The 115343-nt window shown below is 60.0% G+C and carries 107 protein-coding genes (2 of these 107 running past the window's edge); 40 read left to right on the top strand and 67 right to left on the bottom strand.

Annotated features, from left to right (window positions below; all coding sequences use genetic code 11):
- The 4 genes in view from KX928_RS02270 to KX928_RS02285 are tightly spaced (at most 55 nt apart) and all read right to left on the bottom strand, a layout consistent with a single transcriptional unit that may run on beyond the window.
- On the bottom strand, positions 1–112 hold the start of the coding sequence (locus tag KX928_RS02270; RefSeq protein WP_219498371.1) for a hypothetical protein. 299 nt of this gene lie to the left of the window's left edge; only the first 112 of its 411 coding nucleotides appear in the window; it begins with the start codon at positions 110–112; the stop codon falls past the left edge of the window.
- A 36-nt stretch (positions 113–148) separates the two neighbouring features.
- A complete protein-coding gene (locus KX928_RS02275; RefSeq protein ID WP_219498373.1) occupies positions 149–460 on the bottom strand; it encodes a P-II family nitrogen regulator in 312 nt (103 codons plus the stop codon).
- A gap of 4 nt (positions 461–464) precedes the next feature.
- A complete protein-coding gene (locus KX928_RS02280) occupies positions 465–1442 on the bottom strand; it encodes a sodium-dependent bicarbonate transport family permease (protein WP_219498375.1) in 978 nt (325 codons plus the stop codon).
- Positions 1443–1497: 55 nt separating this feature from the next.
- On the bottom strand, positions 1498–2148 hold the full coding sequence (locus KX928_RS02285; protein WP_219498377.1) for a carbonic anhydrase: 651 nt from the start codon (positions 2146–2148) through the stop codon (positions 1498–1500).
- A 146-nt stretch (positions 2149–2294) separates the two neighbouring features.
- On the opposite strand from KX928_RS02285, the gene KX928_RS02290 reads away from it, so the two are divergent.
- On the top strand, positions 2295–2675 hold the full coding sequence (locus tag KX928_RS02290) for a hypothetical protein (RefSeq protein ID WP_219498379.1): 381 nt from the start codon (positions 2295–2297) through the stop codon (positions 2673–2675).
- A 149-nt stretch (positions 2676–2824) separates the two neighbouring features.
- On the top strand, positions 2825–3613 hold the full coding sequence (locus KX928_RS02295) for a C40 family peptidase (RefSeq protein WP_219498381.1): 789 nt from the start codon (positions 2825–2827) through the stop codon (positions 3611–3613).
- 88 nt (positions 3614–3701) lie between these two features.
- Here KX928_RS02295 and KX928_RS02300 read toward each other — a convergent pair whose 3' ends face one another.
- Positions 3702–4049: a DUF2794 domain-containing protein gene (locus tag KX928_RS02300; RefSeq protein ID WP_219498383.1), complete on the bottom strand. Its 348-nt coding sequence runs from the start codon at positions 4047–4049 to the stop codon at positions 3702–3704.
- A gap of 164 nt (positions 4050–4213) precedes the next feature.
- On the opposite strand from KX928_RS02300, the gene paaI reads away from it, so the two are divergent.
- Positions 4214–4612: a hydroxyphenylacetyl-CoA thioesterase PaaI gene (gene paaI, locus KX928_RS02305; protein WP_373274786.1), complete on the top strand. Its 399-nt coding sequence runs from the start codon at positions 4214–4216 to the stop codon at positions 4610–4612.
- Complete coding sequence (gene paaK, locus KX928_RS02310) at positions 4609–5922, top strand: phenylacetate--CoA ligase PaaK (protein WP_219498386.1); 1314 nt, start codon at positions 4609–4611, stop codon at positions 5920–5922. Before paaI ends, paaK begins: the two co-directional genes overlap by 4 nt.
- A 374-nt stretch (positions 5923–6296) precedes the next feature.
- On the opposite strand, the gene KX928_RS02315 is transcribed toward paaK, so the two are convergent.
- Positions 6297–6635, bottom strand: a complete 339-nt coding sequence (locus tag KX928_RS02315) for a hypothetical protein (protein ID WP_219498389.1) — start codon at positions 6633–6635, stop codon at positions 6297–6299.
- 116 nt (positions 6636–6751) lie between these two features.
- Here KX928_RS02315 and KX928_RS02320 point away from each other — a divergent pair, with 116 nt between their 5' ends.
- Positions 6752–7258, top strand: a complete 507-nt coding sequence (locus KX928_RS02320; protein ID WP_219498390.1) for a fasciclin domain-containing protein — start codon at positions 6752–6754, stop codon at positions 7256–7258.
- 55 nt (positions 7259–7313) lie between these two features.
- Here the strand turns inward: KX928_RS02320 and KX928_RS02325 are convergent, their stop codons facing one another.
- Both KX928_RS02325 and KX928_RS02330 read right to left on the bottom strand, forming a co-directional pair.
- The gene (locus KX928_RS02325; RefSeq protein WP_219498392.1) at positions 7314–8975 is read right to left on the bottom strand and encodes a Y-family DNA polymerase; all 1662 of its coding nucleotides are present in this window, start codon (positions 8973–8975) and stop codon (positions 7314–7316) included.
- A gap of 83 nt (positions 8976–9058) precedes the next feature.
- The gene (locus KX928_RS02330; RefSeq protein ID WP_219498394.1) at positions 9059–9676 is read right to left on the bottom strand and encodes a TetR/AcrR family transcriptional regulator; all 618 of its coding nucleotides are present in this window, start codon (positions 9674–9676) and stop codon (positions 9059–9061) included.
- 137 nt (positions 9677–9813) lie between these two features.
- Between KX928_RS02330 and mbfA the strand changes: the two genes are divergently transcribed.
- The 7 genes from mbfA to KX928_RS02365 all read left to right on the top strand — a co-directional run bounded on the left by mbfA (position 9814) and on the right by KX928_RS02365 (position 15583).
- The gene (gene mbfA / locus KX928_RS02335; protein ID WP_219498396.1) at positions 9814–10788 is read left to right on the top strand and encodes an iron exporter MbfA; all 975 of its coding nucleotides are present in this window, start codon (positions 9814–9816) and stop codon (positions 10786–10788) included.
- Positions 10789–10824: 36 nt separating this feature from the next.
- Complete coding sequence (locus tag KX928_RS02340; protein WP_219498398.1) at positions 10825–11754, top strand: AEC family transporter; 930 nt, start codon at positions 10825–10827, stop codon at positions 11752–11754.
- Positions 11755–11821: 67 nt separating this feature from the next.
- On the top strand, positions 11822–12652 hold the full coding sequence (gene fghA, locus KX928_RS02345) for an S-formylglutathione hydrolase (RefSeq protein WP_219498400.1): 831 nt from the start codon (positions 11822–11824) through the stop codon (positions 12650–12652).
- The gene (locus tag KX928_RS02350) at positions 12649–13104 is read left to right on the top strand and encodes a YaiI/YqxD family protein (RefSeq protein WP_219498402.1); all 456 of its coding nucleotides are present in this window, start codon (positions 12649–12651) and stop codon (positions 13102–13104) included. Before fghA ends, KX928_RS02350 begins: the two co-directional genes overlap by 4 nt.
- 24 nt (positions 13105–13128) lie before the next feature.
- Positions 13129–13749, top strand: a complete 621-nt coding sequence (locus KX928_RS02355) for an HAD-IA family hydrolase (RefSeq protein WP_219498404.1) — start codon at positions 13129–13131, stop codon at positions 13747–13749.
- Positions 13746–14663 (top strand): ornithine cyclodeaminase family protein, encoded by a 918-nt coding sequence (locus KX928_RS02360; RefSeq protein ID WP_219498406.1) that lies wholly within the window; start codon positions 13746–13748, stop codon positions 14661–14663. The genes KX928_RS02355 and KX928_RS02360 overlap by 4 nt, the downstream gene beginning before the upstream one ends.
- A complete protein-coding gene (locus KX928_RS02365; protein WP_219498408.1) occupies positions 14660–15583 on the top strand; it encodes an alpha/beta fold hydrolase in 924 nt (307 codons plus the stop codon). The genes KX928_RS02360 and KX928_RS02365 overlap by 4 nt, the downstream gene beginning before the upstream one ends.
- On the opposite strand, the gene KX928_RS02370 is transcribed toward KX928_RS02365, so the two are convergent.
- Complete coding sequence (locus KX928_RS02370) at positions 15580–16821, bottom strand: MFS transporter (RefSeq protein ID WP_219498410.1); 1242 nt, start codon at positions 16819–16821, stop codon at positions 15580–15582. The two genes, KX928_RS02365 and KX928_RS02370, sit on opposite strands and share 4 nt — an antisense overlap.
- A gap of 132 nt (positions 16822–16953) precedes the next feature.
- Here KX928_RS02370 and zapE point away from each other — a divergent pair, with 132 nt between their 5' ends.
- Entirely contained in the window at positions 16954–18012 is a 1059-nt protein-coding gene (gene zapE / locus KX928_RS02375) for a cell division protein ZapE (RefSeq protein ID WP_219498412.1), read from the top strand.
- Here the strand turns inward: zapE and KX928_RS02380 are convergent.
- The 5 genes from KX928_RS02380 to KX928_RS02400 all read right to left on the bottom strand — a co-directional run bounded on the left by KX928_RS02380 (position 18009) and on the right by KX928_RS02400 (position 25006).
- Positions 18009–18575 (bottom strand): hypothetical protein, encoded by a 567-nt coding sequence (locus tag KX928_RS02380; protein ID WP_219498414.1) that lies wholly within the window; start codon positions 18573–18575, stop codon positions 18009–18011. The two genes, zapE and KX928_RS02380, sit on opposite strands and share 4 nt — an antisense overlap.
- A 147-nt stretch (positions 18576–18722) precedes the next feature.
- Positions 18723–19997 carry a bifunctional folylpolyglutamate synthase/dihydrofolate synthase gene (locus KX928_RS02385; protein WP_219498416.1) on the bottom strand — a complete coding sequence of 425 codons (1275 nt, stop codon included), beginning with the start codon at positions 19995–19997 and terminating at the stop codon, positions 18723–18725.
- Complete coding sequence (gene accD, locus KX928_RS02390; protein WP_219498418.1) at positions 19994–20947, bottom strand: acetyl-CoA carboxylase, carboxyltransferase subunit beta; 954 nt, start codon at positions 20945–20947, stop codon at positions 19994–19996. The genes KX928_RS02385 and accD overlap by 4 nt, the downstream gene beginning before the upstream one ends.
- 57 nt (positions 20948–21004) lie before the next feature.
- On the bottom strand, positions 21005–21904 hold the full coding sequence (locus KX928_RS02395; RefSeq protein ID WP_219498420.1) for a CPBP family intramembrane glutamic endopeptidase: 900 nt from the start codon (positions 21902–21904) through the stop codon (positions 21005–21007).
- Positions 21905–21916: 12 nt separating this feature from the next.
- On the bottom strand, positions 21917–25006 hold the full coding sequence (locus KX928_RS02400) for an ABC transporter transmembrane domain-containing protein (RefSeq protein ID WP_219498422.1): 3090 nt from the start codon (positions 25004–25006) through the stop codon (positions 21917–21919).
- 204 nt (positions 25007–25210) lie between these two features.
- On the opposite strand from KX928_RS02400, the gene ilvD reads away from it, so the two are divergent.
- From ilvD to KX928_RS02415, 3 genes are all read left to right on the top strand, one after another.
- Entirely contained in the window at positions 25211–26974 is a 1764-nt protein-coding gene (gene ilvD, locus KX928_RS02405; RefSeq protein WP_219498424.1) for a dihydroxy-acid dehydratase, read from the top strand.
- A gap of 166 nt (positions 26975–27140) precedes the next feature.
- Entirely contained in the window at positions 27141–27914 is a 774-nt protein-coding gene (locus KX928_RS02410; protein ID WP_219498426.1) for a DUF6478 family protein, read from the top strand.
- Positions 27915–27926: 12 nt separating this feature from the next.
- Positions 27927–28298 carry a hypothetical protein gene (locus tag KX928_RS02415; protein ID WP_219498429.1) on the top strand — a complete coding sequence of 124 codons (372 nt, stop codon included), beginning with the start codon at positions 27927–27929 and terminating at the stop codon, positions 28296–28298.
- A gap of 205 nt (positions 28299–28503) precedes the next feature.
- Here KX928_RS02415 and KX928_RS02420 read toward each other — a convergent pair whose 3' ends face one another.
- Genes KX928_RS02420 through KX928_RS02445 form a run of 6 tightly spaced genes read right to left on the bottom strand, consistent with a single transcriptional unit; the run spans position 28504 to position 34457 of the window.
- Entirely contained in the window at positions 28504–28899 is a 396-nt protein-coding gene (locus tag KX928_RS02420) for a Na+/H+ antiporter subunit G (protein WP_219498431.1), read from the bottom strand.
- Entirely contained in the window at positions 28896–29183 is a 288-nt protein-coding gene (locus KX928_RS02425) for a K+/H+ antiporter subunit F (protein ID WP_219498433.1), read from the bottom strand. Before KX928_RS02425 ends, KX928_RS02420 begins: the two co-directional genes overlap by 4 nt.
- Positions 29180–29680 (bottom strand): Na+/H+ antiporter subunit E, encoded by a 501-nt coding sequence (locus KX928_RS02430; protein WP_219498435.1) that lies wholly within the window; start codon positions 29678–29680, stop codon positions 29180–29182. Before KX928_RS02430 ends, KX928_RS02425 begins: the two co-directional genes overlap by 4 nt.
- A 1-nt stretch (position 29681) precedes the next feature.
- The gene (locus KX928_RS02435; RefSeq protein ID WP_219498437.1) at positions 29682–31223 is read right to left on the bottom strand and encodes a monovalent cation/H+ antiporter subunit D; all 1542 of its coding nucleotides are present in this window, start codon (positions 31221–31223) and stop codon (positions 29682–29684) included.
- Positions 31220–31576, bottom strand: a complete 357-nt coding sequence (locus tag KX928_RS02440) for a Na+/H+ antiporter subunit C (protein ID WP_219498438.1) — start codon at positions 31574–31576, stop codon at positions 31220–31222. Before KX928_RS02440 ends, KX928_RS02435 begins: the two co-directional genes overlap by 4 nt.
- A 1-nt stretch (position 31577) precedes the next feature.
- A complete protein-coding gene (locus tag KX928_RS02445; RefSeq protein WP_219498440.1) occupies positions 31578–34457 on the bottom strand; it encodes a monovalent cation/H+ antiporter subunit A in 2880 nt (959 codons plus the stop codon).
- A gap of 258 nt (positions 34458–34715) precedes the next feature.
- Between KX928_RS02445 and KX928_RS02450 the strand changes: the two genes are divergently transcribed.
- Positions 34716–35213, top strand: coding sequence for a DinB family protein (locus KX928_RS02450; protein ID WP_219498442.1), 498 nt, complete (start codon positions 34716–34718; stop codon positions 35211–35213).
- Between the two features lie 37 nt (positions 35214–35250).
- On the opposite strand, the gene KX928_RS02455 is transcribed toward KX928_RS02450, so the two are convergent.
- From KX928_RS02455 to KX928_RS02475, 5 genes are read right to left on the bottom strand one after another with little or no spacing between them, the layout of a single operon-like run.
- Positions 35251–36747 carry an AMP-binding protein gene (locus KX928_RS02455; RefSeq protein ID WP_219498444.1) on the bottom strand — a complete coding sequence of 499 codons (1497 nt, stop codon included), beginning with the start codon at positions 36745–36747 and terminating at the stop codon, positions 35251–35253.
- Positions 36744–38147 carry an acylating sulfoacetaldehyde dehydrogenase gene (gene sauS / locus KX928_RS02460; protein WP_219498446.1) on the bottom strand — a complete coding sequence of 468 codons (1404 nt, stop codon included), beginning with the start codon at positions 38145–38147 and terminating at the stop codon, positions 36744–36746. The genes KX928_RS02455 and sauS overlap by 4 nt, the downstream gene beginning before the upstream one ends.
- A 59-nt stretch (positions 38148–38206) precedes the next feature.
- Positions 38207–39175: a tripartite tricarboxylate transporter substrate binding protein gene (locus KX928_RS02465; RefSeq protein WP_219498448.1), complete on the bottom strand. Its 969-nt coding sequence runs from the start codon at positions 39173–39175 to the stop codon at positions 38207–38209.
- A 38-nt stretch (positions 39176–39213) separates the two neighbouring features.
- Complete coding sequence (locus tag KX928_RS02470) at positions 39214–39684, bottom strand: tripartite tricarboxylate transporter TctB family protein (RefSeq protein ID WP_219498450.1); 471 nt, start codon at positions 39682–39684, stop codon at positions 39214–39216.
- Positions 39681–41192, bottom strand: a complete 1512-nt coding sequence (locus KX928_RS02475) for a tripartite tricarboxylate transporter permease (protein WP_219498452.1) — start codon at positions 41190–41192, stop codon at positions 39681–39683. The genes KX928_RS02470 and KX928_RS02475 overlap by 4 nt, the downstream gene beginning before the upstream one ends.
- Positions 41193–41300: 108 nt before the next feature.
- On the opposite strand from KX928_RS02475, the gene KX928_RS02480 reads away from it, so the two are divergent.
- Together KX928_RS02480 and KX928_RS02485 are read left to right on the top strand one after the other, a co-directional pair.
- Positions 41301–42311 carry a LacI family DNA-binding transcriptional regulator gene (locus tag KX928_RS02480; RefSeq protein ID WP_219498454.1) on the top strand — a complete coding sequence of 337 codons (1011 nt, stop codon included), beginning with the start codon at positions 41301–41303 and terminating at the stop codon, positions 42309–42311.
- A gap of 90 nt (positions 42312–42401) precedes the next feature.
- Positions 42402–42728 (top strand): NAD-dependent epimerase/dehydratase family protein, encoded by a 327-nt coding sequence (locus KX928_RS02485; RefSeq protein ID WP_219498455.1) that lies wholly within the window; start codon positions 42402–42404, stop codon positions 42726–42728.
- A gap of 187 nt (positions 42729–42915) precedes the next feature.
- Here the strand turns inward: KX928_RS02485 and KX928_RS02490 are convergent, their stop codons facing one another.
- From KX928_RS02490 to KX928_RS02605, 24 genes are all read right to left on the bottom strand, one after another.
- Complete coding sequence (locus tag KX928_RS02490) at positions 42916–46227, bottom strand: hypothetical protein (protein WP_219498458.1); 3312 nt, start codon at positions 46225–46227, stop codon at positions 42916–42918.
- Complete coding sequence (locus tag KX928_RS02495; protein ID WP_219498460.1) at positions 46224–47585, bottom strand: ATP-binding protein; 1362 nt, start codon at positions 47583–47585, stop codon at positions 46224–46226. Before KX928_RS02495 ends, KX928_RS02490 begins: the two co-directional genes overlap by 4 nt.
- Complete coding sequence (locus tag KX928_RS02500) at positions 47578–51402, bottom strand: contractile injection system tape measure protein (protein WP_219498463.1); 3825 nt, start codon at positions 51400–51402, stop codon at positions 47578–47580. The genes KX928_RS02495 and KX928_RS02500 overlap by 8 nt, the downstream gene beginning before the upstream one ends.
- Positions 51399–53588: a hypothetical protein gene (locus KX928_RS02505; RefSeq protein ID WP_219498466.1), complete on the bottom strand. Its 2190-nt coding sequence runs from the start codon at positions 53586–53588 to the stop codon at positions 51399–51401. Before KX928_RS02505 ends, KX928_RS02500 begins: the two co-directional genes overlap by 4 nt.
- Positions 53585–54430, bottom strand: coding sequence for a hypothetical protein (locus KX928_RS02510; RefSeq protein WP_219498468.1), 846 nt, complete (start codon positions 54428–54430; stop codon positions 53585–53587). The genes KX928_RS02505 and KX928_RS02510 overlap by 4 nt, the downstream gene beginning before the upstream one ends.
- Positions 54427–58368, bottom strand: a complete 3942-nt coding sequence (locus KX928_RS24215; protein ID WP_219498471.1) for a baseplate J/gp47 family protein — start codon at positions 58366–58368, stop codon at positions 54427–54429. The genes KX928_RS02510 and KX928_RS24215 overlap by 4 nt, the downstream gene beginning before the upstream one ends.
- Before the next feature lie 149 nt (positions 58369–58517).
- A complete protein-coding gene (locus tag KX928_RS02520) occupies positions 58518–59444 on the bottom strand; it encodes a hypothetical protein (protein WP_219498474.1) in 927 nt (308 codons plus the stop codon).
- Positions 59441–59878, bottom strand: coding sequence for a GPW/gp25 family protein (locus tag KX928_RS02525; protein WP_219498477.1), 438 nt, complete (start codon positions 59876–59878; stop codon positions 59441–59443). The genes KX928_RS02520 and KX928_RS02525 overlap by 4 nt, the downstream gene beginning before the upstream one ends.
- A 1-nt stretch (position 59879) precedes the next feature.
- On the bottom strand, positions 59880–60170 hold the full coding sequence (locus tag KX928_RS02530) for a PAAR domain-containing protein (protein ID WP_219498480.1): 291 nt from the start codon (positions 60168–60170) through the stop codon (positions 59880–59882).
- 12 nt (positions 60171–60182) lie between these two features.
- The gene (locus KX928_RS02535) at positions 60183–61946 is read right to left on the bottom strand and encodes a phage baseplate assembly protein V (RefSeq protein ID WP_219498483.1); all 1764 of its coding nucleotides are present in this window, start codon (positions 61944–61946) and stop codon (positions 60183–60185) included.
- Positions 61947–61955: 9 nt separating this feature from the next.
- On the bottom strand, positions 61956–62648 hold the full coding sequence (locus KX928_RS02540) for a LysM peptidoglycan-binding domain-containing protein (RefSeq protein WP_219498487.1): 693 nt from the start codon (positions 62646–62648) through the stop codon (positions 61956–61958).
- 3 nt (positions 62649–62651) lie between these two features.
- On the bottom strand, positions 62652–62825 hold the full coding sequence (locus KX928_RS02545) for a DUF5908 family protein (RefSeq protein ID WP_219498489.1): 174 nt from the start codon (positions 62823–62825) through the stop codon (positions 62652–62654).
- On the bottom strand, positions 62825–63280 hold the full coding sequence (locus tag KX928_RS02550) for a phage tail protein (RefSeq protein ID WP_219498492.1): 456 nt from the start codon (positions 63278–63280) through the stop codon (positions 62825–62827). Before KX928_RS02550 ends, KX928_RS02545 begins: the two co-directional genes overlap by 1 nt.
- A gap of 6 nt (positions 63281–63286) precedes the next feature.
- Positions 63287–63745 carry a phage tail protein gene (locus tag KX928_RS02555; protein ID WP_219498494.1) on the bottom strand — a complete coding sequence of 153 codons (459 nt, stop codon included), beginning with the start codon at positions 63743–63745 and terminating at the stop codon, positions 63287–63289.
- Positions 63746–63767: 22 nt separating this feature from the next.
- On the bottom strand, positions 63768–65942 hold the full coding sequence (locus tag KX928_RS02560) for a cadherin-like domain-containing protein (protein WP_219498497.1): 2175 nt from the start codon (positions 65940–65942) through the stop codon (positions 63768–63770).
- 13 nt (positions 65943–65955) lie between these two features.
- A complete protein-coding gene (locus KX928_RS02565) occupies positions 65956–66696 on the bottom strand; it encodes a hypothetical protein (RefSeq protein WP_219498500.1) in 741 nt (246 codons plus the stop codon).
- Positions 66696–67268 (bottom strand): Pvc16 family protein, encoded by a 573-nt coding sequence (locus tag KX928_RS02570; RefSeq protein WP_219498504.1) that lies wholly within the window; start codon positions 67266–67268, stop codon positions 66696–66698. The genes KX928_RS02565 and KX928_RS02570 overlap by 1 nt, the downstream gene beginning before the upstream one ends.
- Positions 67269–67392: 124 nt before the next feature.
- Positions 67393–67995: an ABC transporter permease family protein gene (locus tag KX928_RS02575; protein ID WP_219498507.1), complete on the bottom strand. Its 603-nt coding sequence runs from the start codon at positions 67993–67995 to the stop codon at positions 67393–67395.
- On the bottom strand, positions 67992–69638 hold the full coding sequence (locus KX928_RS02580; protein ID WP_219498510.1) for a transporter substrate-binding domain-containing protein: 1647 nt from the start codon (positions 69636–69638) through the stop codon (positions 67992–67994). The genes KX928_RS02575 and KX928_RS02580 overlap by 4 nt, the downstream gene beginning before the upstream one ends.
- Positions 69635–70423 carry a class I SAM-dependent methyltransferase gene (locus KX928_RS02585; RefSeq protein WP_219498513.1) on the bottom strand — a complete coding sequence of 263 codons (789 nt, stop codon included), beginning with the start codon at positions 70421–70423 and terminating at the stop codon, positions 69635–69637. Before KX928_RS02585 ends, KX928_RS02580 begins: the two co-directional genes overlap by 4 nt.
- A complete protein-coding gene (locus tag KX928_RS02590; RefSeq protein WP_219498516.1) occupies positions 70423–71709 on the bottom strand; it encodes a transporter substrate-binding domain-containing protein in 1287 nt (428 codons plus the stop codon). Before KX928_RS02590 ends, KX928_RS02585 begins: the two co-directional genes overlap by 1 nt.
- Positions 71710–71860: 151 nt before the next feature.
- On the bottom strand, positions 71861–73432 hold the full coding sequence (locus tag KX928_RS02595; protein ID WP_219498518.1) for an eCIS core domain-containing protein: 1572 nt from the start codon (positions 73430–73432) through the stop codon (positions 71861–71863).
- A 210-nt stretch (positions 73433–73642) separates the two neighbouring features.
- Positions 73643–74446 carry an enoyl-CoA hydratase gene (locus tag KX928_RS02600; RefSeq protein ID WP_219498520.1) on the bottom strand — a complete coding sequence of 268 codons (804 nt, stop codon included), beginning with the start codon at positions 74444–74446 and terminating at the stop codon, positions 73643–73645.
- A 51-nt stretch (positions 74447–74497) separates the two neighbouring features.
- The gene (locus KX928_RS02605; RefSeq protein ID WP_257883488.1) at positions 74498–75454 is read right to left on the bottom strand and encodes a fatty acid desaturase; all 957 of its coding nucleotides are present in this window, start codon (positions 75452–75454) and stop codon (positions 74498–74500) included.
- A 160-nt stretch (positions 75455–75614) separates the two neighbouring features.
- On the opposite strand from KX928_RS02605, the gene KX928_RS02610 reads away from it, so the two are divergent.
- Positions 75615–76442 (top strand): helix-turn-helix domain-containing protein, encoded by an 828-nt coding sequence (locus KX928_RS02610; protein ID WP_219498523.1) that lies wholly within the window; start codon positions 75615–75617, stop codon positions 76440–76442.
- On the opposite strand, the gene KX928_RS02615 is transcribed toward KX928_RS02610, so the two are convergent.
- From KX928_RS02615 to KX928_RS02665, 11 genes are all read right to left on the bottom strand, one after another.
- The gene (locus KX928_RS02615) at positions 76439–77593 is read right to left on the bottom strand and encodes an acyl-CoA dehydrogenase family protein (RefSeq protein WP_219498526.1); all 1155 of its coding nucleotides are present in this window, start codon (positions 77591–77593) and stop codon (positions 76439–76441) included. The two genes, KX928_RS02610 and KX928_RS02615, sit on opposite strands and share 4 nt — an antisense overlap.
- A 3-nt stretch (positions 77594–77596) precedes the next feature.
- On the bottom strand, positions 77597–78388 hold the full coding sequence (locus KX928_RS02620) for an enoyl-CoA hydratase family protein (protein ID WP_219498529.1): 792 nt from the start codon (positions 78386–78388) through the stop codon (positions 77597–77599).
- Positions 78388–78855, bottom strand: a complete 468-nt coding sequence (locus KX928_RS02625) for a MarR family winged helix-turn-helix transcriptional regulator (RefSeq protein ID WP_308342096.1) — start codon at positions 78853–78855, stop codon at positions 78388–78390. The genes KX928_RS02620 and KX928_RS02625 overlap by 1 nt, the downstream gene beginning before the upstream one ends.
- Positions 78852–79604, bottom strand: a complete 753-nt coding sequence (locus KX928_RS02630; protein ID WP_219498532.1) for an SDR family NAD(P)-dependent oxidoreductase — start codon at positions 79602–79604, stop codon at positions 78852–78854. The genes KX928_RS02625 and KX928_RS02630 overlap by 4 nt, the downstream gene beginning before the upstream one ends.
- Positions 79601–81898: a bifunctional salicylyl-CoA 5-hydroxylase/oxidoreductase gene (locus KX928_RS02635; protein WP_219500066.1), complete on the bottom strand. Its 2298-nt coding sequence runs from the start codon at positions 81896–81898 to the stop codon at positions 79601–79603. The genes KX928_RS02630 and KX928_RS02635 overlap by 4 nt, the downstream gene beginning before the upstream one ends.
- A gap of 84 nt (positions 81899–81982) precedes the next feature.
- A complete protein-coding gene (locus tag KX928_RS02640; RefSeq protein WP_219498535.1) occupies positions 81983–82405 on the bottom strand; it encodes an acyl-CoA thioesterase in 423 nt (140 codons plus the stop codon).
- Between the two features lie 45 nt (positions 82406–82450).
- On the bottom strand, positions 82451–82840 hold the full coding sequence (cueR, locus tag KX928_RS02645) for a Cu(I)-responsive transcriptional regulator (RefSeq protein ID WP_219498539.1): 390 nt from the start codon (positions 82838–82840) through the stop codon (positions 82451–82453).
- A complete protein-coding gene (locus tag KX928_RS02650) occupies positions 82837–85092 on the bottom strand; it encodes a heavy metal translocating P-type ATPase (RefSeq protein WP_308342097.1) in 2256 nt (751 codons plus the stop codon). The genes cueR and KX928_RS02650 overlap by 4 nt, the downstream gene beginning before the upstream one ends.
- 63 nt (positions 85093–85155) lie before the next feature.
- Positions 85156–86655: a heme biosynthesis protein HemY gene (locus KX928_RS02655; protein WP_219498542.1), complete on the bottom strand. Its 1500-nt coding sequence runs from the start codon at positions 86653–86655 to the stop codon at positions 85156–85158.
- Between the two features lie 10 nt (positions 86656–86665).
- Positions 86666–87976: a COG4223 family protein gene (locus tag KX928_RS24220; RefSeq protein WP_219498545.1), complete on the bottom strand. Its 1311-nt coding sequence runs from the start codon at positions 87974–87976 to the stop codon at positions 86666–86668.
- Positions 87977–88044: 68 nt separating this feature from the next.
- Positions 88045–88755 (bottom strand): uroporphyrinogen-III synthase, encoded by a 711-nt coding sequence (locus KX928_RS02665; protein ID WP_219498548.1) that lies wholly within the window; start codon positions 88753–88755, stop codon positions 88045–88047.
- A 76-nt stretch (positions 88756–88831) separates the two neighbouring features.
- Between KX928_RS02665 and tsaD the strand changes: the two genes are divergently transcribed.
- From tsaD to KX928_RS02690, 5 genes are read left to right on the top strand one after another with little or no spacing between them, the layout of a single operon-like run.
- Positions 88832–89929, top strand: a complete 1098-nt coding sequence (gene tsaD / locus KX928_RS02670) for a tRNA (adenosine(37)-N6)-threonylcarbamoyltransferase complex transferase subunit TsaD (protein WP_257883489.1) — start codon at positions 88832–88834, stop codon at positions 89927–89929.
- Positions 89926–90888 (top strand): NAD(P)H-dependent glycerol-3-phosphate dehydrogenase, encoded by a 963-nt coding sequence (locus KX928_RS02675; RefSeq protein WP_219498554.1) that lies wholly within the window; start codon positions 89926–89928, stop codon positions 90886–90888. The genes tsaD and KX928_RS02675 overlap by 4 nt, the downstream gene beginning before the upstream one ends.
- Position 90889: 1 nt before the next feature.
- Positions 90890–91162, top strand: a complete 273-nt coding sequence (locus KX928_RS02680; protein ID WP_219498556.1) for a YciI family protein — start codon at positions 90890–90892, stop codon at positions 91160–91162.
- The gene (locus KX928_RS02685; RefSeq protein WP_219498559.1) at positions 91162–91581 is read left to right on the top strand and encodes an EVE domain-containing protein; all 420 of its coding nucleotides are present in this window, start codon (positions 91162–91164) and stop codon (positions 91579–91581) included. Before KX928_RS02680 ends, KX928_RS02685 begins: the two co-directional genes overlap by 1 nt.
- Before the next feature lie 51 nt (positions 91582–91632).
- Positions 91633–92028: a DUF1761 domain-containing protein gene (locus tag KX928_RS02690; protein ID WP_219498562.1), complete on the top strand. Its 396-nt coding sequence runs from the start codon at positions 91633–91635 to the stop codon at positions 92026–92028.
- A 236-nt stretch (positions 92029–92264) separates the two neighbouring features.
- Here the strand turns inward: KX928_RS02690 and KX928_RS02695 are convergent, their stop codons facing one another.
- A complete protein-coding gene (locus tag KX928_RS02695) occupies positions 92265–92606 on the bottom strand; it encodes a DUF2853 family protein (RefSeq protein ID WP_219498564.1) in 342 nt (113 codons plus the stop codon).
- Between the two features lie 180 nt (positions 92607–92786).
- Here KX928_RS02695 and lysM point away from each other — a divergent pair, with 180 nt between their 5' ends.
- Positions 92787–93212: a peptidoglycan-binding protein LysM gene (lysM, locus tag KX928_RS02700; protein WP_219498567.1), complete on the top strand. Its 426-nt coding sequence runs from the start codon at positions 92787–92789 to the stop codon at positions 93210–93212.
- 59 nt (positions 93213–93271) lie between these two features.
- Here lysM and ahcY read toward each other — a convergent pair whose 3' ends face one another.
- A complete protein-coding gene (ahcY, locus tag KX928_RS02705; RefSeq protein WP_219498571.1) occupies positions 93272–94660 on the bottom strand; it encodes an adenosylhomocysteinase in 1389 nt (462 codons plus the stop codon).
- Between the two features lie 136 nt (positions 94661–94796).
- Positions 94797–95111, bottom strand: coding sequence for a hypothetical protein (locus tag KX928_RS02710; protein WP_219498575.1), 315 nt, complete (start codon positions 95109–95111; stop codon positions 94797–94799).
- A gap of 207 nt (positions 95112–95318) precedes the next feature.
- Between KX928_RS02710 and KX928_RS02715 the strand changes: the two genes are divergently transcribed.
- Together KX928_RS02715 and KX928_RS02720 are read left to right on the top strand one after the other, a co-directional pair.
- Complete coding sequence (locus KX928_RS02715; RefSeq protein ID WP_219498577.1) at positions 95319–95915, top strand: HD domain-containing protein; 597 nt, start codon at positions 95319–95321, stop codon at positions 95913–95915.
- Positions 95912–96397 carry a GNAT family N-acetyltransferase gene (locus tag KX928_RS02720; RefSeq protein WP_219498579.1) on the top strand — a complete coding sequence of 162 codons (486 nt, stop codon included), beginning with the start codon at positions 95912–95914 and terminating at the stop codon, positions 96395–96397. The genes KX928_RS02715 and KX928_RS02720 overlap by 4 nt, the downstream gene beginning before the upstream one ends.
- 58 nt (positions 96398–96455) lie before the next feature.
- Here the strand turns inward: KX928_RS02720 and KX928_RS02725 are convergent, their stop codons facing one another.
- Entirely contained in the window at positions 96456–97010 is a 555-nt protein-coding gene (locus KX928_RS02725) for an ActR/PrrA/RegA family redox response regulator transcription factor (protein WP_219498581.1), read from the bottom strand.
- Positions 97011–97103: 93 nt separating this feature from the next.
- Positions 97104–97721, bottom strand: coding sequence for an SCO family protein (locus KX928_RS02730; RefSeq protein ID WP_219498583.1), 618 nt, complete (start codon positions 97719–97721; stop codon positions 97104–97106).
- Between the two features lie 96 nt (positions 97722–97817).
- Between KX928_RS02730 and regB the strand changes: the two genes are divergently transcribed.
- From regB to trxA, 8 genes are all read left to right on the top strand, one after another.
- Positions 97818–99206 carry a sensor histidine kinase RegB gene (regB, locus tag KX928_RS02735; protein WP_219498585.1) on the top strand — a complete coding sequence of 463 codons (1389 nt, stop codon included), beginning with the start codon at positions 97818–97820 and terminating at the stop codon, positions 99204–99206.
- A gap of 89 nt (positions 99207–99295) precedes the next feature.
- Entirely contained in the window at positions 99296–100846 is a 1551-nt protein-coding gene (locus KX928_RS02740) for a PAS-domain containing protein (protein WP_219498587.1), read from the top strand.
- Between the two features lie 47 nt (positions 100847–100893).
- Positions 100894–101367 carry a tRNA (adenosine(37)-N6)-threonylcarbamoyltransferase complex ATPase subunit type 1 TsaE gene (tsaE, locus tag KX928_RS02745; RefSeq protein WP_219498589.1) on the top strand — a complete coding sequence of 158 codons (474 nt, stop codon included), beginning with the start codon at positions 100894–100896 and terminating at the stop codon, positions 101365–101367.
- Positions 101364–102386: an aminoglycoside phosphotransferase family protein gene (locus KX928_RS02750; RefSeq protein ID WP_219500070.1), complete on the top strand. Its 1023-nt coding sequence runs from the start codon at positions 101364–101366 to the stop codon at positions 102384–102386. The genes tsaE and KX928_RS02750 overlap by 4 nt, the downstream gene beginning before the upstream one ends.
- Complete coding sequence (locus KX928_RS02755; protein WP_219498591.1) at positions 102362–103054, top strand: nucleotidyltransferase family protein; 693 nt, start codon at positions 102362–102364, stop codon at positions 103052–103054. The genes KX928_RS02750 and KX928_RS02755 overlap by 25 nt, the downstream gene beginning before the upstream one ends.
- Positions 103047–106004, top strand: coding sequence for a double-strand break repair protein AddB (gene addB / locus KX928_RS02760; protein WP_219498595.1), 2958 nt, complete (start codon positions 103047–103049; stop codon positions 106002–106004). Before KX928_RS02755 ends, addB begins: the two co-directional genes overlap by 8 nt.
- Positions 106001–109387 carry a double-strand break repair helicase AddA gene (addA, locus tag KX928_RS02765; RefSeq protein WP_219498598.1) on the top strand — a complete coding sequence of 1129 codons (3387 nt, stop codon included), beginning with the start codon at positions 106001–106003 and terminating at the stop codon, positions 109385–109387. Before addB ends, addA begins: the two co-directional genes overlap by 4 nt.
- 36 nt (positions 109388–109423) lie before the next feature.
- Entirely contained in the window at positions 109424–109744 is a 321-nt protein-coding gene (gene trxA / locus KX928_RS02770) for a thioredoxin (RefSeq protein WP_219498601.1), read from the top strand.
- A 44-nt stretch (positions 109745–109788) separates the two neighbouring features.
- Here trxA and KX928_RS02775 read toward each other — a convergent pair whose 3' ends face one another.
- Positions 109789–110625, bottom strand: a complete 837-nt coding sequence (locus KX928_RS02775) for a capsular polysaccharide export protein, LipB/KpsS family (protein ID WP_219498605.1) — start codon at positions 110623–110625, stop codon at positions 109789–109791.
- A gap of 176 nt (positions 110626–110801) precedes the next feature.
- Between KX928_RS02775 and hslV the strand changes: the two genes are divergently transcribed.
- Genes hslV through KX928_RS02795 form a run of 4 tightly spaced genes read left to right on the top strand, consistent with a single transcriptional unit; the run spans position 110802 to position 115006 of the window.
- Positions 110802–111359 (top strand): ATP-dependent protease subunit HslV, encoded by a 558-nt coding sequence (hslV, locus tag KX928_RS02780; RefSeq protein WP_219498607.1) that lies wholly within the window; start codon positions 110802–110804, stop codon positions 111357–111359.
- Complete coding sequence (locus KX928_RS02785) at positions 111356–112432, top strand: hypothetical protein (RefSeq protein ID WP_219498609.1); 1077 nt, start codon at positions 111356–111358, stop codon at positions 112430–112432. The genes hslV and KX928_RS02785 overlap by 4 nt, the downstream gene beginning before the upstream one ends.
- A gap of 1 nt (position 112433) precedes the next feature.
- Positions 112434–113741 (top strand): ATP-dependent protease ATPase subunit HslU, encoded by a 1308-nt coding sequence (hslU, locus tag KX928_RS02790; protein WP_219498611.1) that lies wholly within the window; start codon positions 112434–112436, stop codon positions 113739–113741.
- Between the two features lie 38 nt (positions 113742–113779).
- Entirely contained in the window at positions 113780–115006 is a 1227-nt protein-coding gene (locus KX928_RS02795) for an MFS transporter (RefSeq protein ID WP_219498619.1), read from the top strand.
- On the opposite strand, the gene KX928_RS02800 is transcribed toward KX928_RS02795, so the two are convergent.
- A protein-coding gene (locus tag KX928_RS02800; protein ID WP_219498623.1) for a Smr/MutS family protein crosses the window boundary here: on the bottom strand, positions 114990–115343 show its 3' portion. It continues 246 nt past the right edge of the window; 354 of the gene's 600 nt are visible here — the last part of the coding sequence; its start codon lies beyond the right edge, outside the window — the gene reads right to left on this strand; the stop codon is at positions 114990–114992. The genes KX928_RS02795 and KX928_RS02800 overlap by 17 nt on opposite strands.

Genomic DNA, 115343 nt, shown 5'->3' on the forward strand with positions numbered 1-115343 from the left:
CCAGAAGGTCTTCCACGATCTTTGCAACGGTGCCCTCCTGCTCCGTGGCCAGATCATGTACTGCAAGAATCAGATCGGCCGGGAGTTGGACCGTGACGGTACGCTTGTTCATACCGCAGAGCATTCCTTAATTATCGTTTAGAAAAGGTTAAAATCGCTCCGCCCGCAGCACTTCGCAATCGACGATACTGACAACGCCGATATGGCGGTCGACAACCGCGAAGGCGGCTTCCAGCAGCGCATCCAGCCGCTCCGGCCTGATGATACATATGACCTGCACCATTCCGCTGGCGCGCCCGATTTCTCCGGCCCGTACCCAGGCTCCGGAGCGTCCTGAACCGCCGCGCACCGGAAGGACGCTGAAACCGGTGACACCCGCTTTTGTCAGCGCTTCGGTCAGACGCGACTGCATGATAGCCTCGATGGTGATTTCGACACGTTTGGCTTTGTGAGTTTTCATGTTGTCAGGCTCCGGTCAACGCGCTGGCCACCGCCACATACAGCGGGATGCCAAGCGTGAGATTGAAAGGGAATGTCACGCCAAGCGACAGCGTCAGGTAAATGGACGGGTCCGCTTCGGGCAGCGCAACCCTCATCGCTGCAGGCACCGCAATATAAGACGCCGAGGCCGACAATACCATCATCAAGGCCACACCACCCATCGACAGGCCAAGCATCAAGCCCGCCGCCAGACCAAACGCGCTGCCGATCAAGGGCATCAGCACGCCAAAGGCCAGAACTCCCGGACGCAGGACGCCGCCGCCGCGACGCAGTCCCCGACCTGCAACAAGCCCCATGTCCAGCAGGAACAGACACAAGACCCCCTTGAAGGGCGCCACGATGAAGCTGGAGATTTCCGTCAGCCCTTCTTCACCCGTGACCCATCCAATCAGGAATGATCCGACCAGCAGGACAATCGACCCGTTGAGCAAAATCTCGCGCCACAGGTCGCTGTCCATACGACGACCGTCGCCGCCGCGGGAAATCAGCCACAGAGCTGAGAGAATGGCGGGTGCTTCCATCGCGGCCGCGACGGCCACCATATATCCCTCCGACGTGATGCCGCTGCTTTCCAGAACCGAAGTCGCCGCGACAAAGGTGACGATCGAGATCGAGCCGTAATGTGCGGCCACGGCCGCTGCATCCAGCCGGCTCAGGCCGGTCATTACCTTCAAAAGAGCGAAGGCAATCAGCGGCAGGGCGGCAGACAGGATAATGCCTGCGATCAGCGAGAGGCCCAGTTTCGCATCAAGGCCGTGCGATGACACGCTGACACCGCCTTTGAACCCGATTGCGAAAAGCAGATAGATCGAGAGCGCCTTGGCCGCGGCTTCGGGAACACTCAGGTCAGATCGCGCCAGAGCAGCGGCCACGCCCAGCGCAAATGATAAAATTATCGGCGACAGAAGGTTATTCGTTGCCAGTGTAAGGATCTGTTCCATGCGTCACTCCCCGATCATTGGACGCAAAATAAAACGCTCGTTCAATTAATCAAGGTCATACAGGCAGAAACAGTTGTTTTTCGGTGTTGAAATACTCCAACCCACCCTCGCCGATGTCCGTCCAGAGACCGTGCAGGGTCAGCAAACCCTCGTCCACGCTCAATTGAATGAAGGGGAATGTCATCAGATTTTCCAGGCTTGCCAGAACCGCGTGTTTTTCGAGTTGCTGCGCTTGCACACCAGGATCTTTTTCGGATGACACAAGGTCATACTTGGGCTTCAGAATATCCATCCACCTGCCGACAAAGCTATGTTTTTGCTCCAGTTCCGGCGCATGACCCTTGCACATGTCGATGCATCCCTGCACGCCGCCGCAACTGGAATGACCCAGAACAATCAGATGCGCCACCTTCAGGACCGTAACCGCGTATTCAACGGCGGCAGAGGTGCCGTGATGATCGCCATCAGGCTCGTAAGGTGGCACAAGATTCGCAATGTTGCGGTGGATGAAGAATTCACCCTGATCCGCCCCGAAAATCGAGGTGACATGTACCCGGCTGTCACAGCAGGAGATGACCATTGCCCGCGGATGCTGCCCATCACTGGCCAGTCGTCGATACCATGCTTTGTTCTCTGCATATCCGGTGGCTTTCCAGCCCTGATAGCGTTGCACCAGATAGCCCGGAAGCGGTTTTGCCTGATCCATAGATGTCCCGATCGTTCTTGTGGTTGAGAGCAACTATCCCGAATTCACATCGAATTCGAGAGAAATCGGCACGTGGTCTCAACACTTTGGATAGGATTTCGGTCGATAAACGTCGCGTGCCGTGGGGGCGAAAAAGGGTGAGATTAATGGATCAGGTCCTGAAAATCAGGCTGAAAGAAACCGTGCACGTCGACCAGGATCGCCTGGGCGCGCTATATTCCGAGCTCGGCGAAGCCGCCGCAGAAGACGTCGTTTGCAGAGCGATGGAAGAACTTGCGCTGCGCCTGTCCCATTGCAGCAGGCTTCACTCAGCCTGCAATCATGACGAATTGCGTAAATGCGCACGGTCGCTGATCGCCATCGCGGAACAAATCGGCATGCATGTTCTGAGCCGCGTTGCAGCAGACGTCATCGACGCCATCGATGCTCTGGACGGGCCAGCGGTTGCCGCAACCCTCGCGCGGCTGATCCGGATCGGAGAACAATCCCTGACCGCGATCTGGGACCTGCAGGACATCACGATCTGACCGGTTGCACCGTTCACCAAAGGAGCTAGTCTGGTGGTACGCCGTTCCCACTGAAAGGCACCGCTCATGATATTGCTGTGCAACCAACACCCTCGCGCCAGATCCATACGAAAGCCACCGGCAGGCCCGCACATCGAAGTGTGGCCGCAATGACCGACCAGCGCAGCTTTCCGGACCCTGTGTTGGCCACACGGTCCGATCCGATGCAGATCACTGCGCCGGTTGTAGACCTGTGCCGCAGCCCGGCGGGGCCACGTGACCGCCAGCTGATCTACGGCGAGGACGTCACCGTGCTTCACGAAGCTGAAGGCTGGTCGCTGGTCCGCGCAAAAAAGGACGGATATTGCGGATGTGTTCCCGTTGATACCTTGGGACAATGCTGTTCCGCCACGCATCAGGTCACCGCGCGCACGACGCACTGCTATGATGCCGCTGACCTCAAGTCGGTCGATCAGATGTGCTTGACCTTCGGCAGCCAGCTTGTAGCGGTGTCGGAAACAGCGACGTTTATCGAAACGGCTGACGGCTACGTGCCGCGTCAGCATGTGCACCGCATTTCCGACCGGGCCGAAGACCCGATTGAAATTGCAAAGCTGTTTCTGGGCACGCCCTACCTTTGGGGTGGGAACAGCGGCTGGGGCATCGACTGCTCCGGTCTCGTCCAGGCCGCGCTGCTGGCATGCCACATTCCTTGCCCCGGGGACAGCGATCAACAGGAACAGGCGTTGGGAACAGCCCTGCCAGTCGACAGCGGATATGAACCGGGTGATCTTCTGTTTTGGAAAGGCCATGTTGCTCTGGTGTGCGATACCACGCACATCATCCACGCCAATGCCGGCCATATGGCTGTCGCCCGCGAAGGAATCGATGACGCGATCGCCCGCATAAGGGCTCAGGGCGACGGACCCGTCACAGCGCATAAACGCCTGCAGGCATGACCGCGGCGTTGCGGGCAGCGTGCCAGACGCGATTGCCGGAGGCGATCGCCAGTATCGTGTGGCCCGGAAGGGCCGCGATTATCTCAGGTCACTCCACGGCACGGATCAGCTTGCGTTCCAGAACTCTCAGGACCGTTTTCAGATCATGGCCGCGCCGCAGGATCTGACCATCCAGGCCCACCACCGAGTACATGCCCTGTTTTTCCCGCATCTTCGGCCGTTTCTCGATACGGTACAGCGGGTTTTCCGCCGTCCGTCTGAACACCGAGAACACGGCGACGTCGCGCAGGCATGAAATGCCATAGTCCCGCCACTCTCCCGCGGCGACGAAACGGCCATAAAGCGATAATATGATCGATAGTTCCTTGCGATGGAACGCGATTTGATCCGGCGGGAACGGGGTTAGGTTGCTGGACGGTGGCACCTGAAAGTTCATACCGTAGACTTGCGCTCTTCTGACCTCAAATCAAGTCCCCAGGTTGGGATATACAGAGGCTTGGCTATTTGTTACATAATTTCGCGAAGACTGGAAATTTGGAAACATAATTGATGAATCAGGCAGAAGCGCAAAAGCGCGCAGAGAAATGCGCCGCCCTCATGATGGGAAAGGATGCAGCCAGCCAGGCTCTTGGCATGAAGATCGAAAAAATCTCTCCGGGGCGCGCCACCCTGACCATGATTGTTGGGCCGCAGATGCTGAACGGTCACGCGATCTGCCACGGAGGCTTCATTTTCACGCTGGCAGATTCCGCATTTGCCTTCGCGTGCAATACCTATAACCAACTCACAGTCGCCCAACAGAACCAGATCACATATCTGCAGCCCGGCCAGGAGGGCGACTGCCTTACCGCGGAGGCCGTCGAAACTGCTCGCAGCGGGCGCTCGGGCACTTATGATGTCCGCGTCACCAACGACGCAGGGGACATTATTGCACTGTTTCGCGGCTTGTCGCGCACGATCAGCGGACAGCACTACCCAGAAGATGGAGACCAGGCATGAAAGACCTGACACCGAAACGCAGCAGCCTCGACCCCATAGAAATTGCCAGTCGAGACGAAATCGGCAGTCTGCAAGTGACACGCCTGAAATGGTCACTGCGCCACGCTTACGAGAACGTTCCGTTTTATCGCGACAGCTTCGATGCGGCAGGTGTGCATCCCGACGATCTGCATACGTTGTCTGATCTCGCCAGATTTCCGTACACGGTAAAGAATGATCTGCGCGCCAACTATCCGTTTGGCATGTTTGCAGTGCCGCGGGAACAAATCGCCCGTATTCATGCGTCATCTGGCACAACGGGTCAGCCCACGGTGGTTGGATATACGCGCAATGATCTTGAAAACTGGGGGGCCGTGGTCGCCAGATCCTTGCGGGCGGCCGGGCTCAGACCGGGCGATCTGTTGCATAACGCCTATGGTTACGGCCTTTTCACCGGGGGTCTGGGCATTCACCTCGGGGCCGATGCGCTTGGCCTGACCACCGTGCCGATTTCAGGTGGTATGACGCCCCGCCAGGTGCGCCTGATCGAAGATTTCAAACCCACCGCCATCACCGTCACACCGTCATACGCCTTGTCGATCCTGGACGAATATGCGGCACAGGGTCTGGATCCGCGCGCGTCCTCGCTGGACGTTGGCATCTTTGGTGCGGAGCCCTGGACAAATGCGATGCGGATGGAGATCGAGCAGGCCTTCGACATGCATGCCGTGGATATTTACGGCCTTTCGGAGGTCATGGGTCCCGGGGTTGCCAATGAATGTGTGGAAAGCAAGGACGGGTTGCACATCTGGGAGGACCACTTCTTTCCGGAAATCATCAACCCCGAGACCGGCGCGGTGGTCGCGGATGGCGAGCAGGGCGAGCTGGTGTTCACGTCGCTGACCAAGGAAGCCTTCCCGATCATCAGGTACCGCACCCGGGACCTGACACGCCTTTTGCCGGGCACGGCGCGGTCCATGCGGCGCATGGAAAAAGTTACCGGGCGGTCGGACGACATGATCATTCTGCGCGGGGTCAACGTCTTCCCAACGCAGATCGAAGAGGCCCTGATGTCCACGACCGGACTGGCCCCGCACTTCCAGATCGAGCTGACCCGCCCCGACCGTATGGACCAGATGCGCATCCTGTGCGAAGCCGCTGACAACTCGATCGGTGCCTCGGACCGCGATGCGAGCGCCAAGGCTCTCTCTGTTGCGATCAAGCAATCCATCGGGATCAGCGTTTTCGTGGAGGTCGGGCGCGTGGGTGCTGTCGCGCGTTCCGAAGGCAAGGCTGTTCGCATTTTGGACAAGCGCCCTAAAAGTAAGTAGTGCTTCAAGAGGCTAACCACCCGGCTGTCGGACTGGCTGGATGCCTGCCACCGGCCCACGGAACTGCCCGCACCCGCACGCATTTTCGAAGCCTTCTGCGATTATTCCGGGTACGTCGATGGCCAGTCCCGGCATCTGGCAATCAACATCGACACCGCCATTCCGGTGCAATTTTTTATCCCTCAGAACAAAGTGAGGGACTGCTGCCGCGCGTATTTAAGCCGGCTGGATGGCTCTTTCAGCTATGTCGACAGTCACTTCAGCGCGATGTTTGGCAAGACATTCGAACCGATGCTGCGCGATCTGATCCACATTGGACTGCTCATTCTTGAGCTGCTTGGAGTCTCCGATACAAGAGGGCACGAGTTTTTCGTTCATTTACGCAGGTCGAAAAGCCCCGAACAGAGCGACGGGGAATATGACAGCATCCGCACGCGCCTGTTGCGCGACGTGCAAGCCGGATTGGGCCCAATGGCGTTCAAATCGGTACGATCGTTGCGGATTTTCCAGCTCCGAGACGTATCTTTGAAGACATTTTTCCGACCGAAATCAATTGCCCGCAGATTGCTGGGTGAAAAACCCATTCCGATCTCAGGGCCGGGGTCAGAAAGCGCAAAAGAGAACGCCGTAATATCCGGCCCTAGAGGCTGCACTACGTGGTGATTGATGGGCTGATCGTCGGTCGAATTTCGGTTGAGCATAAAATCGCTCAATAAATCTGCGCGGGTGATCTGCCAAACTCTTTCCTTCGTATCTTTTTAATCATGGCAATACCTGCTGCGCCTGAGCGCGTGGGGTTGTCCAATTTTGTTGGGAGAGAGGACAGATTATGAACAGACGTTTTGCATTGAAAGCGACCGTAGCTGCGGGCCTGCTGGCCGGGCTTACGGCTTGTGCGCCAGCCGATCAGGGCAGCGACATTGTCGACATCGCTGCTGCAAACGGCAATTTCACAACCCTGGTTGCGGCGGTGCAGGCCGCCGGGCTTGAAGATACATTGCGCAGCCCCGGTCCGTTTACGGTCTTTGCCCCGACGGACGCGGCGTTTGCAGCATTGCCTGCGGGCACCGTCGACTCTCTTCTGCTGCCGGAAAACAAGGACACTCTGGTGAGCATCCTGACCTACCACGTGGTGCCGGGTTCGGTGACGTCCGACCAGCTGCTTGACCAGAAACTGAGCGTCGCCACGGTTCAGGGTCAGAACGTCAATATCGACGCTACGGGCGGCAAGTACGGTGCAACAGTGCGCGTCAACGATGCCAATGTGACATCGGCCGACATTCTGGCGACAAACGGCGTGATCCACGTGATCGACAAGGTCTTGTTGCCCAAGTAACGACGCCATTCGCTTCAGGAAAACCCGCCGAGATCTCCCGGCGGGTTTTTACACTTCAGGCATAAGATCCATGGCAGAACCAGCCGGACAACATCGTGCCGCCATGGCCGTAAAAGAGCCATAACCGTTGACCGTCTGCCGTGTCCGTCACCCAGTAATCACGCACCCCGCTACGCCAGTCCGGATCATCCAGCCACCACTCCGGGGCAATGCGTTCCGGCCCGATGGCCCGCAGGCGGGTCAGGTCCTGCCCCCGCCAGCGAAACACCTGCGGCACTTGCGGCGTGTCCGGCGCGCCTACCGGTTCCGGCCGCCACATCAGCACCGGGCGCGGGGTTGCGGGTTTTGGCCAGTCATCTGAGTTCGGCGCTGACCATGCGGCAGCCAGAACGGTGCTGGTCTTTTCCGGAATATGGCTGGAGGCAGGATGCCTCCGGGTGATCGCTTCCAGCCCCACGCGCGCCCCAATCCGCCCGATCAGATCATCCAGCGCGGTATTTTGCGCCAGGCGTTTGTTCACCGCATGGCCTGCTTCCAGGTGACCCACGGCGCTGCGGGTGTATATGGGTTCTGACTGCACCACCTCCAGCCGCAGCATATCGATCCCGAAACCCGCGTCTATCTCGCCCAGCTTCAACGCCAGCAGGGGGCGCATACGATCCGGATCATGAGACGGGCGGGCAAGACCAACCTCGATGCTTTCGATACCATGGTCGCTGCGAAACGCTTGCAGCCGGACCCGTCGGGCACCGCGCCCCTTGCGTTCAAGCCCTGCGCAAAGCTGTGGCAGCAAACGGTCCAGCCCCGCGAGGATGTCATCCTCCAGCCCGATGGGATCCGGCAACGTCAGCCGAACCGCGAAATGATCGGCTGGCCTGGCAGGCGATACCGGTTCCGGTGCCGAGCCCATCGCCTGATCCAGCCGCATCACCAGGCCCCGTCCGAACCGACGCGCGAGACCCGCCCGGGGCTGACCCAGAAGATCACTGATCCGGCGCAGCCCCAGACGGGCCAGCTGTGCGGTCAGCTCTGCATCCAAACGCAGGGCGGCGATGGGTAGAGGACCAAGGGCGGAATACATCTGCCCGGGCGCCGCGATACGGTGGGCGCTCCCGTCCCGGCCAAGGGTAACCACGGGCGCCGCGCCGCCCCTGGTCCAGTGCCGCCGTTTACCGGCCCGCGACCGGGTTGCACGTGCTTCCTGATCAATGGCATCGCCAGACCTGTGCGAGCCTGCCACCTGCCCGGCAAACCGCGCCAGCGCCCAGGCTGCCCCGCGCGTATCCGCCAACCCCATGCGCACGGCAAGCCCCAGATCGTTGCAATCCTGCTGCACGATTTCAAGCAATGGCTCCTCACCGCCAAAAAGATGGGCGCAGCCTGTCAGGTCCACGACCAGACCGTCCTCCGCCTCTGGTGCGACCCAGGGGCTGAATTTGCCCGCCCAACGCTGAACAGAAGCCAGAAACCCCGCCTCGCCCTGTACACTGCGGGCACGTGTGATCAACCCTTCGCACATCGCATGGGCGTCGCGCACGGGTTGGTCCACCCGCAAGCCATATCCAAGTGCTACGCTGTTCAAAGAAGACAGCACCTGCATATTGTTTCGTTCCTGCACGACCCCCAAGGGAACACTGCCAAGCAAAGGGTTCCGGCGGATCAACCGGTCAGCCCCCAGATGCGGGAACCAAAGCGAAAGGATACGGCGGTCAGTCATAGGGCAGCAAGGACTGGCAGACTCAATTGTTCTCTTTTTGTTCTTAATGAGATAAAGCGCCGGGCAGCGGGAGTCGAGTCTTTCTAAGCGCCGTAACGGGCCATGAATGTTTTAACCGCGCCGGTGACGACACGTTCGATTTCAGCTTCTGTCACCGTTTTCGTGACCCCGAATATCAGCCGCGGCCAGACATCCGCCTTGCACAGCTCACCAAACTGATCCACCGCAAGAATGCGATCCTCGATACGCAATTCGCCACGCGCCTCAGCCTGCTCGAAATAAGCTGCCATCTCCGCCCGCATGACCGCCGGGCCGGAATTGTAGAACTTTTGCCCCAACTCGGGGAACCGGTCCGATTCCGCCACGCAGATCCTGAAAATCTGCTGACCGAATTTCGAGGTGATGAACCGCAGAAAATGCCGGCCCGTCTGCAGCAAGACTTCACCGGGTTCCGCCGCCATGTCGATGCTGTCCAATGCATCGCGGGACTGGCGCTGGCATTCTGTCGTCGCCACTTCCATGAACAGCAACCGCTTGTCTGGAAAATAGCTGTACAACGTGGCTTTTGACACATTCGCAACCCGTGCGATCTCGTCCACGCTGGCCCCTTCGAACCCATCAGACATGAACACCCGCCGCGCGCCCTCAAGCACCTGGTCGAACTTTCGACCCTTGCGGATCATTTCTGCTGTGGCCGTCATAGATCCTCCGATACACCTTCACACGATATAAACCGAACCGTTCAGTTCCAAGCAAATTCCAGCACGACCTTGCGCAAACCTGGTTGTTTGGCCAAAGACATTAAGTTAGAACCGTTCTAAAATTTGAGGATTGAGCAATGCGTTTTTCGTTTTCCCGCAAAAGGTTCCGCGATTTGAGCGAGCAGGAAATTCTTGCACTCGCCATTTCGTCGGAAGAGGATGATGCGCGTATTTATCGGGGCTACGCCGAGGCGCTGCGGGCGGAATTTCCCGATTCCGCCCTCGTTTTCGAAGGCATGGCGCGGGAAGAGGATGAGCACAGGAAGCGCCTGATCGATCTGCACAAGCAGCGCTTCGGTGATGTCATCCCATTGATCAGACGCGAACATGTGGCCGGATATTACAACCGTCGTCCGGTGTGGCTGATCGAAAATCTCGGGCTGGAACGCATCCGTGCCGAAGCCGGGGCGATGGAACGGGAAGCGGAGGCATTCTACACCGCGGCAGCGGCACGGACCACAGACGCCGCCACCCGCAAGTTGCTGGGTGACCTGGCGGCGGCTGAAGCGGGACATCAGGCGACCGCCGAGGACCTTGAGGCAAAACACCTCGATCCGGAAACACGACAGACCGAGGAAGAAGCCGCGCACAGGCAGTTCCTGCTGACATGGGTGCAACCCGGGTTGGCCGGTCTGATGGACGGGTCCGTATCAACGCTGGCCCCGATTTTCGCAACGGCATTTGCCACGCAGGACACGTGGACAACATTTCTTGTCGGGCTTGCAGCCTCGGTCGGCGCCGGTATCTCGATGGGTTTCACCGAGGCTGCCTCTGACGACGGGCAACTGTCGGGGCGCGGCTCGCCGATCAAACGGGGCGTCGCATCCGGCGTCATGACCACGCTGGGTGGGCTGGGTCACGCCCTGCCCTACCTGATCACAGACTTCTGGACGGCAACGGTTATCGCGATTGTCTTGGTCTTCATCGAACTCTGGGCCATTGCATGGATCCAAAACCGCTATATGGACACGCCATTCTGGCGCGCAACCCTGCAGGTGGTCCTGGGAGGGGCTCTGGTTTTCGCAGCGGGTGTCCTGATCGGATCAGGCTGACTTGCAGGCCTCCCCGCTTCCGACTAGCAACGCCTTATGATTGAAATCTTTCTCAAGACGGTCCCCTTCTTTGCGCTGATTGGCTTGGGATACTGGGCAGGCTACACCCGGTTTTTCACCGAAGAGGCGACCGCGTACCTTACCAAGTTCGTCTTCTACTTCGCCCTGACGGCCATGCTGTTTCGATTTTCCGCGAACCTGTCACTGGCCGATGTCTGGGACGCGAATCTGGTATCGGGCTACTTATTCGGCACAATGGCGGTCTATCTGATCGCAACCGTCGTGGCCTACATCCGAAAGCTGGATGTCGCGACAAGCGCGGTCGAAGCACAATGCGCAGCCATCGGGAATGTCGGATTTCTCGGCGTGCCGATGCTGACACTGCTGATGGGTGAGGCAGCGATCGGGCCCATCATGATGGCGCTCGCCGTTGACCTGATCGTATTTTCCAGCCTCATAGTTATCCTCATTACGGGGTCGCGCGACGGGCGCGTGAACCTTGGCATTCTGCGCACCGTGGGGCTTGGGTTGATCAGGAACCCGATGATCGTTGCAATCGTCGTCGGACTCGCATGGTCCTATTCGGAATGGCCAATCCCGGCACCGGCCAATGAATTTCTGAGCATTCTGGGAGGAGCAGCCACACCGGGTGCTCTCTTCGCCATCGGGGCATCGCTTGCCAGCAAATCCGCAGAAAGACTACAGATCGCAGGCTGGTTGACCTTTTGCAAGTTGGGCCTGCATCCGTTTTTCGTCGCCATTGGCGTGCTTTACCTGTTTCCCGCCGATCCCTATTTCGCGGCGGTGATCATCGCCGCCGCAGCGCTGCCCGTCGCGGGCAATGTCTATATCCTTGCACAACACTACGGCGTCGCACCACACCGTGTCTCGGCAGCTATTCTGGTGTCGACCATGGTCAGCATCATCACCGTCAGCGGGATCATTGCCTGGGTGTCACCTGTCTGATCACCGGGGCTTGCCGCAATCGTCTTGAAAAGGTAGCCAACAGGTAACGGACCAACAGGAGCCTGCTATGGAAACCCTCTCTGAAAATGCCTGCTTCGGCGGCACGCAGGGCGTCTACTCTCATGCGTCGCAAAGCTGCGCTTGCGATATGACGTTTGGCCTCTTTTTACCGCGCGAAGCTTCGGATGGCCCGGTCCCGGTGCTGTGGTACCTGTCGGGCCTGACCTGCACACATGAAAACGCGATGGTCAAAGCGGGCGCACAGGCCTGGGCGGCGGAGCATGGCATTGCACTGGTCTTCCCCGATACATCGCCGCGCGGCGATGACGTCGCCGATGACGAAGCCTATGACCTTGGCAAAGGTGCGGGCTTTTATGTCAACGCGACCCAGGACCCCTGGGCCCCGCATTATCAGATGTGGACATACATCACCGAGGAACTTCCCAAGGTCCTGGATCACGGGTTCGCGGTGGACCTGTCGCGGCAGGCCATCACCGGCCATTCGATGGGCGGGCATGGCGCGCTTACCATGGCGATGGCCCTGCCGGGACGTTTTAAATCCGTCTCTGCCTTTGCACCGATCTCGCACCCGACGGCCAGCGAGTGGGGGCGCAAGCAACTCACGGCCTATCTCGGCGCCGATGAAAGCAAATGGATCGGCCATGACGCGACGCTGCTGATGCAGGAAAACGGCTTCGACGGCCCTGTGCTGATCGACACCGGAACACAAGACCAGTTCATTGACCTGTTAAATCCTGAAGCTCTGGCGCAGGCCATTGCATCGCGTCGTCAACAGGCCACCCTGCGCATGCAACCGGGCTATGACCACAGCTATTTCTTCGTTTCCACCTTCATGGAAGAGCACATGGCCTTTCACGCGGATGCGCTTTACGCATGACGCGGCTTTTCATCGACGCCGACGCCTGCCCGGTCAAGGCCGAGGCGGAAAAGGTCGCCACGCGACACCGTGTGACGATGTATGTAGTGTCAAACGGTGGCCTGCGCCCTTCGCAAAACCCGCTGGTCGAAACCGTGATTGTCCCGGACGGGCCGGATGTGGCGGACATGTGGATCGCAGATCGATGCGGCAAGGGCGATGTCGTGGTCACCGGCGACATCCCACTTGCGGCGAAATGCGTCGAAGCGGGCGCGCTGGTGCTCAAACACAACGGCGAGCCACTGACGGCGGCCAATATCGGCAACGTTTTGGCGACCCGCGACCTGATGGCGGACCTGCGCGCAGCCGATCCGTTCCGGCAAGGTGGTGGCAAGGGCTTTACAAAAGCTGACCGCTCTCGTTTTCTGGACGCATTGGAACGTGTATTGCGGGCCGCAAAGGCACAGCATTGAAGCGAAATACTGACTGGGCAGATCATGCAACCAAAAGCGGTAATATTTGACATCGGCAATGTGCTGATCGAGTGGCAGCCAGAGCGTTTTTACGACGCCGTTATCGGCGAAGACCGCAGGCGCGCAATGTTTGACGAGGTTGATCTGCACGGCATGAACGAACTGGTCGACCGCGGTCATCCCTTTACCGAAACGATCTATGCACAGGCCGATGCAACACCCGAATGGCGAGATGAAATCCGCATGTGGCACGACCGGTGGATTGAAATGGCAACGCCAGTCATCGACCATTCCGTTCGGTTGATGAAAGCCCTGCAGGCCAAGAGTATCCCAGTTTTTTCATTGACGAATTTTGGTGTGGAAAGCTATGCATTTGCCGCGACCCACTATCCGTTTCTCAATGAATTTGACCGGGACTTTATCTCCGGCCACCTGCAGGTCACCAAGCCCGATCCGGATATCTATTCCCGTGTTGAAGGCACATCCGGTCTCGGCGGCACCGATCTGATTTTCGCCGATGATCGCGCGGAAAACATCGCTGCCGCAAGTGCGCGCGGGTGGCAGACCCATCTGTTCGAAGGCGCGCAGGGATGGGCGGACCGTCTGGTTGCCACGGACCTTTTGACGCCGGATGAAGCGCGGTGAGTGCGATCGTAATCTCTTTTGAAGCGGGTGAGGCATCTCTCGATTGGCTCGACCTGACCGACGCCCTTGCGGAAGGTCACCGGCGCCCAAAAGCGGAGATTGCCGACACATTCCTCTATCGCGACCCTGATACGCTGCTCAACCGTGCCGCGTGGATTGACGGGCTGGGCCTTGCCGTCAAATCTGCAACGGTCTTTCCCGGCAATACCACCCGGGGAGCGTCGTCGATCAACGGGGGCGTCATGCTCTTTTCCGATCATGACGGGACGCTACAGGCGATCATAGACTTCCACCTCGTGACCAAGTGGAAGACAGCCGGCGACAGCCTGCTCGCCGCACGCAGGCTTGCCCGCCCGGACAGCCGCAATATTCTGATCGTCGGGGCCGGGACCCAGGCGCGTGGCCTGCACGCCGCCTATGGCGCCGCCTTTCCTGACGCGCAGTTCACGGTCTGGAACCGCACCACGCAAAGGGCGGAGGAAATGGCCGCGGAGGTGCCCGGTCTCAAAGTGGCGCAGAACCTTGAAGCTGCCGTTCAGACAGCCGACATCATCACCAGCGCCACGATGTCCACCAACCCGGTGATCAGAGGCGACTGGCTGCATCCCGGTCAGCATCTCGACCTGATCGGGGCATACCGCCCCGATATGCGCGAAGTTGATGACACAGCGCTCCGGCGCGCGCGCATTTTCGTGGACAGTCTGGACACCACAATCGGGCACATCGGAGAGCTCAAAATTCCGATCGAAACCGGTGTGATCTCGGCAAACGACATTGTGGCCGACTATTACGCGCCAGAGCAGTTCGCCCGACGCTCCGACGATGAAATCACGCTTTTCAAAAACGGCGGCGGCGCTCATCTTGACCTGATGACCAGCCGCTACATTCTCGACCGGTGGGAAGCAGATCGATGATCTGGGTTTATCTGGTCATTGCAGCCATCGTGGCAACGCCGCTGATCATCGAGGCAACGCGAAAACGCATGACAGACGCCGCCCGAGCCAATGCGCCGGGCGATTTTGCCACGCTGTCGCAAGGGGTGACGCATTTTCAGTGGTACGGTCCGTCCGATGGGCCGGTGGCGGTCTGTGTACACGGCCTGACGACCCCCAGCTTCGTATGGAAGGGTGTAGCACAAGGGCTGGCGCGCATGGGATTTCGCGTCCTCGTCTATGATCTCTACGGGCGCGGATACTCTGACCGGGTGCGCGGTACACAAGACAGGGCCTTTTTTCAGAAACAGCTCAACGAACTGCTGGACGATCAGGGCGTCGAAGATGACATCACGATGATCGGTTATTCCATGGGCGGAGCGATTGCCACCATCTTCGCAGCCAGCCAGCCGGACCGAATACTGCAGCTCGTTCTGCTTGCCCCGGCGGGCATGAGCACTGTGACAAAAGGGGTGCTCGGGTTTGCGGCCCGCACGCCGGTCATCGGGACATGGCTGATGCTGGAGCTTTACCCCGCCATACTGCGCGCCGGGCTGAAAGTTGAAAAAGACCAACCCACGAGTGTTGAGGGCATTAACGCCCTGCAGGAGGCGGAACTGAACTGGCGTGGGTTTATCCCCGCGGTCCATGCAAGCATGCGCGGGATGTTGTCCGAGGATCTGCAACCGGACCACGCCACCGTGCAAGAGGCGGGCATCCCCGTTCTGGCGATCTGGGGGCGCGACGATGCGGTCATACCGATTGCCGCTGCCGCGCGGCTGGCAGAGTGGAACCCCGATGCGCAGCAGGCGGTGATCGAAGATGCCGGTCACGGGCTGCCCTATTCCCATACGCCGGACGTGCTGGAACACATCAATGCCTTCACCCATCAATCCGGTTAAGCTGTCTGCAAACCTTCCAGACGCCGTTCGCGGATCGGCAGGTGTATGATCGCGCTGAATGCACCCACGCCCACGCCGATCCACCAGACCAGCGTGTAATCTCCGTAGACGTCATACATCCGCCCCCCGAGCCAGACACCGAGGAAGCTGCCCAGCTGATGGCTTAGAAAGACGATGCCATAAAGCGTGCCCATGTATCTCAGCCCGTAGATATGCGCCACGAGACCGGACGTCAGCGGGATCGTCGCAAGCCACAGCATCCCCATGCTGATGGAAAACAAGATGACGCTGGTCGGTGTTATGGGGAAGATAATGAACAGCGCTGCAATCACCGTGCGCCCCAGATAGATGCCCGCCAGCAGGTATTTCTTGGAGTAGTGCTTACCTGCCCAGCCGGCCAGCAGCGTACCGGCAATATTCGCGATCCCGATCAGCGAAATGGCAACCGCTCCGAGGGCCGACGTTGTGCTGATCCCTATGCTGTCCAACGTGCCACCCGGCATGATTGGCCCGCAAAGCTCTGTCACGAAGGCAGGGAAATGCGCGGTGACAAAGGCGATCTGGTATCCGCAGGAGAAAAAACCGAGGTAGATGAAGGTGTAGGACGGATCGCGGAACGCCTTGATCAGAATTTGCCCGAGACTCTCTTCCAGCTCCGTCTTGGTCGCCATGGCCGGCGCGCGCATCATCGGCAGCGTGAGCAGCACAAGAATAATCGCTGCGGCAAAAAACACGAAGGTCATTTGCCATGTCATGAACCCCAGCATCCATTCCGCCGTGGGCGGGCCGAAAATCTGGCCACCGCTGCCCGCAGCGGAGACGATTGCAAGCGACATGGACCTGTTTTCATCGGAGGCTGCCCGCGCGACCACCGCCAGAATGACACCAAAGCCTGTCCCGGCGATCCCGAAACCTACCAGCCAGGAATAGAGCTGGTGTTCCATGGGCGTGGTCGACTGCGCAGTCAGCAGAAGACCAAGCGCATAGACAAGCGCCCCCAGAACAATCGATTTCTTGTCGCCGATCTTTTCCGCCAGGGCGCCGAAAATGGGCTGGCCAATGCCCCAGGCGAGGTTTTGGATCGCAATCGCAAGCGAAAATTCGACGCGCAGCCAGCCAAACTCTTCCGCGATCGGAATCTGGAAGACGCCGAAGGTCGAGCGAATGGCGAAGCTGACAATGATGATCACGCAGCCGACGATAAGCACCGGCGTGAAAAGGGGGGTGCGGGTTTGCATGTGGAAGCCTCCGTTAGGGCAATACTATCGCCGACACCGCACCGGTCAAATCAGCGTTTCTGATCCAGCCATCACAGAAACTGCTGAATGGATGGCCTTTTCTCTGCCACATGCGCGCGCTATTGCAGAAGAATGAAATCCTTGGGCGCAATATACGAAAACCTGATCGCAGATGGCGCGTTACAACCGGATGACGCGCAACTGGCGGTGATGCCTGAATTTGAACGCATCCGCGACGGCCTGAACGTGCCGGTCAGGAAAGGGTTGTTTCGCAAGGCGCCCGAGCCCCCCAAGGGCCTTTACCTCTGGGGCGGGGTCGGGCGTGGAAAATCCATGCTGATGGATATGTTCGTGGAACACCTGGGCGACATACCGGCCCGCCGCGTGCACTTTCACGCCTTCATGCAAGAGATACACGCGGCCATGCACGGGGTGCGCAAGACCGGTGTGGAGGATGCCATCGCCCCGGTTGCGGCGGATGTGGCGGCCTCTGTCAGATTACTAGCCTTCGACGAAATGCAGATCACCGACATCACGGATGCGATGATCGTCGGCAGGCTGTTTGAGGCGCTCTTCGCAGATGGCGTTGTCGTTGTAACAACCTCCAACCGGGTGCCCGACGCCCTGTACAAGGATGGGCTGAACCGCGACCTGTTTCTGCCCTTCATCGACCTGATCAAAGAGCGGATGAATGTCGTGGAACTGATCAGCCCCACCGATTACCGGCAGGACAGGCTGGGAGGGCAGCCGGTTTATTTTACGCCTGTCAACGCCGATGCCCGCGCCGAAATGGATCGTGTGTGGCAGGATCTGACGGGCGGGCGCGGCGAAAAGCTGATCCTGAAGGTCAAGGGCCGCGAGGTTGAAATACCTAGGTTCAGAAACGGTGTCGCCCGGGCCGGATTTCATGATCTCTGCGGCAAGCCTCTGGGACCTGCGGATTTTCTCGCGCTGGCCGACGCGGTCAGGGTCCTGATGCTTGACAACATCCCCACCCTGTCGCGCAACAATTTCAACGAGGCCAAACGGTTCGTGACGCTGGTTGACGCCCTGTACGAGGCCAAGGTCAGGCTGATTTGTTCCGCCGCAGCGAAACCTGAGATGCTATACCTCGAAGGTGAAGGCACATTTGAGTTTGAACGCACCGCATCGCGACTGCGCGAGATGCAATCGGACGGCTGGGGCTTCTAGCCTTTTGCTTCGGCCAGAACGACCGCCAACAACCTTGGCGTGTCGATTTCTCCGAATGGGGTTGTCAGCGCAATCGGGGCCGCGAACTCACCCCGTGACAGGGCCGCGTTCAGGGCCGCATCGATGTAGGCATCGCTCTGCCCTTCCGCCAGCGTCTGAACCAGCACCCTGTGCAAGGCGTCACCCGGCACGGTTGTATGGTTGAACCGGGCAAGCGCCCGTGCGGTGAGATGGCCCAGGTCGTGGTTCTTCGCGCTTCGGTCGGTCAGCCGGATGGGTTGGCGCAACTGATGGCTGACCGGGTCACCCGGCGGCACCGGAAGGGCATCCAACAGCCCGGTCGTGGCCCGCGTCACCTCCTCGGGCTGGCCCGCCGCGGCAGAGACATATTCCGCACTCCCAGCAGGTTCGGACCGCCAGAACAGGATGGCCGGAGCCGTCACAGCCCCAAGCAGCAGTACTGTCGCAAGCAGCCACCAGATTGCAAGTGACGGCGCGTGCGGCCGTGTGACCATACGGCTCAAATCAAGTTCGGGAGAAGGCTCCCGATCTCGCACATTCATTCAGCTATCCCCCATATGCAGGCCAACCCCACCCAAGAGGTCAGCAACTGCACGTCGTACTCCGCCGCAACATATAGGGGTGCGCTTGCCCGCACGTCAACATTGTGCAGGCACTACTAAATCTGGGGTTGTGGAAAACTTCGCAAATCAGCCGTTTTCGCGCAAAATTGCGCCCGCAAGGTAGAGCGATCCGCAAATCAGGACCCGGGCAGCGGGATCTTTGGACACGATTTGTGCCAGCGCCTCCGGCACGCTGTCCGCGGTGTCTGCATCAAAGCCTGCAGCCCTTGCTTCTTCGGCCGTGGCCGTGGCGGGAAGGGTATTGGTTTCACCGGGTATGGACACGGCGATCAAACCCTGCGCCACGCGCGCCAAAGGACGCAGATATCCCCCGATATCCTTGGTCTTTAGCATGCCGCAGATCAGATAGGTGGGCCGATCAGGCAGGGTAGTCAGATGGGCGGCCAGCGCTTCGCCCGCCGCCGGGTTGTGCCCGCCGTCCAGCCAAAGCTCTATCCCCGGCGCATTCTCCACAAGAGGGCCGGTCGCGAGCTTTTGCATGCGTGCGGGCCACTGTGCGCCGGTCACCCCTGCCTCGCAGGCGGCGTTATCCAGTCCAAAGTGCCTCAGAACCGCCAGTGCCGCACCGGCGTTCATCACCTGATGCGCCCCGGGCAGATTGGGCTTCGGCAAATCCAGCAGCCCGGTTTCATCCTGATAGACGATACCGTCGCGTTCGGGGCCAACATGCCAGTGCTGACCATAGGCGATCAGGGGAGCGCCAACGCGCGCGGCAACCTTCTCGATGACATCAAGACCCTCTTCCTCCTGAGGAGCCACGACGCAGGGTACATTGCGCTTGAGGATGCCGGCCTTCTCGAAAGCGATCTGGCCCAGTGTATCACCCAGAAACTGTTGATGATCTACCGAAACAGGCGTGATGACGGTCATTTTCGGATGTGCGATCACATTGGTTGCATCCAGCCGCCCGCCCAGGCCGACCTCCAGCAAGGTGTAATCCGCCCTCGCGCGCGCAAAGGCAAGAAAAGCCGCGCAGGTGGTGATCTCGAAATACGTGATGGTCTTGCCCTTGTTGGCGGCATAGCACTCGTCCAGCACCGCGGTGAGGTCGGGTTCAGAGATCAGCGATCCGGCGACGCGAATGCGTTCGTGAAACCGCGCCAGATGCGGGCTGGTGTAGGCATGGACACGATGCCCGGCCGCTTCCAGACCCGCCCGGATCATCGCCTGTGTCGATCCTTTGCCGTTGGTCCCCGCGATATGGATAACCGGGGGCAGATCGTCCTGCGGGTTCCCGAGGGCATCGAGCAACCGCCACATACGATCCAACGTCAGATCGATGATCTTGGGGTGCAGGGCCATCATCCGCTCAAGGATGATGTCCGATGATCTGGCGGTCATTTCTTGGCCGTCTCCGGCGTTGCCCGATCTTCCTCGTCAGACAGCGCGTGAGGCAGGTCCGCACCCGGTTCGGGTGGTGGCAAATCCCCCCTGACGGCAGGTGGTAATCCGAGCAGCATACGGGTGATGGAAATCAGTTCATCGCGCATTTCGCCGCGCGGCGTGACCCGGTCCAGCATACCGTGATCCAGCAGGTACTCCGCCCGCTGGAATCCTTCGGGTAGTTTTTCGCGGATCGTCTGTTCGATCACCCGCGGCCCGGCAAAGCAGATCAGAGCATTGGGTTCCGCAATATGAACATCGCCCAACATCGCATAACTGGCGGTGACGCCCCCAGTTGTCGGGTGGGTCAGAACCACGATGTATGGCAACCCGGCCTCTTTCAGCATTTCCACCGCAACCGTTGTGCGCGGCATCTGCATCAGACTCAGAATCCCCTCCTGCATACGCGCCCCACCTGCCGCCGAAAACAGGATAAGCGGGCGCTTCAGCTTTACCGCCTCCTGAGCCGCCGCAATGATGGCATTGCCGACATACATGCCCATCGACCCGGCCATGAAGGAGAAATCCTGCGCCGCCGCGACAATCGGTGTGCGGCCGATCTCCCCGCTGGCGACCAGCATCGCTTCGGCCTCATTGGTCTGCTTCTGCGCTGCCTTCAGGCGGTCCGGATAGCGTTTCTGATCGCGGAAGTTCAGCGGGTCAGGCTTTGGTGCATCGACCTTCACTTCGGTGAAAATGCCACCATCGAACAACGCGAGAAACCGGTCTCTCGGTGTGATGTGCATGTGGTGATTGCAATTGGTGCAGACATTCAGGTTGTCGGACACCTCACGGTGGAACAGCATCGTTCCGCATTCCGGGCATTTGGTCCACAGGTTGTCCGGTGTTTCGCGGCGCGAAAAGATCGAGTTGATCCGTGGCCGGACGTAGTTGGTGATCCAGTTCATGGTTGTTCCTTTGGCGTCCCTTCGCTCTTAAATAGTCAGGTCGCGGGGAAAGTGCAATCAGCGCCGGATCGCCAGACGCGCGCCCAGCCAGCTGACGATCATGAAGCCGAAATCCACCGGCAGCCACGCCCGGACGGCCTCGGTATCCTGCAAATTGAAGGGGCTGAGGTAGAGCGCCAGACCCGAGAGGTCATCGGGCAGGGAGACAATCAGTATGGCGGTGACGTTGTTGACCAAATGCACCGCGATCGCGGGCGCAAGCGTGCCGGCGCGCGCTGTCAGATCCGCCATCAGCAGGCCGAACACAACCGCCCAGAGCGCGATTGCCGTGGCATTGGAGCCGGCCGCGTCAGGCAAGTAGTGCCCGAACCCGAACAAGACCGCAGGCATCACCATCCAGACAAGAGGGGATTTGAAGCGGGCCGCCAGTTGCTGCTGGATATAACCGCGAAACAGCACTTCTTCGGCACTGACCTGCACAAAGACCGCAAGGAGCGATACGGGCAACAGAAGCACCCACAAACCCAGCTTCATATTGGGCACCAGAGGCGCGCCCATATCCCACGGTGGCAGAAGCCAGATCGCGCCGTTAATCAGCACCAAGAGGATCAGCACCGCCTGTAACTGCTGCACAAAAAGCCGTCTGTCACCCAGGACCGCGGGTAATCCACGGTGATGCACCACCCTGAGTGCAACCGCCACGCCCAGCGTCATGAAGCCAAAGCTCAGGAGCATCAGGTACATCGCAAATGGCGTTGAGCCTTCGGTCAGGGTCTGCGCGAACGCTACCGCGTCCTTGCCCTGCCATGTATAAAGCGTCCGGAACATCGTCTGGTTGCAGATCAGATAGACCCCGGACGCGATGGTCAGCCCCATGATCAGGCGCCAAACCTGCGCCGATTGGCGCGCCGGGCTTACAAGGCTTTCATGCGCGATGTAGTCATTACGCCTGAACATGACATACATTCCTCAGGCGTCTTCCGTCGCGGTATCGTCGTCATTCTGCGGCACGTCAAGCCGCGCCTCACGCAGCAGTTCCGCCGCGCCGGTCAGATGCCCGGCAACGGTGCGCAACAAGCTCATCAATACTGTCGGGTCCGTTTCGATCACCGACCTGAACTCATCGGCGCCGATGCGCAGGAACTTGGTGTCCTCCCGCGCGATCAGGTCCAACTGCCTTGGCTCGTCCAGAATAATCGCCAGATCACCAATGAGACGACCGGGGCCAACTGCCGTCACGTCATGCCAGGTTTCATCGTCATCGCGGTACCCCATCATCGCGTTCCCGGAGAGGCACAGGTAGGCGGCATCCGCGCGTTCACCCATCGCGAAAATGCGTTTGCCCTTTTTCGCCGTGTACCACTGCGCAGAGAATGCAAGAAGACGCTGGTTGCGCGAGTCCAGATCGGAGAACAGGTCGGTACGGGAAATGACGCGAATTTTGCGCCGAAGATCGTCCGAGCCGCTGTCCTCGGTGTCTTGCAAATCCGCCTGCTCCACACCGTCGATGCGGCCATTGCGAATTTCCACGAAAAGGTCGTATGCGGTGGGGTTCTTGAATTTGTCTTCCAGAAAGATCATCGTGGTGTTTGGCAACAAATCCTGCAATTTCGCCCGGGTGCGGACCCGGCTTTCTGAATCATGGCTGGCAAGCACGGTGTCAAGGATCAGCACGTCGGGGCGCTTGATGCCCGCGCGACTGAACGCGGCGCGTTCCTGAAACGCACTGGCCAGATTGGACCCGCCAAGGCCGGTCTTGATATCCAGAATGGTTTCGGCAACCTGCCTTTTGAGTCCATGTTCTTCCAGAACTTCGGCCACGAGATCTTCCACCAACTCGCCCTGCACACCGGCTATCGCGGAAATCTTGCCGTAGAGGGCGTTCTCCATCAGCGTCAGCCGCGGCAAATAGTTTTCCGGGGCCACCGGCACGAAAAGGCCGCTCATCCGTTCGCGCATTTCATCGCTCTTGGATTTCCGGATCTGCAGGATCTCTTCCTTGAAGCTGTCCGGAAAACCCGGTCCGATCTGTTCGGCGGTGAATGCAAAAGGCACAGTCAGAAGCAGGGCGAATTCTTCCTCGGTCAAGGCCTGATCGCCTTTTTCCTGGCGCCGTGTGGCGATATCCACCAACCGCTCATACAGCTCGTCCTCGATGCCCAACGCGGTGAACAGCGGATGGCTCGTGCCGTCCATGCCAAAGGTCTGGTGCAGCGTTTCGATCAGGGTCTGAGAAATCGCGATCCCCTGTTCCGCTAACCCCAATTCGCTGATCAAGGCGAGGAAATCCTGCTCTGCCGCGAGGCCACGCTGCGAGATATCGCGTTTTGGAGAGGCAAACATCAGGTTGCCGCCCAGCGGTATCGACGGGTTGAATTCATCCGGATGAAACCGGTTCACGACACCGTCTAGGCCCCGCTCCACCAGCTTGTCGTAGATTTCGTCGCGCATCTCGACGATGTTCGCCGCCAGCTGTGCGTGGCGCTCGAAGTCCATCCGCGACTTCAGCGTCAAGCGGAACATCATTTCATCAATGCCCATCGCTTCGACCAGCTGGAACCACCACCCGCGAATTTCCTCTGTCGAGTTCAGACCGGCAAGGCCCGGGTCCACCCAATCGGCCATAATACTGTCCGGGCTGTTCCCGGATCTCTGCGCCTCGATGCTTTGTTTGTCTTTTTGATTAGGGTCCCAAAGGACGGTCTTGGGGCTGGACTTCAGCGGCATCAGCAGGTTGTCACCCAAGGTGCCATCAAAGAGATAGGGTCTGGAATGCGCGTAACCTATGCGGGCGGCAATAACCGCCTGATGCATGTCGGCAAGGTCGCGTCCGGCAATGGTAACGCTGCCCCTCGTCGGCATGACTTCGCGGGTCAGCACCTCGGCGAAGGCAGTGCGTTCGATCTGACTTGTCGCCTGAATAGCCACGCGCGCGCCCGCCGGAATCTCAAGGTCGATGTTTTCAAGCACGGCGTTGCCGTCGGAATTGCGCACCGTGACATTCCTGATGGAAATGGCGCCATCAAGACGGGGAATTTCCTCGGGTTCCCCCTCAAAGAGCTTTTCGTCGATCATGTCCTTGGGCGCAAAGCGTTCGACAACGATCTCCCACCGCAAAGACATGTCCTGAACCTGGTTGTAATAGGTCAAAAGCTCCTTCCAGGGAGAACTGAGGTCCTTGTAGGCAGCCAGTGCCGCCACCAGCGCGCCGACGGTGATGTCGCCGCGAATGGCCAGATAACCCCCGGCCGAGTAAAAGAAAAACGGCGTCAGTTGCGTGATGAAGTTGTTGAGAAACTTCATGAAGAACTTTTTCTGGTAGATCTGGAAGCGAATGTTGAAGAGCCGTCCCAACCTGTCGGTGAACACCGCCAGCCGGTACCGAAGACCACCGTTGGTGCGCAGATCGCCAATGCCCGCCGCGGTCTCGCCGATTTCGGAGGAGAACTGACGGACTTCGACAATACGCTTTTTGTTCAGCTGGTTGATCTGACGCTGCAGGATCGGGATGACATAGGCCTGAAGCGGGATCAGCGCCACGCCCGCAAGGCCAAACCAGATGCTCTGCGCAAAGAGAAACGCCACGATGATCAGCATCTGACCGGCCTGGAAGACAGGCTGCGCGACAGCATCACCCATCAAACCGCCCATCGGCTCCGCCTCGGAGGTGACCATGGACACCAGTTCGCCCTGGCTGGTGTTGCGGAAATACACGCGCGGGAAGCGCATCATCCGATTGATCAGCTTGTATCTGAACCGTCGCAACAGGCGCTCTGCCAACACTCCCTTCATCGTGTTCAGCCGCATTTTCAGCAGGCCATGCACCAGGACCGACCCGAGGTACAGAAAACACAGCGCCATGAGGAACTGCGTTTGCGTCATCACCATACCGAAGACATCGATGGTGGTGTTCTGCGCCCCGATTGCGTCGTTGATGATGCGCTTGGGCAGTTCCAGCGTCGCGTAAAGAAAGGGGAAGGTGAACAGCGTGAAAAACAGCAAAAAGAGCTGTTCCCGTTTGGAGAACTTCCAAATGAAGGCGAAGAGAGAAGATTCCATTAAGCGGCTTTCGGTGTTGGACGGACCACGAACCACAGTGGCGCCTGATGCACGGAAAAAAGGTGCCCGGTAAACTTAGGGTCGCAGAATTATCAATACAAGCGCACAAATGATCTGGCGATGTGCACATCTGAACGCTTGTGCCTTGCAGGCTGAAGGGGGACTGGCTATTCGGTATCGGACCAATTTTGAGGGGGATTGCCCGTGACCAGCCAGCGTTTTGACAAATCCAAACTGCCCAGCCGCCACGTGACCGAAGGGCCGGCACGTGCGCCGCACCGATCCTATTACTACGCGATGGGCATGACCGACGCGGAAATTCACCAGCCTCTGGTCGGCGTGGCGACCTGCTGGAATGAGGCCGCGCCATGTAACATTGCGCTGAATCGGCAGGCTCAGGCCGTGAAGATGGGTGTGAAACGCGAACAGGGGACACCGCGCGAGTTCACCACCATCACCGTCACGGACGGCATCGCGATGGGCCATGAAGGGATGCGGTCTTCGCTGGCTTCGCGCGAGGCGATTGCGGATACGGTTGAGCTGACAATGCGCGGCCATTGCTATGACGCGATTGTGGGTCTGGCTGGCTGTGACAAGAGCCTGCCGGGCATGATGATGGCGATGATCCGTCTGAACGTGCCGTCTGTTTTCCTTTACGGCGGGTCGATCCTGCCGGGCCGTGCGCCCACCGGAGCCGCCGTTCCCGAAGATTTTGCCAATCGCGATCTGACCGTACAGGATATGTTCGAAGCCGTCGGTCGCCAGCAGAGCGGCAGCCTGTCCGAGGCCGAGCTTGAAATTCTTGAACGCGTTGCCTGCCCCTCCGCCGGTGCCTGCGGTGGTCAGTTCACGGCCAACACCATGGCCTGCGTGTCGGAAGCCATTGGGTTGGCGCTGCCAAATTCCGCCGGGGCGCCCGCGCCCTATGAAAGCCGGGATGCCTACGCCGAAGCCTCGGGTGCCGCGGTCATGAACCTGATCGAGAAGAACATCCGGGCCCGCGATATCGTCACCCGCAAATCGCTGGAAAACGCGGCACGCATCGTTGCCTGTACCGGGGGCTCGACCAACGCCGGTCTGCACCTGCCCGCGATGGCCCATGAAGCCGGCATCGACTTCTTCCTTGAAGACGTATGCGAGATTTTCCGTGACACACCCTATTTCGTCGACCTGAAGCCGGGTGGCGCCTACGTCGCCAAGGATCTCTACGAAGCGGGTGGCGTGCCGGTGGTGATGAAAGAGCTGCGCAAAGCCGGTCTGATCCACGAAGACTGTATCACCGCAACCGGCTATTCGATTGGCGAGGAAATCGACAAGGTCAGCCTGGAAGCGGACGGCCGCGTGATCTACCCGGTTGAAACCCCCCTCAGCAAGACCGGCGGTGTTGTTGGCCTCAAGGGCAATCTCGCGCCGGAAGGTGCCATCGTCAAAATCGCCGGAATGGAGCCACAGCACCAGTTGTTCACCGGACCTGCACGGGTTTTTGAATGCGAGCAGGACGCCTTTGAGGCGGTTCAGAACCGCACCTACAAGGAAGGCGATGTCTTCGTGATCCGCAATGAAGGGCCTGCCGGTGGCCCGGGCATGCGCGAAATGCTGGCCACAACCGCCGCCCTCTCCGGCCAGGGCATGGGCAAGAAGGTCGCGCTGATCACGGATGGTCGTTTCTCCGGCGCGACCCGTGGTTTCTGCGTCGGGCACGTGGGCCCGGAAGCCGCGCACGGCGGCCCAATCGCCTTGCTGAAAGACGGCGACGTAATCACGCTCAATGCCATTGAAGGCACGATTTCAGTTGACGTATCCGACGCGGAAATGGCTGCGCGCAAGGCCGACTGGAAGGGCCCGCGCCCAACCATATACGGCGCGGGTGCCTTGTGGAAATACGCCAAACTAGTAGGTCCGACCTACCTGGGCGCCGTGACACATCCCGGAGGCAAGGACGAAGGCCACGAATACATGGCGCTCTGAGCCGCGCCGTCCTTGCGCGCCCGGTGGCGCGCAGGGACAACCGCCTTGCCAAGGAAAGCAACAATTTCCAAAAAATCGGCCGATTGTCCCAAATTCATGGTTTATCAGACCGCAACCCTTTCGTTACATAAGCTAGCGGAACGGCAACAAGGGCAAAGACCAGCATATGGGAAAAGGCGGCGACACCCTTTGGGATGCGGCGATGTACAGGCGCGCCCTGCAACGCTGGGCATTGTCCGCACGGGAAGCGGGCACCGCCAAGCTGAGCGTTCTGCGCAAGCAACGCACCCGCGCCCGGCTGCTGCGGGCGCATCTCGACCGGCTGATTCACACCGCTGACGAACGGCTTGCCCTGCCCATCATCGGCTCCAGCAGCTTCCCCAAACCGCATAATGCGGACTGGGCATGGCGTCCGGAGTTATGGCGCGGTCCGCTCGCGACACCCGGTATTTCCTCGGTTCAGAACAAGTCGATGCTGGGCGATGAGGTCACCCTTTTTCATGACTGCGGCCGCTCTGAACTGACGCTCAGGCAGGTGCGCAATACACGGCAGGAAGATCTGGCGCCCTACGGGTTGCGCGTGGATGTGTTCCGTTTTGACGGCTCATTCCTGTCGCTGGTGGTCGATCTGCCGGAGGACGCGGTCAAGGGCCTGAAACGCACGCATATCCTGCGGGTCAGCAGCATTGTAGAAATGGAAAAACCAATCGAGATCTTCGTCAGGCTGAACGTGCGGCACGGCCCGAATACCGAGCAGATTGTGCGTGAGCTGTCCGTCACGGACAAAGAGGTCAGTATCGAGTTTGATCTGGCCTATTCCAACCTGAACGAGAAGCGCATCGAGAAGGTCTGGATTGATTTCATTTTCGAAGGGCCGGAGATGAACATGGTGACACTGCGCGACCTCACTTTTTCGCGTCGCGCCCGCGCGCAACTCTAGGGAGCCGGAAAGATGAACCAGCTGGTCGTCACGAAATCCAAAATGCAAAGCGGTGTCTGGCAGGGACTGGTCACAGGGTCGGGAGATGTTGCGCCCGCCCTGAGCGTGACCCATTTGGAACAGCCTGTGGATGATGTCACCCTGACAGCCGCCAAGGAAGCGGGCGGCTGGCTGTTACAAATTCCCGTCCCTGCTGAGGCGATCACCGATGGCGTCCAGACGATCCTGATCTCCGACACAGCAACCGGCGACCGTCTGGGCAGCTTCACGCTGATTGCAGGCGAAGCCCTGGGGGACGATTTACGTGCCGAGGTCGATCTTCTGCGCGCCGAGCTGGATATGTTGAAACGGGCATTTCGCCGCCACTGCGTCGAGACGATGTAACCCGCAGAGAGGTTGCCCGCAGAATGATCTTCCCAAGATCAATCCACTTTCTGTGTTTGCGACGGCGGGATGCGACAAAGAAGCCTCCGTGCAGGATTACCTGATCCGGCAAGACAACAGGCTCATCTCTGATGCCGGTCACAGCGTCCACCAAATCCGATTGTTGACCGCCGCGGACGGGAAGGTATGCGGCCATCCGCCAGGGCTAGCTCTGTCCCACCTTGAGGTTTTCATTTTTCTGATCCGCCTCGGGAGAGTTTAGCGTCGACCACGTCTCGTCACGCGGCGGTGACGGGGGGGTCTCGCAGGCTCTGCGGTGGATGTTCACCTTGGCGATGAAATGGGCGGAGATGGGCGCCGTGACAAACAGAAACGCCATGATCAGAAGTTCGTGGATGGAGGTAGAGCCCAGGGAATTCGAATAGACCATCGACCCAAGTAGCAGCATGCCAATGCCCACCGTGCCCACCTTGGTCGGGGCATGCACCCGGGTCATCGGGTCGTTGAACTTCAGCAATCCAACGGCGCCCACGAAGACGAACCCCGATCCGATCAATAGAAAAAGTGCCGCGGCATAGGTGCCGAAATCCTGATCTGTCATTCGATGATATCCCCCCGCAGGATAAAGCGCGCCAAAGCGACGGTGGAAACAAACCCCAGCATGGCGATCAGCAACGACACCTCGAAATAAATCTGCACCCCCTGGCTGATACCAAGCACAACCACCAGACCCAATGCATTGATGACCATGGTGTCGAGTGCGAGTATCCGGTCGCCTGACGTGGGTCCCAGCACCAGCCGGACCATTGACAGGATCTGCCCCAGCACAAGCGTCACGAAGGCAATTGCAATCGCAATGTTCATTATATCCGCGGCTTCTGTCATGAAAAAATCTCCAACAGTCGGCGCTCGTATCGCGTCTTTATGTCTTCTCTCACCGCATCGGCATCACTGGTGTGCAACACGTGCACAAGCAGGCTGTGCCCTTCGTTCGACAGGTCCGCAGAGACCGTGCCGGGCGTCAGCGTGATCGTCCCGGCCAGCACCGTGATGGCCTCGGGTTGCCGCAGTTCCAGCGGTACCACGATCCACGCCGGTTTCAGCTTGGCATTCGGAACCGTCAGCACGATCCATGCCACCTGCACATTGGCAACGAGGATGTCCCAGATAACGACAAAGCTGTAGCTGATCATTTTTCCCAGCCGGAACCCTTGCGGCGTATCGGGCCACCAGATCGACGTCATCAACGGAATAATCACTCCCAGGATGATACCAAAGACGACCATCCCCGAGGATACCTCGTTTTGCAGCAGCGTCCAGACGACGGCCAGAATGAGCGTCAGCAGCGGGTGTGGCAACAGCCAGCGGTATACGCGCATCATGTCAGTTGTCCTCCTTCGGCTTGCTCAGTTTTCCCTGGGTTTCGATGACGGTCGAGATATAGGCACGCGGCTCGAAGAGCTGGGCTGCCATGGTTGTCGTATAGGCATGCACCTGTCCGGCAAAGACCGTGTGGGCGATCAGAAGCGAGAAGAGCCCGCCAACCGCGACATAGGACAGGGTTGTCGGTCGCACGCCGCTGGCCGCGACATTCGACGGCTCCAGACCATGGGCCTTCCAGAACACCACGCTGCCGGCACGTGCGAACCCGATAATGCTGATCAGGCTGAAGCTTAGCACAACCACCCAGATCCATACGACGAGATCCGCATCAAAGGCGGCATCCAGCACCAGAAGCTTGCCAAGAAAGCCCGACAGTGGCGGCAGACCGGCCATCGCAATTGCACCGGTGAAAAAGAGCCCTGCCGTCAGGGCCGTTCCGGCGATCGGCGGCTGCGGTGTCAGCTCAAGATCGGCGCGACCTGTGCGCACAAGATCCGAGATCAAGAAGAGCGCCGCACCGGCCAGGGTCGAATGGACCATGTAATAGAGCGCGGCCGCGATGCCCGCCGGACTGAACAGCGAAATCGCCACCATGACCATGCCCATGGATCCGATGATGGAAAAAGCCACCAGCCGGTCCAGCTTCTTGGCGGCCAGAACGCCGGTCATTCCGATCGCCAGCGAGATCAGCGCCGCAGGCAGCAACCACAGATCGTGCAGGCCCGACGTCACCTCGAGATCCGGGGGAAAGACCATCGTGTAGACACGGATGATCGCATAGGCACCCACCTTCGTCATGATCGCAAAGAGCGCGGCCACCGGGGCAGGCGCTTCGGCATAGCTCGACGGGAGCCAGAAATGCAGCGGCACGACGGCCGCCTTGATTGCAAAGACAAGCAGCAAAAGGACAGCCGCGACGCGGATACCAACCGTTTCCTCCGGCCCGATCAGCCTGACCCGCCCCGCCAGATCAGCCATGTTCAGCGTCCCGGTTTCGGCGTAGATCGAGCCGAGCGCAAAGAGAAACAAGGTCGACCCGATCAGGTTGAAGAGCACGTATTGCACACCTGCCCGCAGCCGCGCATTGCCACCGGCATGGATCATCAGCCCGTATGAGGCAATCAACAGCACTTCGAAAAAGACGAAGAGGTTGAAAAGGTCGCCCGTCAGAAAGGCGCCGAGGATACCCATCAGCTGGAACTGGAAAAGCGCATGGAAATGCCACCCCCGGTCGTCCCAACCGGAGCCTATGGCGTAGAGCAGCACAAAAAGCGCCAGCACCGATGTCAGCAGCACCATGAGTGTCGACAGCCTGTCGCCCACCAGCACGATGCCGAAAGGGGCCGCCCAATCGCCCAGTTGATACAGCAGCACACTGCCGTCAGACACGTGCCACGCGAGGGCCGCGGCAATCACGATCAAGGCGAGCACGCCAGCCACGGAAAAGGCGCGCTGGATTCCGATGTGATAGCGCGCCGCAAGGACAATGAAGGGAGCAAGCAGCGCGGGCAATATGACGGGGGCAATGATCCAGTGGGTCATGACTTTCCCTCCGCCTGATCTTCGAGGCCGGTGGGCTGGTCATCCACGTGATCGTCATTTGACCCCAGAAACGCCCCGAGGCCGATCATCACGACCACGGCCGTCATGCCGAAAGAAATCACGATTGCCGTCAATACCAACGCTTGTGGCAGCGGATCGGTATAGCTGCTCATACTATCGCGCAGGACCGGCGGCGCGCCGATGGTCAGCCTGCCGGAGGCGAAAAGAAAGACGTTCACCGCATAGGTGAGCAGCGAAATGCCCAGGATCACCGGGAAGGTCCGAAGCCTGAGCACCAGGTAAATCCCCCCGGCGGTCATGATGCCGATAGCAGATGCAACGAGCATTTCCATATCACACGCCCTCCCGGATGGACCCGGCGCCTTCGATGGCCGGATCTTCTCGCGACGGGTCGATATCCATCGGGTGTTCGCTGTCTGGCACTTGCGCGCGCCGGGCCAGGCGTGAGAAGCTTTCAAGCGACAGCATCACCGCACCGACAACAGAAAGGAAGACGCCCAAGTCAAACAGGGCCGCCGTTGCAAGCTCGAATTTCTCAAACGGCGGGATGCGGACATAGGTGAAATCCGAGGTCAGGAACGGTTTGCCCACGAACCACGATCCGATACCGGTGAACCCGGCAACCAGAACACCCGCGCCGATGACGCCATGATAGGGGTATTTCAGCCGGGCGGACGTCCAGGCGAACCCACTGGCCATATATTGCATAACCACCGCGATAGAGACGATGAGGCCTGCGATAAAGCCGCCACCCGGCTCGTTGTGACCGCGCAGGAAGATGTAGAACCCGACCATCAGGACCACGGGCATGATGACCCGTGTCAGAACTACCATCATCATCGGGTGCATATCTCCGGCCCGAACCTCATCGGGTTCACGGTTCAGAAGACGTGCGCGTACAGGCCCGTTCAGCAGGGTCTCTGTCAACGCGTAGATCAGCAGGGCGGCGATGCCCAAGACGATGATTTCGCCGTAGGTGTCAAACCCCCGGAAATCGACGAGGATGACGTTGACCACATTGGTGCCGCCCCCGCCTTTGTAGGAGTTGGCAAGGTGGAATTCCGAGATCGGCGCAGTGACCGCCCCGCGCAGCAGGTAGTGATAGGCCAGTCCGAAGGTGGCCAGACCACCAGCAACGGCAACCCCGGCATCCCGCACCCGGCGCAGCACCGAACTTTCGACCGGTGTGCGTTTCGGCAGGAAGTTCAGCGCAAGCAACAGCAGGATGATCGTCACCACCTCGACCGTGAACTGGGTCATCGCCAGATCCGGCGCGCTCAGGAAAACGAACCCGATAGAGACCATGAGACCGACAATACCAATCAGGATCAGCGACAGGAAACGGTTGCGGTGCATGACCACCAATCCGACTGTCGCGACGACCAGCATCAGCCATCCCGCGGTAGGTACCGGCCCCGCCGCCTGTGGTGCCCGCGTGGGGGCGGCCACGGTTCCCGTGCTCCAGGCGTGGAACCCGGCAGCGATGATCGCGATGGACCCGATGACCGCATAGCGGGTGAACGCCCCGTTGTGTAACCCTAGGATCAGCCTGCGGGCGAGATGCGCCGCCGTCTCGACAATCGCTTCGAAGATCACTTTCGCCTCGGGGCGCGGCGTCGTTTCCCACACACGCAGCGCAGGATGGAATATGGCCAGCACCAGCAATCCGCCCACCGTCGCGATGATGGACATGAAGAGCGCCGGTACCAGACCATGCCAGATCTTGAAGTAGGCCTTGGGAACCTCGCCCTCGATGCCCAGCAGCGAGGCCGTGACCAGTTTCACGAAAGGTTCCGCAAGAAAGGGGGCGATCCCGATGACGACAACCAGCACCACAAGGATCGCCGGAGGCAACCACATGCCCGCGCCGGGATCATGCGGCCGGGCGGGATAATCATCGCGTACCGGGCCAAGAAACACATGCCCGATCAGCCGGAAGCAATAAGCCGCTGAGAAAAGCGACCCGACGGTCGCCATCACCGGCACCAGCCAGGGTGCGCCAAACGAAACGGTATGCGTAGTCTCCTCCAGCATCATCTCCTTGGACAAGAACCCGTTGAGCAGCGGAATACCGGCCATCGACAGGGCGGCCAGGGTCGCGATCACGAAGGTCACCGGCATCAGCGTGCGCAGCCCGCCCAGACGCCTTATGTCGCGGGTGTGGGCTTCGTGATCGATGATACCGGCAGACATGAAAAGCGCGGCCTTGAACGTGGCGTGGTTCAGTATGTGGAAGACCGCCGCCATGGCGCCAAAAGCCGTGCCCGTGCCTAAAAGCATCGTGATCAGACCAAGGTGACTGACCGTCGAGAACGCCAGTAGCGCCTTCAGATCATGTTTGAAAAGCGCGATGACGGCGCCCAGAACCATCGTGACCAACCCGGCAGTGGTCACGATCATGAACCACTCGGGCGTGCCTGACAGGACCGGCCACATGCGCGCCATCAGGAATATCCCCGCTTTCACCATCGTGGCAGAGTGCAGATAAGCGGACACCGGCGTCGGCGCGGCCATCGCATGCGGTAACCAGAAATGGAAAGGGAACTGAGCGGATTTTGTGAAACACCCCAGCAGGATCAGGATCAAAGCTGGTACGTACAAGGGATCGGCCTGAATGAGATCGCGGTTTTGTAGGATCACGCTGAGATCATAGCTGCCCGCGATCTGGCCCAGGATGAGCATGCCGCCAATCATGGCTAGACCGCCCATGCCGGTCACCGCAAGCGCCATTCTTGCGCCTTGCCGGCCTTCGGGCAGATGCTTCCAGTAGCCGATCAGCAGGAACGAAGACAGCGATGTCAGCTCCCAGAAAACCAGCAAAAGCAGGATGTTATCGCTTAGTACAATCCCGACCATCGCCCCTTGGAAGAGCAGAAGGTAGGTAAAAAACTCGCCCATGTTGTCGCTGCGGCTCAGGTAGTGCCGCGCGTAGGCGATGATCAGAAGACCGATGCCGAGGATCAAAAAGGCGAAAAAGAAGCCCAATCCGTCCAGCATCAATGTGAAGTTCAGACCCAGAGACGGCATCCAGTCGACCCGCGCCGTCACCATCTCGCCCGCCAGAACGGACGGCAGGTTCGTCAGCAGGCCGAAAAATGCGGCAAGTGAGACGGTAAAGGTTACTCCGGCACATGCAGACCGGCCAGCTGAGTTCATCAGACCGGGCAGAAGAGCACCAAAGAACGGCAAAGCGACGATGAAGAAGAGGGACACGCAAACTCCTGATCCGGTTAGTTTATAAGATTGATCCGAAACGCATTGATTTGTAAATGCACACGTGCAAATGACCTGTGTGGTTGTTGCCACAGATGTGTCGCGCTGCAAGCATCTCGACCTCCCGCCTGCTCTTCCAAGAGGTGTCGGGAAGACCGGTTGATCCGATCGTGGAAGACGATCGCAGCACAGCCCGCGACGTCACGACGTTCATGGTGACGTCGCACAACATTTCCCTGAAACAAAGGACAAGGTGACATGATTACACCTGACTATTGCCGCATGATGGTGCGCTACAACGCATGGCAGAACAACTCTCTTTTGAAGGCCGCCGATACCCTTGACGATCAGCAGCGCTGGCAGGACCGCGGCGCATTTTTCGGGTCCATAGCCGCGACGCTGAACCACATCCATTGGGGTGATGTGCTGTGGCTTGAAAGACTAGCGGGCAACCCGCGCCCGGAGGCGTACCTGTCGCCTTCATTGGTCAACCCTTCCGACTGGGCAGAGTTCAAGGATTTGCGCCGTCGGTGCGATGACGCGCTGGCGCAATGGGCAACGACGTTGGACAAGGCTGCCATGGCAGGGCCGCTTATCTGGTATCCCGCGAGTAGCTCCAAGCGGGTCGAAAAGCCGCGTGCCTTATGTATTGTCGGCCTGTTCAACCACCAGACGCATCATCGTGGACAGGTCCACTGCATGCTGACGGCAGCAGGCGCTGCGCCGGAAGCCACAGATCTGATCTTGCTCGAATGATCGACCTGCCGTGGTGGCTTTACCGGAATGGAGCGGTTTAGCCCGCCTCTGTAACAGCCAGCAGCTTCAACCGCTGGATTTTTCCTGACGGACCCTTGGGAAGCTCCGGCAAGAAATGGATGCGGTCAGGCGCCTTGAATTCGCCCAGCTTCTCCACGCAGAGAGCAACAAGGTCATCATTGGACAAACCCGATCCGTCCCGCACGCGCACGGCTGCCTCGACCCGTTCACCGTATGTCGTGCAGGGGCGCGCGAAGGCTGCGGCCTCTATCACATCCCCGTGCGAATAGAGCGCTTCGTCGATCTCGCGTGGTGCGATGTTTTCGCCACCTTTGATGATCAGCTCCTTGAGGCGGCCGGTCACGAAAAAGTAGCCGTCCTTATCTTTCTTGCCCAGGTCTCCCGTTCGAAGCCAGCCGTTGGCAAAAGTGGCTTGCGTTGCTGCGGGGTTCTTGAGGTATTCGCGCATGACGTTCGGTCCGCGCACGACAATCTCGCCTTCGGCTTCCGGCCCGCATTCCGTCATATCAGGCGCGAAAACCGCGACTTCGTTTCCAAAAGCGATACCCGGCGATCCGATTTTGCGCGTGCCCGGAGGCAGGGGATTGGACAGAATTTGCGCCGCGGTCTCCGTCAGGCCCATTGTCTCGATGATCGGCACATGGAAGCGCCGTTCAAAAGCGCTTTGTACGTCCGGGGCGAGGGCCGCAGACGCGGAGCGGCCAAACCTCAGGCGGATCATCGTGTCCGCATCCGGCGTGCCTTCGGCATGCAGAAGATGCGAGATGATCGTCGGCACGACCGAAAACCATGTCGCGCCCATTTCACTGACCTGCGGCCAGAAGCCGCTGACGGAAAACCGCGGGCACATGGCAACCGACCCGCCGGACACCAACGCACCAATCACCGTTACGCACAGCCCGTTGATGTGACATATCGGCAGCACGCAAAGCGCGCGATCCGCCTCGGTCAGCTTATGCGCGATGGCAGGTGTCCATCCACCTGCGAGCAGGCTGGACTGCGTGTGAACAACCCCCTTCGGACGGCCGGTCGTGCCGGATGTATACATGAGCAGGGCGTGATCACCGGGTGCGACATCGTGCAGCGCGACATCGCCCGCCGCTTCGGTCACGTCCGCCCTTGTCATGCCTGCCGGGCGGGTTGCTTCGTAAAGCGAGGCAACACTGTCATGCACCAGAGCGACCCGCGCCTCGCTGTGAGCCAGGGCGTATTCAATCGCGTCATGACCTGCGGCCAGATTGATCATCGTCGCCCGAAAGCCACCATAAACCGCGCCGTAAAAGGCTAGGACACCGTCCCGGCCATTGGGCTGCATGATGGCAACGCTGTCGCCCCTGGCAATGCCGCGTGCCGTCAATGCACCGGCGATCCGGCGCGCTTGGTCGCGAAGCGATTGCCAGTCCAGTATGTCCGGGTCATCCCAGAAAACGAAGGCCAAGCCGTTCCCACGGGCGCGATGATCGATCCAGTCGCGCAGCGTCCCGCCGGGTGGATGGTCGGGCGACAGATTCATTGACCGGCGACTTTCCAATAGTCCGAAAACACATCCTCAAGCGCAGGCTCGCGCGGCGGAATTTGCCTTACGATCTTGGTGGTTTGCAGAAAATGCTTCCAATGCAGATTGTCGTCTATCGAATTGCCACCCCAGGATCCACATCCCATGGAGAGCGAAAACGGCATGCCATTGTCAAACGCCCCGCCGGTCGCAAAGCAATGCGCCTGATTGACGATCACGCGACAGGTCGGGATTTCCCTGCCCAGCTGTAGCGCACGATCCTCACGCGATGAGTGCAGACCGATGGAATGCCCGGCGCCCTGATGTTCAAGGATGGCTCTTGCGATTGCCACCGCGTCAGAGAAGTCCGTTGCCCGGTAAAGGGCTGCAACCCGCGAAAGCTTCTCGCCTGACAGCGGATGCTCCGGCCCGATGCCGGATGTTTCCACCACCAGAAACTCTGTGCCCGCCGGGACATCATTCTCGACGCCGAGAGCGCGCAGCATTTTGTCCGCATCCTGTGCGATCACGGCGCGGTTGAGATGGCCATCAGGCCAGAGCGCGGCCACGATGCGCGCGTCATCCGCCACTACCGCACCCCCTGCTTTCACCAAGTCGGCGACGAAAGCATCATAGACCTCATCCACCACGACCAGTGCGTTTTCCGACGAACAGGAGGTTGCATTGTCAAAGGTCTTCGACGCCGTGATTTTCCGGGCCGCTTCGGCAAGATCACAGGTTTCGTCAACGATCACCGTGACATTGCCGGCCCCGACAGCGAGCGCGGGTGTCCCGGATGTATAGGCGCGCCTCACGTTGTTCTGCGATCCTGTGACGACGATCAGGTCCGTGGTTTCCAGCAGACGCTGGGTTTTTTCCTTGCTGCCTGTGCCCGGTACCATCTGCACCAGATCATGGTCCTCGCCGATCTTGTCAAACTCAGCATGTACGTAGTTCAGCAGGGTCTCGCAGGCCGGCACCCCTTTGGGCGAAGGCGACAGGACAATCGCATTCCCGCATTTGAGCGCGTTGATGATGTTGTTCGCCGGTGTCGCCGCCGGATTGGTGGAGGGTACCACCGCGCCAATGACCCCCATGGGCCGGGCGATTTCCGTGATGCCCGTGTCATTGTCATCGCTGATGACCCCGTAGGTCTTTGCCCCGGCGATGTCGCGCATCAGGCCAAGGGTTTTGCGGTGGTTCTTGGTGATCTTGTCCGGCACGTTCCCAAGGCCGGTTGTCTCGACCGCAAGTTCGGCCAGGTGGCGATTGCGGGAGGGTTCCATGATGGCCCAGGCCGCGGCCTGGGCAGCAAGATCATACCGGGCCTGTGATCCGTTCGCCTCATAGGCGTGCTGTGCGACGCGCGCGCGCGCGACAATCGCGTCTACCTCGGCAAGATCATCATGGGCGTTCATTTCAGATGTTCCTTTTCAGTAGATCCCCCACCCGATGAGCCGGGTAGGGGAAGGGGTGCTTACAGCCCGGCCAGCAGGACCTTCAGGGTCTCTTCTCGCTTGGCCCACATGGCCAGCACCTCGTCCCGGGTCATTATATGCATAGGCGATCCCCCCGCCTTCATCTTCCCGGCAACACGCTTGTTCTCAAACATGGTCGGAACGGTCGCGGCAAGCTTGTCGATGATGCCCTGCGGCGTACCCTTGGGCACCATCACACCGCGGAAGTTCACCGAGGCATTATCCACGTCGAGACCGCTTTCCATCATCGTCGGCACGTCGGGCAGAAAGTCGTTCCGCTCCAGATCGGCGACAGCCAGGATTTTGACGTTGCCCGCCTCGCGCGCCCGGAAGGCATCAGAGAGGTTGTTAATGCCTGCCATCACCTCGCCCGCGATCACGGCTTTCATCGCCGCGGCGCCGCCGCCCTTGGTCGGGATATAGGCCATCTTCATGTCGCCCGCCTTTTCCATCTGCAGGGCCGCGATGTGGTGACCGACAAAGAGGCCCGCACCCGAGGTGGTCAGCTTGCCGGGATTGGCCCTGGCAAAGTCAACAACGTCCTGAAGCGTATTGAATTCGCTGTCCGCGCCGACGACCAGCACGGCGGGGTCCGCCCCCCAGTTGGCGATCGGCTCAAAACTGTCGGCAGAGTATTCGACACCCCCCTTGATCGACTGGGCAATGAAATGAGGAACGTTATAGGCGCCCAGGGTATAGCCGTCCGCCTCCGCCTGACCGGCCAGCCAGTTCCAACCGACCCGACCGCCCGCGCCCGGCTTGTTGAGGATCGCAATTGGCATGCCGAGCGCATCCTCGTTTCCCGCAGTCATGGTGACGATGCGTGCCTGAAAGTCCGTCGCGCCGCCGGCACCGTAGCTGACCATCATCATGATCGGACGTTCAGGGTAGTTGGCGTGACCGTCAGCGAAGGCTGATGTGGTCAGGCCTATAAGGGCAATGGCTGCCCCGGCGAGTAGGTTTTTCATGTTAGTTCCTCCCAAAGTGATCTGCCGCTTTTTGCGGTTCAGAAAAATATCTCTCGCGGTGTGTAAACTTTCAGCAATGAAGCGAAGAGACCGTACATGACGGCCATGAAGCAGGCCGTGATGATGACGCGTTTGAGCCATGAGCGGAACGCCGTGTGCGGCGCCGGGTCGTAAAGGCTCAACAGAATGAAAAAGGCGATGGCCGTTGCGGAGTAAAAGCCCAGTCCCTTTGCCGCCCAGAATACGTAGATCAGGGCGACAATCAGCCCGGGCGCGAGGTTTCGGAACTGCCGGACCGAGAGGCCATTGCCCACCTTGGTCCAGCCAAGGCAGGCTTTTGCGAATGTCCACAGGGCGAGCACGACGAAAACCGTGGCGATCAGGCGCGGAAACAGGAAGGCTTCGGAAGGTTGTTGCGTATAGCTTACGACGGCCACCCAGATCCCTACCACCGCGACGACGCCCGATCCGATGATGTGTTGCATGCGGGGCAGGCTGATATCGCTCATGCCATGATCTCCTCTTTGGAGGTGAAACGGCGTGATCTCAGTTCCATGTAGGCAGAATAGGCGATTGAGGCGATGACAACCGCGATCAGGAAGAGATTGAGCGAGCCACCGAGGAAATAGGGTGTCATCCCGTCGGTCGCATTCGCGATCATGCTGCCCTGGATGAAGTTGGCTTCGGCAATGGGGCCAAGGATGAGACCCAGCACCAGCGGCGCCGCCGAGAAGCCGAACCGTTCGAGGAAATACATCATCACACCCAACGCCGCCATCACATAGACGTCGCCCATGCTGGATTGCACCGAGTAGCTGCCGAAGACCGCAAGCCCCAGCACCACAGCGGCCATCACGCTTTGCGGCACCTGTGCGACACGGGCTGCCACGCCTGCCACGTAGAGTCCGAAGAGGCACATCAACACCTGCCCGATCAGCATGGAGTTGATGAAGGTCCAGGCCACATCCGGGTGGTTATCAAACAAATCGGTGCCGGGGAAAATTCCATGGATCAGCAAGCCGCCCAACAGCACCGCCGCCGTGGGTGAGCCGGGGATCGACAGGGTCAACAACGGCACCAGCGACGGACCCACCATCGCGTTGTTCGCCGATTCAGCGGCCACAAGCCCCTCGGGATGCCCGGTGCCGAACTTTGCCCGCTCGGGGCTGAATTTCCTGGACTGGTCGTAGGCCACAAGCCCCGCGATCTGCCCGCCGACGCCCGGGATCAACCCGATGATCGACCCGGTGATTGTGCCGATACCCATCGCGCGCTTGTTTCGCATCAGTTCGGACAGCGCGGCACCGATGGGATGTTTGCGAACCTGAATGACCTCGGCCCCGTCATTGTGACGGCCCTTGGCGAACATCGTGATCACCTGCGGGATCGCAAACAGGCCGATCAGGGCCGCGATGATGTTGATACCGCCGCCGAGTGCCGGGTGGAAGATGAACCGCTGCGCGCCCATGATGTCGTCAAATCCTATGGTGGCCAGCCACAGGCCGATGCAGCCGGACAAGAGACCCTTGACGACGGACCGCGAGTCGAGTGAGCCGATCACGGTCACCCCGAGGATCGCGAGCCAGAAAAGGTGGCTGGGGCCAAAAGCCAGTGCCCATTTTGCCAGCACTGGCGTCAGGAAGATCAGCAGGAGAACTCCGAAAATCCCCCCGACGGCAGAAGACAGAAAGGACAGCTGCAGCGCCTTGGCCCCTTCGCCCTTTTGCGCCATCGTGTGCCCGTCCAGGGTTGTGGCAATGTTCGCCGGCGCCCCGGGAATTTTCAGCAATATGGCCGAGACCGCGCCGCCGGCGACCGTTGACGTGTAGGCGGCCCCGAGCAGGATCAGACCCTGCGCCGCTTCCAGCTGGAACGTGAATGGAATGAGCAGTGCCACGGCCATGGTCGGCGACAGGCCGGGCGTTGCGCCAAGGATCAGGCCGCCGATGGTCCCCAACAAAAGCAAGCCGAAGTTAACGGGCGTAAATACGTCACCGAAATAGAAAATGAATTCCACCGCGTGCTCCCCGGCCACAGATCGTTGACAAATCAGGGTAGGCAATGAAAATAGTTTTGCAAATGTTTTCATAGTTTCTGTGAATTCACCCAATAAGTGCCTGATTATATGAAAAATAAGACAGATATTTTTGCAGTGGCCAAACGCGCGAAAGTTTCAATATCGACCGTATCGAGAACGTTTAATCATCCCGAACAGGTGAAACCCGCGACTCGCAAAAAGATCGACAAGGCGGTGCGCGAACTTGGCTATATTCGCAACCGGGCGGCGCAAACCATGCATGGCATCCGCAGCGGCACCATCGGCCTCGTGGTCCCGACAATCGATCACACGATTTTTGCCGAACTGATCCAGGCTTTCTCGCAATCGGTGGAAGCGCATGGCTTCGTGATCCTGGTGGCCTCTCACGGATACGATCTGGAGCGGGAATACGCTGCGGTCCGGAAATTTCTGGAACACAGGGTCGATGGCGTAGCATTGATCGGTCAGGATCACTCCGAGGAGACCTACCAACTGCTGGACAGCAACAAGACCCCGGCGATTTCGATCTGGAATTACGACGAAGCGTCGCGGCTGTCCTGTGTCGGGGCCGACAATGCGCTGGCCGGTCAACTGGCAGCGCAGTGCCTGCTGGACCACGGGCACCGCGACATCGGCCTGATGTTCCCGCCACGCACCGACAATGACCGCGCCCGCGGGCGGTACGAAGGTGCGTGTCGGGCCTTGGTCTCGGCGGGTGTGACCCTGCGGGAAGGCTGGATGACCGAGAGCCTTTACAGCCTGTCAGAGGCCAAGCACGCCGTTGCCTCCATTCTGACCCAACCGCAGATGCCAACGGCGCTGCTATGCGGCAACGACGTGCTGGCCGTTGGTGCGCTTTACGGTGCACAGGATATGGGGCTTGGGGTGCCGGACGATCTGTCCATCATCGGGATAGGGGATTTCAAAGGGTCCGAGGAAATGTCCCCCGCCCTGACGACGGTGCGTCTTCCCGCGCGTGAGATCGGGCACCTTGCGGGCCAGCAACTGGCAGGATTCGTCGTCGGCAACCTTGATCAGACCGTGCGCATCAACTGCGCGATCACGCTGAATGTCAGGGACACCTGCCAGCGGCGTTGACCGGGCTGGGGCAAAGAGTTTTACGTCTTGATCTCAGGCATGGTTGAGGGCGCAGATTTCCCGTCATCTGGAACAGGGAAGGACATAGCCATGCGCGTTTGGGTGTTGGGAGCCACCGGCACAAATCTGGACATCTGGTCATTGCCACGGCGCGCCCGGCGCAAAACGGTGATCCACCCCGCGATGGTCTATCATGCTGGCGGCGGGGTTTTTGAGCAGTTCCGTCGTGAAGCCAGGCATCAGCGCCAGATTGAAATCCGGGGCTCCCGGCGGGTGCGCTGGCCCCTGATCCATCGCGACGACCTTGCCCGCGCATACCGTCTGCTGCTCGAAAGCGACGGGGCATCGGGACATTTCAATGCCAGCGCACGGACTGGCGTTCCGATGGGGGGATTGCCCGACATTTGGCACATCTGACGCCCAAACCGCTACCGTGTGTGGAACGCGACGCCGCCCAAGTGAGGCGTGAGTACGGTATCTGGGCTGAAGGGCCCATGCTGGACCAGCAGATGGCATCGCACAAACTGAGCAGTGCAACCGGGTGGCGTCCGAGACATCCGGACTTTCGCGCAACGGACTTCACGTTGTCGCCTTAGCAGCGCTGCTAAGGCTTGGGCCCGTTCTTGACCCGCTGCACAAAGTTGTAACCGATGATCAACCCCAGAATGGCAATCAGCCAGATCATCAATATCCTTGGCCAGAATGCCTGATGATCGCAGATATCCAACACAAAGAGCATCAGGATCACCGCCCCCATACCGATCCAGACCACACCCAGTCGAAATGCAAGCTGGTTGATCGCGCCGCTGTAAAATGACCGGATTGTCAGGATCACTACGAAGGCAAAAAGGGCAGCTGCGGCAAGAGTGATATAGGCTCTGTTAGGGCAGGCCCATGTACATACCTGAACCAGAGGCGCGCGAATAACGTTCAGTTCCTTGGGCAGATTGTGCTGGTTCCAATCCAGTGCAATTGTCGCTTTGATTGTCGATATATCCGGATCGGTCAAGCGCGGCACAGGCCAGAATCCGATGCCGGAAAAATTGTCCTCGAAATAGATCGCATCATCCACGAACTGCGAGTATTTGAGCGCCTCCTCGTCGGTAACGTCGCCCTCCTGTTGTCGTTGAAAGACGAACTCATGCCCGCTGGGTGGCACAACGGGTATGATGCTGCGCAGAATTTCCGAACGCTCCTTGCCGCGAAAATCGCTCCGGTCCATCCGCGCCCGCAACCGCTTTTTGGTCTCCGTTGTCGGGCGCTCAAGGAAGATAAGGATCTTGTTCACGACCTTGGTTTCCTGCTGTTCACGACGCGAAAACTGCCCTTCTTCCTGTCCGTCCGCGCGTTTCTGCGCCAGCGACCGGCCGGTCAGCAGCAGATCGCTGAGGTTGCTTAGCACCGGTTGTTGGCCGGGAATGTCGATGAGGGAGAAATCGAGCGCAATATTGACATGCTGATTTTCCGGTTGCGGCAATTTCGCATGAACAGCGCGCACGATATCAATCAGGTTCTGCGCATTGAGATCGGTCATCGTTTTGCCCGCATAGTCTTCGAATACCAGCGTGACACCATCGGGATATGTCTGATCAAAAAGCGTGGGGATCGCCGCCTGAACGTCGGCCAGCGTCTGCGTGGGCACCCGTTCAAAGGCCTGCAACTGCCTCGTGATCTCGGTTGCGGCGGTGTTGATCTCGCTGGCGGTCCAGTTTGACCAGTCCCGCAGATCGAAGGCCACATCGACCTTGGCACGGTGCCGGTGCGCGGAGTTGACGAAACTGCGGCGCGCCTCGATCCACCGATCAGCGTGTATCAACGACAAGTTCCGCGTCGTCTCGTCCCCGTCAGGATTGGCATAGGTCAGTTCCATGCCATAAAATGCCAGCCGGCTGACCAGTCCGAAATCAACAAGCTGCAGGGTTGGTTCGGGTGGCGCATCCTCGCCTTCCGCCGGCGGCGGAGCGTCTTTCACCGGCGCGAACCAGAACGGATAAAAGCCATAGACTTCCGCCGTTTCCGGCCGCTTCGGGACACAGCCACAATCGGGGGCTGCCAGCGGGCCGAACGCCCGGTCCTTGAATTTATCCGCAACATCGCGCTCGGCCAGCGACAGTGCGGTAGCCACCAACTGGTCCGATAGCGGCGGCGCCGTTGCATCGCTGCCGTCAACGCGCGGCACGGCATTGAGCGCGGACCGGAACAATCGCGCGTTGGGATATTCGACACCAACAAGCGACCTCAGCCGCGTTTCCAGGTCCTGGTTCGTCGGATCGTCCACAACCCCGCTGACATCGGGCAAGCTGAGGATACGCGCCTTCAGGGTCGCGGTGAGAGACCACGTGGACATGACGACCGGCGCGATCAGCGCCATCTTGGCATCCACTTCCGCATCAATCTGCTTCTGCGCAACCGGGCGCAAAATGCGTCGGACATCCCCTTTGAGGATTTCTGGCTGGGTCGCCGGCAGGTAGTTACTGTCGGCCAGCGCTTCGCGGAATGCTTCGTTGAGAACCGTGCTCGCGATGGCCAGATCGGTTGCATCCGTCACACCGATGGTGGCGGGCAACTCCGGCAGTTCATAGTCGGGAACGCCCTCCGGCCGCGTGTCCAGCACGGGAGGGACGGGTTCCGCAGCGGCGGCCAGCGTGGTTGCCGCCACCTCGACCTGATCGTTGATCTCCAGTGTAACCTGTTGTGTGACGGCGGCCTTCAGACCCGATACCAATGTCTCTTCATCCGGTGCAACGCGCCCGATAAACGGCTCCACCACCGGCATGACATCCTGAAGGTCTTCAATGAAGCTGAGGGATTTGGTTGCTTCCTCGTCAATCAGGAAGGCGCGGGGCAGAAACTCGGGGCCAACAACCAATTCCTTTATCTGGTCGAGCGTGCACTGATCCAACACACCCTGAAGATTGGCTTGCAGCGCTGCCCACAATTGCTGTGCGGTCGTAAACTGCATCTCCTTGACCGCTTCAAAAGCAGCCTGCACATCGACGTTTTCCGTCAGAGCATCCAGATTATCCTGCGAAAATGCGAAATAGTGGGTCGCGCTGTCGACCGTCCTGGCGCTGCAGGAGGCCGGCAGCGGCGCCGGTTCCGGAGTATCGATGACGATGGGCGCGGTCGCCTTACCATCTTCGTAGTCCTGAAGCAGGGCCAGAACCGCGGGCACTGAACCCAGAAGACGCGGCAGCCTGTCACCTGGCGATTGCGTAAGCCAGACACCGAAAGCATCCGACATCAATGTGTCCGTCGCGCCCGCCATCGCAAGATCCATCTGCCCCAGCCGGCGCATCGCCGACAGGAAATCCTCGCCGGTGCCTGTAATCGGGAGTGCTGCACAGATGTCGGCCAGCGCGTATCCGAGCTGTGGACCCGACAGCAGATCAAGCGCCGTCTGCGCCGCCGGGCTGATTGACCCGGCATCGCCAAGCGCGCTGCAATCGGCGACCGATGCGGTTCCCGTCAAGGCGGCGGCGGCCATCTGCGGACCGGCCGCCAGCCGCAAAGCCATGCGCGTCTCGCCATTCGATTGCGACAAGCGCGCGATCATGCCGGGTGCCAGCACGATACTGCGCCATTCCGCGACCAGACCTGAAAGCGTGCCGTAATCTGTCGCCAGATCAAGCGTTTGCGGGACATCCGGTCCGACCCCCTGCCGCGGAACCTTTGCGCACAGTTTGCCAAGTGCCGCGCGCGTCACGCTGCCAAGGCGGCCATCGCTCAGCCGCGCATTGCTGTCTTCGAGCGCTGCACGCAAGCCTGCCTGCACTGTGGAAATGTCATAGTCAGCCACTGCCGCGTCACCGAGATTGGTGAAATCCGCGCAACTTGCCATGGCTCCGGCAGGCACCCCGGCACCAACAATGACAAGCAGCCAAAATCTGGTCAGAAAGCGGCTCAAGACCTTCATGATGTGCGTCCTTCTTTGCGCATCTCAATGGTGATGGCATGTTTGAAATCTTCGGCAGTGACGGTGTCGCTGTCGCGGCGCAAGGCGGTAATGGCCGCGGTGCGCGCGACATTGGATATGGCCCCCCCGACGAGGGCGAACTCGCTTGCCATATGCCGGACATCAACATCATCGGCCAGCGGTACGTCGGCCAGTACGTTGTTCCAGATCTGCTCTCGCTGGGAAGCATCCGGTTTGACGAAACCGACCGACATCTGGAACCGTCGAAAGAACGCATCGTCGATGTTACTGCGCAAATTAGTCGCGAGGATCACGAGGCTCTCGCAGTCCTCGATACGCTGCAACAGATAGGCAACTTCCTGATTGGCATATCGGTCGTTCGAAGAGGTGGTGGCACTGCGCGCGCCAAAGAGGGCATCGGCTTCGTCGAAGAACAAAATCCATTCCCGTTCCGCCGCCATGTCGAATACGAGGCCGAGGTTCTTTTCCGTCTCGCCGATATATTTTGACACGACCATCGACAGATCGACCCGGTAGACATCCATCCCGGTCCTTTTGCCCAGCAAGGAGGCGGTCAGGGTTTTCCCGGTGCCGGGAGGGCCGTAGAAAAGCGCTTTGAAGCCCTTGCCGAATTGCTTGTGCAGCCCCCAGTCGGACAGAATCCTGTCGCGATTTTCCAGCCACGCGATAATGTGGCCGAGCGAATAGTGCAGATCGCGGGGCAGGACGAGATCTGACCAGTCGAGACTGGTTTGCAGTCGCTGCGCGGGAAAACTTGGCGAAAAGTCGGGGCGGGGCGGCGTGCCTTCGCACAATGCGATCAGCCGATGAACCGAAATGTCCAACAGGTTTCCAAACGCCTTCGTCTCGGGTCCGACGGTCCCCAGCGTGATTCCGGCGCGACGGCGCAGAGGCCGGTCCGCTTCAAATATCGCCATCGCGGCGATCCGCGCGGCGGTATCAGCACCAGCCAAGAGAAACAGGGCGGTTTCTGTGGTTGGCTGGAAGCCTCCGGCACCCGAATGCTGACCACCGAACTGAGAAAACGCCCTGTCGATTGCCGCGTTCTTGACGAAAAATGGATCGAGGATGGCAGAGTTCACATGTGGCGCGATGGCGAGGGCAATGACAAGCCGCTCTCCGTCGCTCAGTTCATTGTCGCCGACAAGATGTGCCAGCGCCGAGCCCGATAGCAGCTGGGGCGGAGATGGCATAACGAAAGGCGTGTCCGGGGCATCAAAGAAATGCGACAGGCGTGCGTCGATCACACGTGCCAGCCACGTTAACTCCGACTGAATGGCATGGGCATGCGGTGAAGAGCCATCGTGCAGATTAATGAGTTTCCCGGTTTCACCCATCCTGATCTCTCCAGTGTACGTGACAGGGCACGGTCATCCAGGGCAAGGCAATGGTCGGGCCCAATGTCCATGGCAATCCGTCCAGCAGCATGTCAAACGGGCCTGGATCCACACGAAGATGTGCGCCTGCGTCGTCAAACTGGAGATGTCCGGCGCGCCGAATAAATGCCTCCTGCAGACCAGCGGGCGACGTCTGGCCCAGCTTTGCCCATTGCGATATGACGGAGCGGATCAATCCGTCGATCAGCGCTGCCTCCTCTGGTGTCAGCCCGACCGGTTTCGGCATGGCACCGTCGTCAGGCACGCCCAGCAAGACCCGTTCCAGCGGATCAATCTGCCGCTCCGCACCAACGTCGCCCGCCAAGGCGGCCAGTGCCGCAGCGGCACGGGGCAGTTGACCGGGGCGGAACTCATTATCCGGCGTCAGCAATTCCATGCGTGAAAACAGCAACTTATAGTAGGGATGGAATAAGACGAGTCCGGCATGCCGGGTGAGCAGAAGCTGCGAAGAGGTGGTTGCCGGGGCCGCCGCATCCTGCCGCTGCGCATGCGGCTCTGCATCAAAGACCCGTTGCAGACTATGGGCAAGGCGGTATCGCAATGCCGGAGGGGTAGTGCCGTCCGCATAGCTCATGCGGGCAATAAGCAGGCGTAAAAGCTGCTGCTGATCTTCCGCTTGTGGCACGATAACCTGCAGGGCAGCCGCGACGAAGCGGTCGAGATCCAAGTCAGCCGCCCCACTGCGCGCGAGCAATTCCAGCAATATCCTGTCTTCGGGCGTCAGGCCGCTGTCAGCATCCTTTGCGGCCGGTAATGTGACACCGGTTTCAGCATCGGGCGCCGCTGCGGTGAACGGCCCCTGAAAATCGCGGGGTAGGGCCTGCCAGATCGTGCTTAAAGCATTCCGGAAATCGACGGATGACGCACCAAATGCCGCTTCAACCAGTGCATCAACAACTGCCCCTGCCGATGCCGCTGACCGGTGTTGATGTGGGTCCGGTGCGGGCGACGTTTCAGCCGCAGCGCGCCCCCTTGATGCGGATGCCTGCTCCGGCGCGGTTGTTTTCGGGTTCTGCCTACCGTCTGACACCGCATTGCCACCGCCTGCCCTGACGGAGTGAAACCGGGTCTCGTTACCCTCTCCCTGCGCCGGGTCAGGTTCTGGATGCTCCCGACGGGCGGCGATGCGCGTGCGGTCACTTCCTTCTGTTCTGTCTCTAATCGAGGCAAAAAAGCTCGGCGGTCCCACCTCTGGCGGGTCGCGCGGCTCCAACGGCGTGAACGCCGTGTCACGCTTAGCCGCTGCATCATGATCCGGTGAAAGACTTTCAGACGACGGAGGCGCGCGGTGCGGCACTGCTTGCACTGCGCGGTCCTGATCCGAAACCGCATCACCGGACGTTGGACCGGCCTTTGATACCGTACCGCTTGCGGCCCGGTCCGCGTCAGAAACTGCATTTCCCGAGGCGCGCGTCTGGCCCGATGCAGCACTGCGGGGATGTTGCGCGCGGCCCACTATCGCCCGGTCCGAGGCTTTCTGAACGTCCAGGTGCGCTGCCCCGGGCAGTTCCGCGTCAGACGGGTCTGCCGACTTACCAGTGGCGGCTTCCTTGGCGTCGGGCGCAAAAGCTTCCGTGCGCGGGTCTGCACCGGATTTCGGAGCGGCAGGCGCGCCATCTTTTTGCGTTGTGGGCTGCCCATGGTGCGCCGCGTGATGGGAGCCGCGCGACGGTTGATCGCTTGAATGACCTTTGGAATGGGAGAACTGCACCGCCGGAGTGGCAGTGGCGTGTTTGCCGGGGTCCTCCCCGACATCGTCGCCATGCAGCTCAGGGCGATCTGCCCGCTTAGACGCTGGCGAACCATGTTCAGGCCCGGTCGTAGCACCCGGGATTTCAGGTGCGCTGACGACATCCGCGTCTGACGGCTCAATGAATCCCGTGTCCGGCTCTGACGAGTGCGGTTGATCTGTGGCAGGGTTGGACCGCATTGACGATACTGTGTCGGAACGCGCGACTTCCTTCATGCTGTCGACCGCATCAGCCTCCGGGCCTGTCAGGTCATCGCCCTGCCCGGTCCGGCGGGATGCTTGGTGTTCGGGCAAGGACTGACCATCGGCGAAACGCGCGCCCTTATTGGTGTTGAGATCGGGGATGTCCGGGGTTGCGTGTTTTTTTGGTCGGAACTCGGGCAGTTGAACACCTGGGTCAAGATCCTTGCCTTGCTGCTTTTCCACCCGAACCGTCGGCGCGGGATCAGCCGTATCGGTCCGCGCTTGAACCGCGCCGTGGCCCGCCTGATCTGCTGCATCGGCGCGTTCCGGCTGTATCGCCGGGTGCGCCGGGGCAATCGCGGGGGCCAGCATAGTCAGGACGTCTGTCCAACTACGGTGAGCCGCGACCCGGGCAGGCGCAAGGTTTTGCGGAGTCCCGGCCCCTGTTCCCGAAACCGGGGTGGGCGTGTCGTCACCCGCGTCTGGCATTGCGTCGCTGACGCCCTCCGCCGGGGCCGATACCAAGGGCGCAGGCTCACCTGATGCAGCGCCCGCCGCACGTGCCAAACCGATATCCACCGGGGCATTGTCCAACTGCGCATGTACCACGAAAAGCAACGCAGCCTGTGGATTGGGCGCGTTTTCACCCAGCTTTTCGATGGAATGCAGGAAGCCCGCCTCAGCCCCCGGCGCAAGCGATTGCGACACCGTCAGCAGAGCCCTAGGGTGCAAGGTGGCAAGCGCTGCCGCCACCTGCTGGCGCGAGGTCGTCCACTTACGCCGAATTTCCTCTGCACTCAGGCTGAGGATATCGCTGACAGCTTGGCGCGGCGGGGTGCCGCGTGTGGTTGTGCCCGGGTCCACGCTGCCGCGGGGCGACGCCGCACCGGGGTCTGACAGCGTGGTGGTCTGCGTGTCGCTGTCACGGTCGCTATACCCGGTCTGCCGCGTCCGAGGCGGTGCAGCCTCCTCATGCGCAGCGGTGGCCGATTGGGCGGTACCGCCGTCCCGCTCCCACAGGTGCGGAGTGGTACTCAGCGGATGCAACAGCATGCGTGCCGTGAGCGTGTGCGCATGGCGGATGGCCATCGCGGGGTCATGCCCGGCCGCGACGAAAATCCTTGCCAGCGCGCTGGCAAGCTTCCCAACGCCGGGTGGAGGGGTCGGGTGGCCCGACCCATCTGCAACCATTGCGGCCAGGTGACGGCGATGCGCGGCATCCGGCAAGGCCTGAATGGCGGTATCGAACACCGCCGGAGCCGCATCATAAGCGGCCCGCAACACCGATAACGTGTCCTCTTCGTGTTCCGCGAGCAGCCGCCTGAAAAGCACGAACCGCGTCTGACGAATGTCGGACCCCTGATCCGCTTGCCCGGTACCGGGAGCGGCCCTTTCCGCGCCGTCTAAGGATGTTTGCACCGGGGTCTGGGCGACTGTCTTGCCGCCCCGGGTGACGAGCTGCGGTTCCTCAGGCGCTGACCGGCACTGACCCGGGGGCAGTGGCATTTGCCGCAGATAGGGTGCGAGTGCCGCTGACAGCCGGTCGCGAAATGTGGCCCTTACATCCGGCCAACTCGGGTCTTCCGGCCAGTGCCCAAGGTCGATTTCAAGCATCTCGATTTGCGCGGTAAGACCTGCACGGCTGCTGTCCTCCAGCACGTCCGGCACCACCGGCAGCAGTTGAGATTTGACCTGCTGAGCAAGCGTCTCCGGCGTCCCCAGAGGACCCTCGGTACCGGAAATTGCAAAATCCACGACAAGTTCGCCTATGACATGGCGGTCGGACGCGCGCGCATCTTCGTATCGGGCGGCCTGCGCACTCATCCTGCTGCTCCGGTGTCGCGCAGAAAGGTTTTGAGTGCCGCAGTTGCCCCGGGGTCGGAGCGAAGCGCCTGAGCGCGCAGCGTTTCAAACGTCGCCAGGTCCGACTGGTTCAGCCAGCACAATGTGATCACGATATGCGCCGGTGCAAGCTGCTGAACCAGTTCAGCAACATACTTGCGGTAGCTTTCCAGAGAGGTGCGCGCGGTCCACCCGGTCAGAACCAAGGTGCCGTGATTTGCCGCAAACTGACCATCAGACCCGCGCACCATAACGTCTTCGACGAGGTAGGCCACTTCGGCATCGAGGTGCAGCGCCCGCCAAGACGCCCGTAACCGGTTCACAAAGTCGCTCGCCTCGGCTTTGTCAGCAGCTGTCTTGACTGCGAAAAGCGCGTCTTTATGTCCGCTGTCAAAGACGATCTGCCAGCGCCCGCCGCTGACCGGTGTCATCGCGAAAGCGTCCGGATCCGCTGCGCGCCGGAACAATGCGGGCGTCATGACGCCCTCCTGCATCCATGGCGTCGCATTATCAAAAGCGGCATCGTCCAGAGGCATCGCTCTTTCGTCGCGTGGCACCATCATCTCGAAAGGATTGACCGGCAGCAGCAGATCGCGCCGCGGAAATCCTGGGGCTATCTCGGAGATGTCTTCCTGCAAGCGCCATCCCAATGTCGTCATCCTGTCACTGACGGGGGTTTGGGTTTCCACTGAAATATCTGCCAAAAGCCCCAAGCGCGCCATGAACCCGCCGGGCTGCGAACCGTTGGGCCCGGTACCGCGCGCAGCATTCAGCACCGGCAGCGCGCGCAGATACTGCAGACGCCAGAACAGCTCGAAATCCTGACGCGCCGCTACGCCGCGGTAAAAATGCAACCCCGTGTGACGGATCACCGGCATGGCCTCGCCGTGTAAGGCGAGCAGCAGGTCGAGTATACCGATGCGCTGCTCGTGCAGGGCGGCGTCACCAGTACCCAGATCCCGTGCCGCGTTAAAGAGCTGCGGTATCGCGGCAAGTGCATCGCTCATGGTTTGCAGATGCGTGTTTATGGCCGACCTGTATTGCGAAAAATGCGTATCTTGCCGCGGGATCGGTGGTTGAGTGCCCCGCACGGCGGTCTCCTGCGGGGCATTGGCGCCGTAAATCCGGTAAATCGCCGGTAGCATGTCATCGACATGGGCGCGGCGGAAACTGCGGCGTCTGCCGTCTTTCAGCACCGACCAGTCGGCGTCTGCCAGATGATGGTGAGCGCGGGCGATGTTTTCCGCCGCGACACGGATATATTCCTCGTGGATCCGGTTGTGGTCCAGCGACAGGCGATTGTCTCCGATCCAGAGTTCCAGCTCGATTTCGTCGGCGGCGTGGGGGAGCACCAGCGCCGGAAAACTATGCTTCAGGGACGTTTCCGCCTCTGGCAGAGGCAGTTCACGAAATGACAGGGCACCAATATCGACGATGCCGGGGATCATCCGCAAACGCGCGAGATGTGCGTCGATGTCGGGCAGTGTCTGCGTCGTTTCCGCGGGCGGATGGTAGAAAAGTTCTGGCGTCTGGTAGACGTCGTCGCGGGTTGCGGCATGGCTGTCGTCCGTCTGGAAGGTCCGACCCCGCAGGATCGCCGCGACATAGTAGTAAAACCGGGCGGCGACCCGTTCCGGGTTGGCGGTAGGTGTGATGTGCAGCTTGCAACTGAGCACCGTGTCGCGCTGGCGGGCAATGGTGATCTGGTCCAGATCGGTGGCAAGCGGCCGGATAGCGGCGAAAGCGGCGGCCACCTCGTCATGCAGCGCCTCTTCGTCAAGATCATCCTGTTCTGCGGGAATGACCACGGCGTTATAAAGACCGGTTTCAAACCCGGGCATCGCCCAGGCACGTGACACCCCCGGCAGATCGGACAGGAAGGACGTAAGGTCCAGATCAGTGACAGGATCTCCGGGCAGCACCAGTCGCGGATCGTAAAGCGCCAGATCCGGGTAGTGCAGCTTACCATCGTCTGCGGTCAGAAGATCGCGGATGGGATGCGCCGCCTGATAGCCGATTTCGCTGAGGGCAAAACAGGTCTGCTCCAACAGGGTCACGCCGGGATCATGCAGGTTGAAGTCCGTCCAGATATTGCCGGAGGCGTCCTGAGCATAACGCACTGCCTGCGCCCGCAAGCTTTCGAAATCGGTGGCAGCAGGTGTGCTCATAACAGCCCCTCATCCCGGTCGTCTTCACCACGCGAACCGCCCATGGTCGCGTCAAACCACAAACGTGTCAGCGAATACCGGATCACCGTATTCTTGCCAAAACGCGCGTTTGACCGAATTTGCAGCTTGAAGAAATGGCGCCCTTCACCGGCAACCCAACGCAGTTTCAACCGATCCGCATAGCTGCCGTAGACAGCCGTCTGCGCCTTGATACTGCGGCGTTTGAACAACCAGTTCAGGATGGGGTTGCGCGGGTGGAAGGCGTTCATGGCAACGGCATGCAACATGGAATACCGTCCGGTGCGCGGTGTGCCGCCGACACCGGCCATCACCTCGAAAGCCTGGCAACCGGTGATATCAGACGTGATGTCATGCCATTTGCCATCGGCGGGCACATGCGGGATATCCGGGCTGCTGACGCCGATGCGGCCATCCATTTTTGCCACGCCATCCACGTCCAGACGCCAGCGGGGTGCATCGGTATTGATCCCGGCGCGGCCGTCCGGTGTGAGGCACAGACCGCGCGCTTGCGGCTGCTCGCCCTGCCCGGCGGGGCTGCCCTGCGGCACGAGACCTTGCTCGGGGCGCAAATGCAACGCGCCTTCGGCCTTGCCGTGTTCTATCACCCAAGACGGGCTGGGTGCCCCCAACCCCTTGTACAGGCTCATCACGCGCAGGGAGGTTCCCACTGAATTCAGCTGCAGCCCGTCGCCGGGGGTCTTGGCAAACCCGTCCTCCACCTGATTGACGCTGCTGTCGATCAGGTCGCGATATTCCTTGGCGGTCGGCAAAGCCCCGTCACGGAAGAAGGATTTCAGAGTGGTGCGATCTTGTTTTGTCACGACGATATCCTCTGACCGACAATCAACGTGCCGCCGACAGACAGTCGGCTGATCCCGCTTTGGATCGGTTTTTCTTTTTGGGTTGCCTCGACGACGGTCAGCGCGTGTTCGGCAGCTGACAGGGGAAGGCTCCACGGACGTGAGCCGCGAATGACCGACCCAATTGTGCCACGCCAGTCATCCTGCGCGGAATCGAGAAGCACGTGGGCTCCCTCATCGTCCGCCGCGAGATGCAGCACCGAAAAATCGGTCACGCCCCGAACATATTCGAGGTCATTTATATGGGCGTTCAGCATCTTGAGGTTCAGCGACCAGCCAAACCGCCCCAGCGTATCAGACGCCGTCCATACCGACAGGTAATTGCGCAGATCGCGCTGCAGGCGCTGCGCCATCGCCCCGTCATCGCGATATGGATCAAATGCCAGTTTGGCGCGCACATGCAGCCGGTCGAAGGTCGGATTGACGACCTCGAGATCCGCGAAAACCGGCGCATTCGCATCAATGTAGTCGCGGATACGCTGCAGCGTGCTGACATCAAACATCTGTACCGACGGCTCCGGCGGCGGCTGACGCACGACAACCAGCGTGGCCTTTCCCGGTGCCGGATCGGGAGATATGCGCTGCAGGCCGGGCAGGCATTTTGCCATCCAGACCTCGGGGAAGGCATCCAGCACCAAGCGCTCGATGTCCCACGGTGTGATCGCGCGTTTCCGGTGGCGCAGCCGCTCGCCAACCCGCGCGACATAGGCATCACGTTGCTCCGGCGGGCGCACATCCGCCGGGGTTGGCACCTCGGTGATGGCCGCGATGCCCGGTTGCGCCGGCGCGAAGGTCCAGACCCGGTCGCGCATCATATCGTGATAAGATCCGTCCGTGCACTGCGCCCAGACACCGTTGGTTTTCAGATCTGACAGCACCGGGAATCCGTGCAGTTCGGCCTCTGTCGCGACGGCGGCGATCCATACGCCGCCGTTGGGCATTTCCGGCGAATGGTTGAGCGCATCCTCCGGCAGGTCAACCATCACAAGGCCTGAACGCATCAGCCCCGCCGTTGAATCCGAAGAGATGGCCGTGTCCGGCAACTCCATCCACCCATGCGCCGCAAGATAGTACCACTTGACCGGATTGGGCCGCGGCACCAGCCGCAAATGACCGCTTTCCGCCATATCGAACAACAAAGGCACCGGGCCGGTCGGCCGATCGCCCGCCAGCTGAATAAAAAGATGCCCGAACCCGAGGCGGGAGGGAAACAGCCCGATTTCGCGCAGCATCCTGTTGGGAAAGACCTCGACCTGACCAAAGGGATTGAACTGCACGATTGTCTCGCCCGGATTGGCGGCATCCGGCGCATTCACCTCGATCGTGGAACGCGCCGTGTAGGAGATCGCAAAATCGTCGATCTTGGGCACAAAGGGGGCGGGTGGTATCTTGCGCTCCTTGAAAGACATCAAACGCGGCCGCATCGCTTCGACCAGCGCAAGCGGATATTGGTCGGCATGAAAGCCTCCCGCTGTGCCGGAAAGGCTCAGACGCACCGCCCCTGCCCTGAGGTTTTGCCGTGACCCGAACATCTCCGGCGTCAGGCGGCCCGTGGCCCGCACGGAATGACCCTTGATACGCCCGCCAAAAACCCGCGCCGGGGTCAGTTCACCGGTCACCGGCAGCGTGTCAAACAAAGGCAAAGGATCGTCATTGACGGGCTTCCAGCCATCACCGCTGAGATAATCGACTGTCAGCAGCGGGTCGGGAACGTCGGGCTTGCCGGCGTAGTTTGCATAATGCGCCGCGAAGCCACCCAGCCGGTCCGGCAACTCTGCCCATGTCAAATCAACCTCGACATGCGTGACGGGCTTGCGCGCCAATTCGGGGTTGGCGACGAGAAAGGTCGCGCCGTCCTGCGGGCGCGCGCCAAAGGGAAAGAAGGTCTGATCGGTCACAACCGGGCCATCGTCCGACCAGGCGTGCAGCTTGCGCATGCCGCTGACGTGGACCTCGAACTCAACGGATTTCAGCGTGTAACGCTCGAAAAAAGAGATCGGGCAGATACGGGGGTTCGCGGCGTTGCGCAGCGACAGAGTCGGCGATCCGTCTGAACCCTGCGCTGCAATCGCGGGCATTCCCGGTGCCAGCGCCAGCGCGATGGTCACACCCGCCTGACCGGATTTGGCGGAGGGCAGGATCTGCGTCACCGAGGCCGAGATGGGGCCATCAGCAGTGCTGAGCGAGATATCAAACGCATCGCCAAGCAGTTTCTGGAACATGTCCTCCGGTGTTAGGTTAACCGTGTCATCCTCACCAGACCCAAAGATCTCCAGGATCATTGATCCCGGTGCATCGGGCGTTTCGACCTTGGTACGCGCCAGCGCGGACATTTCCGTCTCGTAGGTGTCGATCTTGTTCTTGAGAATGCTGCGGAAAGGACCGGTGGGGAATGGAATACGCTCGATCAGGCACAGGGTGATGATCCGCCCCAGCAGCAGCCGCAACTGCGCTGCGTTTTTAATCTCGGTCGCAAGGTATTCATACACGCCGGTCAGGGAGGGGGTCTGACCACGTTCCATCGCTGACCGCTCCACCTGCTTGGCAATGGCTCGCGCGCCATCCTCCAGCTTGCCGGGGCGAAACACCTGCACCAACGCCGGATCGGACTGCAACGCCACCATCAGTTCCGTTTCCGGTGCCGCCGCCTCGGAATACCGCGGGCCGGTTTTGTCAACAGGCGCAGGCAGCGCCGCCAGCCCTGCCGCCCGCTGCAAGACCAGTGACACGGTAATGCGCCGCGTGCCTTGCGCCAGCGCCAGCATCGGCGACGCAATATCAAGACCCATTCGCGCGGCCATCGGCACACCCATGGAAAACAGTCCGGGCTCAGCCCCTTTTTGCGCTGTCTGGTTCAAGGGAGGGTCAATGCCGGGCGTCCAACGTGTCACCTGCAATCCGGTGATGCCGCCCAGTTCCGCGTTGAATGATATCTGCGGGTCGGTCTCGTATGACAATGTCGCCACTGACTGCAGCCGCGACGAACTGACGTGGACGGGTGCCTCTGTGGCGAAATTCTGGACCGTGTTATCGTCCTTGCGCGCAGACAGCCTCGTGCCCTCGGGCAGGAACAAGGACTGCCGTCCAGAGTCCAGATGCAGCAGCACCCGCTCCGGCGAGGCAAGTGCGGGATGTTGTCCGATGATATCCTGATAGTAGAACCGAACAAATCGGTCCGTGACACCATTGATCACACCATCCACCGACAAGGCGGTGCACAATTCTGCGATCAGCAACCCAAGCGCCGGTTCCATATCACCAGACGCGATGCGTTGCTCAAAGGCCACTATGGCATGCGGACGCAGGGTTTCCACGGCGTTGCGCAACAGTGCATGGGTCGAACGGTAGGCCGTCACGAGTGCACGCGCCTGTTGCAGCGCATCGGCGCGTGACCGGCTGATCACGGGCGTGATGCTCTGCACGACCCGCATCATTCCGGCGGGTCCGGTACGCGCAAGCTTTTCCAGGCGTACTTGCAGATCGGCCTCCGCATTGAGTTGCTGAACCTGCTTGGAAAACTGCGAGGGCTGATGATCAGGCAGTCTTTCGATCCAGCCTTTCAGCTGGCGCGACAAGCGGGAAATCAGCCCGGACGCCGCCGCCGGATCGGTCTCGATCGCGCGCTCGAATTCAAAAGCGGCGCGACGCACATTGAAAGAGATCAGCTCAGCATAGACAAAGGCAGGCTCCGCCGCGAAAAGCTGCGCCCACGGGCTCTGGTGTGTTTTGCGCCGGGAACGCTCTGCAGCTTTGACGTGCAGAACCTGCCCGGCCTTGCAGATGGCTTCGGCAAGCGATTCCGGGCGCAAATCCTTGCGCGGGCGCGCAAGCGCAGCCGGAAGGCGATCGCTGCAAAGCGATCCCGGCGTTACAAGGATATCGTCCCATTTCCGATGCACGGCAGCTATCCACACCTCTGGCAAGCTTCAAAACGCGGCCACCCCGGGCCACAAAAACACTAACAATCGCAACTATTTGAGAACAATTTGAGACCCGGTAACAATATCCGGCCCCCGAATGAACGCAAGGCAAACCCCTGCGTGGCGGTCTATAATGGTTCCGGTGTCCCCTCTATTTCAGGTTGTGTCGCAATAAACACGCCGGTCAGCGTCCCGGTATCGCCAGCAACGATGAAAGTCCCCCCGAAACTATCAGGTGGGCCCGGCCGGTCCGTGCGTGCGAATTGCGATGATTCTAGTAAAGCGCGAATCGGCGTGACCGCGCGGCTGCTTTGGAAAGGCACCTGCCGACTGCCGTCTGGCTGGACAAACAACACCTGCCCCTGACCGGAGCTGGTGACCCGCGTGCCGCAAATTCCAAGCCGCGTCCACTGAACACCATCAAATGGAAAATCAGCCGCCGAGGTATCGATCCTGAGACTTGCCTGCTGCGATCCATACCCAATGATCGCGGTGAACTTTGCCTTGGTTGACTTGAAAGACGTCGCCCCGTCGCCGGGGGATGTGGCAAGGGTCAGCTGAACGTCTCCGGAATACACGATGCGCCCGCTTGTCGGGATTTCAAAGCTGGTGGGGCTGGGGCCGACAACGACCGGCCCTTCGTAATCGATCCGCTCCGCGCGGTAGGACATGGTGTAGGCGGCGGGCAACTCGCCCTTGATCCCAAGGCCTTCGATCGGTTTTGCCACGGATCTGCGCGACCCTTCCAGCGGGCCATCTTCGGTCGGCCGGATACGACGCAGCGTCTGGTCGTTGAAATTGAGGTTGCGCGGCAGCCCCTTGCGCGACGTCTTACCGGTCACGAAAAACACGTCACTGCCCTCCGACGCGGACACCTGCCGCAGATACGAACCTGCCAGTCGGCGCCCCTCGCGTTTGGTCACCACGCAGGGCTCGTCCGGCGCCAGCCCCAACAGCTCGAAGGTCTTGCTGGTCTGCACCGCCTCCACCGCGCCACAGGCAACCAACGCGCCCGACAAAAGCGGCACCAGCAGATATGCACCTGCCTGGTTCACGCTTCGGGCACCGGTGTCTGGGAGATCAGCGTGCCTTCGGTGATGTAGAAGGGAAAGACCATGTTGTGCCGTTCATTCGTCTCTACCACGGTGTAGTTGAGCGTAATGTTCAGGCGACCTTCCAGCGCGTCTTTCACATCCACCGTGACAGCACCCAGTTTGATCCGAGGCTCAAAGAACAGGATGGCGCGCGAAATCGCTGTTTCGATTTCGGCCTCGGTTTCGCTGTCCATCGGTTCGAACACCAGATCGTGCAGGCGGCATCCGTAGGTCGGGTGCATCACCCGCTCACCCGGTCTTGTTTCCATCAGAATGCGCAGGCTTTCGGCAATGTCATCCTCGGCCTGCACCAGCCTGGCCTGCCCGGTGACCTCGTCAAAGGACGGCGGGAATGCCCAGCCGCGTCCAAGAAAGGAAGGGTCCGCATCCGCCACCTTATCCTCCGATCATCACGGTTGGCAGGCCCACGACAATACTGCCGCCATGGGCAGTCGTGTCGCCCATACGAGCCGCCGGCTTGCCGCCGATCATTACCGTTGCCGAACCCTTGGCGATGGTCGCGGGCGGTCCGACACAGGTGCAATTGTCACCCACCACCGCCGCCGGCAGGCTGCCGATCAGAACGGTGGCCTCCCCCGGGCCGATGATCGGCCCGCCGACATGTGGCACAATGCCTGTCACCATAGGACAGGTCTGCATATCGGTCAGTCTGGCAGCTGGCGGCATCCCGGTCTCCTCTCAGTTGATCATCACCATGGAGCCCTTGACGGTTGTCTGACCGCCCGAGCTGATTTCAGCGGTCGCCGATCCCTTGACGGTCAGACCGGTCTGCGCTTCGGCATTGACATTCATGCCGCTGACGCTCGCATCCCCGGTGGCGGTGATGTTCACCGCACCATCGGCCGTCAGGGAAATATCGCCGGGACTGCTCATGGTGATCCCGCTTTCCGCCAGCTCCAGCTTGTTGCCGGTCAGGTCTTCGAGGGTCACTGTCTTGGCATCATCATCCAGTGTCATCTTGTGTCCGCCCGGCGTTTCCAGCGTGATGATCTTCTTCTCCTCATCGAACTGCAGCTTCATGGCCTCGCGGGTCACGATCCCCTTGATGAAATTGTCAGCGGTTGCCGTGGCGGCCTGTGGCGCGGTGGCGTTATGCAGCGACCCGACGACAACCGGCGCATCGGGGTCCGCGTTCAGGAAAGCCACAAGAACCTCATCGTCGATTTCCGGCATGAACTGGATGCCTGCCTCGCTGGATGCATAGGGCTGGGCATAGCGTGCCCATACTTCGGGTGCTGGATCGGCAACCATGGGCAGGCTGACCTTGATCCGCATCTTGCTGTCGGGGTCCTCATCAAGCTTAACGACCTTGCCGACCTGTAACCCGTGGATCGGCGCGGCCAGACCCGCGGCACTTTCGCCAGCAAAGAAATCCGAATCGACGTTCCAGTTGTCCGGCAGGCCCAAAAGCGCTTCTGTCGTCCAGGTTCCGTCTTCAATCAACTGCCTCACGCCACCAATATACGCGTTGCCTCCGAAGCGATCGCCCATGCCTGAGATTTCGATCACCACCCCCGGCACCGCCTTGCCGGAACCCTGAAACACGCAGGAGCCCTGAATCGTCGCAAGCCCGGTGCGCATCGTGCGGGCGTCGGCCACGATCTTCAGGTCTGCCGATGGAATTTCCCGCGCAGTCGCCAGCATATGTTCGCGATCACCCAGAACCTCGGCAAGATCGCCGGGTTTATAGGTGCCCCAGCTTCCCATGGCCGGTGTCGTACCGGTTTCCGACACCGGTTCCTGAGCGGTCGAATCCCAGGCCCGGGCTTCCGCCCCGCCCAGCGATGTCTGCGCATCGACACGGGCGTCAAAGCTGATCATATCGACGCCCAGCGTAATGGTCAGTACAGCGGAGCCACTGGTATCGGGAGGTGCCGACGTCACCGTGCCATCGCTGATGGTCAATACGTGGCCCGAACGGTCTGCGATACTGCGCAGGTAACCCCAGTCGGTGCAGCCTACGCGCACGATGTCACGCGCGGTGTCGGTTGTGGCCGTCACATCCGCCGTCAGCCCGGCATCCGAAATAATCTGGCTCATCACGTCGCTGTCCTTCTTGGACAGATACTGCGCAGATTTCCGGGTATGGGTCAGCTTGGCGGCCTTGTCGATGCAGTTCACCTCCAGCCTTGGCGCGCCACGCGACACCCGCAGGCGGACGGAGACGATCACGCCTGTGAACAGCTCCTGGTCACTGCCGCTGCCGTAGGCGGCCGCAAAGGATATCTCCTTGCCGATCTCGAAATCGGTGCCGTCGGAGGCCGGAAATTCGTTTTCCGCGACAGAACCGGTCATTAACACGAGCTGTGCCTCGGGTATGCGTCCAACCCCGGCATCTACCTGCACCCGGTAGATCTGGTACTCATCCGAAATCGCCGAACCAGCCACCTTTACGGTGACTGAGATCGGCCCGTCCGCGCCCTTTGTTGAACTATCTGCCATCTGGTCCCCTCATCGCATCGGTGGAAACCGCAAAAGCGTGTTGGGTTGCAGATCACGAAAACTGTCCAGCTCATTGATCCGGGCGATTTCGAGGTACTTGGTGACGTCCTTGTAGACCCGCTGGCACAAAAGCGGCAGGGTGTCGCCCTGTTGAACCCGGATCACGTGGGTCATGTCGGGTGACTTGCGTTTGGCCTCGCGGGCTTCTTCTGCATCGGTCTTTGCCTCGACGAAATCCAGCTTGATCTTCGCCCTGAGTGCGGAGCCATCGGGATGGAACAGATTGTAATCGACACTGAGCGACGTCAGACGGCCATAGAATGCTTTCAGACCCTTGCCCCACAGGATTTTCACCGGCGTTGGTTCGTGCTCATCCCCATCGTAATCATAGGCAATCGATCGCAGTTTATCGACCTGCTGCGCCACGGTGACATTCGCTGCATCCGCCACCACGCCCGTGCCATCGAGCACGATGCTGAAATTCAGCTTTTCAGGCTCTGAACTGGCAAACTTCGCCACCGGCGCGGATTTGCCCAGCGCCCCACCAGCACTGCTGCCTTCGCCGGTGCCCGAATACTTCAAACCGAAGGTATGGGAATAATCCTGCGGGTTGATCGTCGCTTCGAAGGTGTTTGCAGCGCCCTTCTGTTCCTTGATCTGGCCATTCTGGATCTTGCAGCGGATGATTTTCAGCTTGGCCATGGTTTACCGGTCCTGGGACCGTTGCGTTGCATCTGCGATCATCTCGCGCACATCTTCCAGAATGTCGCGCCGCATCTCTGCCAACTGCCGCGCCGTCTCGGCACGTGTTTCCTGCGGATGTCGCGGGCTGGGGCCAAAATGCCCTTTCACCACCAGCGATCCGATTTCAATCGCCATTATTTGTCCCTCTTGAGTGTTGTGGCCGCCAGTTCGATGGTCTCGATGGCCAGCTCGTTTTTCATTGCGTCGAACCCGCCGACGGACCACTTGATCGGATAGGCATTGCCAATCGACCATGTGGCGACCGGGTCGCCCTCTTCATCCAACAGCGAAATCACGAGGTTCTTGGGTTCTATCTTCTTGGCAAAATCCCCCTCCAGCGTGTTCTTGCACCATTTGACCAGGCCACTTGACGAGGCGGTCAGCCCACGTTTCAGCACGATGCTGTTGCGTTTTGCGGGCTTGGGCAGCTGATGCACAAATCGGTTCTCGCCGCCCTCCACCAGGGGCTCCACCTCGATCGAGGATTCCAGCCCCGACACCTCCTGAAAGGCGGCGTCGGAGATGGAAGGCCCGGACCCGGTGAAACTCACCGAGAAATGGAAGGCGACAGGCAGATCAAAGTCGCTCATGCGGGGTTATGCGTTCTCGATGACAAAACCCTCATGCGCGATCTCGATGCTTTCGACCGCAACCTCGTTGCCTTCGGCTTTCAGGTCGGTGCCCGTCACCTTGACCGGGAAGGCGTTCTGCACTTTCCAGACCATCGTGGGGTTCTGACCTTCGTCCAGCAGCGAAATCGTCAGTGCCTTGCGGGTAATGGTGTTCATCTTGATCTCGGCGAACCAGTCCCAGATGGCGTTGTCCTTGGCGAACACCCCTTTCTTCATGGTGATATTGCCTGTCTTCAGCATGCCCGGCATCTTGATCGTCGAAAACACCGGGTTGTTGCCCGCCCGGTATTCGATGGGCTGGGTTTCGATGTCGAGGCCCGAGACCTCCTGAAACGCGAGCTCGGTGTCGTCCCATTTCACCTGGAAATGAAACTTCGGGAGCGGCCAGATCGCCTGCGTTTGTGCGGAACCGTCGTCTGCCATGTTTAAATATCCTCTCTAAAACTTATGATTTCTGCATTTGCTGCTGGAAGGTGATCTCGATGAATTCCGCAGGCCGCGTCACGGCGACCAGCACGGTAATCCGCAAGATGCCTTCCAGAATATCCACCGGCGTCATGGTCTCGCCCAGACCGACATGTACGGAAAATGCATCTGTCGGCACGGCGCCTGCCAGCCCCCCCTGCTTCCAGATCGAGGTCAGGAAGTTCTCAATCATCGACTTGATCGTGACCCAGGTCTGCGCGGTGTTGGGCTCGAACACATAGGCTTTGGAGGCGAGCCGGATCGATTCCTCGATCATGATCATGGTGCGGCGCACGTTGATGTAGCGCCAGTCCAGCGAATTGCCGTCGAGCGTCCGCGCGCCCCAGACCAGCGTCCCCTCACCCACGAAAGGCCGGATCGCGTTGATCGACTTGCCGGTGGTGGAGACGTTGAGGTTCTCCTGCTCCTCGTGGCTGATGTTCACCATCGGCGCCACTACGGAGTTCAGTGAGACATTCGCAGGCGCTTTCCAGACACCGCGGCTGTTGTCGACCATCGTGTAGATTCCCGCCATCGCCGAGGACGGTGGCATCGAGTTCATGTAGCCGGTGATCTCGTTCATCACTTCGGTGTAAAGCGGCACGACGGCGCGCAATGTCTTGTCAATGGTGGTCGTTGAGGGGCTGCCCTCTTCAACACCGTCCTGACTGTCATTCATCAGAATGCGGATCTGCTGTGCTGGCTGCACCACGCCCCCCACTTCGATGGTGTAGCTCACCGAGGCTTCCGGCCCCACGAAGGCAGGATCGGGTGCAAAGGTGACCTTGCCACCGGCGCCGACTTTCCACGACCCCACGCCTTCGACGGCCTTTGCTTTGCCGCCTTCGCTATCGGCGTCGACCAGTTTCACGCTGGCCTTGTCACCATCGGGGTGATCGGCGGGCACATCGACAACCACCGAGGTGCCCGCGGCCACGGCTGGCGCATCCAGCAGACCGCCCACGACCTCGACGGCAATGGTCAGCGCATCGGTGGCAATCTCGTTCTCGTCGCTGACCACCAGATCGAACTGGCCCGCGTTGCCTTTCGCGGCATCGTGGATAAAGCTCACCTCGCCCGCTTCCAGCTGCGCCTGGGTGAAGCTTTCAACCGCGTCGGTGGTCCCGGTTTTCACCAGCTTACCGGCCATGCCGTCTTCGTCGCCTTCCACGGAATAGGTCAGCCCGGCGGCGTCGCTCTCGTCATCGGTGGCGGTGATGTCGGTCGTGGTCAGCGGGATGGTGCCACCCTTCGGCACCGACAGGGTGAAATCGCCCATCACCGTCGGCGCGGAAATCCGCTCGATCTCCTGACGCAGCTCGTCGGATTTACCCACCGAGCGGCGCATCAGTCCGATCAGCGTCTTGCGGCTGCCGGGGTCGATATTCTCGAAGGTGAAATCGCGCGACTGGTAGATCGAACTGTCGAGCCACGGGTAATAAGCCGCGCCAAAATCAAGGTTGTTGATCCCGATGTCATTACGGAAGGTCGCCACCGGGTTTCCCAGCGGATCGGCCTGCGGCAGGTACCCGCCCGACATATCCAGCAGGGCAAAGCGGTTCTTCATGTCGTTGCCGCAATGCTTCAGCATGGCCTGTTGTACCTTTAACGCGTTCTGGCGGACCAGCCGCGTGGTCTCGGGTATCACCACCATCGTCGGCTCAGGCTCTTTCTTCAGCCGGGTGATCGCGGTCAGCATCGCGTCGGCGTCGATCTCGTCTTCATACGACCCGATCGAGGTGACGTAGCAGGCACCGCCGCCGTTCTGGAAGAACAACCGCATCGCCCCGTAAAGCGCAAAGGCCGCGTTCTTCTGGACCAGTTCGAATTTCTCCGCCCCGCGTGGCCCGACGGTCGTGAAAACGGCCCGGGGCATCGTGGGTTTCTTGTCCGCACCATCTGCAGAAAGCGGCGAGACGCCGTCAAATTCGGCGAAGGGCTTGATTTCGAAAACCGGTTCCGGCGCGCCGCCAAAATAGCTGTGAAACTCCGACATCGACGTGATCCGCCACGGTGTGCCCGCCAGCGAGACATTCCCGTTCATCGCTGTTTCGGTATAGCCGATAAAGGCCGGTACCGCAGTTGCCACCTGAACGACAGAGTTGGGAAACGCACTCTTTTCTACGACATATACACCGGGGGTCTTCATAGCCATTTTCAGCTCTCCTTTACCAAAGCGTGACGAAAATATCGGATTGCAGACGCATCGGCGCGCCAGCTTCTTGAATGGGTTTGAACGGGGGGGCGGCGCCGGGCAGGACGGCGATCAGAGTTTCCGGGCCGAACGGGCCTGCCTTCTGCAAGGCAAACCGTTGGCTGGGACGCGCGCGCGCCGCAACAGCCCGGGTGGAGCGGATCACCCGCACCGGACGTCCGTCGGGCAGGTCTGCGAGGCCCAGATCCTCGAAAGTCACGTCGCCTTCACTGTCAATGACTTCCAGTCCGTCCAGGCTGGTCTGGCCTGTCAGATGGTATGCCCAAAAGGATTCTTTCGCGGTCAGCGACAGCGTGACCTCCCGCTGGCCCTCCGGCGGCACGGCAATCTGCAATGTGGCGAGAACAGCTTCAAGGCGAAGCGTGTCCTGCGGCGTTTCCGGCGCATCGACATCACTCAGCCGCACGGTATCCACGTCCAGCGGCACCGACAGCGATATCGGCGCACCCCATACCGCCCCTTCGGTAACCTCGATCACCTGCGGCGTGCGCGCGCCCAGCGTCAGGGTGATCCCGGCAGGTCGCTCTTCCATCGCGTCATCGACCAGGACGATTGTCACAGCGCCCCTCTGACGCAAAAGGCATCCCGCGACGTCGAAATCACGCGTATCGGCAGGGGCAACGGTCAGCGGCGGCACATCGTTTCCGAAATAGGCATGCGCCAGCGTAAGGCGCAGTATTTCGGAATACCCCATCAAACAGATTCCGGCTCGGTACGCTGGGAGGGTGCCGTGATCTGCGGTACCACGCTGGTAACAGCGCCTGCATCAATCAGGACCGAGCGCATCTTGAACATGATCGACGGCGTGTAGCGCCCGCCGAGATTGGCCCAGACCTGCGCGATTTCGTCGACCTTGAGATTACTGACCTCGACGGTCAGCTGCGACAGGCCAAGTGGCATCTCTGGTGTGTTCTGCGGCGTGAAGACGGGGCGCGACTGAAAGAACATCAACGCGGCCGAAATCAGCTTCAGCCCTTCTCCGTACAAATCCGCGTCATGGCCGGATGCCACCATGAAATAGACATCCATATGCAATGGCGGTGCCTGGTTCAGCTGCCCGACAATGCCATCGCGACGGGACCGCGGCACCGCATCGTGAGCAATATTGGTGAGGAAAACCACCAGTCGGTTGCGCGCCGGCTGCGCCAGCTTTCCCTCGGCGTCGGCAAGGGGCGACAGGCTGACCAGATCTTCGGGCACTGAAAAGTGTGTCCTGAGGTGATCGTTCAATCGATCACGTACAAGTTGGAGTGCCTGGTCGATCATCGAGTATTTAGAGCCCACCACCGGATTGTATTAACGGGTACCGACATGGTTTACTTCAACCATAGGTTTGCCTCACCGTAACCGGGAGTTGTAGAAAAGCAAGCTTCCTTTCCCTAACGGAAGGTTAACGCGCCCGGGTCAGTCCTTTAACAATTCCAGACAAGATCAGACCGGTCACTAAAAACCAAAGCGAAACATAAAGATAGGTGACCAACAGGAATTGCGCGCTCTCGTTTTGGGAAATCACGATATTCGCGCGCCCAACGATTTCATCCGCACCAATGACCGACGCCGTGGCGGACGCCATGATGATGATCAAGAAGTACTGAAGCCAGGCAATGGTAAAGATTTCGCCGGCACCGCTAACCCCCGCACGCCGCTGTTCGAAGAAGCCTTTCGACTGGTCCGAGGTGAATCCGATCACCGGAAAGGTCAGCGCGAGGGTCGCCTTGATCCACAGCGGCACCGCCATAATCGTGCCACCGAATTCCACTTCGCTGGGGATCATCGACGCCATGTAGAACAGCAACACGAAACTCGGCACGTTACGGCAGACATTCGTGCCAAAATGCGACAATGGCCCCAGCCCTGACACCCGTCTGGCGCGCAACCAGCCCAGTACAGTGCCAAGAACGGTGCCAAACCCCATCGACAGGATCGAGATCAGCAGGTTGGTGGCAAACCCGCGGGCTAGATAGCCGGTGTGATCATATAGCACTTCGATCATGGCCCGGTTCCCACCACCCAGCGACGGGCACGGCGAAACAGCCACAGGACACCCAGCACCAGCAAGAAGTAGAATACCAGAAGCCCGTTCATGAAGGTGCTGACATCACCACCTTCCGACACGATCAGGTTGACGGTTGAGACCAGCTCCGCCAGTGCGATTGCGCTTGCCATGCCAGCGGCTTTCACGATGTTGACGCAGGCCGCCACCAGACCGTCGAATGCCCGTTGGAAGGCGCCGGGCAGCAAAGTCCAGACCCCTTTTTCAGGATTTAGCCTGCGCTCCTGCTCCAGCGCGTGGGCGATCAGCACCGCATTGGTAGAGCCTGCATAGAGCGACAGGATGAGGGCGGCGGTCGTAAATGCACCGGGCGTGATCAGCGAAGACTGCGACAGCACGCCCCCCAATCCGAAAAAGACGATGTACATCTGCAAAATGGGGGGCGTCATCCGGGCCAGGGTGACCAGTGCCTTCTGCGGCAGTAACAGCATACGCGCCCACAGGCCCCGCCCGCGCAACGACGCGTCCATCACTCCCAACCCCAGGCCGACCACCAGCGCTCCGATGATCGCCACGGCGGACAGGGTCAACGTCAGGCCCAGCCCGCGGATCAGACGCCCCCGGCTGTAAGCATCGTAAAAGACAGTGAGGTCCACCCCCGTCGCGTCCTCAAGATCCGCCACCCACGGCGGTGGAGCCCCGGTTTCGGCAACAGGCGGAAAAGGCGGCGCGCCAAGGCAATCGGGCGGCAACGCCCCTTGCCGCATGTTGCAATAGGACGGTGTGCCCTCCGGTCCGGTTTGCGACCAGGCGGCATTCAACGCCTGAAGATAGGCGCTTTCGCCGATGTTCCACTTGCGCTCCAGCGCCAGCAGATACCCGGTTGCATGCCATTCACCGATCATATCGGACACAAACCGCCCGAGCGGAGCGTCGCGTTCTCCGATGGCAACGCCGATGGCCCATGGGGTGACAAGGATACGGTCCTCCATGACGCTGTAGTTGGTTTCGGGATTGGCCAGCACCCGCTGCACCAGCGCCGTGTCGTCAAAGGCCCACCCGACGCAGCGCCCGAACGACAGTGCCATCTTGGCCTCGCGGTTGGCCGGAAAATATTTGCCATCCACGCCGTATGTTTCTTCGAGCGTGCGGTTGTAATAGGAGCCTTGGGTCATGCAGACAGGCAGGCCGCGCAGTTCCTCCCAGCTCTGGTAATTGCGGTCGATTGGCCCGTAGGCGACAACGCCGCTGGAGTAGTAGCTCGGCTCCAGCAGACCAGCCTGACCCCGCCGGGTGACTGTGTCGCCCATCGTCGCGATGACAACATCCACGACACCCTGATTGACCCGCGATAGACGGTTCGATGCCGTGACCGCAACCAGTTCCAGGTCAACGCCCATCCGGTCGGCCAGCGCGCGGGCCAAATCAGGTTCCAGCCCGATGATCCTGCCCTGCGCGTCCAGCATACCCCAGGGCGGATAGTCGGTTTTTACGCCAACTATCAGCGCGCCGCGTCGCAGGATGTGTTCCAGCCGCCCGTTGGTCTGGTCCGGCAGCGCGACGGATTTCAGAGTTGGTTGAGCCAGTATCGGGCCCGCGACAAAGGCGCAGATGATCAGGACAACGGTCAGAAACCGGATCATGGTACGGCCACCGCGATCAGCCCGTAACCCAGCGACGCGGGACACATGCGCGTCAGGATACTGTCGATCCAGCGCAGCGGCGCATAGGTGGTCAGAAGGCTCTCCGGCAGCACACTTTCGGCACGGATCATCGCAATCTGGAATCCTGCCTCGGCAAGCTCGGCGGTCAACCGCGCCGGATCAAAAAGCTGGTAGGGCAGGGTCACCCGCGTGCCGTCCATCGTCCGCGTGTACCGGATCAGCCCCGCCGCCCCGGAGCCCGCCTGTTTCTGTTCGGCAAGAAACCGGCGCGCCTTGTTCGGAACAGATATCAGCAAGCGGCCGACCGTCGGTTTGAGCAGGTCATGCATCTGTTGCAGCGCGACAATCCGGTCCGACCGGGATTCGATATGCGCGAGTACACCAAAGAGACACAGCACCAGATCGGCCTGACCTTTTTGCTGCACATAGGTCGCCAGACTGGTCGGATCAGGGCCCAGCACACTCAGGTCATGCCATCCCAGTTCCTTCGCACGCTCCGACAACATTTCCAGCGCGACGGGGTTGATGTCGTAACCGGCTGCCTGCTTTACCTTGCTCTTGAGCCGCAGCAGGTACCGCCCGTTGCCGCAGCCGAAGTCAACGACATGCGCCTGTTCGGGCAACAGTGTGAGGATCCGGCGCCATGTTGTGATGTTGGGGTTGGGATAGCGGCGATCGTAATGTCCGGAGCCGAAATACAAAAGGTAGGACCGGGTTGTGAGATCGGGACTGTCCGGCTCGGGAATTTTGCTTTGGCGGCCCATCAGTTCGGCGCAATCGCCCCGGACCCGAGGGTGTTTTCGATCCGCTTGCGCCATTCCGTGTCACGCATCCGAACGATCAGCGCGCTGTCGATGGCGCGGCGCAGGAAGTCGCTTCCATTGGCCCGTGAGATTGCCCAGCCGTATGGCTCGTTTCTATAGACACTGCCCTGTACCGTGACCTGCCCGTCATAGGGAGACCGCCGGGACAGATAAGACAGGGCGATCCAGTCACCAAGCACCGCATCCACCTTGCCCGTGTAGAGCTGTTCAACGGCGCGGTCCCAGTCACGTGTCAGGACAATGCCGCCAGAAAGCCCATCATCTTCCATGGTGAACATGGTTTGGCTGTGATCATCGTTTTCATCGCATGCCAGCCAGGCTGCGCGTTTGTCGAGCAGGGATTTCTTTTCCGCGCCCGCGTCCACTTTTGCAGAGGCCTCAACATATTGCTCGCGCAGGAACTCCTGCGCCGTGGAACAGCGCAGGGTCGCGATCCTGAGGCCGGGCAGCGCCTGCGCATCAACCGCTGGGCTTTCACCAATGGCGCCCACAAAGGCAGAGGTGATCACCCCCAGGATCATCGCAGACAAGGCCGTACCGACCACGGCCATCACCATCTCGAAAATCTTCCCCAGCAAGGTTGCAAACCCGTCGCCCACACCCTTCAGTCCCGACGTCCGCGCGACCGCTTCCAGTGAATAGGCCATCCACGTCCGCACCGGACCCGCCGTTTTGCCGTCTCCAAGCTCCACCGGGACGCTGCGCATCAACGCCCGCAGCAAAAAAGCTGTGACAAGATTCAACAGTAAAAACAGGATGATCGCGCGGGCCACTGTGGGCTGAAAAACCGTTTCGACAATCGTTTCGATCGCGACCTCGAAATCAATGGCGCCGGTCTGCGCGACGGCCAGCGTCAACCCGGATGACAGGTACTGCTGACTGAAATCATAGCGCCGCATCCGGTCCGCCGTGATCGTCAACGGCGATATCACCACGTCTATGGTGCCGCCGCGCAGGCCAATTTCCTGCTCGTCAATACTGTCACAGACAACAAACGCGGTTGTCCGGTCGATATCCGTCGAGACGGAGTGCCACAAATCCACGGCAAAACCGCGCGGCATGCCGTCCGGGCCGGTGTAGGTAAACGGTTCTGCCGACCGGATCGCAACAACAAGATCGTGATCGCCTTCGGGGGCTTCGCAGGCCCGTGAGGGCGACGCTGCAAGGAGAAATAGCAGGAGGAGCGGCAACCAGAAATGCCGCGCCAATTGGCTCACACTGTTCACGCAAATTCCCTTCCGGCAGGCTGTGCGCACGACACGTCTTGGTAATTCGGGTTCACCCTATGGTGGAATTTTGCGAACGGGCAAGACTTTTCCGTGCGTGCTTCAAGGAATGTGGCGAGGGTGATATTACCATGTCAGTCGACTTCAGCGCCTATTCCGAAACCGTTGAATTTGTATCCGGTTCAAGCGACGGAACGATCGCGGGCCCGGTGGTCTCCGCATCGGTATTGGGTTTTTTGCCCGGCGCATCGGCGGCTTCGCCCGCTTGTATTCCGGTGCGGAACGCCTTGGACCCTCCCACCACCGCGCTTGCACCCGCGCCGAGGAACTCGGACAGGGAGCTTGCATCCAGCCCCGAGATCATCAGCGCAAACGCCTCCACCGCGTGGGCGGCGGTGGCGAACATCATCAAGCCCTTGCGCAGGAGCGGCCAATTGGTCTCTTCGCCCATGCAATTGGCCAGGAAGGTGGCGATGGAGCGGAGCGATTTCGCCACACCAAAGACCAGCAAAGGCAACTGCTTGAACCCGTCGACATGCGAGGCACCGACCAGCGCGCCTGCCGCTTCCAGCCCGCGCATCACGTCGACGACCTTGGCCTTGATCCCCTTATTCTCCGGCTTGACCTCGATCGCCATCAGGATGCCACGCGCGAATTTCACGCCACCGACGATCATTCCCATGATCGCGGGGATCGCGCCAACGCCGCCGGACAGGACACCCGCCGCAAGGGCGACACCGAAGGTCAGGGCACCTTCAAGCGCGACGAGTCCGCCTTTAACGCGGTCCAGTTTCTTGCTCGACAGGGACGGCCATTGAAACCGCTGGAGAACATCGCTCGACGCTTTGTATTGCGTCACTAACATGCGGTTTCCGACACTTATCGCGCCGTGCGGAGCCATCTTGCATTGCAGGGTTCCCTGCCAGTTCGCATAGGCTGCGGGGGACATCGACGCAATTGCCATGCCATCCAATGCACACTGTATCGGACCCTCGTGGCCTGCAAAGGGCCGCTGCCCGCGCCCTGCCGACATCAGCTGGAACAACCCAATCGACGGTGTCCAGAACGTAGCGCCATCGGCCTGGCGTTGATAGGTGGCGGTCCGCGATGCTGTGCCTGCCATCAATCCCGCGCGACCGGAAACGGCTTTGGCCTGAACCGGTGTCGACAGCGCCTTGGCACCCATCTCGTCCGCTTCTTTTTCCAGACTGGCGTCATCATTGATCTGCACGCCGGTGGCCTTCAGCTGCTGCGTGGGCCTTACGCGCCCCTGCGCCTGCTGAACCACATGCCAGGCTTCATGCGGCAGGTGCTTTTCCTGCCCAGGGCCCAGATGAATGGCGCTGCCCTGTGCATAGGCATGTGCACCGACCTTTTCAGGTTCCGACGAGTTGTAGTGAACGTGAACGCCGCTCATATCGGCGCCGGACAATGTTTCAATGCCACTGCGCAATTGATCCGGCAGCCCTTGCCCGCCGCCAGAATTCTGACCCACCGGCGCGGTGTCGTTGCCCGTAGATGTGCGCTGCGCAATGCCCCTGCCCGTCCAGCTTTGAAGTTGTGCGACGACAGCGCTTTGGTCCGCCCGTTGCTGCAAGGTGGCCAAACCGGTATCCGCTGCGACAGCGCGCGTGGCGCTGGCGGGGTCTGTTTCCGGATCAGTTTTTGATTTCGCCGCGATGTCTCGTGGTGCACTGCGTTCGGACGAAAATATCTGAGCCATCAAAGTTCCCCTTATGGTGGCACCCTAGCACCGGATTTCCCCTGCGTCATTTGATCTTTGGTTAAGAGATTCCTAATGCAGCGGGTGCTAGGGAAATCCAATCCCTGTGACGGTCACTATGCGGCGTGAACCGGGTGCACAGATGCAGCAGCCCGCGCGGCGGTCGCTCACGCCGGACCGCCAGCGATACACAATTGACCCGGTTAGAGCCTAGTCACCGGACCATTCAGGCATTGGCTTTTTTGAGATGAATGCCTGAATTCCCGCTTCTGTATCCCGGGCCATCATGTTTTCGGCCATGGCGGCACCGGTGTAGGCATAAGCGGCTTCCAACCCCATTTCCGATTGCTCATAGAAGGCATTCTTTCCGATTTTGACGGCAACCGGCGACTTGGACACGATCTTGGCCGCCATCGCCCGGGCGGCGTGTGACAGCTCATCCTCGGGCACAGCCTGATTGATCAGACCCATTTCAACAGCACGCGCGGCGGGTTGAAATTCCCCCAACAGCAACATTTCCATCGCCTGTTTGCGGGTCAGGTTACGGGACAGCGCAACCATCGGCGTAGAACAAAAGAGACCGATGTTCACGCCTGACGTCGCAAATGTGGCCGTGTCGGCGGCGACGGCCAGATCGCAGCTCGCAACCAGCTGACAGCCGGCCGCTGTTGCAATGCCCTGCACCTGTGCAATCACGGGCTGCGGCAACCGAACTATCGACATCATCATCCGCGAACATGTGGCGAAAAGCGCGTTGAAATATGCTTTGCCACCATCGGCGTCCCGACGGCGCAGAGTCATTTCCTTGAGGTTATGCCCCGCGCAAAACTGTGTACCGGCGCCCCGCAACACAACGGCTTTGGTGGATTTATCCGTTGCCAGTTCGTCCAACGCAGACTGCAACGCCGCCAGCATCTCCTCGGACAACGCGTTGAGGGTTTTCGGACAGTTCAGCGTAATCGTCGCAATTCCATCGGATCGTTCCAGCAAGACCGGTGCGTCGCCCTGGGTCATGGTCACCTCTTTCGTGATAAACGCCACGGTGACCATCAAAGCTGGAATTGCTCAGATACGCAACGGGGACGTGTGGTCCGGGTCAGATCGCTCGGGCGCAGGCCCTTGCCACAGGTTATGCGGCACCGGGTCCTTGGCCCTGAAGAGAAACAACCGGGCGATCTGCCCGTAAGACCGGTAGGCGTAGCCACCATTACGCGCCAGAAATTCCGCCCGCCGCGCGTTGTAATAGCCCTGCAGCTGATACCATGGCATGCGTGGGCAGGCATGGTGCACGGCATGCAGGTTGTTTTTCAGGAAGAGGAACGACAGCAGGCCACGATCCTCGATAATCACGCTACGACACCGCGCCTTTTCATGCGCCCTGTGTTCCAGAAAAGTCCTGATCTTGAGGATCGAATGGCTGAAATAGGCGCAGACGACATAGAGCCACAGAGGCATGTTCGACACCGTGATCCACCAGATTGCGACCGGGACAAGGCCCATGATGTGGAACGCGTAGGCGTTGATGATATTGCGCTCCCCCGACATCATTGCCTTGAAATCCGCCTTGTAGAAAGTCCCCAGGCCAATCGCCGGCCCAACAAGGATGCGACCGAGCAGCGTGTTGTTCCATCTGTAAAGAGCGCGCCGGATGCCACACCAGCCTGCCCAGATAGCGGGATCGACAAAGTTCGTCTCCGGGTCGTCATAGGGGTCTGTCAGGGCCGGATCATGGTGGTGCGCAAGATGCGTGTCACGAAACCGCGGGTAAGGAATTGCCAGTCCCAACGCCGGAAAGACCATGGCCGTGTTGACCCGCGCATCCCTGAAGGGGTGGCCGTGCAACACTTCGTGACTGAAGGAGGAATAGAGCGTCAATGATAAGGTCAGGATCAGGCCGGCAGCCGATGCCCCCAAGACATCAAAACACGTGGTGGCGATGGCAAAGCCCACATAGCACATCACACCTATTGCCAGCGTCGGCCATTCGATCGACCGAAGCTGAGCATACATTCTGGCCTTCAACTTTTCTTTCCTTTCAATGCTGTGACGGCGAGCAGCCCCGTAGATCATTGTCAGCAGGGTCAGAGGTGCCACAAGAGCGTGAATTTGTGATCCATACGTTACTTTCGTCATGTATTTGCTAGGTTGTTGTGTTTTCGCATCTGTGCGGTAAATTCACATCATGGATAAACGTGACCTTTCCTCCAGCTTCAAAAAAAGGCTCGCGCAGGTGCTTGCCTCTCACCCGGCAGGCAAAGGGCAGTTTTTGAAAGCCACGGGCATTGACCGATCGGCGCTGAGCCAGTTCCTCAACCCGGACTCCGACCGGTTACCCCGCGCGGAAACACTGCGTCGCATTGCCCGTGTCAGCGGCGTTTCGGTCGACTGGCTGCTCTGTCTGGAAAATGCGCCCGAAGGACGGCAGGAAGTGGCAGAGAGTGTCCAGATTGAAAAGGCCGTGCAGGCAGATGGCTCCACGCCTCTGGACCGATGGCGCAGTGAAGCGTCGGGTTTCAAACTGCGCTATGTGCCGTCAACGCTGCCGGACATGGTCAGCCTGTCGCCTGAACCGAATGTCGAAGTGACCGATGCGCGGGGCGGTGGTGTCGAAAACGTGCTGGGGCAGATATCGCTTGAGGATATGGACGTCGAAATTGCCATGCCGGTGCAAACCCTTCAGGATCTGTCCGGTCGCTCCGGTCTTTGGCGTGATGCAGAGGCTTCGGAGTGCCGGGCGCAGCTGGCCTATATGGCCCGCGTGTGCCGCGAGAATTACCCCGCACTTCGGCTGCATTTGTACGATGGCACACAGATCTTTTCCGCGCCCTTCACGGTTTTCGGCAAACAGCGCGTCGCGCTCTACATCGGCGACGCGTACCTCGTGGTCAGCAGTCCGGACCAGGTGCGTGGATTCGCGAAACAATTCGACCGGCTGGTGCGGCGCGCGATCATCAGCTCTGACCGGGTACACGAGATGATTTCCGACCTTGCCAGCGACGTGAAAGGTTAAGCCCCGCCCCCGATGACCGATCGGGCAATCACAATCTTCTGCACGTCAGATGCCCCCTCGTAGATCCGTAATGCCCTGATCTCACGATATAAAGTCTCGGTAATGCAACCAACACGCACGCCATCTCCGCCGTGCAGCTGAACGGCCTTGTCAATCACACGCTGTGCCTGGTCGGTAGAAAACAGCTTGGCCATCGCGGCCTCGCGGCTGACCCGTGGTGCGCCCATGTCTTTTGTCCAGGCCGCGCGATACACCAGCAGCGCCGCAGCATCAACATCCACAGCCATATCCGCGATATGACCCTGCACCATTTGCAGTTCTGACATTGGCGCGCCAAAAAGCTCTCTGGTACGCACCCGGTCAAGGGCGGCATCCAAGGCCCGGCGCGCAAACCCGAGGGCCGCAGCGGCAACAGTCGACCGGAAAACATCCAGAACCGACATGGCGATTTTGAACCCTTCGCCCGGCAGGCCGATCATCGCGGGCGCATCGAGCTTCACATCTTCAAACGACAGGCGTGCAAGAGGATGCGGCGCCATCACATCAAGCCGTTCGGCAACGGTCAGGCCGGGCGTATCGGCGGGAACAAGAAAGGCAGACAGCCCCTTTGACCCTCCGGCCGCATCCGTGCGGGCGAAAACTGTATAGACGTCTGCTATCCCACCATTGGAGATCCACGTTTTTTCGCCATTCAGACGATATCCGTTGCCGTCCGGAACAGCCGACATCTCGATATTCGCAACGTCAGACCCTGACCTGGGCTCCGATAAAGCAAAGGCCGACAGCTTTCTGCCGGCCCGGGTTTGGTGCAGCCATTCCCGGTGCTCGGGCGTGCCAAAAAGCGACACCGCCCCCATGCCCAACCCCTGCATGGCAAAGGCAAAGTCGGCGAGCCCGTCATGGCGCGCCAGCGTCTCGCGGATGAGGCAAAGGCTGCGCACATCAAGCGTGCCCGGATCGTCGGGGTCGATGGCCGAATGGGCCAACCATCCCGCTTCCCCCAGCATCGCCACAAGGGATATGCAGGCCGCATCCGTGTCGGCGTGATCCACACTGCCAAGCCGGTCACGGCTCCAGTCATCCAGATCGCGAGCCAGCGTGCGATGCCGGTCCTCAAAAAATGGCCAGGACAGGAATGAGCTATCCGGCATCGCTCAATTTCCCTCGAACACGGGTTTTTCACGGGCGACGAAAGCCTCGTAAGCGCGCCGGAAATCCTGCGTCTGCATGCAAATCGCCTGCGCCTGCGCTTCGGCTTCGATGGCCTGATCCAAGGTCATGGACCATTCCTGATTGAGCATTGTCTTTGTCATCATATGTGCAAAATTCGGCCCGGTAGACACTGTTATTGCGAAATTCACCGCTTCTTCTTTCAGGTCCTTCGCGGCGATCACGCGATTGAAAAACCCCCATGCTTCGCCCTCGCCGGCAGTCATCGACCGCCCCGTATAGAGCAACTCTGCGGCCCGCCCCTGTCCTATGATACGGGGCAGCATCGCACAGGCGCCCATGTCACATCCGGCCAGACCCACCCGCGTGAACAGGAAAGCCGTTTTCGCGTCGGGTGCTGCGAACCTGATGTCCGAGGCCATCGCGATGATGGCCCCTGCCCCAACGCATATGCCCTCGACAGCGGCGATGACGGGCTTGCCACACTGCAACATCGCCTTGACCAGATCGCCGGTCATGCGGGTGAAGCGCAAAAGATCCTTCATATCCATGTCGACCAGCGGACCAATGATGTCATGCACATCACCGCCCGAGGAAAAGTTGCCGCCATTCGACGCAAAAACAACCGCCGTTGTCTTGTCGTCATAGTTCAGATCGCGAAACCAGTCGCGCAGCGCCGCGTAGCTTTCGAAGGTCAGCGGGTTTTTCCGGTCCGGCCGATCCAGCGACACGATTGCGACAGTACCCTCGACCGTCAGATTGAAGTGCTCCGGCATCAATCCTTTTCCTCCAGTTTATCGGTGATCCGTCCCAGGCGCGTGTGCACGGTGCTCAACCCCTGCGCGCCGATCGGCGACAAGAGCTCATCGACCCACTGTTCATGAACAGCGGCCATTTCATCGAACATCCTGCGCCCGTTGCCCGTCAGCAACACCCGCATGGCACGGCGATCCCCCTCGACGCTGCGGCGCTCGACCAGACCGTCGCCCTCCAACCTGTCGACGATCCCGGTGACGTTTCCGTTCGACACCCTGAGCACGCCGGACAGATCGCTCATTTTCATGCCTGCCTCTTCCCGCCGCAGCGCGGCCATGACGTCGAACCGCGGCAAGGTGATGTCCCATGTCCGGCGCATGCGTTCTCTCAGTTCCGCCTCGATCATACGGGTTACCTTCAGCATGCGCAGCCAGACACGCAGGCGATCCTTGCTGAGATCAGAGGGGAGGCTGGTTGTGTCCGTCACATGACTTCTCCGCCGGATATGGAAATGGATTGACCCGTGACCGCAGATGCGCCCGCCCCGGACAGCCACAAGACAGCGTCCGCGACCTCCTCGGGTTGCACAAACCGCTGTTGGGGGTTGCCGGACGACAGCGCCTTCTCCGCCTCTTGCAGACTTCTGCCTGTCTTGGTCATGATGTTTTGCACGGAAGCGCGCAGCATCGGTGTTTCGGTAAATCCGGGGCAAACGGCGTTGACGGTAATAGATGTCCGCGCAAGCTCTAGCGCCAGGGATCGGGTCAGCCCGACAACAGCATGTTTCGCCGCGACATAGGCACTAACATAGGGATAACCCTTCAGTCCTGCCGTAGAGGCGATGGCGATCAGGCGGCCATCGTTCACCTCTGACATCTGAGCGAGAGCCGCCTGATAGATGTTGAAAACACCCGTAAGGTTGACCGAAAGCATGGTGTTCAGGTCATCCGCCGTGGTCTTCTGGAACGGTTTTGAGGTCGACGCACCGGCATTGGCCACAATGATTCGAGGGGTCCCGGCAGTGGCAATCATCCGGGCGCAATCATCGGCGTTTGTGACGTCGCCGGTGACCGCATGAATGTTTTTCGATGTGTTGGCGAGGGCCTCCAGAGGGTCGGCGCGACGCCCGGTTATCCACACCTGTACACCCTCGGCAGCCAGCGTTTTGGCCACGGCGGCGCCTACCCCTGTGCCGCCGCCGGTAACCAGGGCGCGGTGTCCCGTCAGGCTGCTCACACTTGTTCCTCGGACATCTGCGCTTCCTTGTCAGCCAGACGCCAGGCCTGATCGCGTCCCGCGATATAGGGGTCAGGCCATTTCTCGGTCCGGTCGCCAAGATCCGTCGCCGCGCGCAGCAACCAATAGGGGTCGGCCAGATGCGGCCGCGCGAGGCACACGAGATCCGCCCGCCCCGCCATCAGAATGGAATTGACGTGATCCGGCTCAAAGATATTGCCGACGGCCATGGTGGCCATATCGGCCTCGTTACGAATCCGGTCGGAAAACGGGGTCTGGAACATACGTCCATAAACCGGCTGCGCCTCAATGGAGGTTTGCCCGGCTGACACGTCGCAGATATCGACGCCGTGGTCGCGAAAGGCTTTGGCGATCGCGACAGCCTCTTGGGGCGTGACCCCAAGGTCACCAACCCAGTCGTTCGCCGATATCCGCACGGACATCGGGCGTTCCGCCGGCCATGCCGCGCGTATCGCGTCAAACACCTCCAGCGGATATCGCAGGCGGTTTTCAAGGCTGCCGCCGTACTCATCGGTGCGCCTGTTCTGCATCGGCGTGATGAAGCTGGAAATAAGGTAGCCATGGGCTGCATGCAGTTCGATCATATCGAACCCGGCGCGCGCGGCGCGCTCGGTCGCGGCAACAAAAAGGGCTTTGATATCGTCCATGTCTTTCCGGGTCATCGGTCGTGGGACGGCATTACGCGGCGACCATGGCACATCGGAAGCTGCAATCAGCGGCCAGTTGCCATCTTTCAGAGGCGCATCCATTTCTTCCCAACCCAATTGCGTGGATCCCTTGGCTCCCGCGTGCCCGAGTTGCAGGCAAATCTTTGCTTCCGTCTCACCGTGCACGAAATCCACAAGGCGCTTCCAGGCCGCCTCCTGCGCGTCGCTGTAAAGACCCGGACAGCCCGGGGTGATCCGCCCGTCGGCACTGACACAGGTCATTTCGGTATATACAAGACCCGCGCCACCCTTGGCGCGTTCGCCGTAATGGATCAGGTGCCAGTCGGTCGGGGTCCCGTCGACGGCCTTGTATTGCGCCATCGGCGACACGACGACCCGGTTCTTCAGACGCATGTCGCGCATCTGGAATGGCGCAAAAATTGGGTGGCGCACGATGTTGGTGTCGCTCGCACCAGCCTGCGCCTGAAACCACTTTTCAGCGGACCCAAGCCATTCTGCGTCCCGCTCTCGCAGATTTTCGTGGCTGATCCGTTGTGATCGTGTCAGCAGTGAATAGTTGAACTGCACGGGATCAAGATCAAGGTAACGTTCGACTTCCTCGAACCATTCCAGAGAGTTTCGCGCCGCCGACTGCAGTTTCAGAACCTCGACGCGGCGCTCATCCTCATATTTGCGGAAGGCCGCTTCCATACTGTCTTCCTGGGTCACGTAATCCGCAAGCGCGATGCTAGATTCGAGCGCCAGCTTTGACCCCGACCCGATGGAGAAATGGGCCGTCGCCGCAGCATCGCCCATCAACACGATATTCTCGTGATGCCATTTTTCGCAAAGAACCCGCGGGAACTTGATCCAGGCAGAACCGCGCACGTGATTGGCATTGGACATCAAAGCATGCCCGCCAAGATACGTCGCAAAAATCCCTTCGCAGGTGGCGATGCTCTCTTCCTTCGACATCTGGGCAAAACCCCAGTTGTCATAGGTTTCCTGCGAGCATTCGACGATGAAAGTCGCCGTATCAGGGTCGAACTGATAAGCATGCGCCCAGACCCATCCATGTTGCGTTTTTTCAAAAATGAATGTGAAGGCATCATCGAACTTCTGATGCGTTCCCAACCATGTGAACTGGCATTTGCGAATGTCGATGTCAGGTTTGAAGTGATCCTCGAACTCCATTCGAGTCCGCGAGTTCAACCCGTCGGATGCGAGGACAAGATCGTGGTCTTTTGCCAGATCAGCCGCGCTTTCGACCACGGTTTCAAACTGCAAATCCACCCCCAGTTCACGGGCGCGTTCCTGCAGGAGAAGCAATAATCGCTTGCGTCCGATGCCGCAAAAGCCATGGCCCGTTGATACTGTGCGATGTCCGTCGTGAATGACGGCTATATCATCCCAATAGGCAAAATGCGCGCGGATCATCTCGGCGCTTCGGGGGTCGTTTGCAGCAAGATTTGTCAGCGTTTCGTCAGACAGCACAACACCCCAGCCAAAGGTGTCATCCGCCTTGTTGCGCTCCATCACGACAACCTGATGGTCCGGGTTCCGCAGCTTCATGGAAATGGCAAAGTAGAGCCCCGCCGGCCCACCGCCCAGACATGCAATCTTCATCGCCAGTACCCAATTCATGATTCATCTGGGGCAAGGGTAGCGATACGCAAAAATGTTTCAAGCTTAAAATGTTTATGTGTGAAGTTACTCGCTAGGTGCGAGGTACTGCTGCATGCGGTGTCTGATCTCGTCCGACCAGGGCACGGGGCGTCCGGTTTCCATGTGGACAGACACCAGAACCGGGGTTGCGGTCATGCGCAGTTCGTCACGGCACCTTGCCTCTATGTGAAGATGCGCAGAGGTCCGCCCCAGTTTCGTGACGATCAGGGACCAGCTGAGAACATCGCCCATTTTGCTGGGTGCGGTGAACTCTGCCCCAATGGACACGGTCGGAACGCCATATCCGGAGTCCAGATGCATTTGCGAAAACGAGTGTTTCAGACCGACTTCGTGCCATTCTTCGACCGTCTGGTTGACCATCTCGAAGTAGCGTGGATAGAAAACAATGCCTGCCGGATCGCAATGCTGGAATAGTACTTTGATAGTGTGTTCAAATATCTGGGCCATGGCGATTAACCTGACGCATCCGTCTTTGGCGTCAAGGCCCCTGCATCAAGCCTGTGACGCAAGATCCGCGAGGATCGGACAATCGGGGCGATCATTGCCCGCGCAGGTATCCACCAGATGCGACAGGGTATCCCGCATCTGGTTCAACTCCGCCAGCTTCTGATCGATCTCCGCCAAATGGGCCTGCGCCAGCTTTTTGACGTCCGCACTGGCGCGGGACTTGTCGTTGTAAAGCCTGAGCAAACTGCGACACGCGTCAATCCCGAATCCCAGCGACCGGGCCCGACCCAGAAAGGCGAGCATATGCAGATCGCTTTCCGAGAAGCTGCGGTATCCATTTGCGCTGCGCGCGGGAGAGATCAGACCAATGTCTTCGTAGTAGCGGATGGTCTTGACCGGCAGGCCCGTCCGGTCGGCCACATCGGAAATATTCATGATTTACTCCTGTTCAGCCCGCGCAGGCGCAGGGCGTTGCCGACTACAAACAGACTCGAAAGCGCCATGGCGCCGGCGGCAAGCTGGGGCGACAGCAACAGGCCGAAACTGGCAAAAAGCGCGCCCGCCGCAATCGGAATAAGCGCCACGTTATAGCCAAAAGCCCAGAACAGGTTTTGCTTGATATTGCGCATCGCCGCCCTGGCCGTCGACATCGCCGACAGCACACCGTTGAGATTGCCGGACATCAGTACAACATCGGCCGCCTCGATGGCGATATCCGTGCCCGTCCCGATTGCAACACCAACGTCCGAGAACGCCAGCGCAGGCGCATCGTTGATTCCGTCCCCGACGAACGCAATCTTGTCATGGGTGCCGCGCAAGGTTTCCAGCGCCCGCACCTTTTCGCCCGGCAGGACTTCGGCCACCACGGTCGTGATCCCGATCTCCCGCCCGACAGCCTGCGCCGTGGTATTCTTGTCGCCTGTGATCATCGCTGTTTCGACACCGAGATCCGTCAGGGCGGCGATTACCCGCGCTGCCTCTGGCTTGATCCGGTCTGAGACGGCAATCATCGCAACGACATCACTGTCTATTGCCGCGAAAAACACGGTTTTCCCCTGCGCCATCAGCCCGGCCATGTCGTGTTCGAAACCTGTCACATCAAGCCCATGCGTCGCCATCAGGCGATCGGACCCGATCAGCACGGTTTCTCCGTCGACGCGCCCTTCGATCCCAAGGCCGCTGTGGGCGACCGTGTGGGATGCTGATTTCAACACAACTTCATCCCGATTTGCCGCCTCGACTATGGCTTTCGCCACGGGATGCTCGGCACGGGATTCGACACTCGCAACCAGCGTCAGAACGGTTGCCCTGTCGACTCCACTGCGCACAATCAGGTCCGTCATTTCAGGGCGTCCCACCGTCAGGGTGCCTGTCTTGTCGAATGCGACGAGGTCTACGTCGGCAAGGGTTTGCAGCGCATCGCCCTTTCGAAAAAGCACGCCAAGCTCCGCCGCACGGCCTGTCGCCACCATGATGGAGGTCGGCGTGGCCAGTCCCATCGCACAGGGGCAAGCGATGATCAGGACCGCAACGCCCGCGACCAGCGCGTGGGAGACGACAGGCGCAGGGCCCAGAAGGATCCACAAGAGCACCGTCAGCGTCGCAATGGCAAGAACGACGGGCACGAACCAGAGAGTAATCCGGTCCACCAGCCCCTGAATCGGCAGCTTGGCGCCCTGCGCCTCCTGAACCATCCGGACGATCCCGGACAGAACACTGTCGGATCCCGCATGCTCAACCCGTAACGTGAGACTGCCAAAGCCGTTCACGGTGCCGCCGGTCACCGCGTCACCAATTGCCTTTTCCACGGGCATCGGTTCTCCGGTGATCATGCTTTCATCGACATGGGTGGTCCCTTCGGTGATAATCGCGTCGGCAGGCACGCGCTCGCCCGGGTGCAGCAGGACAATGTCACCGGCCTTCAATGTCTCAATCGCCACGGTCTGAGGCCCTGCGGTGGTCTGCAGCCGCGCGGTTTTGGGCTGCAGATCCAGCAACGACCGAATGGCGACACCGGTATGCCCCTTGGCGCGCGCTTCCAGCCAGCGCCCCAGCAGAATGAAGACGACAATTACCGCCGCGGCTTCAAAATAGACGGCCTGGGCCTGTGCGGGAACAACCTCTGGCAAGAGCAATACGCACAGCGAAAAGAAGTACGCCGCCCCGGTGCCAATGGCCACGAGGCTGTTCATATCCGGTGCACGTTTGATCAGAGCAGGAAGGCCGATAGCATAGAACTGCCGGCCGGGTCCGGCCAGGATCAGCGTCGTCAACACCGCCTGAAGGGCCCAACTGGTCTGCATGCCAATGGTGCCGTCAATGAAATGATGAAAGGCCGGCACAAGGTGGCCGCCCATTTCGAGCACGACAACAGGCAAAGCAAGCACAACTGCGAAGGCCGTGCGTTTTGCCAGGTCTTTGGCGCGATCCTGCTGTTTTACCTGCTGATCGACAATGCTGCGTTCTTCGATCACCTGGGCCGGGTACCCCGCGCCGGTCACCGCCTGCGCCAGTTGCTGCCCGGTTACCTGTGCATTGGCAACATCCACGGTCGCCTCTTCGGTGGCCAGGTTCACCGCTACGCGCCGCACGCCCTGAATGGCTGCGAGCGCCCTGTCCACACGCCCCACGCAGGAGGCGCATGTCATCTTGTCGACGGATAGTTTTATGGTGTTTGACGCGGACACGTGAATGGCCTCTTGACTGTTTCAAGAGGGATATAGGGCTTCCAGTAACTGGAAGGTCAAGACCTAGCTTGTCTTAACCGCCTCGGGCGCCTCGTCTTCTGGCGCAGGCATTTCATCTGCAGGCAAAAGCTCGGCATCTTCGATACCCTCTTCCGAGGGCGGCTCTTCGGCTTTTTCCTCTGCTTTCGGTGTCCCGACGATCAGGGGCAGCATCTGTACTCCGCCGGGCATTGCCACTTCGGACAGCGGGGGTTTTTTCCACGACAACGTGTCGAAGCTCTCGCAGTTTTCGCAGATTGGTGCCCACTCCGCATGAATGTGCTGACAATTGTCGCAGATCCACTGCGGTCCACGCGACACCGTCAGCGCGCGGGCCAACCAACCGCGCACGATCGCATCTTCGGCACCTTCGCCGCGTTCGATCGCCGCCATCAGGGTCACTGACCGTGCCGTGGGGTCGGTCTCGACCAGATCGCCCAAGGCCCGGCGGGCTTCCGGGAAGTCCTCGTTGGCGATGTGCAATTCGGCAAGCAGCATCCGCGTCTCGGGATCTGTCGGATTTGTACGCGTCAAGGCAACGAACCGTATGATCCGCTGAGCCGGGGTTTCGTCAGGTTCGATCGCAGCAAATGCCGCCGCGAGATCGGGATGCGGATGCGTCTCCCATGCTTTCTTGAGCAATCGCGTCGCAAGGCGCGGCTTGTTTTTCTGAATGTAGCTTTGCGCGGCCATCACCGCCGCCGGGATCAGGTCAGGGGAAAGCTTGTTGGCTTCGATCGCCTTTTCCTGCGTGTCTATCGAACTGTCATCCGACACGATGTCCTTGGCCTCCGACAGCGCCAGAACCGCGTCGCGTCGTTTGTGAACATCGCGCGGCAAATGCCCGTGTTTCAGCTTGGCGCTCAATGTCTGGCGGGCACCGGACCAATCTTCTTTCTGCGCCTGCAAGCGCAACAGCACATCCTGCGTTTCCTCGTGCTTCGGCTTCAGCGCAAATGCCCGCTCCGCCAGCTTGAGCGCGGTATCCGTATCTCCATCCGCCAGCTTCTGTTTGAGAATGCCGCGCACGCCGACAAACCGCGTGGCATCGTCGGACACCAGCTTCTTGTAGGTTTCTTCCGCCTTGTGCCGGTCTCCGGCCATCTCGGCTGCCTGGGCGGTCAACAGGTTGGTGAGAGCGGGTTTGTTGAGATACTTGTCCGCCTTGGCCGCCTTTGTCATGGCAAGACGTCCCTCGCCGCTTGCGAGCGCCATCATGCCTTCGGACAGCGCCTCAAAACCTTTGCGCTCCCGGTTGCGGTCGAAATATCGCGACAGGGCTGTTTCATCGCCGTTCAGAAATTTCCATGTCGCCAGCGTCAGAGACAGCAGCTTGAGCAGAATCCAGACGGCAACAACCAGCACGATGACCGCGATAACCGACTGGATGGGGCTGAACGTATACTCGCTGCCCATCATCGTGACCTGCACACCGCCCTGGCTTTCAAGCAGGAACCCCGCCCCTAACGCCAGCAGCGCGACAGCGGCAACAAACAGGACGATCTTTATGAGGGACCAGAGCATAACGTATTCCTTAGTTAACTGTCAGACTGTCGGAGAGAGACTTCGTTGCCGCGCGCGCGGCCTGACGCGCTCTGGCACCCTCCAGCCAATCCTGCATGGCTGACTTCGCAGCCTCCGGCAGTGCGTCCATTTCACCCAAGGCCGCATCAAGGTCGCCCGACTTGAGCGCCGCTTCGGCTCGGGACAGTACCGCGTCGGGGTCCGAGCCTTCGCGCGGCGACACCGACCGGGCATTCAACTGCCGTCGCAAGAAACCCCCGATACCCTGCACATCTGTCTCGGGTACGTCGGCGCGCGCTGCCGACAGACCCGCGCGCGCAGCGTCAGGGAAGCCATCGCGCAACGCGGCCATCGTCGGCACACCCTCCGCTGCGGCGGCCCGCAACGCATCGGGCACCTCGACGGGGGCGACCTCTTCCAACGCCCCGAGCGCCGGTTCAAATGCCTCGCCAGCGTCAACCGCCGTCACCACGCGTGTCAGCGCCGCCTGGGCAAGCGCGCGTTCGGCCTCGGTTCTCTCGCGTGCGTCGTCATCGCTCAGACGGGCCTGCAATTCCGCCAATACAGACTGCAGAGCCGCGATTTCTTCACTGTTGTCTGCGACCGGTTCGCTGGGGGCTGGCGCAGGTTGTGCCTCCAGGGTTTCCAGCCGCGTCGTCAACTGGACCACAGAAGACTGGAGCGCATCCACCGATGCCATCAAAGCCTCATCCGGTGCGACGCTCTGGGTGGTCGGGATGGCCGCCGCGGCCTCTTCCACCGCCTCCAACCGCGCTGCCAATGCCTCGTCTGTCTCTGCCAACGCGGCAGTTTGCGCTTCGACAGGCGCGAGATCGACAGTCTGGCGCTGCATGGAGGCTGGCAGATAAGCTTCGAGCATATCGCCCCGCCCGGCAATAAAGCCCAATAGCGCCGCAATTACGCCACCAAAAACCGCAGGCCAGATGCTGCCCTGATGTTGAGCCGGCGGAGGGGACGCAGGTTGTTGTTCAGCGTCGGTGTTTGTTGACGCGTCGTCATGGTGCAACGGTTCTTCTTGCAGCGCCTCGGCCGCAGCGCGAGCTTCGGCATCGTCGCTCATGATATCCGCCTCCGGCTCCGCTTCCAGGAGCTCGTGCGGCACCTCTTCGGTCTCGGTACGGCTGTCTTCCGTGACCGGGTCGCCGGGCGGTTCATCGGCTTTTTCGTCGGGCGTGGTGTGCGGTTCTTCGGCCGGGATCTCGCTGGCGGCTTCCTTCAGCTTCTCGTCGGTTTCGTTCCGTGCCGCGTCTTTGGCGGAATCGTCAGCACTCAGATCTTTTTGGTTTTTCGACTTCGCCACACCCTATACCTTTTCGAATCTACCCCCGAAGGTCCGCCCAAGAACCTTACTCGGGCATACACATCCTCTCAACCCAACGTGATGCGCACGCCCACCTTTTCAATAGCGTGCCACATTGCCTCGGCGGTCGGCTGTTCTGCCACATCGACCGAGGAGACATCGAGTGTCGATACAGGCTCTGCGACCGCAGAACTGAGCGCCACAACATACGGGCGCGCGTCACGAGGACATGCGCGCACGAAATGCGCTGCCGTCCGGGGCGAGAACAGGGGCACAACAACCGGATCAGGGCCTGTAAGCAGGGCGCGCGCCTCTTGTGTCATGGGCACGTGTTGCTGATCGTAGACTACCCGTCGTTCAACGGTCAGCCCTGCGGCGCAAAGCTTTTCCCGCACGGCCCCGCGGCTATAAACGCCGGACAGATGCCAGAGTTTCCGGTCGGGTTTCCGGTCGATCAAAAAACGGATCAGGGCGTCCGCATTTGCTCCAGCGCATTGGCTGTCCCAGCCTGCCTGCGATGCTGCACGTGTCGTGGCCTGCCCGATGCAATAGGCCGGTCGACCTGCGCCCGACGGGCCGAAGCTGACACCGTTTGCGGAAGTGAAAATAACCCCGTCATTCACGGGTATCTCAAGATCAACGCGGGACCCGACGATCTCGATCAACGGGCTCAACACAGCACGGAAACGACTGATGAGTTCGGGCGGGGCGCCATCGATAAACTGCTCATTTGATCCCGCGGGCCGGGTCATCAGCAATGGGATGGTGGTAGCGCCCATGAATAACCCTTGGCATTGTTTGCGACCCATTACGGTGTTACCTGCCTGCTTGAAAGCATGCAACTGGGGTCTCCCCTTGTCAAAATCGGTGATCGTTCTGGGATTGGAAAGCAGCTGTGACGACACGGCTGCCGCCGTGGTGCGCCGCGATCCAACCGGGCAGACCGAGATACTGTCGTCAATTGTGCGAACCCAGACCAGTTTGCACGCGGATTTCGGTGGTGTGGTCCCCGAGATCGCTGCGCGGGCCCATGCCGAGATACTCGACCATTGCGTCGAAGAGGCTCTAACGCAAGCGAAAACGCCGTTATCGCTGATCGATGGTATCGCCGTCACCTCCGGTCCCGGTCTGATCGGGGGTGTTGTGTCTGGGGTCATGTGCGCCAAGGGGCTGTCTGCGGCCCTCGGCATCCCGCTTTACGGGGTCAACCATCTGGCCGGACATGCCCTGACGCCCCGATTGACCGACGACATCCCCTACCCTTACCTGATGCTGCTGGTGTCGGGGGGGCATTGTCAGTTTCTCATCGCGCACGGGCCGGACGCGTTTGAGCGCCTTGGGGGCACCATCGATGACGCGCCCGGCGAAGCCTTCGACAAGGTCGCCCGGCTTGTCGGTCTGCCACAGCCCGGTGGTCCGTCGGTGGAGAGCGCTGCACAGGCGGGGCGTGACGGCACGTTTACATTGCCGCGACCCCTGCTCGACCGCGCCGGGTGTGATATGTCCTTCTCCGGCCTGAAAACGGCTGTCTTGCGAACGAGGGACAGGATCGTTGCCGAACACGGCGGGTTGCCAAGCCAATTGCGCGCCGATCTCTGTGCAGAGTTTCAGGCGGCCGTGGTTGACGTTCTGGCCGAGAAAACCCGGCGCGCGCTTTCGGTTTACCTGCAAGCAGCGCCTGCGCGCGCGACCCTCTGCGTCGCGGGTGGTGTTGCCGCAAATACCGCGATCCGATCCGCGTTAGAGAATGTTTCGGCGGAATTCGATGCCAGCTTTGTTGCCCCACCCCTGTCCCTGTGCACCGATAACGCGGCCATGATCGCCTTTGCGGCGATAGAACAAATGCCACATCGGCGCGCAGACGATCTTACCCTCACCGCCCGCCCGCGCTGGCCGTTGGACAAAACCAGCCCGGCAATGCTGGGCAGCGGCAAAAAAGGCGCCAAGGCATGACCGTCGCCGTGCTCGGATCCGGGGCGTTCGGCACGGCTTTGGCCATCACCCTGGGCCAGAAAGCACCTACCCTGCTGTGGTCGCGCGATCCGCATCAGGCCGCCGAAATGCAAAAGGCGGGGGAAAACGCCCGCCGCCTGCCCGGGCGTCCGCTGCCGGGCGCGGTGACTGTCACAGCCGATATGGCGCTGGCGTCATCCGCCGATGTGTTGCTTTTGACGGTTCCGATGCAGCAGCTTCGGCAGTTCCTTAAAGAGCATCGCGCCGCCTTCAAGAACAAAGTGCTTGTCGCCTGTTGCAAGGGCATGGAACTGGAAACGGGCCTTGGACCGATTGACATCATGGTGCAGGTATCGCCGGAGACCTCTCATGCCCTGCTGACCGGCCCCAGCTTTGCCTCCGACATCGCGGCTGGCCTGCCAACGGGCCTGACGCTTGCCTGTGCGGATGACGCATTGGGCCGCAGGTTGCAGGCTTTGCTGTCGACCCCTGCCCTGCGGCTTTACCGCAGTCAGGATGTGATTGGCGCTTCTCTGGGCGGTGCGCTGAAAAACGTCATCGCCATTGCCTGCGGCACCGTCATGGGGGCCGGTTTGGGTGAAAGCGCACGGGCCGCACTGCTGACACGTGGTTTCGCAGAGATGCAGAGACTTGCCCTGCATCGCGGTGCCTTGCCTGACACGCTCGCCGGGTTGTCGGGCTTCGGAGATCTGGTTCTGACCTGCACCTCTGCGCAGTCGCGCAACTACCGGCTGGGGCTGTCCATCGGGCGCGGCGAAGGTTTCGACGCCTCGGTCACTGTAGAAGGTGCCGCGACAGCCCAAGCGGCAAACGCGCTGGCACAGGAACTGGCGCTGGATCTGCCCATCACTTCGGCAGTTGCAGGTCTTTTGGAAAAACGGTTGGATGTGACGGAGGCTATGACCAGCCTTCTGTCCCGCGCTTTGAAGGAAGAATGACATGCTTGTTGCGTTGATCGCCCACGACAAACCCGGCGCCCTGCCCCTGCGGCAAGAAAACCGCCCGGCACATGTCGCCTATCTGAAGACAGGCACCGCTGTTCAGCAGGCCGGCCCCTTGCTGAATGATGCTGGCGAAATGGCCGGATCGCTGATCATTCTGGATGTACCGGACATGGCTGCGGCAGAGGCCTGGGTTGCAGACGACCCTTACGGCAAGGCGGGATTGTTCGACAGTGTACAATTGATCCCGTGGAACAGGGTGATCGGCTGATGGCGTATTGGCTTTTCAAATCCGAACCATCGACATGGAGCTGGGACGATCAGGTCGCGAAGGGCGACATGGGGGAAGAATGGGATGGCGTGCGAAACTATCAGGCGCGCAACTTCATGCGGCAGATGGCGCTTGGTGATCGCGGTTTCTTCTACCATTCTCAGAAAGAGCGTGCCGTGGTCGGGATTGTAGAGGTCATTGCCAAAGCGCACCCTGACAGCACAACAGATGATGAACGCTGGGAATGCGTTGATATCAAAGCGATAAAGTCTGTCAAAACGCCGGTTACGCTGGATGACATCAAGCAGGTCGAGGCCTTGTCAGAGATGGTTCTCGTCCGGAACTCTCGCCTGTCGGTGCAGCCGGTGACAGAGGAGGAATGGGCCATTGTGTGCGAGATGGCGGGCATTTCGGGCTAGCCGGATCAGGCCTCTGGTGGCACTCTGCCCGCATGAACGAGGGAGATTTCCATGGAATACATCAGTGTCGCCATTGCCGGTGTCGCAGGATTTATATTTGGCGCAGTCTGGTACACTTTGCTTGCAAATCGTTGGATGGCCGCATCGGGTGTGCCGCTGGATGAAAGCGGTGCACCGGCCAATCGATCAGACCCTGTGCCTTACATCACAAGCCTTTTGGGTGCGATCCTCGTGGCCGGAATGATGCGGCATATGTTTGTTCTCAGCGGCATCGACACGGTTGACAAGGGCCTTGTGTCCGGCCTTGGCATCGGCCTGTTTCTGGTCAGCCCATGGATTGCAACATTCTACAGCTTTGGCGCACGACCGCGCAGCCTGATCCTGATCGACGGGGGATATGCGACCTTTGGATGTATGGTCATCGGCATCGTTTTGACGCTGTTTTAGCAATCACGCGTGCCGTCAATAAAGAAGGGTTCTGGCACAGCGCCAGAACCCTTCTTCACCCCACGTGCACTCTAACCCACCACACGTGTTTGAATCTGGTCCTGGCCATACTGGCCGGATGAAACAGCAATAGCGCAACGCGCGAAAAATCGCAATTCTTCAATAGTTTAAAAGCAGTACAAAAAAGAAACGCCTCTTTAACAAAGAGGCGCTTCCCCACTGAATTTCAACACGGCTCAGCCGTAGACAGCTTCTTTGCCGAAATGCTTGGTCAGCATGTAATAAATCACGGCGCGGTACTTGTTGCGCTCGGATTGGCCGTACGTCTGGATCACTTTGCTGATCGCCGCATCCAATTCCGGTCCGTCGGACAAGCCCAGTTTCTTCATCAAAAAGTTGTTTTTGACCGTCTCGATTTCCCCGGCCTGACTGCCTGCAACGGTCGACGCATCCGCATCGTAGATTGCCGGACCGCAACCAATGGTCACCTTCGTCAGCAAGTCCATATCGGGCGTCATGCCACATTTGTTTTTCAGATCATCCGCATATTGCGCGATCAAATCGTCTCTTTTTCCCACTTTACACTCCCAATTTATTACCGAGGAAATCCCTGTCGTCTGTCCCCTCGCCGGACATTGCGGAAAGACTAGTCAAGAAATCACACGATAACAAAGGGAAATAATGCGCCGAGTTTCCCCTAGGATGATACCTGCCGAAGACATAGCATCCGTGGATCATCTACTTATCAGGAGCGTAGGATGGGACTTTGGAATTTTATCAAATCAGCGGGGTCATCTCTTGTCGGTGGTGCCGAAGCGGGCGAGGCCCCGACAGAAGCAGCGTTGACGCAAGAACTTGAGAACATCGGGCTTGATGCAAAAGGGGCCGACATCAAGGTCGACGGGGACAAGGTCACCGTGTCCGGAGGCGCCTTGTCTGTCGAGGAACGGGAAAAGATCATTCTGGCCGTCGGCAACGTCGAGGGGGTCGCGGCGGTAGAAGCTGACACAGAAGCTGATCCGGTGTTCCACACGGTCGAAAAAGGTGACACGCTCTGGGCAATCTCCTCCAAGACGCTTGGTGACGGCAACCGGTACAAAGAGATTTTCGAGGCCAACACGCCGATGCTAAGTGACCCCGACAAGATCTACCCCGGTCAGGTCCTGCGCATCCCGCAGGCATAAACAGAAAAAGCCCGAAACAGAGACTGTCTCGGGCTTTTTCCTTCTTATTCAGCAGATCATCAGTAACGGTAGTGTTCGGGTTTGAAGGGCCCTTCCGGTGCCACACCGATATAGGCCGCCTGATCCTTATCGAGCTGCGTCAGCTTAACACCGATGCGACCAAGGTGAAGGCGGGCAACTTTCTCGTCCAGATGTTTTGGCAGGATGTAGACGTCGTTCTTATACTCATCGCCCTTCGTCCACAGTTCGATCTGCGCCAGCACTTGGTTGGTGAAGGAGGCGGACATCACGAAGGATGGGTGCCCGGTTGCGTTGCCCAGGTTCAGCAGACGCCCTTCGGACAGCAGGATCAGACGATTGCCGTTCGGCATCTCGATCATGTCCACCTGTTCCTTGATGTTTGTCCACTTGTGGTTCTTGAGCGCTGCCACCTGAATCTCATTATCGAAGTGGCCGATATTTCCGACAATCGCCATGTCCTTCATCTCGCGCATGTGCTCGATGCGGATCACGTCCTTGTTGCCTGTGGTTGTGATGAAGATGTCCGCGCTGTCGACGACATCTTCGAGCAGCACAACCTCGAAACCGTCCATGGCGGCCTGCAACGCGCAGATCGGGTCCACTTCGGTCACTTTCACACGGGCACCGGCACCCCGCAGGGATGCGGCTGACCCTTTACCCACATCGCCATAGCCCATAACAACAGCCACTTTACCGGCCATCATCGTGTCCGTGGCGCGACGGATGCCATCCACAAGCGATTCCTTGCAGCCGTATTTGTTGTCGAACTTCGACTTGGTGACGGAATCATTCACGTTAATCGCAGGGAAAGGCAGTTGTCCCTGTTTCACCAGATCATAAAGCCTGTGCACGCCGGTTGTCGTTTCCTCGGAAACGCCTTTGATCTGGTCCCGCATCCTTGTGAACCAGCCCGGTGAGGCTTCCATGCGTTTTTTGATCTGCTCCTTGATCACGGCTTCTTCTTCGGAAGTCGGGACAGGAATGATATCTTCGCCCGCCTCTGCGCGTGCCCCCATCAGGACGTAGAGCGTCGCATCGCCGCCATCGTCGAGGATCATGTTGGGCCCGTCCTCGAACATGAATGACTTGTCGAGGTAATCCCAATGCTCTTCCAGCGACTGACCCTTGATGGCAAAGACCGGTGTTCCGCCAGCGGCGATGGCCGCGGCCGCATGATCCTGTGTTGAAAAGATGTTGCACGACGCCCAACGCACATCGGCACCCAGTGCCACCAGCGTTTCGATCAGAACAGCCGTCTGGATCGTCATGTGCAGCGATCCAACGATTCGCGCGCCATTCAGCGGTTTGCTGTCGCCGTATTCTTCCCGCAGCGCCATCAAGCCCGGCATTTCGGTCTCGGCGATATTGAGCTCCTTGCGCCCATAGTCTGCGAGAGAGATGTCTTTTACGATATAGTCGTTGGCCATCGGGTGCATATCCTATCCGTGCGATTTCAAGCGCAGATAGCACCGTGACTGTCCTGAGACAATGCGTTAGCTCGCATCGGCCCGAATGCGCGCGAAAGGTTAACGCCGCAAGGCCCGTTCCGACCTGTCCGAAGGTCTAGCTAGCCGTTCCATCCACGGGTGAAACTTCCGGACCTTCAAAGAAATCCGTGCCTGCCGCAACAACGCAGCTGATACCGTTCGGGCTGGTCAGCAGCACCGTGAAAGTTCCGGTATCAGGGGACGACCAGATTTCCATTATCGATTGCGCAGCGCGCGTTTTTTGCAGCCCGCCTGCGGTGAAATGCTCCGCGTATTTTGACTTTAGACTTTCGATGACCGCGTCTCGCGGACCGCAGTTTGCAGCCGCAGCCGGCGGTGGGATACCTGCCAGTCCAAGGGTCAGGCAGGCGAAGATGAGATACTTGAACACAGCAAGATCCTTTCGTTTTCGCTTCTGACATTGGAGAAGGCGACCATATGGAAAAGGACGCGCCTTCCCCCATGGTACACATCGTGATCACAGAGCCTGTTTACAAAACACAGCCCGTCAATAACCTGTGGCAGCTTGTGATCAGATGCGTTTTATAGTGCTCCTGAATTATGGCGAAATCGTGACGCGAAAACGGACCGTAACATCATGGCAACACCTAAACGCGCATGGCAGCGCATGCTTTCAGGGCGCAGGCTGGACCTTCTGGACCCCACGCCGGTGGATGTGGAGATTGAAGACATCGCGCATGGTCTTGCTTTCGTTGCGCGCTGGAACGGCCAGACCAGAGGCGACCACGCCTATTCTGTTGCAGAGCATTCCCTTTTGGTAGAGACGCTTTTTGGCCGGATTGCCCCCAAAGCGCCGCCAAAGTGGCGGTTGGCCGCGCTTCTGCATGATGCGCCTGAATACGTGATCGGCGACATGATTTCGCCGGTCAAGGCTGCCGTGGGACCGGGTTATGGCGCCTTGGATGACAGGCTGGCTGCTGCGGTGCACATCCGCTTTGGCCTGCCCGCAACGCTCCCGGTACAAATCAAGAAGCAGATCAAGAAGGCCGACAAAATCAGTGCCTGGATGGAAGCGACCCAAATCGCGGGGTTTTCGGAAACAGAGGCGAGCAAGTTCTTCGGCAAGCCCGACACTGTCATCATGAACGACCTGCGCATCGTGCTGCGTGCGCCGGTGGACGCGCGCGCCGCTTTCACGCAACGTCACCTCGAATTGCTGGCGGAGATGCAATGACACGTGTACGCCGCGCCATGGCGCTGGACGCCGCGTCAATGGCGCGCCTTCTCAATCAGATCATTGAAAAGGGCGGTACAACCGCGCTGACCCGAGCCGTGACCTCCCAGGATCTGACAGAGTGGATGGCCAGCGACGCGGCCAGATCCGCGTGGCACGTCGCCTTGGCCGAAGATGAGTCTGTTGTTGGGTTTCAATGGCTTTCACCACATCCCGATCTGCCGCCGGAGGCTGTCGATATCGCGACGTTCGTGCAAGTGGGGCAGACCGGGCTCGGGATCGGATCAGCCTTGTTCGCCGCGACGGCCCGGGCTGCAAACGCGCTTGGATATGTGTGGATCAACGCCACTATTCGCGCCGACAACGAAGGCGGGCTGACCTATTACCAGAGCAGAGGGTTCAGGGACTGGCACATCGACGAAGGTGTCGAACTGGAGTCGGGCCAGATCGTCGACAAAATCAGCAAACGGTACGATATCTGATACTGCGGGGGGGGGCGCTGTCGGTCTGACCGTGCAGACCGCCCGGCGCTGCCGCAAATCAGCGTGGCGAGCGCTTGGCCAGGATGCGTTGTAACGTCCGGCGGTGCATGTTCAGGCGACGCGCTGTTTCACTGACATTCCGGTCGCATAGCTCAAACACACGTTGAATGTGTTCCCAGCGTACCCGGTCCGCGCTCATCGGGTTTTCGGGGGGTGGCGGCAGATCATCCCCATTTGCGAGCAGGGCGTTCACGATATCAGCTGCATCCGCGGGCTTGGACAAATAGTCCGTCGCGCCGATTTTAACCGCCGCCACGGCTGTCGCGATCGCCCCGTAACCGGTCAGGACCACGACACGCGCATCAGGCCGTCTTTCGCGAAGTATTTCGACAACATCAAGGCCGTTACCGTCTTCCAGTCTCAGGTCGACAACTGCGTAGGCAGGTGGCCGCGCTGTGGCAATGGCGCTTCCTGCAGCCACCGATTCAGCTGTTTCGACCAGAAAACCGCGCTTTTCCATGGCCTTGGCCAGGCGGCGCAAAAACGGCTCGTCATCATCGACCAGCAACAGACTTTTGTCTTCGCCCAGGGTCATTTCAGCTGCATCCTGCATCGGTCGCCTTTCCGTAAGCACATCTCATTGTGTCAGACTATATGTGCCACGCACGGCATTTCGTCAAATACGACCGGGGAGTGCCCGCTGCACTCAGCTGTTTTCGACAAAACAGGAAACCGTATCCGCGACATCCTGTGCCGTCGCCTCGCGCCGGAAAAACTCGACAAAACCAAGTTCTGGCAACACGAGATAGCTAAAGGTCGAGTGGTCGACCAGGTAGTAATCATCGTCGCCGTCATGTGCTTTGTAATATGTCCGATACGCTTCGCTGGCGGCTTTGACCTGCTCGGGTGATCCGGTCAGGCCGATCATCCGTTCATGCAGGTTTTCAGCAAAATCACCAACCACGTCCGGCGTATCCCGTTTGGGGTCAATGGAAATGAAGACCGGCGTGACGGAGATATTTTTCCCGGCCAGAATATCCACCGCATCAGCGTTGCGCGCGGTGTCGATGGGGCAGACATCCGGGCAGAAGGTGTATCCGAAATAGATCAGCGCCGGCTCCTTGATGACATCGCGGTCCGTGACGGTCTGGCCTTGCGCGTTCACAAGCTCGAATGGTCCGCCGATCGTTGCAGCGCCGCCCGCGATCTGGCTGGTGCGACATTGCGCGAAGACATCATCACTTTTCGACGACTGGGTCGCATACCAGACGCCTGCGAGAAGGCCAACAACGGCGACGGCAGCAATGGGGGCGATATAGCGCATGGGTGTTGCTTCTCCTAAAGTGCGTTAGGGTGTCTTTATCAAGAAGCAGTCGTACCGTCCTGCGACATCTATGCAACTCAAGAAGCGGTGAGACCGATGCCCGAGACCAGCGTCCGACCCCTGAGCGGTGATACCCGCGCAAACTGGATCAGGCTGAGAACCATGATTCTGCTGCGCTGGTTTGCCATTGGCGGCCAATTGACGGCCATCACCGTGGCGCAACACTGGTACGGGCTGCAATTGGAACTGGGCCTCTGTTACTTCGTGATCGGGGCATCGGTTATCGCGAATCTCGTGGCGATTTTCGTCTTTCCCGAAAACAAGCGCCTGAGTGAGGTCGAAAACATGCTGATGGTCATGTTCGACCTGCTGCAGTTGAGTTTCCTGCTGTTCCTGACAGGTGGCCTGCACAATCCCTTCGCGCTGCTGATGCTGGGGCCTGTGACCATATCGGCCGCTGTCCTGACGCTAAGATCGACGGTGCTGCTGGGCAGTACCGCCATACTAATGGTCTCCATCCTGTCCCAGTTTCATCTGCCTTTGCGGACCGAGGCAGGAATGATTCTGGAAATCCCGCAGCTCTTTGTATTTGGCAACTGGATCGCCCTGATCATCGCGATTATCTTTATTAGTGCCTATTCCGTGCGGGTTACGTCCGAGATTCATTCGATGTCGGATGCTTTGGCGGCTACGCAGATGGCTTTGGCGCGCGAGCAAAAGCTGACCGATCTTGGTGGCGTCGTCGCGGCAGCCGCCCATGAGCTGGGAACGCCGCTTGCCACCATTAAACTGGCGAGCGGCGAACTTTACGAGGAGCTGACCGACCAGCCGGACCTGCAGGAAGATGCTGCGTTGATCCGCGAACAGGCAGACAGGTGCCGGGATATTCTCCGCGATATGGGTCGTGCGGGAAAGGACGACCTGCACATGCATCATGCGCCCTTGATGGCGGTGGTGGAAGAAGCGGCGGAACCACATATGGGGCGCGGCAAAACCGTGCATTTCCATCATCTGGGCGATCCCATGTTACAGCCCAGGATCCTGCGGAAACCGGAAGTGATCCATGGCCTGCGAAACCTCATCCAGAATGCGGTGGATTTTGCCGATTCGGATGTCTGGATCGAAGCGGGCTGGTCGGATGACAGTATTTCGCTGCGCATCATGGATGACGGTCTGGGCTTTCCTCCACATTTGCTGGGCCGGATCGGCGACCCGTTCATGCGCCGCCGACGCACCGATGGCGACCGGCGGTTGCGCCCTGAGTACGAGGGCATGGGGCTTGGCCTTTTCATCGCGAAAACACTGTTGGAGCGTTCGGGGGCCGAACTGCGTTTTGCCAACGGTCGCGACCCGCTGGACCCATCGAATGTGCCGCAGACGAATATGGGCGCAATCGTCGAGGTTACCTGGAACCGCCAAAAAATTGATGCGCCCCGGGCCGAAACAGCTGCTGGCCTGGGTGAAAACCAACCGAACGTGGCTTAAACCCAATCTTCCGGACCCGACGTTAACCAGTCATTAACCACGCAAGCCGGATAGTGATCCGGTAGAAATAGGAGATAAGGTTCCGGCTCATGCCTTTTTGGGACATTGCAGCCATCGCCACCACCGCCGGTCTCAGCACAATCGCTGGTCTTGCTTGGATTTCGCGCACGCAACGTCAACCCGATACACCCGCCGTGCGCCCCTCGACCGAGCCGGTGACAGACGGGATTTTCTTTCTCTTTGACAACAACGATCTGCATCATGCGTCAGACACCGCGCAACAGCTCTATCGCCTGATCCCCGGTCAGGATGACTGGCAGTCGTGGCGGGAACGGATGCTGAACCGCTTCCCGTCATTGCCCGAACGCCCGCCGCTGGAGCAGCCCGGAACGATGACCGTACAGGCCCGCCATGCAGAAGACACCGCGACGCTGAGCCTGACCCCACGCGGCCAGTACACCCAGATACATATGGATGATGACCGTATGGTGACTGCGGCGCAGGCCCAAAAACTGCGGGTCCTGCATCAGGAGCTTGCCGATCTGCGCCGGGCCAGCGATACCACCCCGCATGCCGTCTGGCAGGTCGATACGCAAGGCAAGGTGACCTGGCACAACGCGGCCTACGAAGACCTGTACAACCGGCTCCACAACACGGCTCCCGTGCCCGTCAAACCGGTTTTCGAGGTAAACGATGCCTTGAACGAACAGACCGGGCGTCAACGTGTTTCAACCCAATCCGGACCGGATGGCAAAAAGGACTGGTATGACGTCAATGCGGTAACGGTCGGCGATATTACGATTTTTCACGCCGTCGACGTCAATGCGGTGGTCAAATCCGAAGTGGCCCAGCGCAATTTTGTCCAGACACTCGCCAAGACCTTTGCGCAGCTATCCATTGGCCTGGCGATCTTTGACCGCAACGGACAACTGGCGCTCTTTAACCCTGCGCTGATTGATCTGACCGATCTGCCCGCAGATTTCCTGAGCGGCCGGCCCACCTTGCTGTCCTTCTTTGATCGCATGCGCGAGAACCGACGCATGCCGGAGCCCAAGAATTACCATTCCTGGCGACAGGAAATCTCCGAAGTTATCGCCGCGGCCACCGATGGTCGCTACCAGGAAACCTGGACCTTGGAGACCGGACAGACCTACCGGGTGCGCGGACGCCCTCATCCCGATGGGGCGATTGCCTTTCTGATTGAGGATATCAGTGCGGAAGTGTCTCTAACAAGGAACTTTCGGGCAGAACTGGAGCTTGGGCAGTCCCTTATGGATACGTTCGAAGAGGCGCTTGTCGTGTTTTCCTCGACCGGCGTCCTGACGTTTTGCAATGCTGCGTACCGGGAGCTGTGGGGGCTGGACCCCGACAACTCCTTTGCGGATGTGACAATCGCGGATTCCGTGCGGGAATGGAAACGCCTGTGCAAACCAGGCGCCCGCTGGGCAGCCCTGACCGATTTCGTGCTTGATTATGGAGAACGCGCCTCGTGGGAAATGCCGGCGGCATTGACCACCGGGCCCGCCGTGAACTGCACCATTTCACGGATTGCTTCCGGCGCAACCGTGATCCGCTTTACAAAGTCTGAAGCTGCCCGACGCAAGTCGGCCATTTCCAAACCATCGCCAAGAGCGTCTTAAACGCGCTTAACTCTTGCAGACCTGCCTGCACAGAGTAAGCATGTGCCATGGTAGAAAACCCCCATGTTCTGGTACTGAAATCGAGCGATGAGACGGCTTCTGCCGCGACGCGGCTGGCCGCATTGCTTGAGGTGGGGGACATCGTCCTGTTGAGCGGTCCGGTAGGGGCCGGGAAAACGCACTTCGCGCGACATCTGATCCAGTCGGCTCTCGCCGAGCCCGAAGACATACCATCCCCTACATTCACCCTTGTTCAGACGTATGAAACGACGATTGGACCGATCTGGCACGCGGATCTCTATCGGCTTGGGACTCTCGGGGAAATCGAGGAGTTGGGTCTGACGGATGCTTTTGAAGAGGCGATATGCCTTGTCGAATGGCCTGACAGGCTGGGGCCGTTGCGCCCGCCATCGGCATTGGAGTTGTGGTTGTCGCACGGGAATGCCGAAAATGAGCGTATCCTCAAGGCCACCTGGCAGGACAGCCGGTGGGAAGAGAAAGTGCGCCGATGGATGTCATGACAGCCAGATCCGATGCAGCACGGACGTTTCTTGCGCGGGCAGGGTGGTCGGATGCCGAAGTGACCACCTTGGCGGGGGATGCCTCCAACCGTCGCTACGATCGTCTGACCAAAGCCAATGGCGACCGCGCCGTATTGATGGATGCACCACCGGACAAGGGCGAGAAGATTTTGCCGTTCGTCAGGATCGCCGCGCATCTTTCCGGCCTTGGCCTCAGCGCGCCGCGCGTCTTGGCACAGGACGACGCCGCGGGGTTCCTGCTACTGGAAGATCTGGGCGACGACCTTTTTGCCCGGATCATGAAGGACAATCCGCAACGGGAAGAGATGCTTTATGCGGCGGCGGTGGATGTGTTGACCCACGTGCACCACAGCCAACCGCCATCATTGGTGCCCTACGACGCGAAGTTCATGACACCTTTGGCTGCCTTGGCTTTCGACTGGTTTCAATTCGGTGCCACCGGCCAGACGGATACAAAGGCGCGATCCCGGTTCACAGCTGAATTCGAAGCGCTGCTGACGCCCCTGGCCGACGTGCCGCAGGTTCTTGTCCAGCGCGACTTTCATGCGGAAAACCTGCTCTGGCTGCCGGATCGGGCAGGACCCGCAAGAGTTGGGCTGCTTGATTTTCAGGACGCCATGCTGGGGCATCCTGCCTACGATCTCATGTCCGTACTTCAAGATGCGCGACGGGATGTGGCTGCATTAACGGAAGCGGCGATGATCGACCGGTATCTGGCACAAAACCCGCAAGACCCGGCTGCTTTTAAAGCCGCATATGCACTATTGGGCGCGCAGCGAAACCTGCGCATCATGGGTGGTTTTTCACGGCTCTGCATGCGGAACGGCAAGGTTCACTACATCGACCTGATCCCCCGCGTCTGGGCGCATGTAATGACAAACCTGAAGCACCCCGCGCTGGGCAGCGTGGCGCAGATCATCACGGATGCGTTGCCGGTGCCCACCCCCGAAGTTCTGACCACGTTGAGATCGAAATGCGCGACATACCCCGATCGGTAATGCTCTTTGCGGCGGGCTTCGGTACACGGATGAAGCCGCTGACCGATGACCGGCCCAAGCCCCTGATCCGCGTCGCTGGCACGCCGCTGATTGATCACGCTTTGGCGTTGACCAAAGCGGTCGCCCCCCGGAAAGTTGTCGCAAACCTGCACTACAAACCGGAAATGCTGGAACAGCATCTGGCGCCCCTTGGGGTTCAGACGGTGCTGGAAAGCCCCGATATTCTCGACACCGGCGGCGGTCTGCGCAATGCGCTGCCGACCTTGGGCGGGGGGCCGGTTTACACGCTCAACCCCGATGCGATCTGGAAGGGCGCAAACCCCTTGGCCTTGTTACAAAATGCGTGGCAACCTGACCGGATGGATGCCTTGCTTGCATGTGTGCCTGTTGCGCGGACCTGTGCCTATGAAGGTAACGGTGATTTTGAGATAGACGGGCAGGGGCGGCTCGCACGCGGCACCGGTGTCGTTTACGGTGGTGCACAGATTATCAAGACCGGTCGGTTACGTGACATTGCCCCGCACAGGTTTTCACTGAACGTCCTTTGGGACATGATGCTGGACGACAAGCGTGTCTTCGGGCTGATCTATCCCGGTCAGTGGTGTGATGTCGGGCACCCCGGCGGCATCGCCATCGCCGAAGCGATGCTGGAAAACGCGGATGTTTGACAGCGGTTCGGAACCCAGACTGTTTGGAGTTGACCCCGGAGCCGACTTCCCACGCGCCCTCGTCGACGGGGTGATCGCACGCATGGCGGACAGGCCGCCAGAGGCGATGGCGCGCGTCCAGCTTATCGTGAACACGCGTCGTATGCAGAGACGGTTGCGTGGGCTGTTCGAGGATGGCCCGGCCAGACTGCTGCCGAAAATCCGGCTGATTACCGATCTTGACGCCCTTGATCCAGCGGTCGTGGTGCCACAGGCCGTCTCGCCGCTGCGCCGACGTCTGGAGCTCATTGCTCTTGTGTCGCGCCTGCTGTCGCGGGAAAGAGATCTCGCGCCGCGCAGTTCATTGTTTGACCTGACCGATAGCCTCGCCGCCCTGATGGATGAAATGCAGGGCGAAGGTGTGACGGCCAGGACAATTGCAGATCTCGATGTCACCGATCAGTCCGGTCACTGGCAACGCGCGCTGCAGTTCATTCAGATTGCGCAGGAATACATGGATGGTTCGGGCACATTGCCCGATGCAGAAGCGCGCCAGCGCCTGCTGATTTCTGCGCTGGCCGAGAAATGGCGCGTTTCCCCACCGGCTGATCCGGTGATTATCGCGGGGTCCACCGGGTCGCGCGGGACGACCATGTTACTGATGCAGGCGGTTGCAAAGCTTCCCCAAGGTGCGCTGGTCCTGCCTGGTTTCGACTTTGAAATGCCTGCGGCTGTCTGGTCTCATCTGGACAATGCGATGCTGGCCGAAGACCATCCGCAATACCGGTTTCAAAAGCTGATGAACACTCTGGGCGTTGGCCGCAGCACGGTCACCCGCTGGCATCAGGTGGATGTCCCCTCGCGCGACCGAAATGCGCTTGTCTCGCTGTCGCTGCGCCCGGCACCGGTGACTGACGCGTGGCTGACGGAGGGAAAGACGCTATCCAATATCGCGACTGCCACGCAGGACATTACCCTGCTCGAAGCGCCGGGCCCAAGGGACGAGGCGCTGGCGATCGCGATGCGTCTGCGACAGGCGGCGGAGACAGGGGAGACGGCGGCCCTGATCACACCCGACAGAATGCTGACGCGGCAGGTTACCGCCGCGCTGGATCAGTGGAACATCCTGCCGGACGATTCCGCCGGCACCCCGTTACACCTGTCTCCGCCCGGGCGATTTCTGCGCCACGTCAGTAGCCTTTTTGTCCGGCGGTTGGATGCGGAATCGTTACTGACACTGCTCAAACACCCGTTGACGCACTCCGGCACCAACCGCGGGCACCACGTGCTCAACACACAGCGGCTGGAGTTGAAGATCCGAAAACACGGGCTGCCGTATCCCGACAGCAAAGGTATCGCGCAGTTGATGCAGCGGGCCGTTGCTTCTGCCGATGACCAACGCGCAATAGACGATTGGGCCGATCACGTCGGCCAGGTCTACACCGGTCACATGATGACGGACCTCAGACCTCTGTCCGATTGGGTTGCGGATCACATCGCCGTGGCAGAAGCGATTGCGGGGGGGTTGAACGCGGAAGATCCGGGCGAACTCTGGCAGAAGAAGGCGGGGCAAAAGGCGAGGGCGGTGATGCAGAACCTCGCGGATCAGGCCGGGTTCGGCACGGATATGTCAGCTGCCGATTACAGCGATCTGGTCGGCGCGCTGTTGTCTGGCGAAGAGGTCCGGGACCGCGATGCACCGCACCCCAACATCATGATCTGGGGAACGCTCGAAGCGCGCGTACAGGGTGCTGATCTGGTGATCCTGGCCGGGCTGAACGACGGCACCTGGCCGGAGGTGCCGGCACCTGATCCGTGGCTGAACCGTGCGCTGCGCCATCAGGCAGCATTACTGCTGCCGGAACGGCGCATTGGGCTTTCGGCGCATGATTACCAACAGGCGATCGGCGCCAAAGAAGTGTGGCTGACCCGCGCCATTCGTTCTGACGATGCAGAGACCGTCGCGTCGAGATGGATTAACAGGCTGTGCAACCTACTGGCCGGATTACAGGAGCAGGGCGGTCGCGTCGCACTGGACGGTATGAGGGCGCGGGGCGAGACGTGGCTTCGCCTGGCTTCTGCCTTTGAAGCGACAGACCGTATTCAACCGGCTCATCGACCCTCCCCACGGCCGCCGGTTGCCGCCCGGCCTCCTGCGCTCTCCGTCACCGAAATCAAGCGCCTGATCCGCGATCCCTATGCCATTTACGCCAGACACGTGCTGCGATTGGCCAAGCTCGGCCCCCTTGTCCAGAGCCCGGACGCGCTGATGCGGGGGACCTTGGCGCATGAGATCATGGAGCGCTTTGTCAAGGAAACGGTGGCGGACCCACACCTGTTGACAGCGGAACATCTGGCGTTTGTCGCGCGTGACATGCTGGAGCAGGGCGTACCCTGGCCTGCGGCACGCGCAATGTGGCTGGCGCGGATCGAGAAGATCGCCGATTGGTTTGTTGCCCGCGAAAAGGAGCGGCGGCACTTTTCCCACCCGGTTGCATTTGAAGGGCAAGCCAAGGGCAAACTGGCGTGGCCCGACCTAGGCTTTACCCTGACGGCCCGTGCCGACCGCCTTGACAGAACGGAGGCGGGGGACGTGTTGATCTACGACTACAAAACCGGGAAACCGCCCAGCGCAAGGGAGCAGGCGACGTTTGACAAGCAACTGCTGATCGAAGCCGCGATGGTTGAGCAGGGGGCGTTCGAAACGCTGGGCATCTGCCATGTTGCAATGGCGGTGTTCATCGGATTGGGCGCCTCGCCAAGCGAGGTTCCGGCCCCTTTGGACGAGGAACCGCCACAGAAGGTCCTCGACCACCTGCGCAAGCTGATCGGGGCTTATTTATCTCAGGAGCAGGGGTTCACATCCCGGCGCATGATGCAGCAGGACAAATTTGCGGGAGACTATGATCAGCTGGCGCGCTTTGGCGAATGGGATGCAACCATGGACCCAACGCCGGAGGATCTGACATGACGCCCCGCGATGATGCCACCAAAGCGCAAATTCGCGCGTCACGTCCGGATGCGTCGACCTGGCTTGCCGCGAATGCCGGGTCGGGCAAAACGCGGGTGCTGACCGACCGGGTGGCGCGTTTGCTGCTGGAAGGCGTGCAACCGCAACACATCCTGTGCCTGACCTACACCAAGGCCGCTGCGTCGGAAATGCAGAACCGCCTGTTCAGACGCCTGGGCGCATGGGCAATGCTGGCAGACACTGATCTGGAGCATGCCTTGCGCGAACTCGGGGTGTCAGGGCAGATCAATGCAGACCGTTTGCGCGACGCCCGAACGCTGTTTGCCCGCGCCATCGAAACGCCCGGTGGTCTGAAAATTCAGACCATCCACTCATTCTGCGCCTCCTTGCTGCGACGGTTCCCGCTGGAAGCGCAGGTCAGCCCGCAATTTACCGAAATCGAAGACCGGGCCGCGGACCTGTTGCGCGCCGAAATCATCGACCAGATGGCCGATGGGCCGGGCGCTGATTTGATCCATGGCCTTGCGCGCCACTACACCGGGGAGGACTTTGGCCAACTGACCCGTGCCATCGTGCGAAACCGTGAGGCGCTGGCAAAGCCCTTGGCGTGGGAGGCAATCCTTGCCCTCTTTGACCAGCCAGGGGATCTGACGGAAGAGCGTATTCAGAATACCGTGTTTCTGGGGGGTGAAAGCAAGCTGATCGACGCCATTGTGCCGGCCTTGATGGACAAGGGCGGTACGGATGCGCGGGCGGGTGCGAAACTGTCGCGAATTTCCGATCCGGGCTACACCGCGCTGCCGGATCTGGAAGCCGTATTCCTGACCGGTGCCACTGCCAAGTCGCCCCACACCGCGAAAATCGGTAGTTTCCCGACGAAGCCGACACAGGACATTCTGAGTGAACATCTGCCTGATCTGAACGATTTCATGCAAAGGGTCGAGGATGCGCGGCCCGAACGCCTTGCCCTGAATGCCGCGCGCAAGACGCTGGCGCTGCATGCTTTTGCGGCCCGGTTTCTGCCTCTTTACGAGGAGCAGAAACTGTTGCGCGGTTGGCTTGATTTCGACGACCTGATTTTCAAGGCGCGAGCACTGCTGACGGACAGCGCTGTCGCGGCATGGGTGCTTTTCCGCATCGACGGCGGCATTGACCACATCCTTGTGGATGAGGCGCAGGACACCAGCCCGGCGCAGTGGGATGTGATCCGCAGACTCGCGGCGGAGTTTTCAAGCGGGGAAGGCGCGCGCAAGGATGTGAAGCGCACGCTTTTCGTGGTGGGGGACAAGAAACAGTCGATCTATTCCTTTCAGGGGGCCGACCCGCGTGAATTCGACCGTATGGAGGAAGACTTTAAAGCCAAGCTGGAGGCTGCGGGGCACGTTTTTCAGAGCCTCACGCTGGCCTATTCCTTCCGGTCTTCAAGCGCCGTTCTCGGTGTCGTCGATCAGGCCTTTGATGGCAAGGAGGCCGCGGGGTTTTCCAAATCCTCGGAGCACATCGCCTTCAAGGCGGCGTTGCCGGGGCGTGTTGATCTATGGCCTGTGGTTGAAAAGCAGGCCGATGATGATGATCGGGAATGGTATGATCCGCTGGACCGCCGCGGGACGAGACATCACACGGTAATTCTCGCCCGGCAGATTGCCGATCAAATCAGGCGGATGATCGATACGCGGCAGACCGTTCCGGTGGATGGGGACACAGGCGACACGCTTGGCAAACGCCCGGTCCGGCCCGGTGACTTCCTGATCCTCGTGCAGCGCCGGTCTGATCTGTTTTCCGAAATCATCCGCGCCTGCAAAGCCCACGACCTGCCGATTGCCGGGGCCGATCGCCTCAAGGTGGGTGGCGAATTGGCAGTGCGCGACCTTGCGGCGCTCCTGTCCTTCCTGACCGTGGCTGAGGACAGCCTGTCATTGGCAACAGCGTTGAAATCGCCGTTGTTTGGCTGGTCGGAGCAGGATCTTTTTGACCTCGCGCACCGCCGCAGCGAAGAGCATTTGTGGCAGGCCCTGCGGAACAGGGCGGAGGATTTTCCCGAAACACTCGCCATTCTGAATGATATGCGCGCACATGTCGATTTCCTGCGCCCCTACGACCTTGTCGAGCGTGTCCTCACCCGGCATGGCGGGCGGAAAAGGCTGCTCGCGCAGCTTGGCAATGAAGCCGAAGATGGCATCAATGCGCTGCTGTCCCAGGCGCTGGCCTACGAGCGCACTGCGATCCCCAGCCTGACCGGGTTCCTCGTCTGGATGGAAACCGATGATCTGGAGATCAAGCGCCAGATCGACAGCGCGTCCGACCAGATCAGGGTAATGACTGTCCATGGCGCCAAGGGTCTCGAAGCGCCCATCGTGATCTTGCCCGACACCGGCAAACGCGACGTCCAGATCAAGGACGACATCGTGAAAATCGGCGACACGCCGGTGTGGAAGACGACAGCATCGGATATGCCGATGCCCATGTCTCAAAGCGTCGACGCGATGAAAAAGGCACAAACGGAAGAGCGTTTGCGACTGCTTTACGTGGCGCTGACCCGTGCCGAGAAATGGCTGATCATCGCGGCCTGCGGCGAGCTGTCGAAGCAGAACGACAGCTGGTATCAGATTGTCGACACCGCGCTTGAGACCACGGCCGCGACGACGGTGTCTTTTCAGGGTCTGGAAATCAAGCGACACGCTTTTGCAGATTGGGACGCACTGCCCGACATCGCGACCGAAGAGCCGTCGGCGGCCCCTGTGAAACTGGACCCGCTGTTCCACCGTCCCGCGCCGGACACGCCACCCACCCGCGAAATCCTGTCGCCCTCCGATCTGGGGGGGGCCAAGGCCCTGCCGGGCGATACCGGGCGCACCGAAGAAGAGGCAAAAATATACGGCACCCTGGTGCATCGGTACCTGGAGCATCTGAGCGCCGTTCCCCAGGCAGACTGGCCGGATGCATTCGCAGGGCTTGTTGCCTCTGATGTCGCGAACCCGGATCATCACGAAGCGTTCAGGGAAGCTTGCAACATCCTGAAATCAGAGGAGCTGCGGTTCCTGTTCGATCATGTCTCGCTTGCGGAGGTCCCTCTGTGCGCCCGTCTTGGCCAGCAAAAGATGTACGGGGTGATCGACAGGCTTATCCTGTCCGATACGCGGGTTCTGGCCGTGGATTTCAAGACAAACCAGACCGTTCCAGCCAGCCCAGAGCTCTGCCCGGAGGGGCTTTTGCGGCAGATGGGGGCCTATGCGCATGCCTTGCATCAGATCTATCCGGCCCATGACATCAGCACCGCAATCCTGTGGACAAAGACCGGCGCGCTTATGTATTTGCCGCACGAAATCGTGACGCGGTCGTTACAAAGCACGCTACATCTTGACGTCGGGGGCAGCGCTACATAGGTTCGCCGTCCAAGCATAGCCTGTCAGGAGAGTATCATGGCCACACTTGCTGTAACCGATGAAACATTCGACGCTGAAGTGAAGAACTCCGATATCCCCGTTGTGGTGGATTTCTGGGCGGAGTGGTGTGGCCCGTGTAAACAGATTGGCCCGTCGCTCGAAGAACTGTCTGCAGAAATGGATGGCAAGGTGAAAATCGTCAAAGTTAATGTGGACGACAATCCGAATTCGCCAGCCCAGATGGGAGTGCGTGGCATTCCCGCGCTCTTCATTTTCAAGGATGGCCAGGTCGTGTCCAACATGGCGGGCGCCAAGCCCAAAGCAGCTTTGCAAAGCTGGATCGAAGAATCGATCTGACCGGACAGCTTGCGGCTTTCGAGGGCGTTCCAAGCGGGGCGCCCTTATTTTATGGGCCAGTCAAACCTGCGCAAACGATCGGCAATCCTGTTGTCCACATCTTTTCGGCCTGCATTGATCGCATGGTTGTGCCAGAACCACCACACGTATCGCGCCCATTCCGGTCTGTGTTTCATGACCTTTCTGAATGCGGCCAGCTCGTCCGCCGATGCGGTCAGCGCCGCATGATGAAAATCGGTCTTTGCGAACAGGATGCTCGGCTTGCCGAAGAACAGCCCGTTGAACCCTACCGTCGCATTTTGCGTCACCACGTAATCGCAGGTGCGTAGCAGCTCCTTCATCGCGCCGATGCGCACGGTCAGCCGGTCGTTTTCAGTGTCCAGGTGGTTCAGGGCGGTCAGCTCCGCATCGGAATAGGTTTCCTTCGGATGCAGCGAGGCCACGATGGTGCGTTCAGGCTCTGCCCTGAGACAGCTCGCGATCATTTCCAACTGGGTTGAGCGCGCAGACGCAGCGCGCGCCGTCAATTGGCGCTGCAACGGAACAAAGACAAAACCATCCTGCGAGGTCCGCAACGGCGCGTCGCCAAACAGTCTTTCGCGCCAGTAGTGATAGAATCGCATCGCATCGTTTCTGGGAACGGACTGCGGGTCGAAATCGGCCTTCGAGACATCCCAGTCGCACGCTTCCGCCGCCTGGTCAATTTGCCAGAAGGGTGCGTGGTGGCACGCTCTGATGATCAGGCCATTGCGCCCGACCGGCGCGGGCAGATCAGTCAGGGAGAACTCTCCCCTGCGATGCGAGGCGGACGATGCATCTTCGTGGCGCAGGTATGCCACCTCAAACCCTGAGCGCCGCGCGACAGACGCCACTCGTGTCACGAAATGATGACGACCTGCCAAAACCGCGTTGCGCAGTTTAGGTTCTAAATAGAACCGCAGGACATTTCCCCCAACCATGTAGCGAAGCTAGGCGGATAAAGGGGTTTGAACAAGGCCGCACTCTTGTGCCGCCTATTGGGGCGGGCCATATAGGCACCACGAAAAAGGAGACGACGATGGCGCAGGACGAATTCCCCGGCTGGCATGGAACGACAATTATTGGCGTCAAGAAGGCGGGTGAGGTCGTCATCGCAGGCGACGGGCAGGTGTCGCTAGGTCAAACCGTGATCAAGGGAACGGCCCGCAAGGTACGCCGTTTGTCACCGGGCGGGTACGATGTGGTTGCCGGGTTTGCCGGATCCACAGCGGATGCCTTCACGTTGCTCGAACGTCTGGAGGCCAAGCTGGAAGCCACGCCCGGCCAACTGGCCCGCGCCAGTGTCGAGCTGGCGAAGGACTGGCGGACCGACAAGTACCTGCAGAAGCTCGAAGCGATGCTGATCGTGTCGGACGGCAAGGATATCTTCGTCATCACCGGCGCGGGTGACGTGCTGGAGCCGGAAAACGATGTCGCTGCCATCGGATCGGGCGGGAACTTTGCGCTCGCCGCGGCGCGCGGCATGATGGACAGCGATCGGTCAGCCGAGGATGTTGCCCGGGACGCGATGGCAATTGCTGCTGATATCTGCGTCTATACCAATGGCAATCTGACGGTGGAGAAGATCACCGCATGATTGATCGCGACGATCTTCGGGCCTCTGTCAGTGCCGGGATCGTGACGGAGGCACAGGCCGCTGCCCTGATAAACCTTGCGCATAGTCGCAGTGGCGCGCGCGAGAATCTCGCCCCCGGAGATGAACCCTTCGAGCTGTTTCGGGGATTTAACGAGATTTTCATTGTGGTGGGCATGATCATTCTGGCCATCGGCTGGGTGGGTGTTGTGACTTACTACATGACGAGCGACCCGCTGAGCATTCGCAATACGCTGATCTATTCAGGCATTGCCGCTGCCGTGGCGCTGTGGTTGCTGTCGGAATACTTCATCCGCAGGCGTCGCATGGTCGCCCCTGCAATTGCGCTTTCCATCATGTTCGCCGTCAATGCAGCTTACGCGTTCGCCGGAGCGTTTTCAGAGCTTTTCATGATCGCGCAAGGAGATAACAGCAGCTTGCCGCTGCCTTTCAGCCTCGCGACAGCCGCACTGCTGGTCTATTGGTTCCGGTTCCGCGTTCCTTTTGCACTGGCGTTGATCGCTTTGGCGGCCTTTGGGATCGCAATCCTGATTGCCGGCAACAGCAGCGGCACGCCGGCCTCGACAGAAGAACTGTTTCTACTTTCCGCAGGGGGTCCGTTCGCGTGGATCACGCTGGCGCTTGGTCTGGTGGTTTTCGCCGTCGCAATGATGTTTGACATGTCCGACCCGCACCGCGTGACCCGACGCTCCGCAAATGGGTTTTGGCTGCATGTCGTGGCGGCACCCGCGCTGGTGAACACCATCGCGCTGTCACTGCTGGACCGGGACACGAGCGGCGCGAACGCTGTGCTGATCGCCGTGCTGACTCTCATCGCGCTGGTGGCCATCGTGATTGACCGGCGGTCCTTCCTGATTGCCGCCATCGGCTACACGGTTATCCTGACCACCACGATCTTTGAGGGCGAAGGCGCGGTCTACACCGTGTTTTTCCTCGGGATCGTCCTGCTTTTTCTGGGCGCGCGCTGGGAACGTATCCGCGCCCGTCTTCTGGCACTGATGCCCGGGTTTGTCCCACTGCACAGATTGCCGCCTTCCCATATGACAAAGGCTTAAAATGACCGACCTGACCCCCCGCGAGATCGTCTCTGAACTCGATCGTTTCATCATTGGGCAAAAAGACGCGAAACGCGCCGTCGCCGTGGCCTTGCGCAACCGTTGGCGGCGCAAGCAATTGTCCGATGACCTGCGGGACGAGGTGTATCCCAAAAACATACTGATGATCGGGCCGACCGGGGTAGGCAAGACGGAGATCAGCCGCAGGCTGGCGAAACTCGCGCGCGCGCCCTTTCTGAAGGTCGAGGCCACCAAGTTTACCGAAGTGGGCTATGTCGGCCGCGATGTGGAACAGATTATCCGGGATCTGGTCGACAGCGCTATCGTGATGACCCGCGAACATATGCGTGAGGACGTCAAGGCGAATGCGCGCCACGCGGCAGAGGAACGGGTGATTGATGCCATTGCCGGTGAGGACGCGCGCGAAGGCACCCGCGAGATGTTCCGCAAGAAGCTGAAGTCCGGCGAACTGGATAACGAAATGATCGAGCTTGAAATCGCCGACACCTCCAATCCGTTTCCGACGATGGATATTCCAGGCCAGCCCGGCGGCGGCATGGGGATGCTGAACCTTGGCGACATCTTCGGCAAGGCGCTGGGGGGGCGGATGACGCGCAAACGGCTGTCGGTCGCAGACAGCTACGACGTTCTGATCGGCGAGGAAGCCGACAAGCTGCTGGACGACGAGACCGTAACGCGCGCCGCCATCGAAGCGGTGGAACAGAACGGCATCGTTTTCCTCGACGAGATCGACAAGGTCTGCGCCAGAACCGATGCGCGCGGCGGCGACGTCAGCCGGGAAGGGGTGCAGCGTGACCTGTTGCCCCTGATCGAAGGCACGACCGTCAGCACCAAGCACGGACCGGTGAAAACCGATCATGTGCTCTTTATCGCCTCCGGGGCCTTCCACATCGCCAAACCCTCCGATCTGCTGCCCGAGCTACAGGGCCGTCTGCCGATCCGGGTGGAATTGCGTGCCCTGACGGAAGAAGACTTCGTACGCATCCTGACGGAAACGGATAATGCGCTGACACTGCAATATACCGCGCTGATGGGCACCGAAGAGGTCACGGTCAGTTTTGAACCAGAGGGCATTGCCGCGCTTGCCAAGATTGCAGCGGACGTGAACCAATCCATCGAAAACATCGGTGCCCGGCGGCTTTACACCGTGATGGAACGCGTGTTCGAGGAATTGTCGTTCAACGCGCCGGACGAGGCCGGTAGCAAAGTGGTCGTCGATGCGGCATTTGTCGAAAAGAATCTCGGCGAACTGACGCGGTCCACCGATCTTAGCCGCTACGTGCTTTAACGCTTCCCATCCGGGCCTGTGCCTGCGACACCGGGCGCATGGGGTACCTGCGCTTTCTCGTCGACAACAGGCTGTTCCTTCTGGCGGGGTTCTTGCTGTGCTTCACCTCGTCCTTTGGGCAGACCTATTTCATTGCGCTCTTCGCGGGCGAGATCAAGCAGGCGTATTCGCTGACCGACGGCGGTTGGGGTGCAACCTATACAATCGGAACAACCCTGTCGGCGATTGCGATGATCTGGGTTGGTGCGCTGACCGACAGGTTCCGGGTCCGGCAGTTGTCTCTGGGCGTGATGATCTTGCTTGCGGTGGCCTGTGTTGCGATGGCCGTTGTCCCCAGCGGGGCACCACTGGTGCTGGTCATTTTTGCCCTCAGATTGATGGGACAGGGCATGATGTCTCAACTGGGCGCGGTCGCCATGTCGCGGTGGTTTGTGGCGGCGCGGGGGCGGGCGATTTCCCTTGCCTCGATGGGTTTTTCTGTCGGGCAGGCGGTGTTGCCGATCATCTTCGTGACCTTGCTGACGCAATTTGACTGGCGTGCCTTATGGTGGATCGCGGCGCTTTGCGTTCTGGCGGTCATTCCGGTCATACAGGTCCTGCTGCGCCGGGAACGCACGCCCCAATCCATGGCTGAGAGCACGCAGAGCCTCGGTATGGCAGGCAAGCACTGGACCCGGACCGAGCTGCTGCGCCATCCGCTGTTCTACATGCTGGTACCGCTGGTTCTGGGGCCGGCCGCCTGGGGCACCGCGTTGTTTTTTCAGCAGGTGCACCTGACAGAGGTGAAAGGCTGGAGCCTCGTGTCCTTTGTCGCGCTTATGCCGATCTACACGATGGTCACCGTCGTTTTCACCTTTGCGACCGGCTGGGCCGTGGATCGCTTTGGGGTGAAGTGGATCGTGCCTTTCCAGATGCTGCCTTTCGGCCTGTCATTTCTGGTTCTGGCCTATGCCGATACAATCTGGATGGCGGGTGTCGGGCTTGTCATCTTTGGAATCGGCCAGGGGATGCAAGGCACCGCCACCGCCGCCTTCTGGGCGGTGTTCTACGGCACCCGCCATCTGGGTGCGATCAAAGCGGCGGCCGCAGCACTGATGGTCTTTGGCTCGGCCATTGGACCGGGGATTACCGGGGCCCTCATTGATCTCGGGATCAATTTTCCCGACCAGATGATCCCCATTGCCGCGTTCTACTTCTGCGGTGCGCTGCTCGCCGGGTTTGGAATCCTGCGGTATCAGCGTGATCTGCCTACCGCCGTCGCCTAAGGTACACATAATACGCACCGCCGCCGCCATGGCTGATGTGCGCCTCGCTCACCTGCAGAACAAGTGACGCCAGCGGCGGGGTGCTGAGCCATTGCGGCACCTGATGGCGCAACACACCAAACCTGACCGGAATAGGGCCGCCCGCGTCGCGGTTTTTGCCTTTGCCGGTGATCACCAGAACCAGACGCTTTCCCGATCCATGCGCATTCAGAACGAACTTGGTCAGGGCAGCATGCGCCCGGTCAAGGGTCATGCCGTGCAGGTCAATCCGGCCCTCCGGTTTCATCTTTCCCCGGGTCATTTTCCCGAAGGCCTTCTGATCCATCTGCACGGGTGA

The sequence above is a fragment of the Roseobacter insulae genome, from assembly GCF_019375555.1.
In the GTDB taxonomy this organism is placed as follows: Bacteria; Pseudomonadota; Alphaproteobacteria; order Rhodobacterales; family Rhodobacteraceae; genus Roseobacter; species Roseobacter insulae.

Bases quoted from the DNA above. Each gene is read 5' to 3' on its own strand.
- KX928_RS02275 (WP_219498373.1), bottom strand. From the start codon at position 460: ATGAAAACTCACAAAGCCAAACGTGTCGAAATCACCATCGAGGCTATC.
- KX928_RS02280 (WP_219498375.1), bottom strand. From the start codon at position 1,442: ATGGAACAGATCCTTACACTGGCAACGAATAACCTTCTGTCGCCGATA.
- KX928_RS02285 (WP_219498377.1), bottom strand. From the start codon at position 2,148: ATGGATCAGGCAAAACCGCTTCCGGGCTATCTGGTGCAACGCTATCAG.
- KX928_RS02290 (WP_219498379.1), top strand. From the start codon at position 2,295: ATGGATCAGGTCCTGAAAATCAGGCTGAAAGAAACCGTGCACGTCGAC.
- KX928_RS02295 (WP_219498381.1), top strand. From the start codon at position 2,825: ATGACCGACCAGCGCAGCTTTCCGGACCCTGTGTTGGCCACACGGTCC.
- KX928_RS02300 (WP_219498383.1), bottom strand. From the start codon at position 4,049: ATGAACTTTCAGGTGCCACCGTCCAGCAACCTAACCCCGTTCCCGCCG.
- paaI (WP_373274786.1), top strand. From the start codon at position 4,214: ATGGGAAAGGATGCAGCCAGCCAGGCTCTTGGCATGAAGATCGAAAAA.
- paaK (WP_219498386.1), top strand. From the start codon at position 4,609: ATGAAAGACCTGACACCGAAACGCAGCAGCCTCGACCCCATAGAAATT.
- KX928_RS02320 (WP_219498390.1), top strand. From the start codon at position 6,752: ATGAACAGACGTTTTGCATTGAAAGCGACCGTAGCTGCGGGCCTGCTG.
- KX928_RS02325 (WP_219498392.1), bottom strand. From the start codon at position 8,975: ATGACTGACCGCCGTATCCTTTCGCTTTGGTTCCCGCATCTGGGGGCT.
- KX928_RS02330 (WP_219498394.1), bottom strand. From the start codon at position 9,676: ATGACGGCCACAGCAGAAATGATCCGCAAGGGTCGAAAGTTCGACCAG.
- mbfA (WP_219498396.1), top strand. From the start codon at position 9,814: ATGCGTTTTTCGTTTTCCCGCAAAAGGTTCCGCGATTTGAGCGAGCAG.
- KX928_RS02340 (WP_219498398.1), top strand. From the start codon at position 10,825: ATGATTGAAATCTTTCTCAAGACGGTCCCCTTCTTTGCGCTGATTGGC.
- fghA (WP_219498400.1), top strand. From the start codon at position 11,822: ATGGAAACCCTCTCTGAAAATGCCTGCTTCGGCGGCACGCAGGGCGTC.
- KX928_RS02350 (WP_219498402.1), top strand. From the start codon at position 12,649: ATGACGCGGCTTTTCATCGACGCCGACGCCTGCCCGGTCAAGGCCGAG.
- KX928_RS02355 (WP_219498404.1), top strand. From the start codon at position 13,129: ATGCAACCAAAAGCGGTAATATTTGACATCGGCAATGTGCTGATCGAG.
- KX928_RS02365 (WP_219498408.1), top strand. From the start codon at position 14,660: ATGATCTGGGTTTATCTGGTCATTGCAGCCATCGTGGCAACGCCGCTG.
- KX928_RS02370 (WP_219498410.1), bottom strand. From the start codon at position 16,821: ATGCAAACCCGCACCCCCCTTTTCACGCCGGTGCTTATCGTCGGCTGC.
- zapE (WP_219498412.1), top strand. From the start codon at position 16,954: ATGAAATCCTTGGGCGCAATATACGAAAACCTGATCGCAGATGGCGCG.
- KX928_RS02380 (WP_219498414.1), bottom strand. From the start codon at position 18,575: ATGAATGTGCGAGATCGGGAGCCTTCTCCCGAACTTGATTTGAGCCGT.
- KX928_RS02385 (WP_219498416.1), bottom strand. From the start codon at position 19,997: ATGACCGCCAGATCATCGGACATCATCCTTGAGCGGATGATGGCCCTG.
- accD (WP_219498418.1), bottom strand. From the start codon at position 20,947: ATGAACTGGATCACCAACTACGTCCGGCCACGGATCAACTCGATCTTT.
- KX928_RS02395 (WP_219498420.1), bottom strand. From the start codon at position 21,904: ATGTTCAGGCGTAATGACTACATCGCGCATGAAAGCCTTGTAAGCCCG.
- KX928_RS02400 (WP_219498422.1), bottom strand. From the start codon at position 25,006: ATGGAATCTTCTCTCTTCGCCTTCATTTGGAAGTTCTCCAAACGGGAA.
- KX928_RS02410 (WP_219498426.1), top strand. From the start codon at position 27,141: ATGGGAAAAGGCGGCGACACCCTTTGGGATGCGGCGATGTACAGGCGC.
- KX928_RS02415 (WP_219498429.1), top strand. From the start codon at position 27,927: ATGAACCAGCTGGTCGTCACGAAATCCAAAATGCAAAGCGGTGTCTGG.
- KX928_RS02420 (WP_219498431.1), bottom strand. From the start codon at position 28,899: ATGACAGATCAGGATTTCGGCACCTATGCCGCGGCACTTTTTCTATTG.
- KX928_RS02425 (WP_219498433.1), bottom strand. From the start codon at position 29,183: ATGACAGAAGCCGCGGATATAATGAACATTGCGATTGCAATTGCCTTC.
- KX928_RS02430 (WP_219498435.1), bottom strand. From the start codon at position 29,680: ATGATGCGCGTATACCGCTGGCTGTTGCCACACCCGCTGCTGACGCTC.
- KX928_RS02435 (WP_219498437.1), bottom strand. From the start codon at position 31,223: ATGACCCACTGGATCATTGCCCCCGTCATATTGCCCGCGCTGCTTGCT.
- KX928_RS02440 (WP_219498438.1), bottom strand. From the start codon at position 31,576: ATGGAAATGCTCGTTGCATCTGCTATCGGCATCATGACCGCCGGGGGG.
- KX928_RS02450 (WP_219498442.1), top strand. From the start codon at position 34,716: ATGATTACACCTGACTATTGCCGCATGATGGTGCGCTACAACGCATGG.
- KX928_RS02455 (WP_219498444.1), bottom strand. From the start codon at position 36,747: ATGAATCTGTCGCCCGACCATCCACCCGGCGGGACGCTGCGCGACTGG.
- sauS (WP_219498446.1), bottom strand. From the start codon at position 38,147: ATGAACGCCCATGATGATCTTGCCGAGGTAGACGCGATTGTCGCGCGC.
- KX928_RS02465 (WP_219498448.1), bottom strand. From the start codon at position 39,175: ATGAAAAACCTACTCGCCGGGGCAGCCATTGCCCTTATAGGCCTGACC.
- KX928_RS02470 (WP_219498450.1), bottom strand. From the start codon at position 39,684: ATGAGCGATATCAGCCTGCCCCGCATGCAACACATCATCGGATCGGGC.
- KX928_RS02480 (WP_219498454.1), top strand. From the start codon at position 41,301: ATGAAAAATAAGACAGATATTTTTGCAGTGGCCAAACGCGCGAAAGTT.
- KX928_RS02485 (WP_219498455.1), top strand. From the start codon at position 42,402: ATGCGCGTTTGGGTGTTGGGAGCCACCGGCACAAATCTGGACATCTGG.
- KX928_RS02490 (WP_219498458.1), bottom strand. From the start codon at position 46,227: ATGAAGGTCTTGAGCCGCTTTCTGACCAGATTTTGGCTGCTTGTCATT.
- KX928_RS02495 (WP_219498460.1), bottom strand. From the start codon at position 47,585: ATGGGTGAAACCGGGAAACTCATTAATCTGCACGATGGCTCTTCACCG.
- KX928_RS02500 (WP_219498463.1), bottom strand. From the start codon at position 51,402: ATGAGTGCGCAGGCCGCCCGATACGAAGATGCGCGCGCGTCCGACCGC.
- KX928_RS02505 (WP_219498466.1), bottom strand. From the start codon at position 53,588: ATGAGCACACCTGCTGCCACCGATTTCGAAAGCTTGCGGGCGCAGGCA.
- KX928_RS02530 (WP_219498480.1), bottom strand. From the start codon at position 60,170: ATGCCGCCAGCTGCCAGACTGACCGATATGCAGACCTGTCCTATGGTG.
- KX928_RS02535 (WP_219498483.1), bottom strand. From the start codon at position 61,946: ATGGCAGATAGTTCAACAAAGGGCGCGGACGGGCCGATCTCAGTCACC.
- KX928_RS02540 (WP_219498487.1), bottom strand. From the start codon at position 62,648: ATGGCCAAGCTGAAAATCATCCGCTGCAAGATCCAGAATGGCCAGATC.
- KX928_RS02545 (WP_219498489.1), bottom strand. From the start codon at position 62,825: ATGGCGATTGAAATCGGATCGCTGGTGGTGAAAGGGCATTTTGGCCCC.
- KX928_RS02550 (WP_219498492.1), bottom strand. From the start codon at position 63,280: ATGAGCGACTTTGATCTGCCTGTCGCCTTCCATTTCTCGGTGAGTTTC.
- KX928_RS02555 (WP_219498494.1), bottom strand. From the start codon at position 63,745: ATGGCAGACGACGGTTCCGCACAAACGCAGGCGATCTGGCCGCTCCCG.
- KX928_RS02560 (WP_219498497.1), bottom strand. From the start codon at position 65,942: ATGGCTATGAAGACCCCCGGTGTATATGTCGTAGAAAAGAGTGCGTTT.
- KX928_RS02565 (WP_219498500.1), bottom strand. From the start codon at position 66,696: ATGGGGTATTCCGAAATACTGCGCCTTACGCTGGCGCATGCCTATTTC.
- KX928_RS02570 (WP_219498504.1), bottom strand. From the start codon at position 67,268: ATGATCGACCAGGCACTCCAACTTGTACGTGATCGATTGAACGATCAC.
- KX928_RS02575 (WP_219498507.1), bottom strand. From the start codon at position 67,995: ATGATCGAAGTGCTATATGATCACACCGGCTATCTAGCCCGCGGGTTT.
- KX928_RS02580 (WP_219498510.1), bottom strand. From the start codon at position 69,638: ATGATCCGGTTTCTGACCGTTGTCCTGATCATCTGCGCCTTTGTCGCG.
- KX928_RS02585 (WP_219498513.1), bottom strand. From the start codon at position 70,423: ATGGGCCGCCAAAGCAAAATTCCCGAGCCGGACAGTCCCGATCTCACA.
- KX928_RS02595 (WP_219498518.1), bottom strand. From the start codon at position 73,432: ATGGCTCAGATATTTTCGTCCGAACGCAGTGCACCACGAGACATCGCG.
- KX928_RS02600 (WP_219498520.1), bottom strand. From the start codon at position 74,446: ATGACCCAGGGCGACGCACCGGTCTTGCTGGAACGATCCGATGGAATT.
- KX928_RS02610 (WP_219498523.1), top strand. From the start codon at position 75,615: ATGGATAAACGTGACCTTTCCTCCAGCTTCAAAAAAAGGCTCGCGCAG.
- KX928_RS02615 (WP_219498526.1), bottom strand. From the start codon at position 77,593: ATGCCGGATAGCTCATTCCTGTCCTGGCCATTTTTTGAGGACCGGCAT.
- KX928_RS02620 (WP_219498529.1), bottom strand. From the start codon at position 78,388: ATGCCGGAGCACTTCAATCTGACGGTCGAGGGTACTGTCGCAATCGTG.
- KX928_RS02635 (WP_219500066.1), bottom strand. From the start codon at position 81,898: ATGAAGATTGCATGTCTGGGCGGTGGGCCGGCGGGGCTCTACTTTGCC.
- KX928_RS02640 (WP_219498535.1), bottom strand. From the start codon at position 82,405: ATGGCCCAGATATTTGAACACACTATCAAAGTACTATTCCAGCATTGC.
- cueR (WP_219498539.1), bottom strand. From the start codon at position 82,840: ATGAATATTTCCGATGTGGCCGACCGGACGGGCCTGCCGGTCAAGACC.
- KX928_RS02655 (WP_219498542.1), bottom strand. From the start codon at position 86,655: ATGCTCTGGTCCCTCATAAAGATCGTCCTGTTTGTTGCCGCTGTCGCG.
- KX928_RS02665 (WP_219498548.1), bottom strand. From the start codon at position 88,755: ATGGGCGCTACCACCATCCCATTGCTGATGACCCGGCCCGCGGGATCA.
- KX928_RS02675 (WP_219498554.1), top strand. From the start codon at position 89,926: ATGACCGTCGCCGTGCTCGGATCCGGGGCGTTCGGCACGGCTTTGGCC.
- KX928_RS02680 (WP_219498556.1), top strand. From the start codon at position 90,890: ATGCTTGTTGCGTTGATCGCCCACGACAAACCCGGCGCCCTGCCCCTG.
- KX928_RS02685 (WP_219498559.1), top strand. From the start codon at position 91,162: ATGGCGTATTGGCTTTTCAAATCCGAACCATCGACATGGAGCTGGGAC.
- KX928_RS02690 (WP_219498562.1), top strand. From the start codon at position 91,633: ATGGAATACATCAGTGTCGCCATTGCCGGTGTCGCAGGATTTATATTT.
- lysM (WP_219498567.1), top strand. From the start codon at position 92,787: ATGGGACTTTGGAATTTTATCAAATCAGCGGGGTCATCTCTTGTCGGT.
- ahcY (WP_219498571.1), bottom strand. From the start codon at position 94,660: ATGGCCAACGACTATATCGTAAAAGACATCTCTCTCGCAGACTATGGG.
- KX928_RS02715 (WP_219498577.1), top strand. From the start codon at position 95,319: ATGGCAACACCTAAACGCGCATGGCAGCGCATGCTTTCAGGGCGCAGG.
- KX928_RS02720 (WP_219498579.1), top strand. From the start codon at position 95,912: ATGACACGTGTACGCCGCGCCATGGCGCTGGACGCCGCGTCAATGGCG.
- KX928_RS02725 (WP_219498581.1), bottom strand. From the start codon at position 97,010: ATGCAGGATGCAGCTGAAATGACCCTGGGCGAAGACAAAAGTCTGTTG.
- KX928_RS02730 (WP_219498583.1), bottom strand. From the start codon at position 97,721: ATGCGCTATATCGCCCCCATTGCTGCCGTCGCCGTTGTTGGCCTTCTC.
- regB (WP_219498585.1), top strand. From the start codon at position 97,818: ATGCCCGAGACCAGCGTCCGACCCCTGAGCGGTGATACCCGCGCAAAC.
- KX928_RS02740 (WP_219498587.1), top strand. From the start codon at position 99,296: ATGCCTTTTTGGGACATTGCAGCCATCGCCACCACCGCCGGTCTCAGC.
- tsaE (WP_219498589.1), top strand. From the start codon at position 100,894: ATGGTAGAAAACCCCCATGTTCTGGTACTGAAATCGAGCGATGAGACG.
- KX928_RS02750 (WP_219500070.1), top strand. From the start codon at position 101,364: ATGACAGCCAGATCCGATGCAGCACGGACGTTTCTTGCGCGGGCAGGG.
- KX928_RS02755 (WP_219498591.1), top strand. From the start codon at position 102,362: ATGCGCGACATACCCCGATCGGTAATGCTCTTTGCGGCGGGCTTCGGT.
- addB (WP_219498595.1), top strand. From the start codon at position 103,047: ATGTTTGACAGCGGTTCGGAACCCAGACTGTTTGGAGTTGACCCCGGA.
- addA (WP_219498598.1), top strand. From the start codon at position 106,001: ATGACGCCCCGCGATGATGCCACCAAAGCGCAAATTCGCGCGTCACGT.
- trxA (WP_219498601.1), top strand. From the start codon at position 109,424: ATGGCCACACTTGCTGTAACCGATGAAACATTCGACGCTGAAGTGAAG.
- hslV (WP_219498607.1), top strand. From the start codon at position 110,802: ATGGCGCAGGACGAATTCCCCGGCTGGCATGGAACGACAATTATTGGC.
- KX928_RS02785 (WP_219498609.1), top strand. From the start codon at position 111,356: ATGATTGATCGCGACGATCTTCGGGCCTCTGTCAGTGCCGGGATCGTG.
- hslU (WP_219498611.1), top strand. From the start codon at position 112,434: ATGACCGACCTGACCCCCCGCGAGATCGTCTCTGAACTCGATCGTTTC.
- KX928_RS02795 (WP_219498619.1), top strand. From the start codon at position 113,780: ATGGGGTACCTGCGCTTTCTCGTCGACAACAGGCTGTTCCTTCTGGCG.